General features: G+C 43.7%; 63 protein-coding genes and 2 pseudogenes. 38 read left to right on the forward strand and 27 right to left on the reverse strand.

Annotation, left to right across the window (positions count from 1 at the left end; all coding sequences use genetic code 11):
* On the forward strand, positions 1-441 hold a 441-nt coding region (locus tag L2755_RS09425; RefSeq protein WP_248980437.1), incomplete at its 5' end, for a hypothetical protein.
* Positions 442-507: 66 nt separating this feature from the next.
* On the opposite strand, the gene L2755_RS09430 is transcribed toward L2755_RS09425, so the two are convergent.
* From L2755_RS09430 to L2755_RS09460, 7 genes are all read right to left on the reverse strand, one after another.
* Positions 508-975: a hypothetical protein gene (locus L2755_RS09430; RefSeq protein WP_248980438.1), complete on the reverse strand. Its 468-nt coding sequence runs from the start codon at positions 973-975 to the stop codon at positions 508-510.
* A gap of 260 nt (positions 976-1,235) precedes the next feature.
* A complete protein-coding gene (locus L2755_RS09435; protein WP_248980439.1) occupies positions 1,236-2,438 on the reverse strand; it encodes a reverse transcriptase domain-containing protein in 1,203 nt (400 codons plus the stop codon).
* Positions 2,439-2,568: 130 nt separating this feature from the next.
* Positions 2,569-4,815: a retron Eco8 family effector endonuclease gene (locus tag L2755_RS09440; protein WP_248980440.1), complete on the reverse strand. Its 2,247-nt coding sequence runs from the start codon at positions 4,813-4,815 to the stop codon at positions 2,569-2,571.
* A 46-nt stretch (positions 4,816-4,861) separates the two neighbouring features.
* The gene (locus tag L2755_RS09445) at positions 4,862-5,443 is read right to left on the reverse strand and encodes a class I SAM-dependent methyltransferase (protein ID WP_248980441.1); all 582 of its coding nucleotides are present in this window, start codon (positions 5,441-5,443) and stop codon (positions 4,862-4,864) included.
* Positions 5,443-6,456, reverse strand: coding sequence for an HNH endonuclease family protein (locus tag L2755_RS09450; RefSeq protein WP_248980442.1), 1,014 nt, complete (start codon positions 6,454-6,456; stop codon positions 5,443-5,445). Before L2755_RS09450 ends, L2755_RS09445 begins: the two co-directional genes overlap by 1 nt.
* Before the next feature lie 2 nt (positions 6,457-6,458).
* The gene (locus L2755_RS09455) at positions 6,459-6,875 is read right to left on the reverse strand and encodes a hypothetical protein (RefSeq protein WP_248980443.1); all 417 of its coding nucleotides are present in this window, start codon (positions 6,873-6,875) and stop codon (positions 6,459-6,461) included.
* A gap of 44 nt (positions 6,876-6,919) precedes the next feature.
* Entirely contained in the window at positions 6,920-7,498 is a 579-nt protein-coding gene (locus L2755_RS09460; RefSeq protein ID WP_248980444.1) for a hypothetical protein, read from the reverse strand.
* 1,034 nt (positions 7,499-8,532) lie between these two features.
* Here L2755_RS09460 and L2755_RS09465 point away from each other — a divergent pair.
* On the forward strand, positions 8,533-8,781 hold the full coding sequence (locus tag L2755_RS09465) for a hypothetical protein (protein WP_248980445.1): 249 nt from the start codon (positions 8,533-8,535) through the stop codon (positions 8,779-8,781).
* 5 nt (positions 8,782-8,786) lie between these two features.
* Positions 8,787-9,191 (forward strand): PD-(D/E)XK nuclease superfamily protein, encoded by a 405-nt coding sequence (locus L2755_RS09470; protein WP_248980446.1) that lies wholly within the window; start codon positions 8,787-8,789, stop codon positions 9,189-9,191.
* A 490-nt stretch (positions 9,192-9,681) separates the two neighbouring features.
* Here L2755_RS09470 and L2755_RS09475 read toward each other — a convergent pair whose 3' ends face one another.
* A complete protein-coding gene (locus L2755_RS09475) occupies positions 9,682-11,319 on the reverse strand; it encodes a recombinase family protein (RefSeq protein ID WP_248980447.1) in 1,638 nt (545 codons plus the stop codon).
* Positions 11,320-11,356: 37 nt separating this feature from the next.
* Positions 11,357-11,488, reverse strand: a pseudogene (gene miaE / locus L2755_RS09480) (tRNA isopentenyl-2-thiomethyl-A-37 hydroxylase MiaE); the annotation flags it as partial.
* Positions 11,489-11,694: 206 nt separating this feature from the next.
* Here miaE and L2755_RS09485 point away from each other — a divergent pair.
* Positions 11,695-12,291, forward strand: coding sequence for a Yip1 family protein (locus L2755_RS09485; RefSeq protein ID WP_248980448.1), 597 nt, complete (start codon positions 11,695-11,697; stop codon positions 12,289-12,291).
* A 117-nt stretch (positions 12,292-12,408) separates the two neighbouring features.
* Here L2755_RS09485 and glnS read toward each other — a convergent pair whose 3' ends face one another.
* From glnS to L2755_RS09500, 3 genes are all read right to left on the reverse strand, one after another.
* Positions 12,409-14,079 carry a glutamine--tRNA ligase gene (gene glnS, locus L2755_RS09490; RefSeq protein WP_248980449.1) on the reverse strand — a complete coding sequence of 557 codons (1,671 nt, stop codon included), beginning with the start codon at positions 14,077-14,079 and terminating at the stop codon, positions 12,409-12,411.
* 181 nt (positions 14,080-14,260) lie between these two features.
* Complete coding sequence (gene feoB, locus L2755_RS09495; RefSeq protein WP_248980450.1) at positions 14,261-16,555, reverse strand: Fe(2+) transporter permease subunit FeoB; 2,295 nt, start codon at positions 16,553-16,555, stop codon at positions 14,261-14,263.
* Positions 16,548-16,787, reverse strand: a complete 240-nt coding sequence (locus L2755_RS09500) for a FeoA family protein (protein WP_202285423.1) — start codon at positions 16,785-16,787, stop codon at positions 16,548-16,550. Before L2755_RS09500 ends, feoB begins: the two co-directional genes overlap by 8 nt.
* Before the next feature lie 504 nt (positions 16,788-17,291).
* On the opposite strand from L2755_RS09500, the gene L2755_RS09505 reads away from it, so the two are divergent.
* The 11 genes from L2755_RS09505 to L2755_RS09555 all read left to right on the forward strand — a co-directional run bounded on the left by L2755_RS09505 (position 17,292) and on the right by L2755_RS09555 (position 37,189).
* Positions 17,292-18,194, forward strand: a complete 903-nt coding sequence (locus L2755_RS09505) for a DmsE family decaheme c-type cytochrome (protein ID WP_283102776.1) — start codon at positions 17,292-17,294, stop codon at positions 18,192-18,194.
* 15 nt (positions 18,195-18,209) lie between these two features.
* Positions 18,210-20,330, forward strand: a complete 2,121-nt coding sequence (locus L2755_RS09510) for an MtrB/PioB family decaheme-associated outer membrane protein (protein WP_248980451.1) — start codon at positions 18,210-18,212, stop codon at positions 20,328-20,330.
* A gap of 33 nt (positions 20,331-20,363) precedes the next feature.
* Positions 20,364-22,289, forward strand: a complete 1,926-nt coding sequence (locus L2755_RS09515; RefSeq protein ID WP_248980452.1) for an OmcA/MtrC family decaheme c-type cytochrome — start codon at positions 20,364-20,366, stop codon at positions 22,287-22,289.
* A 73-nt stretch (positions 22,290-22,362) separates the two neighbouring features.
* Entirely contained in the window at positions 22,363-24,519 is a 2,157-nt protein-coding gene (locus tag L2755_RS09520) for an OmcA/MtrC family decaheme c-type cytochrome (protein ID WP_248980453.1), read from the forward strand.
* A gap of 513 nt (positions 24,520-25,032) precedes the next feature.
* Positions 25,033-27,318, forward strand: a complete 2,286-nt coding sequence (locus L2755_RS09525) for a multiheme c-type cytochrome (protein ID WP_248980454.1) — start codon at positions 25,033-25,035, stop codon at positions 27,316-27,318.
* A 470-nt stretch (positions 27,319-27,788) separates the two neighbouring features.
* Positions 27,789-30,020: an OmcA/MtrC family decaheme c-type cytochrome gene (locus tag L2755_RS09530; protein ID WP_248980455.1), complete on the forward strand. Its 2,232-nt coding sequence runs from the start codon at positions 27,789-27,791 to the stop codon at positions 30,018-30,020.
* A 344-nt stretch (positions 30,021-30,364) separates the two neighbouring features.
* Positions 30,365-32,422 carry an OmcA/MtrC family decaheme c-type cytochrome gene (locus tag L2755_RS09535; protein ID WP_346348088.1) on the forward strand — a complete coding sequence of 686 codons (2,058 nt, stop codon included), beginning with the start codon at positions 30,365-30,367 and terminating at the stop codon, positions 32,420-32,422.
* A gap of 104 nt (positions 32,423-32,526) precedes the next feature.
* Positions 32,527-33,516, forward strand: coding sequence for a DmsE family decaheme c-type cytochrome (locus L2755_RS09540; protein WP_248980457.1), 990 nt, complete (start codon positions 32,527-32,529; stop codon positions 33,514-33,516).
* 13 nt (positions 33,517-33,529) lie between these two features.
* A complete protein-coding gene (locus L2755_RS09545) occupies positions 33,530-35,644 on the forward strand; it encodes an MtrB/PioB family decaheme-associated outer membrane protein (RefSeq protein ID WP_248980458.1) in 2,115 nt (704 codons plus the stop codon).
* Positions 35,645-35,966: 322 nt separating this feature from the next.
* Positions 35,967-36,551, forward strand: coding sequence for a hypothetical protein (locus L2755_RS09550; protein ID WP_248980459.1), 585 nt, complete (start codon positions 35,967-35,969; stop codon positions 36,549-36,551).
* 26 nt (positions 36,552-36,577) lie between these two features.
* Positions 36,578-37,189 (forward strand): uracil-DNA glycosylase family protein, encoded by a 612-nt coding sequence (locus L2755_RS09555; protein WP_248980460.1) that lies wholly within the window; start codon positions 36,578-36,580, stop codon positions 37,187-37,189.
* Between the two features lie 164 nt (positions 37,190-37,353).
* On the opposite strand, the gene L2755_RS09560 is transcribed toward L2755_RS09555, so the two are convergent.
* The 3 genes from L2755_RS09560 to L2755_RS09570 all read right to left on the reverse strand — a co-directional run bounded on the left by L2755_RS09560 (position 37,354) and on the right by L2755_RS09570 (position 45,578).
* Positions 37,354-40,191 (reverse strand): TonB-dependent receptor plug domain-containing protein, encoded by a 2,838-nt coding sequence (locus tag L2755_RS09560; RefSeq protein WP_248980461.1) that lies wholly within the window; start codon positions 40,189-40,191, stop codon positions 37,354-37,356.
* Positions 40,192-40,936: 745 nt separating this feature from the next.
* The gene (locus tag L2755_RS09565) at positions 40,937-42,916 is read right to left on the reverse strand and encodes a GEVED domain-containing protein (RefSeq protein WP_248980462.1); all 1,980 of its coding nucleotides are present in this window, start codon (positions 42,914-42,916) and stop codon (positions 40,937-40,939) included.
* Positions 42,917-43,415: 499 nt separating this feature from the next.
* Positions 43,416-45,578: a winged helix-turn-helix domain-containing protein gene (locus L2755_RS09570; RefSeq protein WP_248980463.1), complete on the reverse strand. Its 2,163-nt coding sequence runs from the start codon at positions 45,576-45,578 to the stop codon at positions 43,416-43,418.
* 334 nt (positions 45,579-45,912) lie between these two features.
* Here L2755_RS09570 and L2755_RS09575 point away from each other — a divergent pair, with 334 nt between their 5' ends.
* The 4 genes from L2755_RS09575 (at position 45,913) to panP (ending at position 52,015) form a co-directional block, all read left to right on the forward strand.
* Positions 45,913-47,064, forward strand: coding sequence for a sugar diacid recognition domain-containing protein (locus L2755_RS09575; protein ID WP_248980464.1), 1,152 nt, complete (start codon positions 45,913-45,915; stop codon positions 47,062-47,064).
* A 416-nt stretch (positions 47,065-47,480) separates the two neighbouring features.
* A complete protein-coding gene (locus L2755_RS09580) occupies positions 47,481-48,839 on the forward strand; it encodes a GntP family permease (protein WP_248980465.1) in 1,359 nt (452 codons plus the stop codon).
* Between the two features lie 167 nt (positions 48,840-49,006).
* Positions 49,007-50,164, forward strand: a complete 1,158-nt coding sequence (locus tag L2755_RS09585; protein WP_248980466.1) for a glycerate kinase — start codon at positions 49,007-49,009, stop codon at positions 50,162-50,164.
* 195 nt (positions 50,165-50,359) lie between these two features.
* The gene (gene panP / locus L2755_RS09590; RefSeq protein WP_248980467.1) at positions 50,360-52,015 is read left to right on the forward strand and encodes a pyridoxal-dependent aspartate 1-decarboxylase PanP; all 1,656 of its coding nucleotides are present in this window, start codon (positions 50,360-50,362) and stop codon (positions 52,013-52,015) included.
* 68 nt (positions 52,016-52,083) lie between these two features.
* On the opposite strand, the gene L2755_RS09595 is transcribed toward panP, so the two are convergent.
* The 3 genes and pseudogenes from L2755_RS09595 to L2755_RS22290 form a co-directional block, all read right to left on the reverse strand.
* Positions 52,084-52,719 carry a class I SAM-dependent methyltransferase gene (locus L2755_RS09595; protein WP_248980468.1) on the reverse strand — a complete coding sequence of 212 codons (636 nt, stop codon included), beginning with the start codon at positions 52,717-52,719 and terminating at the stop codon, positions 52,084-52,086.
* A 735-nt stretch (positions 52,720-53,454) separates the two neighbouring features.
* Positions 53,455-53,895: a hypothetical protein gene (locus L2755_RS09600; RefSeq protein ID WP_248980469.1), complete on the reverse strand. Its 441-nt coding sequence runs from the start codon at positions 53,893-53,895 to the stop codon at positions 53,455-53,457.
* Between the two features lie 1,153 nt (positions 53,896-55,048).
* Positions 55,049-55,274 (reverse strand): annotated as a pseudogene (locus L2755_RS22290) (phospho-sugar mutase); the annotation flags it as partial.
* A 304-nt stretch (positions 55,275-55,578) separates the two neighbouring features.
* Between L2755_RS22290 and L2755_RS09610 the strand changes: the two are divergent.
* From L2755_RS09610 to L2755_RS09645, 8 genes are all read left to right on the forward strand, one after another.
* Positions 55,579-56,229, forward strand: coding sequence for a c-type cytochrome (locus L2755_RS09610; RefSeq protein WP_248980470.1), 651 nt, complete (start codon positions 55,579-55,581; stop codon positions 56,227-56,229).
* A gap of 10 nt (positions 56,230-56,239) precedes the next feature.
* Entirely contained in the window at positions 56,240-58,957 is a 2,718-nt protein-coding gene (locus L2755_RS09615; protein WP_248980471.1) for a molybdopterin-dependent oxidoreductase, read from the forward strand.
* A 111-nt stretch (positions 58,958-59,068) separates the two neighbouring features.
* The gene (locus L2755_RS09620; RefSeq protein WP_248980472.1) at positions 59,069-59,674 is read left to right on the forward strand and encodes a 4Fe-4S dicluster domain-containing protein; all 606 of its coding nucleotides are present in this window, start codon (positions 59,069-59,071) and stop codon (positions 59,672-59,674) included.
* Positions 59,674-60,735 (forward strand): 4Fe-4S binding protein, encoded by a 1,062-nt coding sequence (locus L2755_RS09625; RefSeq protein ID WP_248980473.1) that lies wholly within the window; start codon positions 59,674-59,676, stop codon positions 60,733-60,735. Before L2755_RS09620 ends, L2755_RS09625 begins: the two co-directional genes overlap by 1 nt.
* A 58-nt stretch (positions 60,736-60,793) precedes the next feature.
* Complete coding sequence (locus tag L2755_RS09630; protein ID WP_248980474.1) at positions 60,794-61,411, forward strand: hypothetical protein; 618 nt, start codon at positions 60,794-60,796, stop codon at positions 61,409-61,411.
* Complete coding sequence (locus tag L2755_RS09635; RefSeq protein WP_248980475.1) at positions 61,408-62,949, forward strand: 4Fe-4S binding protein; 1,542 nt, start codon at positions 61,408-61,410, stop codon at positions 62,947-62,949. Before L2755_RS09630 ends, L2755_RS09635 begins: the two co-directional genes overlap by 4 nt.
* Positions 62,950-62,952: 3 nt before the next feature.
* Entirely contained in the window at positions 62,953-63,669 is a 717-nt protein-coding gene (locus tag L2755_RS09640) for a 4Fe-4S dicluster domain-containing protein (RefSeq protein WP_248980476.1), read from the forward strand.
* Positions 63,656-64,351, forward strand: a complete 696-nt coding sequence (locus tag L2755_RS09645; protein ID WP_248980477.1) for a NapC/NirT family cytochrome c — start codon at positions 63,656-63,658, stop codon at positions 64,349-64,351. The genes L2755_RS09640 and L2755_RS09645 overlap by 14 nt, the downstream gene beginning before the upstream one ends.
* Positions 64,352-65,515: 1,164 nt before the next feature.
* Here the strand turns inward: L2755_RS09645 and L2755_RS09650 are convergent.
* Positions 65,516-67,237, reverse strand: a complete 1,722-nt coding sequence (locus L2755_RS09650; protein ID WP_248980478.1) for a phospho-sugar mutase — start codon at positions 67,235-67,237, stop codon at positions 65,516-65,518.
* Between the two features lie 221 nt (positions 67,238-67,458).
* On the opposite strand from L2755_RS09650, the gene L2755_RS09655 reads away from it, so the two are divergent.
* Positions 67,459-68,295 carry an RluA family pseudouridine synthase gene (locus L2755_RS09655; protein WP_248980479.1) on the forward strand — a complete coding sequence of 279 codons (837 nt, stop codon included), beginning with the start codon at positions 67,459-67,461 and terminating at the stop codon, positions 68,293-68,295.
* Positions 68,296-68,412: 117 nt separating this feature from the next.
* On the opposite strand, the gene L2755_RS09660 is transcribed toward L2755_RS09655, so the two are convergent.
* Complete coding sequence (locus L2755_RS09660; protein WP_248980480.1) at positions 68,413-69,165, reverse strand: cytochrome b/b6 domain-containing protein; 753 nt, start codon at positions 69,163-69,165, stop codon at positions 68,413-68,415.
* Positions 69,166-69,687: 522 nt separating this feature from the next.
* Between L2755_RS09660 and L2755_RS09665 the strand changes: the two genes are divergently transcribed.
* A complete protein-coding gene (locus tag L2755_RS09665; RefSeq protein WP_248980481.1) occupies positions 69,688-71,760 on the forward strand; it encodes a TonB-dependent siderophore receptor in 2,073 nt (690 codons plus the stop codon).
* A 254-nt stretch (positions 71,761-72,014) separates the two neighbouring features.
* On the opposite strand, the gene L2755_RS09670 is transcribed toward L2755_RS09665, so the two are convergent.
* Both L2755_RS09670 and L2755_RS09675 read right to left on the reverse strand, forming a co-directional pair.
* Entirely contained in the window at positions 72,015-72,323 is a 309-nt protein-coding gene (locus L2755_RS09670; RefSeq protein WP_248980482.1) for a YciI family protein, read from the reverse strand.
* Positions 72,324-72,608: 285 nt separating this feature from the next.
* A complete protein-coding gene (locus tag L2755_RS09675) occupies positions 72,609-73,277 on the reverse strand; it encodes a glutathione S-transferase (RefSeq protein WP_248980483.1) in 669 nt (222 codons plus the stop codon).
* A 112-nt stretch (positions 73,278-73,389) separates the two neighbouring features.
* On the opposite strand from L2755_RS09675, the gene L2755_RS09680 reads away from it, so the two are divergent.
* The 3 genes from L2755_RS09680 (at position 73,390) to L2755_RS09690 (ending at position 77,056) form a co-directional block, all read left to right on the forward strand.
* Positions 73,390-75,681, forward strand: a complete 2,292-nt coding sequence (locus L2755_RS09680) for a peptidase U32 family protein (RefSeq protein ID WP_248980484.1) — start codon at positions 73,390-73,392, stop codon at positions 75,679-75,681.
* Positions 75,682-75,899: 218 nt separating this feature from the next.
* The gene (locus tag L2755_RS09685; protein WP_346348089.1) at positions 75,900-76,112 is read left to right on the forward strand and encodes a hypothetical protein; all 213 of its coding nucleotides are present in this window, start codon (positions 75,900-75,902) and stop codon (positions 76,110-76,112) included.
* 125 nt (positions 76,113-76,237) lie between these two features.
* Positions 76,238-77,056, forward strand: coding sequence for a DUF2797 domain-containing protein (locus L2755_RS09690; protein WP_248980485.1), 819 nt, complete (start codon positions 76,238-76,240; stop codon positions 77,054-77,056).
* 104 nt (positions 77,057-77,160) lie between these two features.
* Here L2755_RS09690 and L2755_RS09695 read toward each other — a convergent pair whose 3' ends face one another.
* Both L2755_RS09695 and L2755_RS09700 read right to left on the reverse strand, forming a co-directional pair.
* On the reverse strand, positions 77,161-80,028 hold the full coding sequence (locus L2755_RS09695) for a M9 family metallopeptidase (protein ID WP_248980486.1): 2,868 nt from the start codon (positions 80,026-80,028) through the stop codon (positions 77,161-77,163).
* Positions 80,029-80,633: 605 nt separating this feature from the next.
* The gene (locus L2755_RS09700; RefSeq protein ID WP_248980487.1) at positions 80,634-81,209 is read right to left on the reverse strand and encodes a DUF4136 domain-containing protein; all 576 of its coding nucleotides are present in this window, start codon (positions 81,207-81,209) and stop codon (positions 80,634-80,636) included.
* Between the two features lie 319 nt (positions 81,210-81,528).
* Here L2755_RS09700 and L2755_RS09705 point away from each other — a divergent pair, with 319 nt between their 5' ends.
* The 5 genes from L2755_RS09705 (at position 81,529) to L2755_RS09725 (ending at position 85,770) form a co-directional block, all read left to right on the forward strand.
* Positions 81,529-82,122, forward strand: a complete 594-nt coding sequence (locus tag L2755_RS09705) for a LysE family translocator (protein ID WP_248980488.1) — start codon at positions 81,529-81,531, stop codon at positions 82,120-82,122.
* Between the two features lie 20 nt (positions 82,123-82,142).
* Positions 82,143-82,706 (forward strand): DUF1415 domain-containing protein, encoded by a 564-nt coding sequence (locus tag L2755_RS09710; protein WP_248980489.1) that lies wholly within the window; start codon positions 82,143-82,145, stop codon positions 82,704-82,706.
* Between the two features lie 53 nt (positions 82,707-82,759).
* A complete protein-coding gene (locus L2755_RS09715) occupies positions 82,760-83,524 on the forward strand; it encodes a ribonuclease H family protein (protein WP_248980490.1) in 765 nt (254 codons plus the stop codon).
* A gap of 323 nt (positions 83,525-83,847) precedes the next feature.
* On the forward strand, positions 83,848-84,267 hold the full coding sequence (locus L2755_RS09720; RefSeq protein WP_248980491.1) for a hypothetical protein: 420 nt from the start codon (positions 83,848-83,850) through the stop codon (positions 84,265-84,267).
* A 141-nt stretch (positions 84,268-84,408) separates the two neighbouring features.
* Positions 84,409-85,770, forward strand: coding sequence for a leucyl aminopeptidase family protein (locus L2755_RS09725; RefSeq protein WP_248980492.1), 1,362 nt, complete (start codon positions 84,409-84,411; stop codon positions 85,768-85,770).
* 504 nt (positions 85,771-86,274) lie between these two features.
* Here the strand turns inward: L2755_RS09725 and L2755_RS09730 are convergent.
* Complete coding sequence (locus tag L2755_RS09730) at positions 86,275-86,472, reverse strand: hypothetical protein (RefSeq protein WP_248980493.1); 198 nt, start codon at positions 86,470-86,472, stop codon at positions 86,275-86,277.
* 42 nt (positions 86,473-86,514) lie between these two features.
* Positions 86,515-87,015, reverse strand: a complete 501-nt coding sequence (locus L2755_RS09735; protein WP_248980494.1) for a hypothetical protein — start codon at positions 87,013-87,015, stop codon at positions 86,515-86,517.
* A gap of 929 nt (positions 87,016-87,944) precedes the next feature.
* Here L2755_RS09735 and L2755_RS09740 point away from each other — a divergent pair.
* Positions 87,945-88,253 carry a transposase gene (locus L2755_RS09740; protein ID WP_248980495.1) on the forward strand — a complete coding sequence of 103 codons (309 nt, stop codon included), beginning with the start codon at positions 87,945-87,947 and terminating at the stop codon, positions 88,251-88,253.
* A gap of 246 nt (positions 88,254-88,499) precedes the next feature.
* Here the strand turns inward: L2755_RS09740 and L2755_RS09745 are convergent.
* Positions 88,500-88,923, reverse strand: a 424-nt coding sequence (locus L2755_RS09745) for a transposase (RefSeq protein ID WP_248980496.1), incomplete at its 5' end; no start/stop codon positions are given.

An 88,923-nucleotide genomic window follows, 5' to 3' on the forward strand; every position in this document is an offset into this window, starting at 1 on the left:
CCTCCTTTTACCCAAAAATGGAGAATTAACATGAACAACCTACAACAACTATTCAACACATGGCTCGAATCAATAAAAAACAATGAAGTAGCTTTCCTTAAATACTATTCAAAACTAGCGAAAAATCATAATGCTTTTGGTGTAAGTCAAGCTTTTGGGAAGTGGCTTAATCACAACGATATCACTGAGTATTTACTATTAGCTGAAAATAATAAAGTAGATTACTCTAATGCATCCCTATATAAAGAAATATCTCGATATCGAGCACATGAAGCCATTAAGTTAATGAAAAAAACCGCTATCGAGACAGAGTTAGATGAATTAGTTTTAACACTTTTCTCAGCCACCTCAGAAATCAACAACGAATGCTCATGCTTTTTGGAAGATATACTCGTTGATTTAAATGATAATTTTGCAAAGTGTGTAGAATACGCTAATTAAATTGCCTAAAAAAGTGCCTGCTAGTATAAGAACTCAAAAATCAGCTAGCAGGCAATTTCAATAGGTTCATTCCACTATATTATTAGCAGACTTACCCAACCGCTTCATCAGCACATCAAACATCAGCCCAGCAAAGCCTTTTGCTTCTGCTTCATTAGAAAGTAGCTTCATCGCCATATCGTTATGAACATCCGTACTTTCAATAACTGCATCGTTGATTGAAGTCGGGAACTTACCGAGCATTGCTTGTTCTTTGGTGTTGCTACGTAGCTGATCCATTACCGTTTCATTTTCAGAGATCTTTCCAGCAATTGTATTGGCATAATTGAGCATATCGTTTTCAGATAAACCATCTTCAATAAATAGGTCATTCATGTGATCAATAATTTCATTGAGCAATTCAGTCTTAGGGTCTTTCGGTGCAGAGCCAGAGCCTTCTTTACTTGGAACCAAGTAAGGCTTTGGTTCTTCACCCACTTTATTACCTAACTGTAAATCAGCTTCTCTTTTCTCGTGCAAACGATAGTGAGTCATTGCCACATCACTACGAACAATATAATCTTCAATAGCATCGAAGCGCAATAGAGGGTGTAAATGCTTGGCAAATACACTTAAAGGTCAGTAACGGCTCAGGCTTTTTAGTGGTTGGGTCTTTGAGTTGCCTGTCCTTCATATACTGATGAAACGATCAAATAGATAGAAATAAAGGGAGGTAATGATAAACATAGCCCTCCTATATTTGTATTTGTGATACCGATTAATTATAATTGTGTGGCTAGTGAGAGCAAAGTACTTTAATTATTTTGAAGTATTACATTATTTTGGATGCTTAAAACTAACCTCTCAATATCAGAAATCAATTTGTTATATTTATCTGTTGATTTTTTATCAATGCAATAATATTTCTCATCATATTTTAAGATTGAAATCAAATATGAGCGGTAGCCAACTAATTTATTTAAAATCTGATCTTTGCAATACCTTTCTACATGCTCTTTTTTTATTGGTTTATAATTAAAGTACTTGTCAGAGACTTTAAAATCAAACAGCTTTGTCATAATTACTTCTGCAGTTTTGTGCTGCTCTAATTCGTGAATCAATTTTCCAATTAGATATGTTTTTTTGTTTGAGATTCTAATACTACCTTGTCCATCTGAATAGTTCGTGCCTTCGATTGTGTAACCGTTTAGAGATAAAGTATTGGTTGCCTTCACGGTCTTTTTTTTGTTTAATTTAAACCCGATAACATTAACTATAAGTGATATTTCTTGGATAAATCTGTCTGTATGTAGAAAACTAAACTTTTTATTTTTGGATTTACCAAATAAAATAAAATCAAGCGATAAATCAATGCTTTCAGAATTAGACTTTGATGAAAACAACATGTCATCTGCATATCGAGTATAGATTATATCATTTTGAGAGCAGTAGTCTTCAATGATAATATCTATTTTCCTGAAAATGATATTAGAGATTACAGGTGATGTTTTAAATCCCATCGGAAGAATGCTCTTCCCTGAAAACACTTTATTTTTTGATTCTTTAGGAACTTGGTATGTCACAAGATTAACAAATCCATTTAAAACTCTCTGCTTCATTTTTTCATCTAAAAACTCATCAGAAAAATAACTTCCAAACGAATCTCTTATCAATTTCTTCGATATAGAATGGAAAAAATTTTTTAGATCAACTCTCATGAAGTAATAATTGTTTCTATGAGGCTCAAGAAAGTCTAAATAGGATTTATTTACAACATAAGCTTTAGCTGCGCCGTTGAGAGGTATATTAGATAAAAAGTTTGCAACTAGTCTCTCCTGCACTTTCAGAAGAACCTTTGTATCAGGATGATGATTATTTAACTTGTAAACAAACTTATTTCCTAATTTAAACTCTACAACCATTGCAGGGTCTATAACTGGTATGCCTGACTGGGGGCTGAACTTGCTATATCCAGAGATAACTCGTTCAGTAAAAAATTCTTTATCTACATTAATCATTGTTCTATCTCGATACATTGAACATCTTTTCACGTTCGTGCTTCAAAAGTGACCAGTGTGACCAAGTAATCACAACTAGTACTCAGCAGAGCTAGGAGCGTCAAGCGCTCACTTGAATAATCAAGTCCCTTTATTCTATCGATTTAGAAACGTGATCGATAATACCATTAATTTCAGGGAAATAGTATCTGAATTGGGAAATAAATTTATAGCTACTATCATTTTTTTCGCCTTTTTCCATATACTCTAAACTGAAATTGAGGAAACTAGTTACCCAACCTCCAGTCTTCGACAATTTACAAGGAAAGTTTTTCATATAAACATCTTTAAAAAGTTCAACATCACCTCTAAGTTCTTTTGATAATTTTGGGTAAGCTGAATTTGAGCAGCTAACTAAAGTGTCTGTTTTACCTTCAAATAAAAGCCTGAAAATAGTTATCAAGTATTCTATACTGTATTCTTTATCTCTTATTTCTTTAATAATTGTTCTTATATATTTTATTTTTATTTTTTTTGAAAATAGAGTTTGCGAGGCTGACAACGTTCCTTCGTATACAGGTTGCGCAAATATCCCTAAATAAGCTGTTTTAACATTGCCGCTCTTTTTGAAGGCTCTTGATAATCCGTCTAGCCTTTGAGCAGCATCACCTTTCCCTCCAACATAAGTATTATTCTTAAATTCAGAAATTATCCATAAAAAGAAAATACCGATACTTTTATCATTAATAAAGCTTCCTTCTATAGTTGTGCTGGTTATATATTTCTTTGATTTTGCGACAGTTACCTTATTAATTCTTTTGATGAAGTTATAGTATCTAAAGTGTTTAAATGATGCTTTACTTTCCACTAAATCCTTTTCTTTACCATCCTGCCCTAACATGCCAAGCAATGATCTTTTTAACTTGTAATCTTCAGTACCCCATATGGAAAATTTAAATTTATCTCTTTCTTCCAGTAAATTTACTTCTTTCGTTAAGAAAGTGATTGCGCCATTATTACTATTTATAGAGATCATTTTATCGGCATCGTATAAAATAAGGTATGGAATAGAAAGTTTAGAGTTAGTAGGATTTATTGCCTTAAGCATAACCTCATTTGTACGGTAGACGTCTATATTCCTTAGACATTTGAATTTATTATTAAGGGCTAGATTACCAAATATTTCAAGCTCAGTCTCTCCCTCTACAAATAGAATGTACTCACTAAAAAACAATCTTGCTTCGTTATCACTAAAAACATTTAAAAACCGCTTATCCCTGTAGTGAGAGCTGATTTCCTTAGCAACCGTTGAATGATTGTTTTTTACAAGTTGTATTATTTTATGTTCTCCACCACTACTAAATAGTTTAATTACCATTTTTACAATATTAGGAGAGTGAGTTGAGAATATTATTGTTGGATTTGGTGTCTTGTATTTACCAAGTTCTATATCATTAGTTCTGCTTTTATAACTATCGTAAGTATTAAATAAATGCTGAATTAACTCCTCGTTTCTTTTTGGATGCAACCCTATTTCTGGTTCATCTACGAAAATTGTAGGTTGTATATACTCTCGGCGAGTCAAGGCAATTAATAAGTCAAGAAACATTTCTAGATATTTATGCGAATTTGTACCATCGGACTGTGAATCTAATTTATTCCCATTTATATTAAATGTATGCCCATCTAACCCAACCTTAATATAGTTATGAATTAACTCTTGATATTCATAAGGAGTTGTTTTAGTTATCGAAGATATTTTTTGTACATAATCTTTATATGAATTACTTTTAGGAGATATTTTTGAGTCAATGTAGGATATATGTTCATCTTTATTAAGTTTATTAGCACTTAAAAACTTAAGTTCACTAACAATACCCCAGAGTTTACTCCAGTCATACAAATCTAATCGGCGTGTATCTACACTATAAAAAGGGAAGATCCGTTTTATAATTCCTCTAACTGCTGGATCTTTGTCAGACCAGTATACTGCTCCACTCTTATTAATAGTTAGAGTCAGTGAGTATGTATAAGTATTACGCCAAAAATTACTTTTTTTAACTATGTAGCCCAGTTGGTTAGCTTGCTCACTTTTAAAAAGTGATTTATATATATTTCTTTGGTAATCACTTTTGTCTTTTTTTGAACTTACAACATGCTTTATTTTAGTAGTGTCAAAGACTAATGTTATGCTACCAGTTGCTGAATAATTTGAAAGTAACTGTGGCGGAACATTCTGCTCATCATTTAGTTTCGAATAGAAGTAATCAATTATTTTTAGTAAGTTTGTTTTCCCTGAGTTATTCCTACCTACAATACAATTTATATCTTTGAAATCATCTATGGAAAAATCCTCAAAGGATAATAAATTTTTTATTCTTACTGATTTTATACCCACTTTCAACACACCTTTTTACTAATGAACTCTGACAAACTTCAATATATCAATGTGACTTTTTAATGATAATGTTCAACCAAATTTCATCCCTATCAGGTCGCTTATCTGTTGTTTTCCATAGACTCTTTAATTTCAAATCCACTAAGTTTTTAGTAAGATAATTAAAGCGACATTCATCCATGTCAGTAAACAGTCTTCCACCTTTTTCTCGCTGTTTGATTCCGTACTTAAAAGACGCATACCAAACACCATTAGGCTTAAGAGAGCGAGATAACACCTTTATAGTTTCAAGTAACTGACCTTCAGGAACATGAAGCAGTGAAGCACAGCTCCAAATGGCATCGTATCGCTCAACATCATCAACTTGGTCAAAACGTTTTAGCTGTACATCTAAACCCGTCACTATTCTTGCTCGTTTAACCATCTCGCTGGATGCGTCTATCGCATCCACTCGAAACCCCTTATCTAAGAATGCCTTACTGTCTCGTCCTGAACCACAACCTGCATCAAGAATTAATGCATTATTGGGTAACAAATCCACAAATGGAAGATATAGCTCTTCCATATCAACACCAATAGTGTTTTCAAAGAAGTCATCAGCGTTGTCTTGGTAATATTGAATACTCATTAGAAAGTAATTATTCCTTTAATTTCAGGATGCCATTCGTGAATAGCTGTTTGTTTAGCTTCAGCATACTGACTTTGTAAGAAGTTAGCTCTTTGCCTCTCATTTTTACCTGTTTGCTGAATTAAAGTTTCACGAAGAGGGAGGTGGCTGTTAATGAAATACTCATTTCGCTTGTGTAGCTTTCTTAGGAGAGCAATATTAGGTACCTTGGCAAACTTACCATTTTCTCCTCTATTACACATTTTACAAGCTAACACGAGGTTCCAAACACCATTCACGTTTTGAATAGTGTCTTTGAGCATCCAAGGGAAGAAGTGATCTACATCAGCAAGAGCTGGTGAGTCACTATCAATACTAATATGGTCATAGCAATAGAAGCAATGTCCCTTTTGATAGCCGTTTAAACTATCACGGCAACTGGTGATATCAACTCGCCTTTCTTTGTCACTGGTGAATAATGTTTTAAGCTCTTTATCGTACTCAACCGAAATTAGGCTTCGTGATACGCCCATCTTCCAACCTTGCTCAACTAATCTCCAACGGGCTTCGGTTTCATTCGAAAAACTCTCAAACTGCTGACTTTCCGATAAAGTGAAAAAGTTATCAGTCAGGCGAATGCCTTTATGGGATTTCCGTTCATCTAGAAAAAACCGTTGTGCTATTTCTGAATTATTAACATTGTGGAATGCGTCTATAACATTATTAAAACCGAGTTTTACTGTTGAGTTGATTAGAGCATCTTTACTTATGTGTCCGTCATTATAAGACACGCAACTATCAATAAACTTACTTGATTTGGATGTGATTTGCTTAGGGGTATGCTTGAGGTGTTCGCAAAGGTGATGACTAAACGGTTCAGCCAATTCCTCTAGCGTGACAAGGTCATTTGATGACCTGTTTAGCTCATACAATGATTTTGCCAAAGCAAACTTATATGCAGCCACATTGCGCCCAAATAAGATAATTGAACGCCAATAGTTTTCTAATGAGGGATCAACTTGATAAAACTCCATGACTATAAATTAGCCTTTATCGAATTATCACTTTTCCCCAGTCCCTTCATCAACACATCAAACATCAGTCCAGCAAAGCCTTTCGCTACTGCTTCATTAGAAAGTAGTTTCATCGCCATTTCGTTATGAACATCCATACTTTCGATAACGGCATCGTTGATTGATGTAGGGAACTCACCCAGCATTGCTTGTTCTTTGGTGTTGCTGCGTAACTGATCCATTACCGTTTCATTTTCAGAGATCTTCCCAGCAATCGTATTGCCATAATTGAGCATATCGTTTTCAGATAAACCATCTTCAATAAATAGGTCATTCATGCGATCGATAATTTCATTGATCAATTCAGTCTTAGGATCTTTCGGTGCAGCGCTAGAGCCTTCTTTACTTGGAGCCAGGTAAGGTTTTGGTTCTTCACCCACTATATTACCTCCTATATTCACAGCATGTCACGATACTTAAACCCTTATCGGTTAAGTATTACTTTTGGTTTGCATGCTGAAACGTCAGTAGAGTATGTATTGCTCTGTGTTCCAGCACGCCCATCTGACCATGTAACAGTGAACTTAAGGCGATTCATATCAGGAGTATATCTAACTGCTACAGCGGCTTCCTCACCTAAATTAGTTAACTTATGGTTGGGCAGATATTCTACTCCATTACGTATGATTTCTGCTGGATGGTCTATGAAGAAAAACCCCATATCCATAGCATCATGACTACCAGTGTTCTTCAATATGACTTGAAATTGAGTGTCTTCTGTAACACTAATATCAACCTCAAACTTAGCTTTGAGACTTTCCTCCTTCGCAAGCGTTTTTAAGCACCTTGTATCCTCAAGTTCAGCTTTCTTTTCTTTTAGGAGTAGGACATTCAACTTATTTTGGTTTTCGGCGTACTCTGCGTTTATTAAACCTTGCTTAGTATTGACACGCCTAGACCATACGAACATACAGATATTTGCACCGAAACCTACAAAGGCTAACGCAAATGCCCCCAAAGCTATAAGGTCGCTCTTACTCCATTCTTGTGCTGCCTCTACCATTCCTTTTAATCCTATTAAGCTACAACTTATAGTTCTAACGAAATTTACATGATTTAATTTTTAAACACAAAGAAAGCAAGGAAACCTCTAAGCGACCGTCAGGTGACCGTTTAAAAAAATTAGTATCAGAGGCTTGCATCGCAGTTTTTGTGAATGCTGAACTGGGGGAAGGATTGTGCATGCGCCCCTCACTGAAGTATCCGCACATGCTTCACTCAAAAGCAAACAAGTTCAGGAACTGATTCGTGTTAGCCTAGATAGCCCGTACCGACACGTAGATGGACAGAAGTGGGTTAGTGCAACCACTCTAGTTAGTCTGACATTGATTAGAAAAAGTATCTTAGTTTATTCAAAAGCCCCAATTCGCTACTACCCCTTTATCGCTAAGTTAAGGCTTCTTCATAAGTAGTATAGTAGTGTCTATTTATACAGTTGTGAATAACTCGCCTCAAAGCGTCAAAAATTGGACTTCAAATTCATGTAAGGCCTCATAACGAATTTTAATAACTAATTAGTGCAACCTACAGTAAAATAAAAAAACACCACAGAGAGCGTAAAAAATCACTTTGCACGACCTCAAAAAAAACAACCGCCGATTTAAACAGATAAAGCTAAGTTTCCGTATAAATATTCACCAACTTGCGATAGGTAGTAAAAGCCATTAAAAACAACAACTAAGAACCACACCTTATTCTCTTACCCCATTTTAAACCACTTACTCACAACTTATCCACAGACTAAGGGGTGTAGATCTATTTGCGGAATGATTTAGCTGTGATATATTGTGTTTGTGTTAAGAGAAAAGCACTATATGTTGTGTTTTTAAAATTATGGGAAATAGAGGTCAATTAAAGAAAAGAGAGTGGAACCCCCCAACTAAGACGTCAGGGGTGATAGACGTCAAACAGCGCTATTAACAAGGATTGTCGAGATCCTCATGGAAGCGTGAGCCTGTTAACACATTCAAAACAGAGCTTATACCTTCCAGAAGTTAATGGCAAGACTATTTTGCCTAGGTATAGGACAGTAATAACATGGCTATAAATCGTAAGTCTACATCTAAATCGTTAGCATCAAAAGCATCGAAGGTGCTTAACAATCCATCATCATCTAAAGCTGCCAAAACACTTGCTGCATCTGCCCTTGCGCAGAAATCTAACTCTAAACAAACCAGTGCAAAGGTTGAAACCTTAGCATCAACTGTGATGAGAAGTAACAAGTACAGCGGTAACACTAAGCAGCTTGCTGCTTCTGTTCTATCACAATCAAATAAAGCGAGGTAACTCAAATGTCTAGACAACAACTGTTAGATGATGTGGCATGTGTGATTGAAGGTAATGGCTTTGAAGAAAGCAGCGATGGATTGCCTTTTACATATCAACGGAATGTGAGATACCCAAGTATTATTGATGGTAAAAGGGATACTGCGCACTTCCTCCTCCATACTAGAGATGGGAGTATACAGTTAGTCGTTAAATACCAAGAGGTTAATGGTACTGCGATTGAGAAGTTGGGCTATACAGCGCTGGATGCAAACCGTACACCCCATCAACAATATCTTGTTGTTTGTGGTGGTGATAAGTTACTCAGTCAGGGAATCGATTTTCTAAATGATAGAAAAAGTATAGCCCCTAAGCTCCATGCGCTTGATGTGCATGAACTTGATGAATTAATACCAAACTTAGTTCATTAACAGCTATTGGCTGCACATATTGCTGCTGTGTGGCCTTTCTTTCGTATCTAAATTAATTGGGTCAGAGTAAAATTTAGCGGTGTCATTTTCGAAAACAGGAATAACACATGCTCCAACCTTTGGCTCAAGCCTGTCATCCATAATTTGATTTTTTGTACGCCAAAAGACTATGGTTCCAGAGTTGACGAAATCACGAGCCAACTCACTTTGGGGCATTTCCGAGTTAGATCTTTAAATCTAATTAGTGAGTTTCGGATTAAAATTTCTATGCTGAGTGAGTTCAACTACAAATGAGTGGTCAAATTCACCGTACCACTACAATTACTATGCAACTGCATAGCAAACTAATGCAGAGACGATATCGCATTTTGAATAATATTTTGTTTGACTTAGTCAGTTATTCTTAACAATCCTGATTATTAACAAAATAACCACAAATTTGAATGCCTAGCTTAGAGCAGGTATTTCCCCTATCAAGCTTGCTTTATGTTTAGTTAATCACCACTTGTTTAGGGTAAAGGTAAACAATAGCCTTTACTTTGGCATCCAATTGGGTAATTTCTCCTTTGTCCATAAATAGCTCATCTGCTTCTTGGTCATTCAAAAGTTTATCGCCTACATAAATCTGGACATTATCATTGTAGAGATCTCCCATATCTGCGAAATTTTTTTCAATAATATATGCTTCTTCTTTTCTAGAAAACCTAAGGTACTTTATTGATTTTCTAACATCCTCATGATCAACATAAACTTCATCTTCTTTTAGAACCATCTTGTAACCTAACTGCTGACACATAAGGTTAAATTTCTTAGCATCTTTGGTTATTTCTTCAATTTTCTGTAGATCAAATATATTTTTACCACTAACTAAGAGCAAAGCTTCATCACGCTCTTTTTTTAGTCCATCCAAGGTCTGACTTGCCTTACTGAGCATTTTAAAAATCGAGTCCATAAGGGAGTTTTCAGATTCGACCAATTTGCTTTGTAACAGATCTATCTTTTCATTCATTTTAGTTATTTCAAAATCAAGCATTGAAATTGTGCCTTTCGCCTCTTTACTTTGGGTATTCTGAAGAAGATGACCTAGATAGAAGTGCTCTAAATGTGAGCGAAAGAAGTAGTAAGGTATCAAATAAGGATATGTACCTTTTGACTGACATGCATCCCCTCCCATACGTTGTTTATGGCTACACCGTAACACTGGCCATGAATGCTTCGACTTTTGTATCGAACAGCCTTTTCCACAATGACCACACTGAACCAAGCCGCTGATGTGCCATTCACGTTTTGGGTTTACATTTTTGTGCAGTTTATTTTTATGGATAGATTGAACCTTATAAAACAACGCCTCATCAACAGCAGCATCGTAAACCTTGTACCTCTCTACTTTATTAATCCACCAATAACCCAACACTACATCAGAGGTTAACCACTTCATGACGGTCGCAGGGTTCATTTCCCGCACTCTTTTAATCTCTGGATACCTCTCTTTCAATATCCGCAATATGTTTCTTTGCCCATTGCCAGAAACATACAGTTCAAACATATCCTTAATTACTTGGGAGTTTGTGTTTAACTTACCATTTTTATTAAGCCAGAACGGCTTTCTAAGATTTGGGGTAACGCCTTTTCGAGCTTCATCTCTGCGCTTATTGTAACTACCCAGTACTCGTTCTGAACGGTTTTGAGATTCAGCAAAAGCACCATGAATCTCTACTAATAATTTAACTTGTATTCCTAGGTCATCTTCCCCTTTAGGGCCATATCGAGCATCATCTTTTGCGGTTACGATGGTAACACCTGCTTTCCAGATCCTCCGCAGTAACTCTTGAGTTTCGGATACTTTCATACGAGAGAGCCGTGAGAAGCGCTCGACAAGCACAATAGATCCACGCTCAACTAGACCTGTTTCAATGTCATCAACAAGAAGACCGAGCGATCCTTTTAAGTGCTCCCCTGTACGCCCAGACATAGCTTTATCTTCATAAAGTCCAGCCTCAACAGCCCAATCTTGATTTTTTAACAACCAACTTTTCTGGGCTTCACCCTGCCGATATAATGAACTCCCACCTTCCTGCCCCTTACTACTAAATCGCTGATATAAATATACTTTAGTTAAAATACTCATGAATACGCCTTCACTAAACCCTTTATCTGCACACATTAGCATAAAGCTCACAGTTACAATGATCAATGAGCAATCCTTTCAGTTGCTCTGGCTTTTTGGCCTCTTCAATCCAACTGTCTGGTGTTTCACACTTTAAAAATGAATAAATAGGGGCAAGTAACTGCTGCATGCTGGGGCTCTTTGCTCTGTTCATTAAGCTGACTATTTTATCAGTTATTCTCTGCACAATCCTAGCTTAACACCTATGCTTAAAATGATTGGCTTGACTCTTGGTTGGTTTTGTTCAATAAATAGCCTCAGAGCTGTAAAAAGTTCGTCTGCAGTTTGGCGAGCCAATTTAATCTAAAAGTTAAATGCTAAACAAGGATAACTATAATGATATTGAATCACTTAATGGGGCTTTACACTCATCCAAAAGAAGAGTGGCACACCATTGAAAAAAATCACGAAGCACTTCGAAGTAGCTTAAGTCACATATTAATCGTTGCACTCATTCCCGCTATTTGTACCTTTTTTGCAACCTCACAAATAGGCTGGGATCTTGGCGTCGGAGAGCGTCAGTTTTTAACAACTGATAGTGCACTCATCATGTCTACAGGTATGTACTTTGGCCTTATAGCTGGCGTATTCGCACTGGCATATCTTGCTTTTTGGATGGCGAAAACCTTTGATGCAGACCCTAGTTACTCCCAGGCATTAGAACTTGCTGCCTATACTGCCACCCCGCTATTTATGGTCGGTTTAGCCACTTTATATCCAACACTATGGTTCATTATGATTGTTGGCCTAGCAGGCTTAGCCTACTCGGTTTACCTGCTCTACACTGGCGTGCCCATCATTATGAATATTCCCGAAGAGAAAGGCTTTATCTATGCCAGCTCAGTCGTCACTGCTGGATTAGTACTTTTAGTTGGCTTGATGGGAACAAGCGTGATCTTATGGAGTGTCGGTTTCGGCCCCATGTATCAATAGTACTTACATTGCGTGTTAGCTATACCAGTTAGCCCCGCTCTTTGTAGAAGACACAAAAAAGCCGACGTGATGTCGGCTTTTTAGATCAATAAGCAAAATTGCTCAATATGGGTTAACTTAAGCGAAAGTCTCGCGTAGCGGAACGGTCAAGTTAAACACAAGGTTTTCTTTAGTAGAATCTTTACTATCCGCACAGAAATAGCCTTCACGCTCAAACTGGTAAGCTTTTTCAGCGGCGGCATCGACTAAACCAGCTTCAACGAAACCGTGCTTAACGGTTAATGACTGTGCATTGAGCACCTCATCAACAGATTCTGCTGCAGCAGGATTAGCGGCGCTAAATAAACGCTCATATAAGCGGAACTCGGCAGGCTTAGCAGTAGATCCCTCAACCCAATGTATAACACCTTTCACTTTACGACCGTCACTTGGATTTTTGCCCAATGTTTCATCGTCATAAGTACAGTAAATAGTGGTTACATTGCCGTCAACGTCTTTATCACAACGCTCAGCTTTAATGACATAAGCATTACGTAAACGCACTTCCTTACCTTGTACTAAGCGCTTGAACTTCTTGTTAGCTTCTTCACGGAAATCATCTGCGTCGATGTATAGCTCACGAGAAAATGACAGTGGGCGCTTACCCATCTCTTCATTGCTCGGGTGTATCGGCGCTTGAACAATCTCTACTTGATTCTCTGGGTAGTTTTCAATCACCAATTTAATCGGATTGATCACTGCCATTGCCCGTGGAGCATGCTCATTGAGCTCTTCACGAATACAAGCATCCAACATGGCAACTTCAATCATGTTTTCTTGCTTGGTCACACCGATGCGCTGACAAAACTCACGAATTGAAGCGGCGGTGTAGCCTCGGCGTCTAAAGCCTGCAATGGTCGGCATACGTGCATCGTCCCAACCAGAGACAAGATTACGCACCACAAGGTCATTTAGCTTACGCTTAGACATCAATGTGTATTCAAGGTTTAATCTTGAGAACTCATACTGACGTGTACGGTCAGGTGCTTGGAAATCATCGAGATGATCCAGTACCCAATCATACAATCGGCGATTGTCTTGGAACTCCAGCGTACAAAGCGAGTGAGTAATATTTTCAATCGCATCAGAGATACAATGGGTAAAGTCATACATAGGGTATATGCACCACTTGTCGCCAGTCTGGTGATGATGAGCAAAACGAATACGATAGATAATCGGATCGCGCATACACATAAACGGCGATGCCATATCGATCTTGGCTCTTAATGCACACTCACCCTCTTTGAACTCGCCGTTACGCATTTTCTCAAATAACGCGAGGTTCTCTGCAGGTGTTGTATCGCGGTATGGGCTATTTTTACCTGGCTCTTTCAATGTGCCACGGTATTCACGCGTCTGTTCTGCATTTAAAAAACAAACGTATGCCAAGCCTTTAGTGATCAACTCAACCGCGTATTGATGCAGCTGATCAAAGTAATTTGAAGAATAGCGAATGTCGCCGCTCCACTGGAACCCAAGCCACTGCACATCAGCCTGAATAGAGTGAACATAATCAATGTCCTCTTTTTCAGGGTTGGTATCGTCAAAACGTAAGTTACATTGACCTTTATAGTCTTGTGCAATACCAAAGTTTAGGCAGATAGACTTTGCGTGGCCGATATGAAGAAAACCATTAGGCTCTGGTGGAAAGCGAGTATGCACACTGCTGTGCTTACCGCTGGCAAGATCTTCATCTATGATATTACGTATGAAGTTACTAGGACGTACTTCAGTGTCCACATGACTCATGGAATTCCTCTTTGCGAACGATGATTAATGGCGAAAAAGCATAATCCTACAGATCCATAATTGGGTCAACGGTTCACGCTTAAAAACACGGGCGAATGGTTACAGCATAGCCATTTAAAGACTAAAAAGCAGCGATTCATCGCTGCTTTTGTTTATACACATTAAGTATACGCTAATCGCGCTATTCGGTAATCACTTTAATACCAGGAATAATCGTTTGTGTTTTTCTGCCTTTCTTCTTAAGCCACACATAAAACACGGCCAGTGCGCTAATGAAGAAACCAATCCACAGGCTCGATTGCATCGGATGCTCTGCAAACGTCGCCCCTTGATAAAACACAGTGGCGGTACCGTATGCCAAACCGAAGGTCCAAAGCCCAGCAAATGCAGCCCAGCGTCCGCCAAACTCGTGAACCAATGCGCCCATAGCGGCAACACAAGGTGTATACAGCAGAATAAATAGTAAGTAGGCAAACGCCGCGGTGACACCAGAAAAGCCAGCTTGTAGTGCACTAAAGGTAGAAGTATCAACTTCGAGCTCTGCAGATGCAGCTTCTATAGAAGATACATCACCCACTGATATAGACAGCGGATCTTCGAGTGCAATACCAAATAAGTTCTCTGGGATCGTCGCGAACGCTTCGCTGAATGTTTCAGATAAAGGCGCTAACTCTTCATCGCCCGTACTACCATCTGAATAGAGGCTGTTTAACGTACCGACAACGGCTTCCTTAGCAAAAATACCCGTGATAATACCCACAGTTGCCGGCCAGTTATTTTGCTCTACACCCATTGGGCCAAAGAACGGTGTCACCTTTTGGCTTGCCACACTCAGTATTGATTCAGAGCTATCTTCGTGGCCAAAGGTGCCATCTGTACCAATGGAATTGGCGAAGTTTAGCAAGGTTACCACGATGACAATCGTCTTACCTGCCCCCATGATAAAGCTCTTGGTACGCTTACCGGTTCGAGTCATTACCGTCTTAAACTTAGGTTTTTCATAACTCGGTAACTCCATCACTACCGCACTGCTGGTGCCTGGTAATAACGTCGATCGTAGCAGTAAACCTGTACCTATGGCCGCAAAAACACCAATCAGATAAAGCAAGAATACTAAGTTCTGCCCAGATTCCGGGAAGAAGGCTGCTGCAAACAATGCATATACAGGAAGACGTGCACCGCAAGACATAAACGGCGCCATCATGCCCGTTACGATACGCTCACGTTCGCTACCCAGTGTGCGCGTTGCCATAATGGCCGGTACTGAACAACCAAAGCCAACAATCATAGGTACGAAAGCACGGCCAGGTAGCCCAATACGACGCATTAAACCATCAACCACAAAGGCGGCGCGAGCCATATAGCCCGAGCCCTCTAACACTGAAAGCGCTAAGAAAAGAGCTGCGATAACCGGAATGAATGTCGCTACCGTTTGAATACCCGAGCCAACACCGCCAGCAACAATAGTCACCAGCCAAGTTGGTGAGCCCAAGCTGCTCATCAGTGCGCCGAAGTGGTCAACAAAAATGGCTCCTGCGGTAATATCGAAAAAGTCGATAAACGAGCTACCCACGTTGATACTAAACATAAACATTAAATACATCACAAACAGGAATACAGGGATCCCTGCGATTGGATGCAAGACAACTTTATCCAGCTTGTCGGTTAATGTTTCTGCGTTATCGCTTTTTACTGAACCACTAAAGACCTGTTCAACAAAATTAAAACGGGTTGTCGCCACCATTATCTCAATATCTTTACCTTGATTAGATAATGCTTGAGAGTATTGTTCTACTTCATTGCTCATCTGGCTATTTTTACACTTACCACAGCCTAAACCGTTGGCGAGCATCGCCAACGCGCGACCTCGACTCAACTGTTCATCTTGTGCAAGTAAATTAGTAACCCCAGATTCAATCTCTTTATCGTAATCTAGTATCAAAGGTGCTTCAGATACCTTGCCATCGAGCAAAGCAACAAACTGCTGCTTCACTTTATCAATATCTTGTTCATCACGAGAGCAAACAGCAACTACGGGACAGCCTAACTCTTTACTCATCTGTGCGACATCAATATGAATACCGCGACTCACGGCAGCATCGATTTTGTTTAACACTACAACTAAAGGGATGCCTAGTTCTCGCAATTGGACGGTAAGGTATAGATGACGTTCAATATTGGTCGCATCAACCAGGTTAATAATGCCGTCTATAGCTTGGTCTGCCAAATATTGCTGCGCAATTTGCTCATCCAGCGAACAGTCACAACTGTTGCCCGCGGGTAGCAGATCATAAATACCCGGGAGATCGGTTAGAAATACATCGGTACCTTGCAGTGCAAATTGACCTGTTTTCTTCTCAACCGTAACACCAGACCAATTACCAACTTGCTGGTTGGAGCCAGTAAGGGCATTAAAAAGTGTCGATTTACCCGCATTTGGGTTACCGACGGTGACGCAGTTAAATTGCTTATCCATTCGCTTTTTCGACCTCGATAATATCTGCTAAATCGCGACGCATGCATAATTTACTGCCTCGGATATCTAATTCTACGCCAGAGCCCATCGGCGCCCTGCGGATCAAAGAAAATCGAGTATTTGGAGTGATCCCCATCGAAAGGAGTTTACGTTTTACAACAGCGGGTAGATCAATTTGCCCTACCTGAGAAATTCTGGCGAAATCGCCCGGACTTAATTCACTTAACTTCATTGTGCATTCCACCTAATGACAGGTCTCGACTCTCTTTGAATTGTTATCGATTTTAAATGACCATGGGATTAAATAACTTTACCTAGATCAACATTTCAGACTGTAAACGATAATAATTTTCAATTGTGTTCTGTATTATGTGACAAAACTCTCAACTAATATACGACTCTCAAAAGATAAATCGTCTGCATCTAAGTCACACTGAATAATAATGGTTATTATTCACCCTTCTATCAAGTCATTAACCAGCAAACCTTAGCGTGATGCAGGTCACACTTTTGGTGTTAACCTTTAAATAGCAGCACTCCTAATACTAAATCGCCCTACATATGTTATGGGTTTGTCACGGTTTTGACCTATTATTTTAAATTAGTAATTTACACTTTTACTAATTTAACAATCCAAAAATAACGCATTAAAAGCGAATGGAATGGGAATGACATGATGAACAAGAACAGTGGATGGTTCTCAAGTAAGGTAGTGAACCTACTTTTGCTCACGGCAATGGCATTGAGTGTTAATGTCATCTCCGCCCCATGGGATGACCAACCGCCAGAAGAAGTAGAAGCGTTACTCGACAAAAAATTTGCCGAGGGGAAGTACTCATCTAAAGGTGCCGACACCTGCCTAATGTGCCATAGAAAAAGCCCAAAAGTGATGGCGCTATTCGATGGCGTTCACGGTAATGCCAATGTCAAAGGCTCCCCGATGGCCGATCTTCAATGCGAAGCTTGCCATGGCCCGTTAGGCAAACATAATCGCGGTGGCAAAGAACCAATGATCACCTTCGGTTCCAACTCTCCAGTCCCTGCCGAAAAACAGAACAGTGTTTGTATGAGCTGCCATAACGATGATGAGCGTATGGCATGGAGTGGTAACCACCACGACAATGCCGACGTCAGTTGTGCCAACTGCCATCAAGTTCATACCGGACACGACCCTATTGCAGATAGAGCTACCGAGGTTGCCGTTTGCACCAGTTGCCACACCCAACAGAAAGCCGATATGAACAAACGGTCTTCTCACCCGCTTAAATGGCAACAGATGGTCTGTAGCGATTGTCATAATCCACACGGCACACTCGCAGATGCCAGCCTCAAACAGATGAGCGTTAATGAGAACTGCTATTCGTGTCATGCCGAAAAACGCGGGCCGAAGTTATGGGAGCACGCCCCGGTCACTGATAATTGCGCCAGTTGTCATAATCCACATGGCAGTGTCAATGAAGCGATGCTTATCAGTAAGCCACCTATGTTATGCCAGCAATGCCACGCCTCTGTGGGTCATACTTCCAATGCAGTATTTGGTGGTAACCCCAATGCATTTAATGCTGGTCAAAGTTGTATGAACTGCCATTCACAAGTGCATGGTTCTAATCACCCATCTGGCAAGCTGCTGCAGCGCTAACAAGGAGTGGCAACCATGAAAAGTTTACAGTTCAAGATTAACAAGCCTTTGCAACTTTCTCTCATTGCATTAGCGATTGGCGTCTCTATCACTCCGGCGATGGCGGATGGGTACGGAGTACAAAGCGCAAATCGTGATAATGCAAAAACCGACAAGTGGCAATGCAAACGTTGCGTTACATCGTCAGGCTTTAGTGGCAGTGTTGGTGTCGGCGCAGCTTATAATGATGCAAGTGATATTCATTTTGGCAACACCTCGGGGACTGACACCGACGGTGCAGTCGGTCATGTTGAGGCTGATGTTAACTACCAATCAAAAACGGGTTATCAAACCCATATAGAAGCTGACAAATTGGGTTATGACACCGGTAGCGCAAAAATTGAAACCGGCCGCCCCGGACAGTACAACATTGCCCTTGGCTATCGGGGACTGGCGAATTACCAGACCAATGCAGCGTTAAGTCCCTATCGCAATAGTGGCGATCAACTCATTGTGCCCGATAGTTGGCAAGCTGGGGCTACCACGGGACAAATGCCGACGTTGAGTGATGATGTCACTAAAACCGAGCTCAAAACTCAGCGCGATAGGTTTCTATTAGAAGCCGACTATAAAGGTGGGTTTTATAAAGCCGATATCACTTATCAGCATGAAGAGCGTCAGGGTAAGCGTAGCTTTTCCGGCAATTTATTAACCAATAGTGCCATGTTGGCGCAGCCTATCGATGACACTACCGATGAGTTGGCAGCAAAAATCTACTTTAATGGCAAAGGCTGGCTTGTTGGCATTGATTCATCCTTTAGCCAATATACAAATGACCATCAAGCTGTTAGCTGGAACTCAGCATTCACCCCCACTTTTGGTGCTGCCTATGACGGACAAAGTGCAGCCTCTCCTGACAATAAGGCCTATCGGGTTGGCGCCAACGCACAGCTCAACGGTAATGGTCATCAAATATTAATGAACCTAAGCGTTGCCAGCTTTACTCAAGACCAAGCTTTTCTACCGGCGACGATTAATGGCCCTTCGCCTGCACTGCCCGCCAGTAATCTCGATGGACAAGTTGATACAACCGACATGAAGTTAAAGTACTCAGGGCGACTTGCACGTGGACTGAGTGTTCGCGCGCGTTACGACTATTCTGATAGAGACAATAAAACCGCGTTAAACCCTTACCCACAAGTGATCACCGATAGCTATTATGCTGGCACCGCAGTCAATGCTGAATACGACCGAACCAAACAATTAGCCGATATTGCTGCCAAATACCGATTTAGTCGTAGTGTCTATATTGACGGTGGATATCGCTACGATCATAACGACTACAGTGACTTAGATAGAGATTCATTGCAGCAAAATAGCCTCTATGCAAAACTCAATTATACTATTTCACCCGCGTGGTCAGCTTGGATAAAGGCGACAGCAAGTGATAGAACTGGCAGCGATTATAATGCCGTTACCACCACATCGAGCCCCAGTAATCCCTACTTAAGAAAGTCCTACCTTGCCGATAGAGAGCGCCAAGAATATAAGTTAAATGTGGCCTACAGCGGCTCAACGGCTTTTTCTGCCAGCGCTAATGTTCATGCCAGCTTCGATGACTACGATGATACCCAAATTGGCTTAACCAGTGTAGATATTCAAGGTTATGACATCTCCGCCAACTATATGTTCAATGAAAACCTCAATGTTAATGCCTACCTCAACCAAGACTGGCGTGACAGCGAGCAAGCCGGCAGTACTAACTTTGACCTACCCAATTGGTACGCAAACACCGATGAACAATCAACACTGGTTGGCGCAGGCTTAGACTATCAAAATCTATTCGATAGCAAACTCAACTTAGGTTTAGATTACGCCTACTCTGATGGCCAAAGTGATACCGACGTTATTCAAGGACTCACCTCGCCCTATGGCAATTACTTTGCCGAAAAACACAACGTCAATGCCTTTGCTAAGTATCAATTAGCAGAAAAAATGGCATTACGCTTCGATTGGATCTTTGAAAACTACAAAGATTCCGACTGGCTTAACCAAGGATTAGCCGTTGACTCCATTCCTAACGTGCTGACTTTTGGCGATCTAAGCCACGATTATAACGCTCACTATTTTGGCCTGACATTTAGCTATCAAATGTAGTTTTGTCATTAAAAAGATTTCAAGGAAAGAAAAATGAAACTGATCACCCAATCAAGACTTCATAAAAGTATTCCTCTAGGTCTCATGGCCATATTAGCGGGTTGCGGCGGCGATGATGGATCCCTTGGCAACCCCGGAGAACCCGGTGGGCCGCCAGCAACAGCAATAACTGAGCTGAACATTGCAGTCAACGAGGTTGCTTTTGACGCTGGAGTTGCGACGATTAATTATCGCATTACTAATGAGCAAGATGAGCCTGTTGTCGGCATTCCGTCAGCCACTTATATTGCCGCCCAGTTGTTACCTATGGGCTATACCAATGCGGGCAATGCTAGCCAATGGCAATATTTCACCTCAGAATCTTGCTCTGACGTATGTAAAGGTGAGCTTGTCGACCATAAGAATGGCCAATATAGCTACACCTTTAGCGGCGCTTTTGATGGCATGAATGATATTGGCTTTATGTCGGGTGCGACCCAACGTGTCGTCATCAAAGTGGGCGGCGATGCTTTACCTGATGGTACGGTGTTACCTATTACCAACCAGCATCATGACTGGCAAGATAAAGGTAGCGAGCCGGTTTATAGCCGTAATCTCATCAAAATGGACACCTGTAACAGCTGTCACAATGACTTGGCTTTTCATGGTCCTGCTGATCTCGAGCAGTACAATGAAATTGAAACCTGCGTAACTTGCCACAATACCGGTAAATTCAGTGACCCAGACATTTTTTTTGCGCCAATGGTGCACGGCAAGCATTTAACCGGTTTCCCGGGATCATTGGCAGACTGTCAAACGTGTCACGCTGCAGATGAAGCATTAACCGAGAACATGAACTGGGCTCGCGTCCCCACAATGGAGGCCTGTGGTAGTTGCCATACCAATATTGACTTCCCAGCGGGTCAAGGCCACCCAACTCAGCAAGACAATAGTAACTGTGTCGCCTGCCATAATTCAGATTGGACCTTGAGTGCCCATAGCCAAGGTGATACTGATACCATTCTTGGTCAGTTTAATGTAGAGATTGTCAGTGCTATGCTTAACGGCACTACGGTTGAATTGACGGTAAGACTTTCTAATCCTGCGACTAATGAGGTTTACAGCGAAAGTGCTGACGAACTTAACTTTGTTAATGACCTGCGTATATATGCCAATTGGGGAGTCAGTGTCGATTATACGACTCAAAGCGCCCGTTCAATCAAGCTACAAGACACAACGCCAATCTCTGGTAGTGACGGGCTATTTACTTACCAAATCAGCGGACTGACAGTCCCAAGTGAACTAGCCGCAGATAAAGGTACGCTAGCGATTCAAGGCAAGCTGTGCAGCAATGATGACATGCTGGCTGATTGTGCCGACACCGATAACACCACCAATCTTAAATCCAGCCATCAGTTCTTTAGTGCAACAGCGCTTAGTGATACTGGACGCCGAGTCGTGGTCACTAACGAAATCTGCGGCAGCTGCCACGGCGATCAACAGCTGAACTACCACGGTTCACGTAATGACCTTGAGGGACAGTGCCAAGTTTGTCACAACCGCAATATGCAAGCAGAGGCAAGTGCTGACAATCCAGCAGCATCAACGGCAGATTACAAGCACCTCGCCCATACGCTGCATGCGGGCTCACGTGAAAGCTACCCAGATATTAACTACCCAGGCAATATCGGCAACTGCGCGCAATGCCACACAGAAGATGCAGCAGGCGTGCTTACGGCCGCATTACCGCTCAACAGTGCAGTGCAGCCGTTAGCATTTGATGATGGAAGTTTTACCAGCCCAACATCAGCCATTTGTAGCGCTTGCCATACCAGTGACACGTCTAAAAGTCATATGACCCAACAAGGTGGCGTTTTCAATGGCACCGAAGCGGATGCAACATCAGGCACAGAAAGCTGCGCTACTTGCCATGGCCAAGGAGCCTCGGTCGATGTATTAGCGGTTCACCCAATAAAATAATAATCATAAGCCCTACGATAAAAGTCGTTGGGCTTAAATCCTTTAGTGATGAGAAATAATGGAACACAAAATTATGGATATCAAAACTAGAAGCTCAAGACTCAGTTTGATTGCTCTCGCAAGCGCCACCTTGTTGTTTGGCTGCAGTGACGGTAATGATGGTGAAGATGGAAAAGACGGTGAAGTTGGTTTTTCGATTGCTCAAGCCAATGATCTCAAAGCGTCCATCTCATCGGCCTCCGTGACAGAAGGTGTGGTTGCGGTAGAGTTCTCACTAGAAAATGCCAATGGCGTAGCAATAACTGATTTAGACACTTATCAAGCTGTAGACTGGATCGGTATGGGTGTGGCTAAATTATTACCAACCGAAGGTAAAGGTTATAAAACACCTCAATGGGTCAACTACATTAATAGTGCCGTTGACCCCGTTGCAGCCAACGTTCCACCTGGGTATGAGGACAAGGCAGGCACACAATTCCAACCAGGGCTTGAATCTAGCTGTGCACAGGCGTGTATAGAGAACCTGAGCAGCGGCATGTACCGCTACACCTTTGAGCTTAACTTAAGTGAAATACCTGAACTTGAAGGGCTCGATCTCACATTTGATGACAGCCTAACGCACCGCATCACCATGGAACTAAGAGCTGATGGCAGTGCAGATAAACTGGTTAATGCACATTTCGACTTTTTGCCCTCTTCAGGTGAAATGGTCGCGGCAGACGCGACTCGCACGGTAGAGTTCCTCGAGCAATCATGTTTGCGCTGTCATAGCGACGATTATAACCATCCTTGGGCGCCAAAACTGTTATTCCACGGTGGCAAACGTTTCGATATCGCCAATTGCCAAATGTGTCACACCAGCTATGCCGGCGATCCTGAAACAGGTTCGCCAATCGATATGGGCTATATGGTGCATAAGATCCATAAAAGCGAATACTTTATGGTGGGCTTTGGTGGCAGCATTCACGATTATTCTGAAGTGACCTTCCCAGCCGATATGTATGATTGTCGTGCTTGTCACCAAGAGGGCGAAACGAGCCCCGCCGACGCGTTTAACTTTAAACATCATCGTGCATTAGCTTGTGGTTCGTGTCACTCAGACTCAACCGATGCGGCGCAAATTAAAACAGATATGCACGACAAGTATATCGACACCACAGATTGCAGCACCTGTCACGCAGAAAAAGGCGAGCAAGGAGCGGCGCACCATATGACTGATGCTGTAGCGAAAGATAATGCTAAAGATAGCTACTCAGCGAGCCTAGTGCCCGGATCTGTTTCAATTGCGACAGACATGATTACTTTTGATGTGCAATTTACTGACACTTCATTAAGTACTCCTGTGATGAGTCCTGACGCAGATGAACGTATCTCATTAAGCGCTATCTATTTTGGCTTTGGTAATGATATTGATTTTGGCTCAGGAACACAAAAAGTGACTCTTACTGCACTAACACCAGCAGCGGTGAGTGACGGTATTTATCGATACACAAGCGCAACCACGATAATGGCCGATACAAGCCAAGCGGCGACTGGCGTCATTTCAACCAAAATGTGTGTCGACCGAGATAGCCTGATGGGAGTTGCTTGTGGTACCGGCAGCGATGAGTCTAACAATCCAGCGGTGATCACCGGTGAGCTTGTCCCATTCAACCTAAATGGCGATGACAGCGTAATGGCGAGAAGGCTTGTAGTGAGTAACGAAACCTGTGCCAATTGTCATGACGAAAAGTTCATCGGTAAATTTGGCATCGATTTCAAACACGGAGGCAGTTACAGTAATTTTGAAGGTGAATGTCAGATGTGTCACAACCCGACTCGTTCTGGGGCAGACTCTAAATCGATTCAAGACCATATTGACTTTAAAATTCGTATCCATGCGCATCATGCTAATAAGCGTTCAACTCAAGATCCAATCACCTTCCCAGAGCATTATGGTAACTGCGCTGTCTGCCATGATAAAGGCCAGCTAAAAATGGATGGACTCGGTGCCATGGTAGCAACACCATCTACGGATGCAGTATTAGGCATGGTTGAATTTTCTCCCATTGCGTCAACTTGCATAAGTTGTCATGGGGCGACTGACTCATTAGTCGCGCATATACGCGCCAATGGCGGTGCAGCAAACGATACTCGTGGCACTTATGTACCGGGAAGTGAATCTTGCGCAACCTGTCACGCAGAAGGTAAAACGAATGGAGTGGACTCAGTTCACCCCGTAGAGTGGTAAAAACTAAGAACTTCACTTAATAAAGCGGCGTACATACGCCGCTTTTTATCTCTTTGAAGTCAGTCAGAATAAAAATAAAATCAGCTCTATTTTGGGCTTGTCCTCACACCCTCCGCAATACGCAACCCATACGCAACACCTTGCGCACACAAAGATCACAAACCACCAAAAACTTGTTAGGTTATTGTATTGCTGTTTATCAACGCTGGCACAATAATTATGATCTAAATCAATTAAAATGATGATAATACCGCCAACTTTAAGCCTACTTTAAGAATAGACCCTCTTAACTTAATTCAATCTTAACCCCCAAATGTAAACCACATTAAATTACTGTTTTTTAAACGTTTTAACAACTAACGGGCTGCATAAGTCATTACGAAGACTCGCGTCACATTTGCCATATGTATTTTATTGCTAACTACCTCTTTTGGGTAAGATCCTGTTGAGGAAGCCCCTCACGCTTAAGAGGTAAAAAACCTCACAGCAGATAAAACCTATGCAGGGAATAAAATGATGATAAATCGATATAAATTAGCAACCGCTGTTAAATCAGCAATCGGCATTGGAGCACTATCTTTGGCGCTTGTTGGTTGTGGCAGCGACGGTAAAGATGGTGAAGATGGCAATAATGGCGAAATAGCAGTACACATTAACGATGTAACCGCAGTTAAAACCCAAGTAGAGCTCGCCAGCTATGATGAAACCAATGCGACCCTAACAATCGAATTCAATTTCACTAACTTGAACGGCGTTACCGTAACAGGGTTAGAAGATCTAACCGATCCACTGCGCGTTAGTTTTGGCCGTATGGGGACGCGAGCTGAAGCGTTTTTACCTTACGATGTTACCGATTCAGACGGTAATAGTGTCACTGTAGATTCTCGTGGCGATGGTGAGCGTGAAATTTGGTTGTCATACCGCAATAAATCAAAAGATGATTTAGTCACTGGCACCGACAACTGGCGCCCGAACCGTAATTGCCCAGACGAACAACAATGTCTTGAGTATCTTGGTGGTGGTAAGTACCGCATTACCGCCCCAGATATTGTTGATACTAAAAGCCTAGACTACGGTTATGACGCCACACAAGTCCAAGGCATTTACTTGATGACTTATGGCGCTGGCGCGAACAAAGTTAAAAATGTTGAAGCTTATTACTGGGAACCTGCTACTGAGCGCCCAGTCAGCTCTCCTAAATCAGTATTAGAGAGCCAAACATGTACCAGCTGTCATGTTGGTCAAGATCATATCCGTCATGGCAATTATGGCAACACCGCCGATGGTTGTCTTTTTTGCCACACTGACTACACCCAATATGCTGGGACTGGCAGTGATGAAGAGGGTAATGAAGTCAACTTTACCGTCGATGGTTCAATTAAAGGACTTGTTCACGCCATTCATACTGGCGCAACTGAAGCAGAGCGCCGCGATGTTGCTAAGTTTGAAACGGTCATTGGAAATTCAGCTAAAAACCCTGTTTTTGGCTATAAATATGACCGAGCAGCTCAAGTTGATGAGGAAGGTAATCCACTAAAACCTGTTAACTATCCAGCTGCTACTGCCAGTTGTGAAAGCTGTCACGTGCAATACACCGAAACTGAAGAGACATTGCCAGAAGGTGTGACAGTTCACGCGCTGGATTGGTTTAAAGATATGGACGCTGATAGTTGTCAATCTTGTCATGGTGACTACCACTATGGCGGCCGTACCACAACTGACGACACGGGTGTTTCATATGTAGGTTGTGTTGATTGTCATACATCAAACGATGGTAACACTCGCGGCGGTGCCTTCCGTCACTTTGCCGGCCACGACAAAGATAGCCGTGAATCTGCAATTGAAGCGGGTAAGCTCATTGAAACGAGTTACAGTAATATAGTGTGGAATTCTGATGCTGCAGAGTTGAGCTTCACTGTAAACTTGATAATGGGTGAACAAGAGGTCACAAGTGCCCATGTACCTAGAGTGTCTATTTATGCCAACGCAATCGATGCTTCAGCAGCAGATGCTTACCTTGCTTCACGTCCAAGTGTTGCTGTCACACCTAATGCTGATGGCAGCTTTAATGTTGTCGTTGATGCAACAGGAACAAGCTATACACTACCCGCCTTAGCAGATGCCATTGAGAACGGTGCAGATCTTGCCTTGTCAGCGAGTTTTAGCGCTTGTTTCAAGAACAAAGAGTCAACACTGGTTGAGCTTGATTCAGAAGGTAGCTGTTCTGGTATCTTAAGTGCAAATGCCGCTAAAACAGCGTTTTTGAAGCTTGATGGTTCTGCTGGCGCAGAGCGTGCTAGCGCGGTCAACTATGAAAATTGTGCCAGTTGCCACAACAATGACATGGTCGTTCGTAAAGGCGCTCCGCACTACCGTAATGCTGACCTGCATACCTGTGCACAGTGTCATGAAGCCGGTGATTACAACGCCATGATCGTCCGTGTTCATGGCACTTTTGGTAAAGCACATGGTCGTGAAGATGTGCAGTCTTTAGTTGATACTAAAACCTGTACAGCTTGTCATGATGATGGCAATTACAGCTTAGAAAATGCGCGCTCAACGCCAATGCGTTGGAACCGTAAAGACCAAACTTTCTCTAGCCCGCAAGCGGGTGTATGTGCTTCATGTCATGTGTCTAACAGCTACGATATCGGTGGCGGCAAAGATTCAGCTCAATCACATATCGAAAACATGGGTGGCGTCGTAGCAGATACATTTGAAAATGCTCAAATGGCCAACGAGACATGTCTTACTTGCCATAGCGCAGAAAAGATCGCAGAGAAGCACATGCCTAACTAAATCAAGCCAGCTAAAGCCGAGCAAAACGAACCAAAAGTGGTAGAAGGCAATGTAAATATAAAAGGATGAGGAACTCGCTTTCTCATCCTTTTATATTAAACAAGCCAATAATGAGGAAATACAGAAAACTAACTTAAGCCAATTCTAAATTACCTACTTTATGACAATGACTTAAGTCTGTTACGGCATACCGCAACAAGTCAACAATACATCAACATTTGAGCGTTTTTGGTCGGTTCATTCTTAATCGATAATTAAAATAGTCCTAAAAGCACCCTTTTCTCTATACCCCTAAAGAAATAGTCAGACCTTAATCACATAAAGCGGCTAAAACAACTGCTAAAAATCTCCCGCTTCGTTAGCCTTAGAGGTGGAAATAAAATTCCGCACACTAATTGTGGGTTAATGAGATTGCTTCTCAATTTACATCTCTTTTAGTGATGATTAAAAAACTATTGCAGGGACAAAAAATGATGAAATTTTTCAATTTAAGCGCGACTTCAAAAGCGCTACTAGCAGCAGGCGTGCTTTCACTAGCCGTTTCTGGTTGTGGTGGCGATGATGGTAAAAATGGCGAAGATGGTAAGCCTGGTGTTGTTGGTGTTAGCATCGACGCAGCAAAAAGTGTAAATGCTGTCTTCACTAATGCAACTGTAGAAGCTGGTGTCGTAACAGTAGACTTCAAACTTCAAAATGACAACGGTGTCGCTGTTCTTGACTTAACCAAAGACCACGACCTACGTTTTGGTATTGCTCAATTAGCTCAAGAAACTCGTATTTTTGGCGAAAGTGATGAAGCTGTTGAATTTGATCGTGGTTTTCAATGGCAAGCATATATAAATGCAGAAAAAACACCTAACCCGGATTGGGTTCCTGAAGGTGAGTCAGATATCACCCCTTCAAACCAATTCCAAGCAAACGTAGAAGCAGCATCTAGCTGTGAAACTTGCTTCGTTGATAATGGCGATGGCAGTTACACATATAGCTTCCAACAAAATATTGCTGATGTAACCACACCAATCGCTGTTGCTTACAATGCTGAAAACACGCAACGTGCAACGGTAGAATTAAAGCTATCAGGCTTTGCAGCCAATGCCCACTTCGACTGGCAGCCATCAACAGGCATGACTGATGGGATTCAAACTCGTAATGTTGTTTCAATTGAAACCTGTTACACCTGCCATCAGCCTGAAAGTTTAGAACTTCATGGCGGTCGTCGTATTGATTTAGAAAACTGTGCATCTTGCCATACAGCAACTTCAGGTGACCCTGAAAGCGGCAACAGTGTCGACTTTACTTATATGATCCATGCTATTCATAAAGGTAACGCACGTACAACTTATGCTCCTGACGCTCCAGAAGCCGATGATAATGGCAATATCCCTGCGCCATATAAAGTGATTGGTTACGGTGGTGGCGTTCACGATTATGGCAAAGTAATGTTCCCTCAGGGACCAGCTGCTGACTGTACTTCTTGTCATGTGACTGGCGACAATGCACCAGCTAATGCAGACTTGTTCCTGGCAAATCAAAGCAATACTGCTTGTATCGCTTGTCATACTACAATGCCAAAAGCGTATCACGACCCAAGTAATGAAAACTGTATGTCATGCCATATCGAAGAGGGCTATGCACGTAGTGCTAAAGAAGCTCATGGCGATATCATGAAAGCCTACAATGAAACCCAAGAGATGAGTGTAAAGTTCTCTGATATTGGTGTTGATACTGATGGTAAATTCACAACCACGGTTCAAGTATTAGGTACTGATGGTCAGGCATTATCCGCTGAATTTGTAGATACAGGTTCTCGCATTGTTATGGCGTGGGATAGTGATAAAGACTTCCCATCATATACTGATGCGTCATATAGCAAACGCCGTATGAAACTAAGTGAAGGCACTTATGATGCTGCAGCAAATACTTGGGTAATGACCTTTACAGGTTTCAATCTACCTAATGACGCTAACGGTAAAACTTTCGAACTTTGGTCTGCGCTTAAAATCTGTTACAACAACGGTGGCTATGGCCGTCCTGTTGTTGAGATGACAGATTGTACAACTGAAGGTGTTCGCAAGGTTGAAGTTAAAGATGCACCTTTCCATTTTGTTTGGAAAAACTCATCAGCAGATCTTGAAACAACAGTAGAAATGCGCCGTGATATTATCGATGCAACTAAGTGTCAGGGCTGTCACAACCAAGAGATCTACCATTATGACAATGGTGTTAATTGCCAAACTTGTCACACCTCTGATAAATCTGTTAAAGAGTCAGTAAGAAATTCTGGTGAATATGACAAACCTACCAGCTTTGCTTATAAAGCTCACCATGCAGATGGTCACTACCTTAAGTATGCAGGTCTTGGTTCTCAAACAGTTATGAAGACAGACTGCTTGACTTGCCACACTGCTGAAGACAGCAAAAATGATATTGAAAATGGTATCACGTTAGGTCGTTCTCCAGAGCGTGTATGGAACTACCCAAATCTGGATACTAAAGATAAAGCCGGTATTTGGGTTTCTTCAGATGCAGGGACGTGCTTAAGCTGTCACCAGAAGTATCTAAGTGAAGCTGGTAATTCTCATATCGAAACAAACGGTGGTATCTTGGATGGTACAGATTCCGCAGATGTTCTTAGTAGAGCAAAAGAAGCTTGTGCTACTTGCCACTCTCCAGAGCAAATTATGGAACTACACGGTCACTAATACAGTCATCATGTAACTAAAAAGGGAGGCTTAGCCTCCCTTTTTTAATGAGAGTTATTCTCAACTAATAAAGACTAACTTTGTTACATATTTCGTCTATTTAGGCCTCTTTTTTTGATCTGTATTCATGTTTATCAGCCCTCGCTAATACCTCTTTAGAAATAGAAAGATCCGCGTCACACATTAGCACCTGCTATGCTGATTTTCGCCCTGCATTACGTTAGCCTTTCGTTGGGGAATCTTATTTCCAGCATTGACTTAAGCGGCAATTAAAAAATTACAGTCGGTCTACTTAATCGGGCCACACGTTTAAGACAGTGCCAAACCTATGCAGGGAAAAAATGATGAACGTAAAAAAATCTAAAATTGCGCTGCTCTTGGCAGCAAGCGCCGTATCAATGGCCCTAACCGGCTGTGGTGGCGACGATGGTACTGACGGAAATCCTGGCAACCCAGGTGGACCGGCTGCAGATTACATCAACACGCTAAACCTAAAAGTAACAGATGTGACATATGACAACGGTCAACCAACCGTTAACGTATTCGCCACTAACGAAGAAGACCTACCTATCATTGGTCTACAAGATCTCACTCTAACTGCTGCCCAGTTAGCGCCTCAAGGTGCTACGGGTGCAGGTAACAGCGCACAGTGGACACGTACCGCAAGGCTCAAAGGCGCTGATAAATATACCGATAATAAAGATGGTTCATATACCTTCACTTTCGAATTAGATGAATACAACGCTGATATGACCCAGCGTTTTAATGTACACGCTGGCGGTGCTGATTCGACACTTGCCGATGGCACAACCTCAGTCCCTCGCCGTGAAATCGTTGCCGACTTTGATGGCCAAGGTTTTGAGGCTAAATACACCAAGAACATCGTGTCTCACGAAACCTGTACAAATTGTCATGCAGAAGGTGAGCCCCTCACTACGCGTCACAGTGATTATTACACTCTAGAGACTTGTGCCACTTGTCACACCTCTAAGTATGGTGAATCTCAGTGGAACCACCTCATCCACAATATTCATAACACTGCGAAGACATTCGAAGATAAGTACGATAAAGAATATACCGGCGAGGCTGCTGAGCACCTAATTCAAAATAACTGTAAGTCTTGCCACGTTGAGCCAGAAGCTGACAGCGGTGAGCTAACAGAGTGGGGCAACTGGTCACGTATTCCGACCATGGAAACCTGTACTAGTTGTCACGTAGACATCGATTTTGTCGCAGGTCAAGGTCACTCTCAACAGGCTGACAACTCAAACTGTGTTGCTTGTCATAATGCCAGCTGGACTGAAGAGCTACACACTGGCAGCTTCGGTGCCACCAAAGCATTGATTGACACTTACGGCATGAATACTACTTTAGCCGTTAATGCTGATCTGACTGCAACCGTCACGGTAGCAATCGTTGATGCAAATGGCGAAGCGGTTAATGCATCTACTTTAGTACCTCAAATCCAGCGCGTTGAAGCGACCACTACCGTTGGTCCAAACAATGTGCAAGGCGGTTATTACGGTCACGATAGCCTAAACCTAGTGTTAAACGGTGAGCTTAACGAAGCAGCGACAATTACCGAAGAAGGTAATATTAGCTACACAACTCAAGTACTAGCCTTCCCCGCTGATGTTGCTGCGGGTGCCGATGCTGATACAGCGTTCACCTTTACAGGTTTAGCACTTTGTTCTGAAAGTGGTGAGTTTGTTAACTGTGACACTGTTGCTGTAGATGAGAACTTCGAAAAAAATGACGACGGTGAAATTACTGGTCTAAAAGCTGATTTCTACACAGGTATGAAAGCAGACCTTGCTTTCGCGACATTGTCTGGTGAAGCCGCTAGCATGCGTCATGTTGACTCAGTTAACTTCAGCGCATGTACTACATGTCATAGCGCCGAGTTCCAAGTGCACAAAGGCACACATCACCCAGGTTTCGTTATGTCTGAGCAGCTATCCCATAGCACTGACGCTAACGACCAACCCATTGTTGGTGTAGATGCTTGTGTGGCTTGTCATACGCCAGACGGCACATATGCGGGTGGCACAAACAAAGGTGCACTAGAGATGAAACTCCACGTGGTTCATGGAGCACAACAAGTCATCAATGACTGTACTCAGTGCCACACTGGTCTTAATCTTGAAGCCTTTAAAGTGAAAAGTGCGTTTGCAACTAAAGTAGTGGACGCTTACACACCAAGTCAGAAGAGCTTATACACAACACCTATTGCAGCAACGTGTACGTCTTGTCACACCGCAGAAAGCACAATGACCCATGCAGCTGGTCAAGGTGCTCTCTTCAATGTTGATAAAGATGTTGCTAATGACGCCGCGCAACTAGAAACGTGTTTCTACTGCCACGCGCCAACACCTGCGGATCACACTGCGGTTAAGATGTAATTTGCGTAATTCTTTTCAATGACTTAAGTCATTAAGAGTGTTGAAAAAAGGGGGAGTCCTCTCCCCCGCTTTCACAAAATTTGTGCAAATTTAGGAAATCGATTATGAAGATCACCAACAAACTAAAAACCTTACTTCCAGCGCTATTAGCATCGGCAGTACTTTCACTTGGCTTTGCTAACACAGCAATCGCGTCAAAGTGGGATGCATCGATGAGCCCTGATGAAGTAGAAGCAACACTAGACAAGAAATTTGCCGAAGGTAAATACTCGCCTAAAGGCGCCGACTCTTGCCTTATGTGTCACAAGAAATCTGAAAAAGTAATGGCCATCTTTAACGGTGTTCATGGTTCTGTCGACTCAAGCAAGAGCCCAATGGCTGGCCTTCAATGCGAAGCCTGTCATGGCCCTATGGGTAAACATAACCGTGGCGGCAAAGAGCCGATGATCGCTTTTGGTCCAGACTCTACCTTAGTTGCTGAAAAGCAAAACAGTGTTTGTATGAGTTGTCACAAAGATGACAAGCGTATGGATTGGAATGGTGGACACCATGACAATGCAGATATTGCTTGTGCCTCTTGTCACTCAATTCATGCCGCCAAAGATCCAGTGTTATCAAAAAATACTGAGTTGGAAGTGTGTACTAGCTGTCATACCAAGCAAAAAGCTGACATGAACAAACGCTCAAGCCACCCAATGAAATGGGCACAAATGGTCTGTAGCGATTGCCATAACCCACACGGAACAATGAGCGATTCAGATCTTGTTAAGCCTAGCGTTAACGATACCTGTTACTCATGCCACGCAGAGAAACGTGGCCCAAAATTGTGGGAGCATGCACCCGTCACTGAGAATTGTGTTTCTTGTCACAACCCTCACGGCAGCGTAAATGAAAGCATGCTAAAAACTCGTGCTCCGCAACTATGTCAACAATGTCATGCAAGCGATGGCCATGCGAGCAATGCTTACATGGGCAATACCGGACAAGGTTCAAGTGTCGGCGACAATGCCTTTACCGGCGGTCGTAGCTGTCTAAACTGTCATAACCAGATCCATGGTTCAAACCATCCATCTGGCAAGCTGTTCCAGCGCTAACGGAGACGAGAAGATGAAATTCAAATTAAATTTGGTCACGCTCGCCCTGCTTGCAAGTGCCGGTGCCATTGCACCAGGCGCCGCGCTAGCTGACGGTTACGGCGTACAAAATGCGAATACCGACAAAGTTAAGTTCGAAAAATGGGCTTGTAAGCGCTGTACTGTAGAAACAGGTTACAGCGGCAGCATCGGCGTGGGTGTTGGTTACAACGACAGCGACGATATTCATTCAGCAAATGCGTTTGCCGCTGAAGATGAGTTTGCAGCTAAAATTGATGCCGACCTTAAATACTCAGGTAAAAGCGGTTATCAAGCCTCTATCGAAGCTGACAATTTAGGCATGGAAAATAGCCGAGCTGATATCAATGTCGGCAAAGCAGGTCAATACAATCTAAACCTAAATTATCGCCAAATTGCGACTTATAAAACTGATAGTGCCATGAGCCCTTACCAGGGAGTAGGCAGTGATAACCTGACTCTCGCTAGTGACTGGGTTCATGCTGGTAGCACGACAGACATGACCAACTTAAACTCAAGCCTTAATCCGCTTGAGCTATCGCTAAAGCGTAAAAGAGCTGGATTAGGTCTTGATTACTCGTTTAACAATCAGCAAGGTGAGTCTTTATGGAGCACCTACATCAATTACATGCGTGAAGATAAGACTGGTGTTAAGCAAGCCTCCGGCAGCTTCTCTAACCAGTCGATGATGATTGCTGAACCTGTTGATTACACAACCGATACCCTTGAAGCTGGTATTCGTATTGGCGGTGATAATTGGTTTACAGCGCTAAATTATAACGGCTCAATCTTTAAGAATGAGTACAGCGAACTGTCTTATGATAATGCCTTTAGCCCAACGTTTGGCGCACAAACAACGGGTTATATGTCGCTTGATCCAGATAACGAAGCACACACAGTGTCGTTAATGGGCCAATATGTGGCAGGTAAAACCATCATGAATGGCCGTGTTCATTATGGTCAAATGACACAAGACCAAGACTACAGCACCTCAGGCTATGGCTATCAAATGCCAGCTGAGTCGCTCGATGGCAAAGTTGAAACCACAGGCGTGACTCTTAAAGTTGTGTCACGTATTAATCGTCAGCTGCGTTTAAAAGCCAGCTACGATTATAACGACCGTGACAACAAAACCAACATTGAAGAGTGGACGCAGATCAGCATCGACTCAACAACAGGTCAAGCGGCTTACAACACGCCTTACGATATCACCACCAATAAAGCTAAGTTAGCTGCAGACTATCGTCTGGCACGTGGCCATAGACTTGAAGGTGGCTTTGATTACCGTAAAGACGAGCGTAGCTACCAAGACCGCGAAACCACCGAAGAAAGCACTGTATGGGCTAAGTACCGAGTCAGCGCATTTGATAAGTGGGATATGTGGGTTAAAGGGAGTTATGGCGACCGTGATGGTTCTGAGTATCAAGCATCAGAGTGGACTTCAAGTGAGTCAAACGACTTGCTACGTAAGTACAATCTAGCCGATAGAAAGCGTACTCAAGTTGAAGCCCGTGTTACACATAGCCCAACTGATGCGCTTACCATCGACTTTGGTGCGCGTTACGCACTTGACGATTACAGCGACACACAGATTGGTCTAACTGAATCGAAAGATTTAAGTTACGATGCAAGTGTCAGCTATTTACTGACTGAAGACATGACATTGACAGCGTTTTACAACCGTCAAAACATCGATTCAGATCAAGCGGGTAGCACCAACTTTTCAACGCCTAACTGGTTTGGCGTTGTTGAAGATCAAGTCGATGTGGTTGGCGCAGGTTATAGCTACAACAATCTAATGGAAAAGAAACTGCGTTTAGGTGTTGATTACACTTATTCAGATTCGAGTAGTACCACCCAAGTTACCCAAGGTGTCACGGGTGATTACGGCGATTACTATGCCAAAGTCCATAACGTTAATGTTTACGCTTTATACCGTGCAACAGACAAAATGGATGTCCGTATAGACTACAAGATGGAAAACTACAAAGATAACGACGCTGGCAATGATATTGCTCCAGACGGGATCTGGAACGTATTAAGTTTTGGCAGCAACAGCCACGACTATAATGCGCACCTCATCATGCTTAGCATGAGCTACCGTCTATAGTCATGGTTTGACTAGGTTATAGAATGGCTTAAGCAGGCAAATCTATAACCTACTCATGGTGGCTTTACATTGCAGAGAATGAGCTAAAAATTAGATAAAACAAGGCTTAGCGTCATTTAATACTAAAAACCCGCGACTGCGGGTTTTTTAATTTCAATAGCCAAACCCTCAGGTTTTCAGTCATTCTCGATAACGCGACACTTTATTTTTAAGACTCAGATCTAAATCCTACTATTTAGTCCGTTTTCATGTTGCAGTTAGGCTCACTTTAGGCGATTGTACCCTTATATTCTCAATGACTAATCCTGCCAATGGATCTTTAATGAATCGTACTCAAAATCGCTTCAAAGCAACGTTATGCCTGTTATTTTCCAGTGTTCTCGCGCCAATGCCTGCTTTCGCGTTTCAATCCGACACCACCAATATATTGATGCTGGCAATCTCCCTTGGCGGCTTCTGCTTTTTTAACCTGCTATTGACTGGCCTGTTCTATTTCACCGGTAAATACCAAAGCAAACGTTTTGCTAAAATACATACGCTGATATCCCTTATACCTGCGCTATTGACGTTTATAATGGCGATGATTTACATCGAAGGCGTCGGCGCTATTTCACTCAACATTGGCGTCATTATCGTCAGTATTGCATTGAGCTTGCTGCCAATACAGTTGAGCCATAGTGCTAAAGCTCCGACCGAGAATACGCCATTAATTCTCGCACAAGTCGCATTACTGTTTATGGTCGTTGGCTATTACACAGCACCACTGACAATATTTGCCATTGCCATCGCCCATGTGGCAGCCTCAGGTCGCAGCTCGCTTGGTGTCAAACTGCTTAGCTACGCTACACTCATCACAGGTTATAGCTACTTAGGATATTGGGCATATCAAATTACGCTACACAGTTAACTGAGCGTTATTGAGTTGCTCCTCTTATGCGAATAAACGCCAATCTTAACAATTTGCTTGGTCAAGTTAAGCAATGTCAGCTTTGTGCCAAGCATTTACCGTTTGCGCCAAAGCCCATTGTGCAACTGGCCAGTAATGCCAAAATTCTGATTGCAGGCCAAGCGCCTGGGCAAAAGACTCATCATCAAGGCCGTCCTTTCGATGATGCTAGCGGTCAAAGGTTGAGAGAGTGGCTAGGTGTGACTGATGATGAATTTTATGATCCAGAGTTGTTCGCGATTCTGCCGATGGGATTTTGCTTTCCAGGCAGTTACGCAGCAACTGATAAGAAAAGTGGCGACAAGCCGCCTCGCCCCGAGTGCGCGGCTAAATGGCGACAGGAGATTCTTAACCAATTAAACCAAGTAGAATTAACCTTACTCGTCGGTAAATACGCGATAGAGTGGCATTTACAGCAGAAATTGACCGTGACTCAGGCCATCGAAAATTGGCAAACATTGTGGCCACACACCTTAGTGATGCCTCACCCGAGCCCGAGAAATAATATTTGGCTTAAGCGCAACCCGCTATTTGAGCAGCAGATCATTCCCAAATTACAACAGCGCGTAACAGCGATAATCACTGCCGTGCAGCTCTAAGGAATTAACTTTGATTGCAACGTTGGTAGAAGCTCCCAGTATAAAAAAACCTCAAGCCGAGTATCAGCTTGAGGGGGTAAGGAAAAGAATGGCAAGGGAAATTAAACCAATCAGTCCATTAAAAAGAGTGACGAAAAACACGCCACTCTATTGTTTATAACGAGTTAAAACTGAATATTAATTCCTGCGTTATAACCGCGACCACGGATCGGGTAAGTCGTACTACCCGTACTGGCGCCTACAGTTCCTATCCAATCTTGATCAAACACGTTAGTGACCCCCACATAAGCCCGAACAGAGTCGGTGAAGTCGTATGCTAGGCGTGTGTTATGAAGGATTGAAGATGGCATAATAGGGTTATCATGAGTCTCCTGTGTTGCAGTACGGCTATACTTTGTACTTGAAACATAGTTGACTTGCCATGTCGCCTTAAAACCTTCATTTGCATAGCTGGTAATGAATGAGGATTTCCACTCAGGGACACCTCTCACACCGACATAATTATGGGCCTCTGAATCGTTAGCGTCCTTGAAGCTACTGTGGATAGCGTAAGTACCATATAGCGTTAAGTCGATATTGGCACCACCATCGAGATCCCAATCATAATTGACTTGAAAGTCGATACCTTTACGTTTCATGTTAGCGTTGTTTACATAAGTGTCGTTAACGTAGCTAATGTTACCATCGGCTTTGCGCGTCACTTGACTACAGAATGGATTATTGATCGTCGTTGAATCAACACAACGCTTTACCGTTGTACTGGCACCGACCCTAGTAATCACATCTTCAATTTCAATATCAAAGTAATCTAGCGACACGACTAAGTTATCAAGCATTGAAGAGGTGTAAACCACACCCGCTGTGAGTGTATGGGCAATTTCAGGGGTTAAGTCTTCGTTGCCTTTTGTAGAGCCAGCTACCTCTCCAGTGATCCGCATTTCAGATTCAAAGTCAGCAGGTACACCTAACGCTTGGCAGTTTGCAGCGCGAAGTGCTGGATCATCGCCATGCTGGATCTGATCCACATCACATGGGTCATCAAATTTGAACTTAACTTTCGACTCTGGAGCAAATAGCTCAGTCAATTGTGGAGCTCTAACCGCTTTGGCATAGACACTGCGTACACGAACTTCATCATTGATCGCCCAGTTCACGCCAAATTTCCAACTATCGTTAGTGCCTGAGTGCGAGTAATTGGCCATGCGAAGTGCCGCTTCAATGTCAACCGACTCGGCAAAGGCAACGTCAGCAATAACGGGGATGTTAACCTCAACATAACCTTCTATAATGTCACGGTCGACATCTTGCGGCGCGATGGTGTTGCCGCGATTTAGCCCTGATAGCTTTACATCTGAAGGTTCAACTTTAAAGCCCTCTTGCCTAAACTCTGCACCAAAGCCAACTTGTAGTGGTCCAGCGGGTAACTCAAATACCGTACCATTAACATTGGCTGAGGCTGTGTGCTGGAAACTGCTGGTAGTGTCGGTAAATGGGTCTAGACGCACGTAATCTTGCAGCTCGTCCGATAGCGGCATGAAAGGGTTAAACTCTGGGCAACTATTTGTCTCTTCACATACGCCTACGGTCTCGTATCTATAAAGACGTGTGGTATCAATGTTATTGAAAGAAGTTGAATCCTTATTCGTTGTCCCACTAGAGACGTATGCATCCCAATACCAGTCGTCAGAAATGTCACCTTCAAGGGTTAATGAGGCTGAAAGGTACTCACGCTCATTCTCTTTGATCCGGTCACCAATCTGTTGGAATGTGTATGGGACTTTAATCCAACTACTGCCATCATTATGCTCTGCGACCACATCCAATACTTCTTGAGGCACGGTGAAAGGTGCATTGGCTGTATCTACCCAAGTAGAATACATAAATTCTGGGTCAATGCGTTGTTTAGCCGTAACCTTGCTATATTGCACGTTACCAGAGAGGCGTAAGCTGTTGTCAAAGTCGTAGCTAGCGCTTACATAAGCGCTATATTTTTCATCAGGCACCACAAATTGTACCGGACCGACACTCGAGTACATGTAGGGGTTGGTCACTTTCGATTGTCGATAGTAGCCGTATAACTCTTCATCTGTTGCGGACAAGTAACCCGGTGCTAAGCTACCATCATCCTCTCGACCAAACTGATAGTAGCTATAGTCACTATCTGGTAACCAAATTGTCGGTCTGTCTACAGGAATGTTGTAATCGACCCAGCCGATGTTGTTCAGGGTGATGAGATTAGGGATGCCTTCCTTATTAGCTTTTGGATCGAGCTTATTGGTGTAATACCCCGTCTCAGAGCGTGAGCCTGGGCGATCTGAATAACGGATCTCACTCTCTTTTGAATAATCGAAACTGGCTACAACGTTGCCTTTACTATCATCAAAAGACAGGCCTGTAGTTAATGTTACACCGGTTTGTTCACCATCTCCCTGTTCGGTCGTTGAACCATAAACATTGAGCTCTACACCTTCATAATCCTTTTTAAGGATGATGTTCACTACCCCTGCGACCGCATCGGAGCCATAGACCGCGGATGCGCCACCGGTTAAGATCTCAACTCGGTCAACAAGCGTCGCCGGAATGTTGTTTAGATCAGTAACAAGTAAGTTACTAGAGTTCAGTGTTTGGGTTGGGCGGTGACCATCAAGCAATACCAGAGTACGAATCGCACCTAAGTCTCTTAACTCAACTGTACTTAAGCCTGCGTTCGCAGGATTATAGGCATTTGTAGATGCTTCAATCCCTTGAAATTGTGGCAAAGTGGCTAGCATTTCATTTAAGTTCATGCTGCCGGTAATGGCGAGTTCTTCAGCCGTAACCACAGTAACGGGTGCAGTCGTGTCAGCGCCAGCTCTTGCTAAACGTGAGCCGGTGACAACGATTCTTTCGTATTCCCCATCATTAGCGCCATCATCTACACGTATCTCTTCCGCAACCGCATTTTGCGCCAAAAAACCAGACATAATTGCCACAAATAATGGCTTTAACTTCACTGTTTTCATAATCTTTCCTTCAAGAATAAAATACTCTTTTCTTATTGTTAGAACCAAGTTACTGCAAGTACAGGCGGAGCAATCATTCAGTCTTATCACGCTGAGTCATGGCTCCCCTCACTTGGCAGACATCAATTTTATACATTATAAAAACCCCTTAGCAAATCGATAACAAATAGGTGACACTCGTGTGAAGCCACAAGAAAAAACCTGCCAAGATACTGTATACAAAAAGGAATTTGTTATTTACAAGCGATTGAATAAAGGTGGATATGATGAATGTTGAGTGAGATGATTGAGAGAAATGACAAATAAAGATTAAAGATTACTGCTGTCGTCTACATACCTGCTAGTTCGCTGGCCATCACTAGCCTCAACAGCGCATGACACAACAATGGAGCAGCTGCGGAGTAACATCAGTAGCAATGGCACTACGGGGTTACTATTGGGGAAATAGCTGTTTTACCGACGATGTTAACTCCCACTTAAAATGCCGAGGAAGGGACTCGGCAAGTGGTTATCTGCAAACCCGTAGTGAGTCCTATTGAACTGAAATTACTCATGGCCCTGAGTGGTGTTCGCCCATGGTGGCGATGAATTAGCAAAATGGGCTGTTCCCACAATTAGAAGTAACAAATTAGTTGCGCGGCAGATGTGATTGGCAAGCAAAAAGCCAGTAGCTAATCACTACTGGCTTTCTTGAAGTATCACCCTGCTATAAGGTGACAACTAGAACATATAGAATGGATAAGATTTAGTGCATTTCTACTTCGACTTCAATCCAAGCTCCTGCCGTACCTAAGGTGCCTCCAGTTGCTTTGGGTGTGATAGTAAAGGCGCCCCACTTATCAGTGTAGCTCTTACCTATAAGCAATGAACCGTCTAAAAAGTCTTCAAAATCATCAAACTCATCGTTTAGATCGTCAGGTTTGGTATTGGGTGTCATATCCAGTAAAAATGAAGTGCCATAGTAGTATGACCTTGCATCTTCATCTGGGAAGTACCCTTCAGTATTAATTAGTACCCCTTGAGTATTAGCATCATCCTTGGTCCGGTATTCGACCCAGTAGGTCACATCACTATTGCCAGCAGCCAGCCTGATCCCCAAGTCCCCTTTAACTGAGCCTTGATCGAATGCATAAATTCTATAGGTGCCGGAGTGTGAGATTAGAGGTACTTCGTCTTCTATTTTCCAACTTTGGAAGAAGTTTTTGTAGTACAGATTTAGCCCGCCAAAGTCCCAAGCATTATTGCCCATCAGACTAAAGGCATTGCCATAACCAATCATCTCCTTTTCATAGTCACCCACACCAAAGACAGTGTCTTGACCGTCTAGGCCTTGAGCATGATGCAGCCCCATGGCATGACCCATCTCATGGGCAATCCCGCCCGCTTGAGAGCGCTCATCGCCAGTATCATAAACGCGTATTGCGCCAGGGTTCACGCCAGCTTTGATCCCATATGGAACCCATTCTTCTCGCTCTTCATTCCAATCAGAAATTTCAGGTGCTAAAATGAGGTAGATGGTATTATCGTCAATTGTCCAATAATCGGCTTCACCTAACGAAATCAGCTTTTCGGCATAATAAGCCTTCCAGTCATTGGCACTTTTATTATCCCAAACAGACACTTTTTCGCCGACTTGAATAACGTCACTGTAGATCTGGTAATTAACGTCGAAACGTCCATAGGACTCTTTATCGAAGTAATCGACAATCTCTTCCATTTCTGATTCTAGGCGACTTACCGACCAAGTAAGATCAACATCGGTAAATTCAAATCTAAAGATTTTTACTGTAACCGAGTCATGCTCCCATTGAACATGAGAACCGTATAGCTTGTCATCATCTTCATCACGTTGAACATTGACACTGTAGTCTTCTATTTCACCAAATCTAAAACCATTTGCAGTGGCGGAGCCGCCACCACTCATCGCTATTCGCATCCGCTTTTTACCGGTTGCTATTTCACTAAGATCTAAAGTGCCGCTAACGATGGCATCGCGCTGACCTGAACCGGAGAAAACCTGTTCATCATTATCAAATGCACCATTACTGTCACCATCTATCCAGATAGCCCAGTCAGTATTCCAATTGGTCACTGGGGTTAACTGAACTGAGTCTCCATCAACAATATCGAACGTCTTAGTGCTGGAGTAATCTTCATAACCGCTGCCATCGCCTGAGGAAAAACTCACCCCTGCGAGTTCGATATTCGCTATATGTTCATTTGAGCCACCACCAGGCTGAGTGACCAATGCGTAATCATTATTGCCATTACCATCATCTTCGCCGCGATTGATACTGACACTATAATCGTTCACATCACCATAACCGTCGTAACCACATGAGTCATCAGTTGCAGGATCTGGATGAACCAACACACGCAGTTGCGTGTTTTCAATCGACACATCATCAGCAAAGATTATCGTGGCCAGCACAGCTTCTGTTGATTTACTAGTTGTTCGGATCAGCAACTCATTTGTATCATCGAAGTCACCGTCGGCATTTAAGTCGAGCCAAACACTCCAATATTCACCATAACGGTAGCTGGCATAACCAGGAGTTAACTGGACGACATCGCCGCTGTTGATCTCAGTACCATCGGTAACCTCAATGCCATCAATACTAATACTGTCGATATATTCGTAACGATTATCGGGTGAAATATCACAAGTAGCCAAGGCCAGATTACTGACTAACCCTGCCATTAATATGGTAGTGGACGAAGACATTTTGTACCTAAGCATCTTCTTGCGCCGTGCCGAGTTCTTAACTCTATTGTTTAGTAACATAACTTGATTTCCATGTTGAAAGATAAAATTGTCCATGAGCCCTATTGATTATTAGTGGGCTTGTTATTGTTGTAATGCCCATCAATGACACTTCACATACAGCAGCGGCATGATTGTGCGAATGATAAGCAGTCCAATTCTAGGCACGGTTGCATATCGGCAACAACAGAGAGAAAACGAGGGTTAAACATGAAAGGTTAAAAAAGGTAATACTTAACTACCGCATAAACAGGTGGTTACATAATTATTACAGGATTGTGACGAGTGGTGTGAAATTACAAATATTGATATAGATGATAAATGATTATCAATGCAGATGATTCAATAGCCCAAAAAAGCCGCTAAACTGACCAATAACATCAGTAAATAGCCCAAATTGTTTAAATCCTAGCTGACAACTCAAGCTAAAGTAACAAGCTACCAGTAGGCAGCAACACAATTATTCAACCAACAATAAGCCGGTTTCATTATGGGCTGATTGAATGAGGTAGATAAATTGATAATCGTCACTCAATACAATATTGGGGTACAAGTTAGGGGTATCAAATAAGTAACGCACAACATCAGTACTGAAATCGTAATAGTAGATAGCATTGCTCTGGCCTTTAGGTTTATCCATAAAATAAATTCCGTCGTCAACGACAACAAAATCGTTCGTTGTATAACCATTAGTAATATAAGTTCTGTTGATCAACTTTTTAGATGTTCCCGCACTATTATCAAACTGATAAATATCAGTATCAGGATGCACTCGATAATAAAGATATCCATCTCCTCCATCCTGAACCATATTGGCATTATCCAAAAGGGGAAGTGATTCAATAGGGTAGCCTGAGCTGCCCATTTTCATGGCTTTTGATTGCTTTTTGTCGAATGCTGCGAAGTATATCGCTTGACCGTCAGCAGAGTAGGTTCCAGCGTACAAAAACTCGCCCTTAGGGCACAGAGGAGTATCTTTACCTGAGTCAATATTGACACTGCGGCAACTACCCTCGACACTTAATAATGCTTGGTTAGAGCCCCGCTGCCAATTCAAACTCAATGGATAACGATAAGCATCTTTCTCTGCGAACTGGTCTAACTTATACGCCTTGTTATCTTTATATCGCCATAACTCAATTTGATGATTTGGTTTTACTGAAACAAAGATGAAGCCATTGTCATTCACGCCTTCAATTGCACGAATTGATAAACCGTTATTCACAACCAGATTTTTACTGCCATCACCACCCATTACAGGATTTTTAAAACTGACAATCTCAGTAGTAAGCGATGATAACCCCCAGTCTTGTTGCAATATAAACTGATTTTTTCCTGGTATTTTTAGCGGCCAATACCCGACAAATTGATCTTCAGAGATCCGCGTTGACTCATCATTTTCGATGTCAAACTGAGACAGGTACCCCATATCATCGACGAAATATACCGACTCGCTGTCGTCACTAAAGCTTACATTTAAGCGCTGGTTAGTTAACTGTACACTCGTGTTGATAAACTCCTTAGTCGCTATATGGTACAAAATAAGCTCAGAGCCACCGAGACTATTAGAACGTAATATTGCTAACCATTGCTTGTTCGGCGATACCATATTGGCAAAATCACCATTCGAACGTAATGCGGGAGAACTTATCTGTTCTTGATTACCTGTTACGGTATCAAACAAAAATATTTTTTCAGGGGCCCAAGAAGCTTCATTGATACTATAAAAAAACCGATTTTCATCTAACCAACTAATTGCAGGTGACAAGTTATGACTATTCAGAGGGATGACTCTTCGCTCTTGAGAAGCTTGTAAATTGAGGCTATCAAAAGCAGCGATATAGATCCCCTCTTCACCATATTTGAGTCGGTGAAAAGCGATTTTTTTACCGCTCGGAGAGATGCTAACAAAGCTATCGTAATTACCCTCGCTATCAAATACTTTCACGGTGTTAAGTGGTGATGCCAACTTTGCTGCAAACAGTTCCCATGATGTGTCTCCACTGCTCTTATTTGAAAAAGCGATAAATGAGCCGTCAGCGGCAACACTGGGAGCTTGCTCTCGACCCGCTAGCTCAGTCAACAAATGAACATCTTGATATAACACCGGTTTATAAAAGTGATATAACCCAATGATAGAGGCTAAAACAACACAGAGAAATGTACTCAATAATATGCGGCGAGCGGGTCGAGTTTGCTTTGGAATTACGACAATATTGTCATTAGAAAGCGTTTCTACTGCAGGGTTTGCCGCTGATTCCAGCGAGGTTGAAGCTGTGGTTTCAGCATCATAATAGGTGAGTGTCTCCGATAATCGGTAACCACTCAAGCCGCCACCCGTGACGGTATGAATGTATTTTACATCGGGATCCAGTTTGGCAATATTACGGCGCAAACTATAGATATGATTGTTAATCGTATGGTTTGACGTGGCAGTGTTTTTCCATACTTCATCTCTAAGATTATCCCGAGTAATTAACCGATCAAAGTGTTCGCAAAAGTAACAAAGTACTTTCATCGCCATCGATTGTATTTCGATCAGCTTATCACCACACTTTAGTTGATCAGTATTAGGATCAACCTCAATGTTACCAAGCTTAAATGCAGGAGAAAATTTGGCCATTAATACGTCATTTTTATTGTTTTGTATGCAGAACAGTACGTTATATGACTAGAGTATACATTACAAGTTGCCGATGCCAAAAGAGTTACCAGCAACTATGTCATTGGCTGAGTCACTCATTATACTTTTTTGCAAAAAGTCATTCCTAGACAGCATTCATCACCGACTGTTTCAGTTAAGTGCATACAGTTATGCGTCGCTTGATGTCTAAACGGGCGATTATCATAATGAGAAAAGAGGCTAATAAATTCTAAGTCATAAAAGGGAGCCATACTTCATAGTTAACCCAGCCAAAATATCTTAAGCTAGGGCAAACTCCTCAGAGACACTCAATGTGTACTTTTTAGATGGCTTACTGGCCAAACAAATAGTCAATCGCACCATGAAAATCATCGGTCATAATATTAACGTGATGAACAATCACGGCATTATATTGGGCTCGGGCGATCCCCATCGCATTGGCGAAATACATGAAGGCGCTTTGCTGGCAATAAGCCAACAAAGAACGGTTGAGATCAGCCGAGCCAGCGAAGACACTTTACAAGGGGTAAAGGCGGGAATTAATCTACCTTTACACTATAAAGGCGACATCATTGGCGTCATAGGTATCACTGGCGAACCTAAAGAGCTCGGTCATTACGGAGAGCTGCTAAAGATGACCGCTGAGATCATTGTTGAGCAAGCCAACTCCATCGAATTAGCACAATGGCAATATCGTCAAAAAGAGGAGCTGATAATAGAGATGATAAAATCAGACGGCCCTTTTACCTCACATCAACGCAACTGGGCTTCACAGCTCAACATCGACTTAGATACCCCCCGCGTAGCGGCTATTATTCAAGTGCAAGCTGACGATGAAGAAACCGCTGCCAACTCAATGCTGAAACAGATATTGCACTTACTGGAAACCCCTTCACGGGGTAACTTGGTCGCCATGACCTCAATGACGGAATTGGTGATCCTCAAACCTGCTTTTCTTGATGGCAAAGCTTGGGATGCCACACTTGAGAGTGAGCGTATTGATCAGCTTATCGCCCGTCTACCGATTGAAATGAGAAAACGATTAAAAATATCACTTGGGCATTTCTTTGCAAAACCGCAAGAGATTAACCGCTCATATCAAACGGCATTAGAGACACTCTCCATTGGCACTCAAATGCGCCCAGAACAAAGTAAATACCTTTATAAAGACTTCTCCCTGTTAGTGCTGTTATCGTCACTCAAAGGTAATTGGCGCGGGCAAGAGTTAGTAAGCCCATATCAAGCATTAATCAGTGCCGATAAGAATGGTCAGCTGGCAAAAACATTAACCTGTTACCTGCAACATTTTGGCGATCAACAGCAATGTGCCAATGCACTGTTTATTCACCGCAATACTTTGCGCTATCGACTCGAGAAGATTGAGAAAATTACCGGCAGTAATATGCAAAAATTGGACGGTTTATTACAGCTTTATCTAGGACAAGTGATGTTAACGGCACAATGATGCAGCGCCTTTTTTTATCGATAAGCCTACAGCCAACAATCAAATCTACATATTCTTTGCTGAAGACCGAGCCGATAAAAGCATGAATTTTAATTGTCATATCCTTTATCAAAAACCAGTAGGCACGGCTAACTATGAATATTTTTTAGAACCGATGAGTGCTAATTAATTCCCAGTGCCACAAAAGTGACCCTATAACAGTGAAACGCCACACAACACCAATATGTTCAAATGAACAAATAATGATTTAACTTTAACTCGTTATCTGTGCAACCAACCAAAGAAATCCACCTCTTCGAGCCGCATAATAGCTAAGCCTGAAATCCGTGGTCTCGCTCAATATGAGTGAACGCCATATTTGGCTTAAATAACAACAAACCTTACATAAATTAAAAATACCCCTACAGGGAAACGCTATGAGCCTCGTACTGATCTTACTGGCGGTGATTGTATTTATCGTCATCGCTACTGCAAAATTCAAGCTACATCCATTTTTAACGCTGATCTTAGCCTCTTTTATTGCCGCATTTGCCTATGGTCTTCCCAGTGCAGATATCGCCAAAACCATTACCTCTGGCTTTGGCGGCATATTGGGCTATATCGGTCTTGTTATTGTGCTCGGTACTATCATCGGCACCATACTTGAAAAAAGCGGCGCCGCCATCACCATGGCGGATGTGGTGATTAAATTGCTAGGTCAACGCTTTCCGACTTTGACCATGTCTATCATCGGTTACATCGTCTCTATTCCCGTGTTTTGTGACTCTGGTTTTGTGATCTTAAACTCACTTAAACAGTCAATGGCGAATCGCATGAAAGTATCAAGCGTGTCGATGAGCGTCGCACTGGCCACCGGTCTTTACGCAACCCATACCTTCGTACCGCCCACTCCTGGTCCAATCGCCGCTGCGGGTAACTTAGGCCTTGAATCAAATCTTGGTTTGGTCATTTTTGTCGGTGTGTTTGTGGCAGCTATCGCGGCTTTAGCCGGAACACTTTGGGCCAATCGTTTCGCCAATGTACAACCTGACGGCGAAGGCGCAGCAGAGTTACTTAATCAAACTGAAGATTACGAACAACTTAAAAACACCTATGGTCAGTTGCCTAGCCCAACTCGTGCTTTTGCACCGATTTTCGTGCCTATTTTGCTTATCTGTTTTGGCTCAATTGCCAACTTCCCATCGGCTCCGTTAGGTGATGGCGCGTTATTTGATGTGTTGGCGTTTTTGGGGCAACCTGTCAATGCGTTAATGATTGGTCTGTTCCTATCATTGTTACTGCTTAAAGGTAACAACAAAGTAAAAGAGTTCAGTGAGCGTATTAGCCAAGGTCTAGTGGTTGCAGCGCCAATTCTACTTATCACGGGTGCCGGCGGTGCATTTGGTGCGGTACTGAAAGCCACCGAGATTGGCGCTTTCTTAGGAAGTTCTCTTTCAGCCTTGGGCGTCGGCATCTTTATGCCATTTATTGTTGCTGCAGCATTAAAGTCTGCTCAAGGTTCATCTACTGTTGCACTGGTTGCCACTTCGGCGTTAGTCGCGCCTATGTTGGGCGATATTGGCCTTGCTAGCGACATGGGCAGGGTATTAACGGTAATGGCAATTGGTGCAGGTGCGATGACGGTATCTCATGCCAATGACAGCTTCTTCTGGGTGGTTACCCAATTTAGCCGCATGAGTGTTAAGCAAGCGTATAAAGCGCAGACAATGGCGACCTTGATTCAAGGACTCACGGCCATGACTGTAGTGTATATACTGAGCTTGTTCCTTATCTAGAGTCCATCTATAGATGTCAATTAAAAGGCGAGTATTCTCCCTCGCCTTTGCACTCATTCAAAAAGTCGTGTTACTACTAATACGGGACGAGTAAGACATTTACCTTTCAATAACGCTAACCGTTCGCTGAAACAGTTTCAGCCCTAGGCTGAAAATAGGAAAACTGCATGAAAATTGTGATAGCCCCCGATTCATTTAAAGAAAGCCTCACAGCAATGGAAGTGGCTAACGAAATTGAGCGAGGATTTCGCACGGTATTACCCCATGCTGAATATCTCAAAATACCCGTCGCCGATGGCGGTGAAGGTACAGTGCAGTCGATGGTTGATGCCACTAATGGCAGCCTAGTTTGGACACAGGTTTCCGGTCCGTTGGGCGACAAAGTTAATGCATTTTATGGCATCTTGGGCGATAGCTATCATGGCAATGAAAAAACAGCCGTTATCGAAATGGCTGCCGCATCGGGCCTACATTTAGTGGCAACAGAGCAGCGTAACCCCTTGTTCACCACCAGCTACGGTACCGGTGAACTGATTGTTGACGCGCTAAATAGAGGCATCAAACACATTATTATCGGCCTCGGCGGCAGTGCCACCAATGATGGTGGTGCCGGAATGGCGCAAGCCTTGGGTGTACAGTTTTTAGATGCGAGCTCTAATGCCCTTGCCCCAGGCGGCGCAGCCTTAAGCCAATTACAGCAAATTGATCTAACTGACCTACATCCACTGGTCTCACAATGCCGCTTTGAAGTCGCTTGCGATGTTAATAATCCACTTTGCGGTGGATATGGTGCCTCCGCAATATTTGGCCCTCAAAAAGGCGCAACGACAAAGATGGTGCAGCAACTCGACAGTGCGCTCAACCATTATGCCGATGTTATCGCGCAAACAGGTATTAAAGACAACCGTGACTTAGCGGGTGTTGGCGCTGCAGGTGGTATGGGGCTTGGCGTAATGGCATTTCTCAATGCTGAGCTAAAGCCAGGCATCGACATTGTAATGAACACTGTTGACCTTGCAAGCCATATAAAAGGAGCAAGCTTAGTGATCACCGGCGAAGGCAAGCTTGATAGTCAAACATTGCACGGCAAAACCCCAATGGGAGTTGCGGGTGTTGCTAATCAGTTCAATGTGCCTGTTATCGCAATTGCAGGGTGCGTCAGTGACGATGCCAACGTGTTATTAGATCATGGTTTTAAAGCACTATTTTCTATCACCCCCCGTGCATTGCCATTAGCCGATGTGTTAGCCAATGCCAAAACAAACCTTTACGCCACCAGCAAAAATGTAGCGGCGCTCTACTCCCTATCAATACCGACCAAGTAATTTCATTTCGAGTCTGGCTAAAGGCGCTGCAGCGCCTTTTTATAACCTCATGCGCAAAGCTGTTTGAACACCTGCCCTTAATGGCAATTTACTTTTCTACTTGATGCGCTATAAAGCTTAACGTAAAGTGAGCATCCCATTTTAAAGACTGATCCAGCACACATTAATGGTGTGTTGAGTAGAGATTGTTAGCCAATGACACCAAGACGAGCCACCGCTTCAGAAGAAGCACTACTGAGAATTTTTACAGTTCCAGAAGCCCCTGATTCAACCCTTAGTGTTATTGAACAAAATATCTCACAGAACTTAATGGGCTTTTTACAAGACAGCGTCGTGGCCGTTGAAAAGCCCTTAACTGAGATCGAGCTGGACTTTCAGCAACACCGAATTCCCGCTGCGCCGCAGTTTGTCTCAGATTATGCTGATGACATGATGAAAACCTTAGTGGCTCATTCAGTCCACACCTCAGCGCCGAGCTTCATCGGCCACATGACATCTGCACTACCCTACTTTGTGTTACCGCTGTCTAAAATGATGGTCGGCTTAAACCAAAACTTGGTCAAAATTGAAACATCAAAAGCGTTTACACCATTAGAGCGCCAAGTTCTGGGGATGATGCATCACCTTATTTATGCAGAGAATGATGATTTTTATCAGAGTTGGATGCACAGTGCTAACGTTTCATTAGGCGCATTCTGCTCCGGTGGCACCGTTGCCAATATCACCGCACTGTGGACCGCACGTAACCAATTACTTAAAGCAGATGGCGAATATCGCGGTGTTGCCGCTCAGGGCGTAATGAAAGGGCTACGTCATTATGGCTATGATGATTTAGCCATACTGGTGTCCGAGCGAGGTCATTATTCATTAGCAAAAACGGCTGACCTGCTTGGTATCGGCCGCGAAAATATTGTTCAAGTTCCGACCTCAAACGACAACAAGGTCGATGTGGTAAAGATGCGCCAAATCGCTGCAAAACTTGCTGCCGACAATATTAAAGTGATAGCGATTGTGGGGGTTGCTGGTACCACCGAGACAGGTAATGTCGACCCACTCGATGCGTTAGCAGATTTGGCTCAAGAGCTAAACTGTCACTTCCATGTTGACGCTGCGTGGGGCGGCGCCAGTCTGTTATCTAAAAAGTACCGTCATCTACTGGCTGGAATTGAACGCGCTGATTCAGTGACTATCGATGCTCATAAGCAGATGTACGTGCCTATGGGTGCGGGAATGGTTATTTTTAAAGATCCTACTTTTGCCAACGCGATTAAGCATCACGCTGAATACATTCTCAGAAAAGGCTCAAAGGATTTAGGCAGTCAAACGCTAGAGGGATCTCGCCCCGGTATGGCGATGTTAGTCCATGCTTGCCTGCAAGTGATTGGCCGTGATGGCTACGAAATACTGATCAACAATAGTCTGGATAAAGCCCATTACTTTGCTGAATTGATTGAAGAGCATAACGACTTTGAATTGGTGTCTAAGCCTGAGCTTTGCTTATTAACCTACCGTTATGTTCCGCAAATAGTGCAAACGGCAATGGCAACAGCGCGGGCTAACAACGATGTACAAAAACTCATTGAATTTAATGCCCTGCTCGATGGCCTCACTAAATTTGTGCAGAAACGTCAACGTGAACAAGGTACCTCATTTGTATCACGCACACGTATTAACCCAGAAAACCAACAATTGATGAAGATCAAAGCGGTTGTATTTCGAGTGGTGTTAGCCAATCCACTCACGACCCATGAGATTTTACAGCAGGTACTTGCCGAACAAACCGTTATCGCCACGCAAGAGCATCGGTTTTTACCGCAACTGCTGGCACTGGCTGAGCAATATATTGCATAACACTTATTCAGTGCTTGTTATTCAACAGCATTAAGCCGCTCTATTTAGAGTCTTTTATTGAGTCTCTTTTATTCAGAGTCTAGCCGAGCGGTAATAAACAAGTCTGTCACTTCACCCATAGGGCTGGCTTGTTGCTTGCGTTGTAACGCCAATAATTTAAAGCCTCGGCGACTCAATGCTGGCACCAACTGCTCCGCATGATGAAAATAGGTAAACATTTTGTCGCCGTCACTGGAGGTATCTTCGCGCACCTTAGGGCATTCCCCCTCCATGGTGCTCAAATACAAAATACCTCCCGTTTTAAGCCGCTGCGCCGCAGCATCAATCAGCGCTATTGCCTCTTGTCTATCGAGATAGGGTAGGCAGAAACCACACATAATGGCATCGAACTGCTCATCAACACGGTTTAAATGGCGGCTGTCGAGTTGCAGAACCTCTATTTTGGGATTATTTTTCTTCGCTAGCAGCAACATATTTGGCGCGAGATCCGTTGCTAATATCGACAAGTTGGGTTTTTCAGACAGTAACATTTTGGTGATATTGCCTGGCCCGCAAGCAAGCTCTAATACGCGTGCATCATCACGGGGGAGATGGTTAATAAATGAATCAAAGGTGTCTGAATACATAGTAAGATCCATGTACTTATCTTGATACCTTTGCGCCAGCTTATCAAAGGTATTTACCGATATTTGATTATTATCCATTAGCCCATCCCCTAGCACCCAGTGCTTGCTATTCATACCGCTGTAGATTAATTAATCAACTACACTATCGTGCAATTGGCTGTTTAACAACCGCTAATTTTATGTAGCCCAGCGTTAACGAGTAAGTTAGGTTCTGGCTCTGTGGTGGGAATCTAACTCTCTTTTGCCCAAAGCAATTTGCCCGCTCTAGCAGCTATTGTTTTTTTAAAATCAAAATCACAATCAACGTCGTGACGCTTCGCCCATTCTTGTAATCAAGAGTCGAGCCAAGGGGCAAAGCGCTTGCCCCTGCTCTTGATTTCATAAGAGTCAAACCCTCAGCGCCCCGGCGAAATTTAAACAGCGAAATTTCCAACGGGGGAGATTGCTGTCTGCAAATTTGGCTACTTAAATTTAAATTCTGATGCTCACTGATGTGGAGGTTTATCTAATTTAAAAGCTTTTATTGGTAACTCTAATGCTGAGAGATTGCGCTTTTCAAACCCAGTGTAGATGCGGCGGAGGCCTTCGGAAACAGGACGTTTTCGTTGAGCCCACAAGGACGTGCTCGCGGCGAGCCTCAGTTGCGTCTGCACATACGTCTGCCGCAGGCAATTGGAACCACTTCGGGTTGAAGCTAACTCACCTTTGCCCCAAAGTTAGTTACGATGTGCGTTAGACTGCATCGAATGATACTTTGTTGGCATGCATTATTAAGAGTAACTACATTCAACTTCTGCTGGTCGATTCAGTGATTCATAATTCTTTACAGCTGACACTGTCAACAATACTTAGAGTTTTCTTTAAAACTTCACCGTCGTAATCATTCGAAAGTAACGTGAACAAGACAACTTTATTTCCGAGAAGCTTCACGCCTTGGGTAAAGAACAAAAACTCTCCTTCCTTGGGAGATTTATCAGTTAGACGAGCATATACACCATCTAACTGAGTTCCAAATCGATTTGCTTTAACTACGCCTTCTGTTGATTGCGAGACTGAGCTTACCATGTTGCTCTCGATGTAAATTTCTAGATCCTTATCTACAAGAGCTTCCATATACATATGCTCAAGATCATTTACCAGAATCTCAAAATCAAACTTACCTTTATTAGGTGGCACTAAACGGTAAAACGTTGTACCGAATTGAATGTGGTGACGTTCTACGGCCTTCCAATCTTGAGGCACATACAATGTCACAGTACCAACGTTCTCATTATTGAAACTGCGAAGCTCAACGTTTCACCTGCATGCAATCGTGGTGCAAGCAAAAAAAACAGACAAAAGATCAAAACCCTATTCATGACAATCCTTGTTATCTAGCCGTTGCTTTTTAGACGCTACAGAAATGCAGCTTTGCTTTCAAAACATTAGGAGAGTATAGCAACGTTTTAAAGATGTTAGCTTACTGAAGGATTGGTTATATCTTCCTAACTACTTAACAGAGCTTAAATCCAAGCCAATCACAAAACTTGTCGATGGTTCAGGTGAGTTTGAGTTTTTCAATAACGGCGAAGATAGATACTGGCAGGTTGAACGACCAGTAATGAATTTACCTCCGGAGTTTGATTTCGGTGCAATAAATGGAGATGTTCATACTATTGATAGCAATGCTATGAAATGCTTTAAAGAAATAGCGCAGCAGCCTGATCAGCTATTCGCTTTGTTAACGGATCACTTATTTGCAAAGGCACAAGTACATTTTGATAAGTTATCCTTCGAAACCGTTCAAGATGAGTTTTACGTCAAATCACTCACTACAAGTAACGAATTCGAGTACGAGTTTGGGCTTCACTCAAGGTCTAAAGACATATGCATCGAGTTATTTGTCAGAGGTGGGAATGTAACAAGGTGATGTTGTTCGTTCCGGTGCTATATGGCTCGCGGCGCTCGCCGCAAATCACGTTGTAACCGCATATTTGATTGGCATACTTTCCCTAATCTAAATTGAATGTGGTGGAGCACTTACTCTAACAAACTTATGTCCAGAAATGAGCTAGACGCTACTCTGAACTCGCTGGCAGATCATCTGCTGTGGAACGTGCAAGCTTCTGAAAAAGGGATTTTTCAGCAGAGCCTACATGGAGGTATTCACGGCGGCTTGCAAAGGAACATAGTGGATGAGCTGCTTTCCATCATAAGTAGATGTTTTAGGTAATGGCACTAGATCCCGGCCCTGAAGCCTTGCCGAGATGACTCCCAATTATTCCCAAGTTGTTCTGCTAAGCTATCTCGTTTCTGTCCAAAAACGAGCTTAGCTCTGAAGTGGTCAACCATGCATATGCGCTTACTCACAGAGTTACTATTCCAATAAAAGGCCACCTTGGCGGTGGCTTCAAAACTCGTTGGTGACCTACTTTGGCAAATCTGCCTGATGCAGATTAATAAAGGCATCCATGTTGGCCTGCGCTCTAAAGTTGTGCGCTTGCCTGTGTGTCGTTTGCATTCATGGCTTCTACCACTTCGTAATAACACTTTATCTTTGGCTCAGTGCCCGATGGCCTAACAATCACGCGACTATTATTTTCGAGGCGATAGATGAGTACATCACAAGCTGGCAAACTAATATCTTCTAAGGTAATTGAGTTTTTCCTACTCCTATTTATATAGGCTTAACGTGACATACATCTCACTGCGCTACAGATTATTGATCTATGTCAACACAAGCTAAAGTTCCTCATCAACTGCTTTAAAATCGATAGACACACAAACAGTGCGTGTATAGCCTACAAATTCAGCAACAATTTACTAACAGTTAATTAACGAGTGCATCAAGCCGTTTTTTCCAGAAAAACTACTTAATCATTTTTGTGGACGCGATGTTGTTAATAACCAACAAAACCATAAAGTTAAAACACAAAGGAACTTTAAACGGAGTGTTTCATGACAAGAGTTAGAAAACTACCTTCTTTGTTTGTCACCATATTGTTCTATTTAGCATCTAGTACATATGCAAGTGCAGACGACAAAGCGCTCATCACTCAAGGTGAGATGCTCTACAACCAAAACTGTGTCTTTTGCCATCAAGCTGATGCCATAGGAAAAACAGGTTTTGCTCCCTCGCTCTCTAATCCTGAGTTGTTGGCAATTGCATCGGATAAATACTTGGCCTCCACCATCCGAGACGGCCGTATTGGTACCGCCATGGGTCCTTATGCTCACCTTGGAAAAGAGAAAATTGTCGCGATAGTGGCTTACCTCAGAAGCCATGAAACCCTGCCCCATCGCTCAGCCGAAGTCGATAAGCAGCGCGCAGCACAGGGCGATGCGCGTAAAGGGGAGCTTTGGTATCACGATATCTGCTCTACCTGTCACGGCCCTCAAGGGGACGGTTACTTAGCGGGATCATCGGGCACTGCCATCGGTAAGGTGGGCTTCCTTAACAAGGCGAGTGACGGTTTTATCCGTGAAACCATCAAGTATGGTCGTTCCAATACCCGCATGCTGCCCTTCTACGGCTCTGCTGGACTGGCCAACCTCGATGAGCAAGAGATTGAAGACATTATCACCTATCTGCGCACCCTAAATAAGTAAGGAATTTGAGATGAAACGAAGTAAGGAAAACAATGTATCACGCCGAAATTTCCTGAAGGGTAGTGGGTTTATTGCAACAACTGCAGCAGGCGGCGGATTATTTGTCGCCAGTAACCCAGAACTTGAAGCCGCACCAGCAACTGCAGCACCTAAGAAAAGAACCACAGCATTAGCCCAATGCCCCTACTGCGGAGTCGGTTGTGGCACCATTATTCAGGCTGAGGATGGCAAAATTGTCTCAATGCGTCCCGACAAAGATCACCCGACCAACTACGGACTGCAGTGTATCAAAGGCTTAACGGCTGCAGAGCCTATGTATGTTGACCGCATGGAGGGCGACCCCTATGTCCGTAAGGATGTCTGGGCAGAGTGGCAAAAACCGAACCACGGTAATATCGAATATATCAGTAGCACCAAAGGCTCATTCGACGAAGAGCACTTTGTCCGCGTGCCTTATCATGACGCTTCTGACATGGTGGCGCGTAAAGTCGTTCACTTCGCTAAGAAGTATACCGGTAACTCTATCTCTCTTTATGGTTCTGGCCAGCTCACCATGGAGGGCCAGTACCTAGAGAACCTGTTTATGAAGGGGGTTTTGGGCTCAAATACCATCGAAGCCAATGCACGTATGTGTATGACCTCGGCGGTAACGGGCTACTTTGCCACCTTAGGTTCTGATACACCGCCGCTGGCATATGATGATATCGAGATGTCCGATATGGTGATGCACTTTGGTCATAATGCCCGTGAGTCACACCCTATTATCTTCTGGCGTATCGCCGACTATAAGAAGAAAAATGATATCCCAACAGTCGTGGTCGACCCACGTGAAACGGGTACCAGCAAGGGCTATGAGGATATCAACAGCAAGAATCATGTTCATGTGCCCATTCTTAATGGTGATATCAGCTTCCTAAACTCGATTGCCCATGTACTGCTTAAAGAACATCAAGATGTCATCGATTGGGATTTTCTCAAGGCGCATGTGAGTGGCTGGGAGGAGTATGTCGAAGGGGTGCAGAATGACTACAGCCCAGAGCAAGTTCAAGACAGAATGGGCGGCGTTAATCACGATGTAAACCCAGAGAAGATCCGTCAAGTGGCGCAGATGTTTGCCGATGCAACCCGCAAACGTTTGGCCCGTGGTAAGGGTAAGCAAGATGGTAAAGGCACAGGTGGGGTTATCATCATGTGGGGCATTGGCTATAACCAACATATCCACGGTCAGCACAATGTTATCTCAATCATCAACCTACTCACTTTAACCGGCAACCTCGCTAAGCCCGGTTGTGGCCCATTCTCGATGACGGGTCAGCCCAATGCTATGGGTGAGCGCTTCACTGGTGGCCTAACGGGTCGTCTGCCATTTAATGAAGGGCTAAGCAATCTTAAGCACCGTAAACATATGGCCAAGATGTGGCGTATTCCAGAGAAGAATCTCGATACAGCCGCCAGCTCGCCTAATCCTGGTTTTGCGGTGGGTATGATGGAGCGCGCACTTAAGGATGACCTTAAGGCGATGTTCCTGGTCTATGCCACCCATATCGATCTCCCCGATCAATACAACTTGGTCCGTCCAGCACTGTTGAAAACTTTCAACGTGGTGCAGGAGATCTATCGCCATGCACCCAATAACCTCTACGCCGATGTGATATTCCCAGCCTGTACTTGGGGTGAAGTCAACGGGGTCTACATCAGTTCGGAGCGTCGCATCAATATCACCGAAAAGGCGGTGCAAGGCCCTAAGGGCTGTCGTCCAGATATGGATATGGTTATCGACAAGGGTAAGGAGATCGCCGATCTGCTGGGTATGGATGGCGACGCAATCTTTCCCTACAAGCGGGGTGAAGATGGTGAGTATGACGCCGAAGAGGTGTTTAGAGATGTCTGTCGTGCATCGGTAGGCACCGATGCCGATCTTACCGGGATCCTAGAGCGTGAAAAACTTGATGGTATCAGCCCCTACGAGCAACTGAAAACCCTGCGCGGTATTCAGTGGCCAGCGCCTAACTATGACTCAGCTAAAAGTGGCGGCACTAAGCGCCGCTATATGATGCAGGAGGGCCAGTGGGAGAATCGTCCATACGGCTACTTCCGTACCAAAGATGGCAAGGTCAACATGAAGCTGTGTAAGCAGGACTATAGTCAACGTAAAGAGATCACTAAGAAGTTGATGGAGTTCGGTGCTGTCGGAGGAAAGAAAGATCACTACACCATCGATAACCAAGACCTGATCATCAAGGCGCGCGATATGGGATTAACGCCCGATCTTCCCGATGAGGAGTTCAGAGGAATTCCTTGGAAGGAGGTTCCCAACGATAAATACCCCTACTGGATGGGTCTAGGTGTTGTTTATGAGCACTTCCATACCGCTAAATCTCATCGTAGCCCCACCACACGACGTCTAGTGCCTGAGATGTATGTGGAGATGCATAGCGAAGATGCCAAAGATCTCGGCATTAAAGATGGCGAGTGGGTGCGCGTCGTGACTAGACGTGGTTCACTCGAGGCGCGTGCTCAGGTTGGCGGCACCGACAGTATCGTCAAACCTGCTCGTAACAGTGTGCCAAGAGGCTATATGTTTGGCCCATGGAACCTCTCTGTTGCTGACAGCGCCGATCCAAAGAAGAACAAGTGGCTGGCCAACGGTATCTCAAACCGTTGTTGGGATCCGGTATCTGGGCAGGTCGACTTTAAGAAGTTGGCCGCAAGGATAGAGAAAATCTAACTACAACCACCATAAGCGTTAGCACTCATGACTAAAGCGAAAGTCGAGATTTTAGTTATTTATCGAGTGCTAACTCTCTCTTTTAATCTACATTGATAATCTGGTAGTAATTTGAATAGACGTCATTTTATTAAACAACTGAGTGTACTAGCAGCTGTTGGAGTCACACTTAAAGCCTCCTTGGCTAACGCAGCTTTCAAGGTTAAGCAGTTCACTCAAAGATACGTTCGCCCACCAGGGTCGCTGGCTGAAGATGACTTTATCAGTCAGTGTATACGCTGTAATCAGTGCGCCGAGATCTGCCCCAATAACTGCATCAAATTCTTCGGCAGTGAAAATGGCATTGCGTCCCATGGCACCCCCTATATCAGCCCAAGAGAGAAAGCCTGCATCTTGTGTATGAAGTGTGGTGATGTCTGCCCAAGCGGAGCAATCAAGCCGGTTAAACGCGAACTCACCCCAATAATCGAACAGGTCAACATGGGCATAGCCCGTGTCGATAAACAGCTATGCCTCTCTTGGCAGGGTAAATCTTGCGGCGTCTGTTACCGCGCCTGCCCTCTACAAGATAAGGCCATTATCGTGGGCTTTATGGAGCAGCCAGAGGTGCTCGATGCCTGCGTAGGCTGTGGACTCTGTGAGAGTAGCTGTATTCAGATCCCTCAAGCTATCAAGATCATCCCCAGCCACACCCTAGATCAACTTAGGAGCTCATGATGGATAAGGAGTTTACCCAAGCGGGTCTAAACAAAGATAAACCGATAACAGACAGCAAACCATTCGCACTGTGGAAGCACCTCAATAAATTGCGCTGGTTTTCACTCTCGGTGGTATTTTTAATGCTGATCTTGATCCCCCTGCTCAGCATCTACCAGCATTACGTCGCGGCGCAGGGATATAACCATCTGTCGTCATCGCAAACCTTGCTTTATGACACCATGGAATTTATCAGCGCCCCCTTTGTCGATGAGCCTGAACATGATCTCGATGCCATCAAAGGCACGACTTGGTCGGGGCAGCTATTTGGCGTCAAGCTCACCGATCCCTTAGCCGTGGTCGGGCAGATGGCTGCAAGCCTCAAGATCTATTGGCCCCTGTTACTCACGGCACTCATTCCCCTATTAGCCACCCTGCTGTTTGGACGCTTTTTCTGTGGCTGGATCTGTCCAGCGACCTTTATCTATGAGCTCAACTCCAACCTATCAATCTACCTCAGCCGTTTTGGTATCAATAACAATAGACGCTTTCACCAGAGCATAAAATACCTAGTACTGGCTCTGGGCATAGGGATCTCTGCATACACAGGCACGTTAGCGTTCGCCAGCATCTATCCACCAGCCGTACTGGGGCGGGAGCTATATTTCTCTATCGCATTATCAGGTTTCGGTGGTGGCACCCTGTTTTTCATCCTCACTCTGCTGTTTGACACCTTTGTCAGTCGCCGCGGGATCTGTCGTTACTTCTGTCCAGGTGGCGCGCTCTATTCACTACTTGGACGCTATCGAGTGGTCAGAGTGAAGCGCTTAGTCGAGCCCTGTAATGACTGTAATAAATGTAATGCGGTATGTGAGTTTGGCTTAGATCCAATGCGGGACAATTTTGGCGCCGAGTGCAATAACTGCACCGCCTGTATCTCAGTTTGCCCCAAGAGCGCGATGAGCCTGACCTTGTCAATGTCAGACACTCCCAACCAAGGTCCAGGTCATCAAAGCCGGCAGTATCGCCAGCAGAATATGGACAATAACCTAGCGATCCCAGTAAAAAATATCAACGAGTGAGGATCAACTTAGTGAAGGTCGCTCAAGCGAATGATTAAAATAAATGAGTAGTAAATAGATGATAAAAATAACAAGTAAAACAACAGCAATATTATCGGGATTGCTGCTGTGTGCTCTGACACTATTTAGCGCATTAACCCAGGCACACCATGTACTGGGTCGTCCCTCATATAGCCTTAATGAGGACTCTAACACGCCGCCCAGCATGGCGATTGAGACACAAATAGGCGAGTATTTTTTCACTTATATGGTGTTTCCCGCCTTTCCTAAACCCAACGAGCCAGGTCGAGTCAATATATACGCCACACGGATAGATAATGGTGAGATGCTCGACCAAGCTATCACCTTTACCGTCCGTGATGACACTTTTTGGGGTGAGAGCATAGGCATCGGCGACGGCGCAAAACCTGAAGTGATCGGTCAGCAGAATATTGATGATGGGGTATATCGCCAAGGGTTCCTGTTTAAGAGTCGCGGCAGTTACATCATTCGTGCTTACTTTGAAGATAATGGTGAGCCCTACGAAATAGATTTCCCCCTGCAAGTCGGGGCTGCAAGCCCTGTCGGCCCTATTGGTGCAACTGTAGGATTTATCTTCTTCCTGCTGCTGATGATCAATATTGTGCAACGTAAGCGAATCGCTCGCACCAAAATTCAACAGGGGAACACCGTATGATAATGACCCACCCAGGACTCCCGCTCTACTGGGCTTATGCTATCGGCATCATGATGCTGTTATTGGGTCTTTTGACCATGGCCGTCAAAGCACCGACAACGAGCGCTAGCCGCAGCATCTCCTTAGCTAAATTGCCGCTTATCGGTGGCTTGTTTCGCTTCCTTACTAAGTATACCTGGCCTCTTTTACTGTTAAAGATTGCCTTTGCTGCCCTGTTTATCACCGTCATCACCGCTGGTTTGTGGGGCACGCCGATTGTTGAACGCAATTTAGCCACCACACTGACCTGGAACCTTTGGTGGACGGGGATCATTATCGCTATCCTGTTTAGCGGCTCTGCTTGGTGTGCACTCTGTCCCTGGGACAATATCGCCAGCTGGCTAGTCAATCACAGCATCTGGCGCCACTCCAACTCACACAGTCGACTGCAGCTAAAAGTACCCAATATGTTACGCAGTGTCTGGCCTGCAAGCCTGTTATTTATCGGCTTTACCTGGTTAGAGCTTGGTGTTGGTATTGTTGCCAGCCCCTACGCCACCGCCATGCTGGCGCTGTTGATGCTTATCTTGGCCACCACCACGCTAGCACTGTTTGAGGGCAAAGCCTTCTGCCGTTACATGTGTCCGGTAGGAAGAACCGTTGGCGCATACTCGCAACTTGCCCCTATCGCCCTTAGGCCGATAGATAGTGAGATCTGCCGTAACTGTAAAACCTTGGAGTGTTTCCATGGCAGTGACAAAATAGCGCCCTGCCCGACTAAGCTAGTCATGGGGCGATTGCAGGAGAACACCTACTGCACCTCATGCGGTAACTGCACTCAAAGCTGCCCCTCAAGTAATGTCAGCTGGCAATTGAGGTCCCCAAGCAGTGAAGCGATAAAAGAGGCCAAACCTCACATGGATGAGGCCTTTTTCCTACTTATTTTACTCTCTCTCACTCTGTTTCATGGCCTAACCATGCTTGACTACTGGGAAGTGTACTTAAGCGAGATGGCGCAACTGATTAATGACAGTGGTCAGCTGATCATCAGCTTCTCTATCGGCTTAGCCGCCACCCTGATCTTACCTATTCTGATCTATTGCCTCTGCATAGGCCTGACCCAGAGAGTACTGAAAAATAGCCTTGATACTGTGGTGACTAAACTCAGCTTTAACAAGCTCTTTTCTGGCTTTGCCTTTGTCTCTCTTCCACTGGCATTTAGCTATCATATTGCCCATAACCTCACCCACTTTGTCCGTGAAAGCAGTGACTGGTTATCTCTAGTGGCAAACCCGTTAGGAATCGGGGCAGAGCCATTGAGCATGATGGATAAGCATATGCGTCATATGGAGATGATGGTCTCAGAAAATACCCTATTTATTATGCAGGGAGTCATTATAGCCATAGGTTTTGTTATCGCAGCTCAGGTGATCCGCCATCGTGGTCACCGCTTATTTGCAGCCCAAGGCATCACACTGCTGCCCATGATCCTATTTGCCGCACTCGTTACTGGATTTAACCTGTGGATGTTAGTGCAACCGATGACGATGAGAATGTAGCCGATGAGCGATCAGAGTAAGGCGCAGCTAATGGATCGCCGTAGCTTTTTCAAATCTAGCTTCAGTAAGCTTGCTGATATCGGCTCCGAGCATGCGCTGAAAAAAGTTGAGCACAATGCAAAAGGATGGATACGTCCACCTTTTGCCATCAATGAACTCGACTTTTTGCTCAACTGCAGTCGCTGTGGTGAATGCATTAAAGCTTGCCCACAGCAGGTGATCTTTGAGCTGCCACTTCATCGCGGCACTGTGACAGTATCGACCCCAGCGATGGATATCCCCAACAAAGCGTGCAAGCTCTGCAGTGATTGGCCCTGCGTTACCGCATGCAAAGACAAGGCGCTAGCTTTTCCTGCTACTCAACAGGAGCAGATAGAGGACAATATTTTATCTGTTGATGAGAATAACCTACCAAACGATCAAGCGGACTCAGTGAAGCATACAGTCCAACTCCCCGCAGCAAATCAATGCCCGCCGATGGCGTCGGCAAGAGTGAATACTGACCTCTGTATGCCCTACTCGGGCCCAGAATGTGGGGCATGCCGTGGTAGTTGCCCCATTGAAGACACCTTAACTTGGCACAGTGAGAAGCCCAGTATCAACCTAGCGACCTGTATCGGCTGTGGTCAATGTGTACAGGCCTGCATCACTGAGCCTAAAGCGATTGAGATCAGCCACCTATCTCCTATCGATGAGCAGACAAGTAATGATGATAGTTAACTCTCTACGTCAACTGCTTAAGCGTAAGGTCATCCTAGGCTGCACTCTAGGTGCCGCACTTACCTTTATGGCTATCGGTGTTATCTTCTGGGGGGGATTTAATACCGCCCTAGAGCAGAGCAACAGTATGAGTTTCTGCATCAGCTGCCATGAGATGGAAAGTACCGTCTACCCTGAGTATCGAAAAACGGTTCACTATCAAAATCGAACTGGGGTCAGAGCCACCTGCCCTGATTGCCATGTACCTAAAGAGTGGCAGCATATGATAGTCAGAAAGATTAAGGCCAGTAGGGAGCTATTTCACACACTCACTGGCTCCATTGATACTGCAGAGAAATTTGAACAGAAACGTAAACAGCTCGCCGAGCATGTCTGGCAAAGCATGCAGAAAACCGACTCAAGAGAGTGTAGAAACTGTCATAACTTTGAGGCGATGGTTATTACCGCACAGCAGAGTCGTAGCGGCTTGGTTCATCAATACGCACAGGGCCGAGACGGTGCTTTACAAGATAGAACCTGTATCGATTGCCACAAGGGTATAGCTCATCAACTACCTGAGGGGGTCACTCCCTACAAAGGCGGCAGCGATGAGGACCATAACTATTATGAATCCCAGCAGTTACAATGCTACCAATGCCATCAAGATATGCCGAAAATAGAGGAGGAAGACTGGGGGTTTTAAGTCATTTGTCCACCAAAGTTAGCTAGCCTTCGAATGAAGGCTTAATACATTTTCTGATTTAGCTTCTGGCTGAATTGATATTGGGGAGTGTGTTTGAAGGTTTAGTCTTCATTGGAATCTATCGCCTGTCCGGCGATGATTGTGCAGATGCTTCTGCGAACCGCCGCAAGCACTTCTGACCTCCAAGGACGGAGGAAATGCCAAATTCTGTATGGAACAGAATTGGCCTTGTGGGCTCTGCCAAATCAAACAACGTCCTTGTTTAACGGCCAGTTCGGCATCCCAGCCTCTCGTTCGGAGCGTATAACTTCGTGATACCTCACCCTGAAATCGAAGCTCGCCACCCGCATATCAGCCTCTACGATTTGAGCTTGTCTGTAACAAGGAAATGCCCCAAAGCGTGCTGGCTGCAATATCAGTTATTGCTTTGTCAAATCAGAATCAACGTCAACGTCGTGGTGCTTCGCCCACACCAGAGCCAAGGGGCAAAGCGCTTGCGCCCCTTGACAATCCCTCAGCGCCCCGGCGAAATTTAAAAAGCAAAATTTCCAACGGGGGAGATTGGCGTGTTCTGCTGGCTATGCAGGTTAGTGACTTTTATGGTTTTAAATTTAAAACCCAGATGCCGAGAGTTTGCGCTTTTCGAAACCAGTGTAGATGCGGCTGAGGCCTTCGGAAACAGGACGTTTTCGTTGAGCCCACAGGGATGTGTTCACGGCGAGCCTCAGTTGCGTCTGCACATACGCCTGCCGCAGGCAATTGGAACCACCTTTGCCTGAAGGTAACAAGCTTTTGTCCAGAAATGAGCTAGACGCTACTCTGAACTCGCTGGCAGATCATCTGCTGTGGAACGTGCAAGCTTCTGAAAAAGGGATTTTTCAGCAGAGCCTACATGGAGGTATTCACGGCGGCTTGCAAAGGAACATAGTGGATGAGCTGCTTTCCATCATAAGTAGATGTTTTAGGTAATGACACTAGATCCCGGCCCAGAAGCCTTGCCGAGATGACTCCCAATTATTCCCAAGTTGTTCTGCTAAGCTATCTCATTTCAGTCCAAAAACGAGCTTAGCTCTGAAGTGGTCAATCGTGCATATGCGCTTACTCACAGAGTTACCATTCCAATAAAAAGCCACCTTGACGGTGGCTTCAAAACTCGATGGTGACCTACTTTGGCAAATCTGCCTGATGCGCCTTAATAAAGGCATCCATGTTGGCCTGTGCTCTACGTTGTGCGCTTGCCAATGTGTCGTTTGCATTCATGGTTTCTACCACTTCGTAATAACACTTTATCTTTGGCTCAGTGCCTGATGGCCTAACAATCACGCGGGCTTCATTTTCGAGGCGATAGATGAGTACATCACTGGCTGGCAGACTAATATCTTCCTCGCCTCCATCTGCGAAGAAGCGTTTACCTAGGCTGATATCATCAGTTGATACTATCTTGTGCCCTGCAATTGATTGCGGTGGGTTATCACGCAAATAGGCACCAATATTGGGTGTAGTCGGTTTTAACGCGATACTCACTTGGCTATTGAGATGGAATCCATGCTGTCGATATATCGCCTCCAACCTATCCCATATGGTTTGCCCTTTACTGGCGAGCTCTGCGGTCAATTGTGCAAAGCCCACTAAGGCTGATAAGCCATCTTTGTCCCACACCATGGTGCCAAGTGTGTAACCGAGCGCTTCTTCATAGGCAAACAAAAATTGATTGTCATCTGTTTGCTCACTCATGCCGACATTAGTCAGCCACTTAAAGCCCGTTAACGTTGTGCGGCAAGTTGCCTCTAAACTGGCTGCCACTTTAGACAGAAGACTCGATGACACGATAGTGGTGCAGGTAAAGCGCTGATTATCGGGTGCATAGCTCAATAAGTAATGGCCAAATAATACCCCGACTTGATCGCCCGTCAGCATCTGGTAATCACCATCGGCTTTACGCACGGCAACGGCAAAGCGGTCGGCATCGGGATCGTTGGCGCAGGCGAGCATGGCGTTATGCTTTCTAGCCTCAGCAATCACCAAGTCCATCGCGCCCTTCTCTTCAGGGTTTGGAAAGTTCACCGTTGGAAAGTCACCATCGGGCTGCGCTTGAGCCGCAACCGAGTATACCTTGGTAAAACCTGCATCTTGCAACACATCAAGTGCCATTTCATTACCGACGCCATGCATAGCGGTATAAGCGAGGCTGACCTGTTCTGGCTGAGTATGATTCTGTAATACCGGTGATTGGTGCACGCCATCGCGGTAAGCCTGATAAAAGTCATCGGACAACACCTGTAACTTCCCCGCGATTAAAGCATCATCAACTGAGGTTAACGTTATCTGCTCATTGGCGGCCTTTTCGATGCACGCGGCAATACCACTGTCGTGAGGTGGAATGATTTGCGCGCCATTACCCCAATACACTTTATAACCATTATATTGCGGTGGATTATGGCTAGCGGTAACCACGATACCTGCAGCCGCGCCAAGGTGTAGCACACCAAAGGCCACTAACGGCGTCGCGGCTATTCTTTTGGTAAGGTAAACCTTAATTCCAAGTCCGCACAATACACTGGCTGCATCTTCGGCAAATTGTTGTGAGTCATGACGGCCGTCATAACCAATCACCACACCACGGCTGGCAATGTCGCTGACTTGTGCTAGTAAATATGCACCTAGCCCGGCAGATGTTTGCTGCACAACTAAGCGGTTCATTCGAGTCGGTCCCGCGCCAACCACGCCTCTAAGCCCTGCTGTTCCAAAGGCTAAACGTCCAGCGAAGCGTGAAGTCAAAGCTTGCTCGTCACCTGCGTCAACCAACGCTTGTAGCTCTGCACGCATTAGTGGGTCGGGATCATTCTTGAGCCAGTGCTGTACTCTAAATTTTAACTGCGTATCCATGATGTACTCCAGTTGCTGCCAGCAAAATAACCGTGATAAGTTCATACTCGATAAACACCAACGGCTACTGTATTTGAAAACGATTACTATCAACATTAAGCCTAGCCCAAACAGAGAACAAGATAATTTGCATTAAAGTTTTTACATCGACTAATACTCGCAGCAACCGTCACCGATAGTGTAAAATGCCAAGCCAAACATTGATGACAGCGTAATAAGAGATGAGCCTGCTAAAAACTGAATGCCATATCAAGATCACAGATCCCGAAACTGATGCGGCGAGCTTGCTGTCAGAGCAGACAGGACTGAGTAAACAAGCCATAAAGCAGGCGATGCAAAAAGGCGCTGTTTGGTTGACTCATGGCACACAAACCAACCGCTTAAGGCGGGCTAAAAAAGCCCTTAATCAAGGCGATGAGCTACACCTTTACTACAATCAAGCTGTGTTAGATGAACAAGTCGAAGACGCACTATTGCTGTTTGACGAGGGTCAGTACAGTGTCTGGTATAAACCTTTTGGCATGCGTTGCCAAGGTTCTAAATGGAGCGACCACACCACGATTAACCGCTTTGCTGAGACTCATTTAGAACCTGCTCGTAGCGCTTATATCATCCATAGACTCGATCTGGCAGCGACTGGGCTTATCGTACTGGGCCACAGCAAAAAGGTTACCGCCGCCATCGCGAAGTTATTTGAAACTCGCGCGTTAGATAAGCATTACCAAGTGATTGTAGAGGGTGAGTTTTCTCAGTCAAAGCTGACCATCGACAGCGATGTCGATGGCAAAGCGGCGCTATCCCACGCCCATCGATTGCAATACAACGCTGAGCTTAATCAATCGAAAGTACAGGTGAAGATAGAGTCCGGTCGCAAACACCAAATACGGGTGCACATGGCGAGTTTAGGTCATCCTGTTGTCGGTGATAGATTGCACGGCAATGGCAGTGAAGCGACGCCCAACCTGCAGCTGACCTCATGCTATTTAAACTTTATCTGCCCAGTGACTCAAGAAGATAAAGTCTTTGAGTTACCACTGGCTTATCGACCGCACTTTTAGGTTGACCATAGAAGCAAAAAAGCCACTTCCGATTTTAGAAAGTGGCTTTGATAGTTAAAACTGAAGTCGTTCTAAGTCGGTACCATTTTAATAACTACCGTCTCAATGATTATGGTTTTAATCAAAACTGTCTTCGCACTGACCCGAGATGCTTTTCTTGCCAGAAAACATCGCCGAAATAATACCCGGCTGATGCCGTAATTCAGCGATTATCACACCGATAATATGCAGCAAGATAAGCAGCAATAATAGATAAACACTGTACGTGTGAATGTCGCCAGCAAGACTCTTATAAGGCTTCATACTGGCTTTTTTATCGAGGTTGACACCGGTATCGTCATAGGCTTTTATCAAAGCAGGATCGGTATTATCTGCAGCGAGATAGTGGCTAATTGCGCCACCAAAAGGCGGATAATAGATGTCAGTTCCCGCACGTATTAGTCCTGTGACCATGATAACAATTGAAAGCGCCATTATTGCTACAACAGCAAACTTTCCGATGGGATTATGGCCAAGGTACTGTGGATTCTCGCCTTTTTTTAAACGATTTTTATACGCTGTAACCTCAGCGGTTTTTGGACGCATCTTAGAAAATTTAGCAAAATGGCTACCGACAACGCCCCAAACTAATCTAATAATTAAGTTAATGGCAAACATATAGCCGATAACCGTGTGTAACTCTTTAAGTTTGATCTTTGCCGGCAAACCACTGATCCCAAGTTCAGACTTAAACATCATAATAAAACCAATAAACATCAACGCGGTGATCAGCACAACATTAACCCAATGGAAGATCCGCACGGTTTTATCCCATACCTGATACTCTACCAAGCCATTTTCTTCTATTTTATTATTATTTTTAGTACTCATACCACATTCCCATTGTCCTAATTCAGCTTATTTTTACTGCCGGCAAATCAATTACCAGAGTACAAACGCCAGTGAAAGTCACCGTCTCAGTTACGTTATTGATAACAATTTGACACTAGATTGCTAGCAAACTGCTGTCATAAAAAAATCAGTATAAACTGACCGGCTTAAGTTTCAGTTAATATTCATTAATATTCAACCGCCGCACCATGGGGACTAAAAAACAACCGAACACGCCTACACCCCTTACCAGTACAAGCCTGCAGCCTTTTCGGGGTATGAATATTAGTAAACACTGCAAGTGACTAAGTTCACAATAATTATCATTCATAGATTCGATCGCTTACTTATTGACCAGATACGTTTGATATTGAGAGTTATTCTTATTAGCATCCTTAACGAATTTAAGAGCTTGCATAACATAACTAAATTAACTCTAGCCTGCGTTTAACATTTGATACGGAATATCGGGATTGGCTTACGTAAGAGCTGTCATCGCATAGAGCTATAAAGGCTGACTATATGAACACCAAAGTAAAGCTAATTACCGCCCTCATCGCAGGCATTTTGCACTCAGGCGCTGCTATCGCAACCACCGTTGACGATGCCAATATCGAAGTCATCACCGTTATGGGTCACCAACTGCATTACAAAACGGATCAGGCTCATGGGGCCATGCGCTCAGATGTGTCATTACTCGATACGCCACAATCAGTTGTTGTCATTCCTAAAGAGATAATGGATGACCAGTTAGTTCGCACGCTAGGGGATGCTCTTAAAAATGATGCCAGCATTTCTATTGGCCGCGTAACGACAGACAGAGAACGTTTTAGCTTACGTGGCTTTAGTTTGGATGAAAGTACTAACCTGCTAAAAGATGGCCACCAGCATTTTTCTAAGTACAGATTACCAATGGCCTTGGTTGAAAATGTCGAAGTGTTAAAGGGCCCATCAAGCTTACTTTATGGTCAGTCAACGCCTGGTGGTCTGGTGAATTTGGTCACCAAAAAACCAACTTATGACTCATTTCTAACCCTCGGCGTCAAAGGTGATGAAAACGGTTCGATTCGAGGATCTCTCGATGCCGGTGGCAGCTTAAATGAAGCCCAAACCATTCGTTATCGCGCCGTGCTTGAGAAAGAACAAAACAAAAACTGGCGTGAATACCAAGACGGTAGCGCACAGGAGAGTGACTTTCTTGTGGGAAGCTTGATGACTGATTTTGATCTCAGTGATGACCTCACGCTCTCTTTACACTATGACAAATCAGATGAACTTGCAGGCCAAGACAGCGGTGCCTTAGTTGATGATAACGGCGATATTGTTGGTGGTAACGAGATGATTTGGGATATGCCTTGGACCAAAATTGATGCCCAAAGTGAAAACTATGGCGCCGATCTGATCTACCACCTGTCTGACGATTGGGAATTAGCCGCAGGTTATAACAAACAACATAACGAACGTGAGCGCTGGGAAAGTAAACCACAGACTGGCAGTTATGATCCCGATACTGGCAACTATGAAAATAAGCCCTATAACAAGTTAGAAGATTGGCAGCAACAGGCCTTTTACTTTGATTTTGTCGGCTCTATTGAGCTAGCAGGGATGCAGCACGACATACTTGTCGGCGGTAACTATGTCGACCACCAATACACGTCGCTAAAAGTTAAAGGCGATAAGTTTGATGCTAATATCAATACTGGGATCACGGTTCCTCAACCTGATCTAGATTATGCCGATGGCAAAGCGTCTAGCGAAGATTATCAATACTATGGTGTGTTTGCTCAAGATCTAATTTCACTTAACGATGAATGGCAAGTGCTGTTAGGTGTGCGCTACGATCAACAAGATAAGGACGACGCCGACAGCAATTCAGTATTACCAAAATTCGGCGTGATTTATCACCCGGTCGATAATGCCTCTATTTACGCAAACTACAGTGAGAGTTTCGAGCCCCAAGGCAGCGTACTTGACGATGAAGATGGCAACTATGGCCTAGAGCTCGATCCGATTAAAGGCAAAATGCTAGAACTGGGAACTAAATGGGAACTGCTTTCAGGCAAAATCCGATTAAATGCTGCAGTGTTCAATATTGAGCGTGAAAACATTTTGGTCAACACGGGCACTTCTGATAACCCTATCACCACTCAAGGTGGTGTTCAGCGTCACACCGGTTTTGAGTTTGGTGGCATGGGACAGATCAATGATGACCTTTCTTTGATTACTTCGTTTATGTATCTCGATGCAGAATATACTTCACACGATGAGTATCAGGGCAATCGTCCTGAAGATGTACCTGAGTGGACAGCCTCTATCTGGGCCAAATATTCACTAACAGACAGAATGGCAGTTAACTTAGGCGCATTCTACGAAGGCGAACGTTTTGGCGATGCCGCTAACACCTTCGAGAAAGAGGCTTATACCCGCATTGATACCGGCATTAGCTACGCTATTCCAGTAGCAGGACAAGATCTACAACTTAGAGTCAATATCGAAAACCTATTCGATACCGACTACCTAGGCGGCGGTGAAAACGGTGAAGTGAATGTGGGTAAGCCAAGAACAGTAAAGTTTGGCGTAAGCTACACTTTCTAAGCTTCACTCCATTTGTTTAGACATCAACAAGCCCAGACGAATCTCTGGGCTTTTTATTAGCGGTTTTACTGTAAGTTACGCTATTCCCCGCCCGCAAGATCAATAAATGATCCCAATCGTCTTGCTGCGCTAACCTAATATCCAACGGTTTTACTCCCTGTTTATCCATACCGTATATTTAAACCGCTAATTTAAAGCGTTTATGTAAACCTTCATTTATCTAGTTCATTCATCTACTGACTTAAAATTCGAGACTAGATTACAACCATTTCAGCAATATTGAGCCTGCCATTGATTGCTAGAAATGGGCAGGACTTTGCCATCTCGATAGCCTGCTCGATACTCTCAGCCTGCACAATAGTATGTCCTGTCATATCCACTTGGCTGCCTGCAGATACACCATCACTACTTACGCTGTGGCTATTTTTATAGGGCACCATAGCCGTGATTACAGCACCACCAAGGGAGGCTAACCACTGCTGATATTGAGCAAAATGGCGCTTGCCCTCCTCTGCTGACGCTGGCTTGTCGCCACCTAAATAACTAATGATAAATTGTGTCATAGGTAATTCCTTTTTTTGGGCTTACATGAATCTTGCTTAACTCGGTTTTTTTGAGATATAAGCTTTACAGCCGAATATAGTGTTGCGGCGATAAACACCACCACGATTGAATAGATAAGTGTGGGCACAAACCAGCTTATCGCAGTTTCATAAACAAACTGCCACTGGGTACCGCCTGCACCTCGAAAGATACCGCCGGGGTTTTCCAGCCACTCCTTTTTATTGACTAACAATAGTCAATATCAGCGAACGTTTAACTCACTTACGCTCTACTTACACCGACTTCTATAGGCCGCTTCCAAAGACGACATCTTCCTTTGTGTCGAGCCACATTGGGTATTGGGTCATTACCTTACTGAACATTCGACTCTGTAAATACTGATTAAGCCATTGCCTCAATTTTGGGTAGGGTGATTGTAAATACCATTGTCGCTCCACCCGCGCAAACTGACGAATAAAGGGCATTAGCGCCAGATCAGTCAAACTGGGGTTATCGGACATCAAGTATTGATGCTGGTTTAGCCGTAGCTCCAAATCAGCAAGATAACGCTCACATTGTTGTCTATTTTCGATGAGTGACGGCTCATGATAACGTTTAGCGCAGCGGTACTGCTCTAAATGCCCCTTAAACTCGTTATCAAATAAGCTTATCAACTCAAGCATCTCTGCTAGTGCGTTTGGCTGTGAAGCGTCGAGGTAATGTTGAGGATCGGACTGAGTAAATGCCCACAGCATGACCGCTAAACTTTCATCAATGACCAAGTCATCAGTGGTAACTAAAACTGGCACGGTTCCTTTGGCCGAGGCTGTTAGCATCTCAGCGGGTTTGTTGCTTAACACCAAGTCGCGCAGGTGTACTTGCTGGCCTGATGCATAAATAGCCAATCTAGCCCGCATCGCATAGGGGCAATTTCTCAAAGAATAGAGTACAGGTAATACCATGATTTCGTTCATTGTTGCTCAGTAAGCTCAATTAGCAAATGCGAATAATTTACTTTAACGATATTCATTCACAAAATATACGGGTAACATCCCCCCATTAAATTTCTAACAACAAGTGGTACCCATGGATCCAAAGATAGAATTATTAGCACCAGGCGGAGATATTGATGCGATTAAAGCGGCAATAATTGCCGGAGCCGATGCTGTTTATTGTGGCTTAGATACCTTTAATGCTCGTAACCGTGCCGCTAATATTTCCTTTGAGGAACTGGTTGGGATCATACGTTTAGCACACCAATATCAGTGTGAGATTTTCCTAACTCTCAATATTGTGATCTTAGAAAATGAATTTAAAACCCTAGCAAAGCTACTGAGCAAGTTGGTCAACACCACTTTAGACGGTGTGATAGTGCAAGATATTGGCATGTTCCATTTGATCAAAAAGCACTTCCCAACATTGGATATCCACGCATCAACCCAGCTAACCACTCATAATGTGGGCCAAATTCCTTTTTTAAAGAAGTTAGGCGCCTCACGGGTGAATTTGTCGAGAGAGCTAAATTTACGTGAGATCACCGCATTAACGGCTACCGGTCGCGACAACGGTATCACCACTGAAGTGTTTGTCCATGGCTCGCTTTGTATTGCGTTCTCAGGGCTTTGTTATTCTACCTCCGCCAGTGTCGGTAACTCAGGTAACCGTGGTCGTTGCAGCCAGGCTTGCCGTGAAGAGTATGAAACCACCGAGTCGGGGCATAACTTCCCGCTCAATATCAAAGACAACTCGGCATTTTTCGACCTACCGGCATTAATCGAAGCCGGTGTTCACTCGTTTAAAGTGGAAGGTCGTATTAAGGGCGCAAGCTACGTCCATACCGTGATAGACAGTTTCCGTAAACAGATAGATGGTTTCCTTGCGACCGGAGAGTTACTTGAAGATGGTGAGCGCCTCTATAAAGTATTCAACCGCGACTTAACCAACGCCTTTTTAAAGGGCGACCTGAACCAATCGATGTTTATCGACAATCCTCGTGATAACTCGAAAAACCATCTTAAAGATAAGCTGACTCAAAACGGTACTCAGTCTATTTCGGTAGTGCAGATCCATGATGCTGAGCAAGAGTTACAGCAGGAAAAAAGCCAAATTCAAGCAAGCGTTGATGACAAGATAAAGCATTTAAGCATTGAGAAACTGCCACTCACCTTAGCTTTCTCGGGCCAATTAGATGAGCCGCTATCGATCACGGTTAGCACCCAAGATTTTGTTGTCGGGCAAACCCAATTGGTCGATAAAGTCTTTACTGTACAATCTCGTAGTCTGCTCACCAGCAGTGACGATGCCAGCATTGATGACAGCGCAATTGAGAAACGCTTTAAGAGTTTACATAATGCAGAGTTCGACCTTAAGCCACTGGTAACCGACGATTTAGCCGCCGACCTTAGCATCCCCTTTAAAGAGCTCACCACCTTAAAGAAACAGGTATTATTGCAGCTTAACCATGGCACCGCCGTGTTAGCCGCGGTTGAACTGCCTAAGCTGGTTAAATATCCAAAACCACAAGATGAGACACCTAAGCTGTCTATTTTGATCTGTGATGAGGCCGATATTGCTCTTGCCGATAACACCGATGCTGACGTTTACTTTAAGTTACCCGATGCCTATAAGCGCGGCTGTACCCAATATGTCGATTTCTTCAAACAAAACCCACGACTCATCCCTTGGTTTCCGTCAGTCCTTATCGGTAAAGATTATGATGCGGCGCTGAATATTTTGGAAAAAGTGCAACCGCCACTGATTGTCACCAATAATACTGGTATTGCTAATCGCGCCTTTGAGCTTGGGATTAAATGGATTGCTGGACCGTTTTTAAACACCACCAACTCCTATGCACTGCTAGCAATGCAAGAGCAGTTTGATTGTCATGGCGCCTTTATTTCTAACGAAATAAACCAACAGCAAATTAAACATATTGCCCGCCCTGCTAACTTTAAAATGATGTACAGCATCTATCACCCCATTTTATTGATGGCGAGCAGACAGTGCTTCTTCCAGCAAAGTGTCGGCTGTGAAAAGCCCCGTATCGACAATGGCTGTATGCTCTCTTGTGATAAGTCGACCAGCATTACCAACCTTAAAGGGGATGAGTTTGCGATTGATAAACAAAAAGCAGGTTACCCGAGTATTTATAATCAAGATCAATTCTTAAATACTGAGATCATTGACGATCTCGCTCACCTCTTTGATGGCTTTATGATTGATTTAACCAATATTGGCGCCGGCGATAAGCCATCACCTGACAAGGGGCAGTTAATCAAACAGTTCGAGCTGCTTATCAACGGTCAGTCCAATGCCGCGAATAAGCTCGACAGCATGGTGGCGCAATCAACGGTACTGCAATACCACAACGGCCTTTAGGTATTAGTCACTACGCCACATAGTTTTACTGATGTTAAGCCAGAGCAGCCCTCCCCGCTCTGGCTTTCTCATTTTATCCTTTAAACCCTCGCTAATTAAGTCAGTATCATTCTCTATTATTGATTGTCTCTAATCATCTTGTTTTGTGGTGAAGTGATTGAGCACAACCTTATGGCTACCGAGATCCAAGAGATCATTTTGCATCATGGTCAATACCATTGATCCAGCAAAACTGCGACGCTGCCCTCACTCAACAGATAGAACAACATATTCATGTCAATAGCAGACTCACTGGTGAGCAAAATGTGCATATCATGATTTGTCGCCCCACAGAGCGCGCTATGCACTTAGAGCAGCAGATAAGAGAATATTTTATGGTTGTTTATCAGCAATACTTTAGCCCGAAGCGTCAGCTAAATGCTGAAAGTTAATCACTTAGCAGCGGTTGGCTATCGATTTACTGTGTTTTATCCCCCATAGCAATCGATAAAACCATTCCAAGTAGGATGAAACAATCTGTTAGACTGTTCAAAAGCCTAATAAGAAATAGACTGTCATGCTTGGAACACTCAGAAAAATGCGCAGCCACCTCGATGAGAATCAACAGGTGCAATATCAATTACCCGTCGGCGATGAGCTACTCGATTTAAACCCTCTTATCGGCTCAAAATTGACCCTGACTCATACCGGCAAGATCCTCTGCTGTAACTGCGGTAAGAAAACCAAAAAGAGCTACTCTCAAGGCCATTGTTATGTGTGTATGCAAAAACTTGCAAGTTGTGATTTGTGTATCATGAAGCCTGAAACCTGCCATTATGCTGCAGGCACCTGTCGTGAGCCGTCTTGGGGCGAAGCTAACTGCTTTGTACCCCATTACGTGTACTTGTCTAACACCTCAGGTATAAAAGTCGGTATTACCCGTCATACCCAATTACCAACACGCTGGATAGACCAAGGGGCTACTCAAGGTTTGCCGATTTTTAAAGTTGAGACCCGTTTCATCTCAGGTTTAGTCGAAACAGCGTTAGCGGAAATGATTGCCGATAAAACCAACTGGCGCACCATGTTGAAGGGCAATGCTGATGACTTAGATCTCAAGCAGCAAGCTGCAGCCTTGATCCCACAAATAACTGAACGTTTGGCTGAAATTACCGCTGAACATGGTGAATTCGCCATATCAAAACTTGATGAGCCAATTCAACAGATCAACTTCCCGGTGAGCGAGTTTCCAACCAAAATTGCCTCACATAACTTTGATAAAAACCCAGAAGTCTCAGGTGTTCTAAAAGGCATTAAAGGTCAATATCTGATCTTCGATACTGGCGTGATCAATATTCGCAAATTTGGCTCATATGAAGTCAGCGTGGCTTACTAAGCAATAAGCTGGGACTAATCGCCAGTAGAATCGATTGTTTTACGCTATAAGTAAAAAAGCCGACTCCTAATGAGTCGGCTTAAAATCAAATAGGGTTTAAATTGCTATTTGATTTTAACAACTAAGCTTGCGCCATTGCTTGATGGTGCGCCCTCTGCTGTGACGTAGTACCAACCTTCAGCGGGGGAAGAGATCGTTAGACTCTCCACATTACCTTGGTTTTCAGACTTTACCTCATAGGTGTTGGAGTTCGCCCATGTTTGGCTACTGCCATATAAGTTAACATCTCCGCTACCGTGGCCGCTGGCGACACTAATTTCATCTGTACCTGCTGGCACATAGAAGTAGTAGTTTGCACGACCATCTTGAATACAAACAGCCTCCCCAAATTCAACGCCACCATAACCCAAAGGTGATTGAGTCGCACAACTGTCAGCGACTGTCACTGGTACTGGCGGAGTAGTGTCACCGCCAGTCAGGCTAACATTTAGACTCACACCTTCAAACTCTACTGTAGAGATTAAGCTAATATATACCCAACCTCTATTAGCCGTAACATTGAGTTGCTCGCCATTACCCGCGGTAGCTGATTTAGCCTCATAAGCACTCGCCGTCGCCCAACCATTTTGGCTGAAATATACATCTACATCACCTTCGCCACCCGCTGTTGAAATATAAAGTGCAGTGCTGTCATCTTCGACATAGGTATAGAAGTAACGAATATTTTGCCCAGCAACGCATTCAGTTTGATCTATAGTCAACTGCCCGCCAGTAACCGTCTCGACCCCACAATGTTCAACAGGATCAATTGGATCGACCGTATCGGCGTTATCGCCCACTCCATCACCGTCTGAATCGGCCCACTCTGTAGGATCGGTTGGGAATACATCGGCGTTATCGCCCACTCCATCACCGTCGGTATCTTTAGTCTCGTTAGGATCATTAGGGAAATCATCATCGCTATCAATCACGCCATCGCCATCCGTATCAACGGCCGGTGGAGGAGTGATATTGCTAAGCGATTCATCATTACTGGTCACAGAGGCTAACCATGTGTTCCACTCATTGTTATAGTTTTGCGCTATATTGCTATCGATATACGCTAACCAACCACTGGCATCACCACCTCTGGCCAAAACAAGCAGTGCATCAACATCACTTCTGTGGTTTTCAAATAGGAAACGTACCGCTAAATAACCCCACTTATACACTCGGTCAGAGCCGCTATCGTAAGTGTTAGATAGAATTTCACTCAAGCTGAAGGTCTGTGCGCGGCCAAGATTGACTGCATCATCGTAACGGTTCTGGTGAGAAATATACTCAGCTAAACCTTCAGACCACCACACTGACTTGCCCGTATCGATATCGAAGTAATTAAATGCACCATATTGATTGAATCGACCATCTAAGTAATGCACATATTCATGGCGTAGATTCCAAACCAGAATATCTTCTGTCCAGGTTGCTTCATGAGCAATAAACCTAGCCTGATTACCCTCTTGAGAAGGGGTACCTTCTAAATACATACCCCCATTATCAGTGCTGATCCCAAATATGATGCCGGCATACTGATCATAATCATCGTAACTATCGAAGATGTTAACTTCTAAATTAGTGTTGAGATCATCAGCCACAGGCTGACTTCCTGTGGTTAAAATATCATGAAATAGGATCTCCTCTGCGCCCATCAGGTCGCAAGAAGCTTGCAGTTCATCCGTCGAGAGCTGCTGAGCACGAATGTTAATCGTGTCACTACAACTATAATGAATAGATAGAATATTCAACTCAAGCTCGGCTTCCCAACCACAGATACCGAACTGCTCACATTCGCCGGGGTTGTAGTAGTCCAAATAGCCAGCGGCATCGGCCCATTGAGCAGACATGCGCTCAAAGCTATTCATATACTGAACCGTTCCATCGTTTAGTGTTGTTTTAAGGCTTGCGGGTAAATTCCAGTATTCTTGGTATTCGTAGAAACGACCAAATTCATGGAAGGCATCTGTCGACTCAAAGGCGTAGGCCGAATTATAGATATATTCAGAAGTAGCAACATTTAGAAGCGCAGCAATCAAGTCACCGTGATCCCTACTTGCTTTAGTGTAATCTGCGTCCCAGCTGCCATAGTAAAGTGTTGTAAGCGCCTTGGTTAATGCATAACGATGTTTGTTGCTAGCTAGGTGCTCTGGGCTGAAAGCATTTAAGTAGTTAGTTATTGCAGGAACACTTTCCAAATGGCTACTAGCACTATCCCAGGCAATAAAAAATTCGGCCAGAGTATCACCTTGCATATCACTGGTATCATTGATATACGGGTTATTTGAATACTCGACAAGTAGATCACGCAGAGCATTAGCCGCTTTATTATTGGCATAGTTCAAATCGTCATTGTAATACTCAATGTAAAATGCACCACGTAAGAAGTAGATCAGATTGAGCATTTCACCGCCATTGCGGCTATCATACGTCGCCGCCATCGCCTTGGCATTATTAGCGACAGAGATGACATTTCCGCTCTGGTATACCGCTACAGATGTAGCATCACTTTTCGAGTAAAGTTCTGAAATGCAAGCGAAATCTGCTTGCCTAACAAAATCATATAGATCTTGACCCGTTAAATTTTCAAACTGGCTATAACCGTTACAGGGATCAGCTTCAGCCTCTGCCGCTGGCCCAACTGTCCCCATTGGTCCATCAATTTTCTTTTCACTTTTAACTTTAGAAAGGTGCGCCTTTTGTTTGCCATCATCTTTGAGCTGCTTACCAGGAACATTTGCTCCTTTGTCGAATCGACTTTTTGATTCTTGGATGTGTGCAGGATTAGCGGGCACTTTTTCGGTGGCAGCGACCTCCTCTTTAGCAAAAGACGCTCCCGAATAGAGGACGACTGAACATGCAAGTGCTAAAGCATGAACTTTAAACTTGCCTGTTTTTGATGAAAATTCAGATGATAGTTTAGATGACTCGATTAACATATTTGACTCCAATTGTTCGCGATCCAATCCTTAGAGCACCAATCTCAGGGAGATGGTCTAGGGACTACATGTGGAAATGCAATCGCTACTTGTTATTTTTCTGTTACTTCCGTGTTAACTACAAGTTAAGTAGTGCGTAGTTTATAATTTATGCAATATTCATAATCAAGTATAAAAATTAACCAGCCGTCGTTTGTGGGAGAATCGTAAAGTGAATATATGAATGAACATTCAAGAGTCAAAGAAATGACAGCAGAGCCCATCTCCGTAAAAATCAGAGGGAATTACTATTTTTTGTCAGCTGGAAACTATCTACTTTTTGACTAACTATGCAGTAAAAGTAGACTCGCGCTCTTATCTATAATAAAAAGTTCTTAATTAGAACTTTCTGTATTACCAAGCAATAAGATGAACATTCAGCTTGCGGGTTAGTGCTTAACTTCATCGCACAAAAAACGCCCGGCAAATGCAGGGCGTTTTTTATTGGAGTGATTATCGATTATGAATACTGGCAGCTCTGAAACATGCACTTTGAAGTGGTTTGGATATATATATAATACATTACCCCATATACCCATCTTACCTGAAGATGGGTATATAGCTGCTCACGATAGAGGCTTAACTATGGGTAGCGGTTTTAGCATCGTCGATAGTAACTGCTCAAAGCGCTGTTCTCTTTCTGCTGGATTTTTATTAAGTTCGGTAAATCCTTGCGCTAATACTCGCCAAATTGGCATTGGATGGTGTGGCGAAAAAATAGCAACAAGCACCGAGCCTTTCTCATATTTGTCATCAACGCCTTGAGTTGATAGGCCTGCGACTAAACCTGCTCTTTTTAAGATCTCTTTATCACTCATCTCTGATTCAAGCGCTAAACCAAAGCCAATTAAAATACTGGGTACTTCGTTTGTCGTGGCAAGACGGTATCCCTTAGCTTGCATCACCTGTGTAATGGCATGTTGCATATGCGCAATAACGACTTGCTCATCGACTTTATCACTTGCATGAACAGCAAACATCGTCGGATGCCAACCAAATACCTTTGCAGAACGATTAAGCTGAGACAGATCGCCAGTGGATACCATCGTGGTGCTAATGGGGTGATCCGCGACTGCAGAGCTACTGCACCCCGTGAGCACCATGAGACCAATAAATATTACTGCTACATAATTTTTTATCATTGCGTTTTAAAATCCATCTCTAAGATTACGTCACAGGTTAACATCTTAAACATTAACCTAACCTGACCTAATAACAATTGCACCCATTATCGGTATAAACAGTATCAATCACCATGCCTATACGTTCGATTGCGACGCTTACTGAATCGACTCTTTTTCAATAACAAAAAAGCAGGTTAAGGTGAACTTACGATCACCGAGGTGAAGCTACTGATACTCAAATAGGGTGCGCATAATAAGATTTTTCAGTATTGGCTTTGCTAAGCACGATGACCGAGATAAAATAGAGACCGATATACTCTTTACGGCTTTTAGTTCAATGGAACTTATTTTTGCAATCGCATTATTTGCTTTTTCTTCAGGGATAACCCCCGGACCCAATAACATTATGTTGATGTCATCAGGAGTTAACTTTGGTATCAAGCACAGTCTGCCGCATCTGTTCGGCATTTGCTTTGGCTTTCCTGCCATGGTGCTCGCGGTAGGACTAGGCTTAACTACCCTATTCCAACTGTATCCAGTACTGCATATCATCATTAAGTATGTCGGTATCACTTACCTACTCTATCTTGCTTGGTTAATCGCCAACAGCAGTAATAAGTTAAAGGGAAAAGCCACAGCATCACCGCTTACATTTATCCAGGCGGCTGCATTTCAATGGGTCAACCCTAAGGCATGGATAATGGGTATTGGCGCAATTGCCACCTTTACCACAATGGAGCAAGCACTTGCGCCACAGATCATCACTATCGTCAGTGTCTTATTCTGTGTGGCCTTGCCCAGTGCATTTGTCTGGTTAGGGTTTGGCGTGGCATTAAAACGCATACTAAAGAATCAAAAACAGCAAAAAATATTTAACGTCAGCATGGCACTCTTGCTTGTGCTTTCAATCATCCCTATGATCGCGCCATAACCGGCTATAGGCAGTATGTAATGAGCAATAATATCAGTCCCGAACTGCAACAAGTCGCTACGCAAACCGAAAATTGGGTTAAGCAAGTGATTATGAAGTTCAACATTTGCCCCTTTGCTCGACGTGAAGTTGAACGCGCCAGCATTCGCTATGCGGTTATCGATGAGTCAAAGCTGCAGCTAGTGCTACAGGCATTAATCGAGGAGTGTGTTTATCTTGATGAGCACACAGAGGTAGAAACCACTCTATTTATCTTACCCCGCGGGTTTGAGGGCTTCTACCCCTATTTAGATCTTGTTGATATCGCCACAGAGCTATTATTTGAACAGGGCTATGAAGGGCAATACCAATTAGCGAGTTTTCACCCTGATTACTGTTTTGAGGGTGAACCACAAGATAGTGCAGCAAACTATACTAACCGCTCACCCTATCCGACACTGCACATCATTCGCGAAGTCAGCATGGAGTTAGCATTAGCTAACTACGATGACCCAGAAACGATACCTGAGCGGAATATTGCCTTCGCCGAGCGCAAGGGCAGCGAGTTTTTTATGCAGTTGCTAGCACACTGCAAAAAGAGTTAACACCAATCAGTATAAGAACAGCCCTTACAAGGGTGGTTAAGGATTAAAATTAGATGGCAACAAAGTACTATGTAGTGTGGGCAGGACGCGAAACCGGCATTTTCACTAGCTGGGATCACACCAAAAAACAGGTTGATAAATTCCCGCAAGCAAAATATAAGTCGTTTAAGACCAAAGCTGAAGCCGAAGCCGCATTTAAGCGCGTGCCGAGTTATGGCGGCGCAGCACAGAAGAAAACCACCACCAATAGCGCCAGCCCTAAAGCCGAAAAAGCCAGCAAAACAATCGATTTGAGCCAATATGATGTGTCTATTTTTACTGATGGAGGCTGCGAGCCAAACCCGGGGAAAGCGGGTTCCGGCGTCGCTATCTATCAAAGTGGTGAGCTAACAGAACTCTGGTATGGCTTGTACAACGCCAATGGTACCAACAACTCAGCCGAGCTTAATGCCTTGCATCAAGCACTGCTTTTAGCGGATAAAGCGATTAAACAGAGCCAATCGGTGCAGATCTTAAGTGACTCCCAATATTCAATTAATTGCATTACTAACTGGGCATATGGTTGGAAAACCAAGGGCTGGAAACGCCAAAAGGCGGGAGATATCAAAAACCTCGATATTATTCAGCAATCGCACGAACTGTATGACAGCATCAAAGAACAGCTTTCAATTCAGCATGTATCAGCCCATGTCGGCATTGAAGGTAATGAATTAGCTGACCGTATGTCTATCTACGCGATTGATAAAAAAGACAGCCAATTTTGCCGTTATCAAGAGCCTATCGTGTTATCAAGCATCCTCAGTCTGCGCACTGGTTAGTGCAACAACGAAGTGCGCTTACACAACGCCTTCTGCGATGGGTATTCTTTTTATATTAAGAATGGGCTTTACTCTGTGTTGTTGATTTGTTCAGGGGAGCGACCATTCGTGGCAATCAATGCCTCGCCGACATGGATGTAGGTGCTTAGGTTCAGTCTGGAGCAATGAACCTGTGATTTAAGCCCATTAAACTCCCACTGAAACGAGCTTCTTCAAGTAGGATGGGGATATATAGTTCACGGTCAGTTTAAATCCAACTAAACTGACTGTTATTTACCTTTCTTTAATAGGTTTAATACGGCTGCTATGCGACAATCCCGCCCATGAATATCTACCTGGTTTTACACAAGGCCCCTATTCGCGTTTTCCGTATCGGAAGGCGTCGTTTTTGGCTGCGTTTAAAACTGGATATGCTAGTTGTTAAAGAAGCCTTGTCTCAAGAAAAACAAGAGACCAAAGAGATGCTGGTGACTTACAAACGCTATACCCGCAAACAAGCAAGCAAAGAGGAGTTAGTCGAAGCCAATAAGCAATTTGCCGACTTACTAAAAGGTTTAGGCCTAGGGGTGTTCGCCGTTTTACCTTTTGCTCCGCTCACTATTCCACTGGTATTAAAGCTGGGGAAAATGGTTGGCGTCGATGTATTGCCAAGCTCATTTAATAACATGTCTGAGCGCAAAGCCAATGCCCGCAGAACCTCAACTAAAAACCGAGTGAAAGCCCACAATAGCCCTGCAAAATAGCCTCAAATCAGCTTATCTTCTTTGCCGTAAACCCTCTTACTTAATCATTGTTAAATCATCTCTTTTCTTTCTAGAAAGTGACTAGCCTGATACTCTTAGGGCTATCTTTTAAACTCGTCGCTAATTATAAAGAGTCCCTACATGAGTAATATCATCGTTTCAGGTGTTTCAGGCATTCCCCTTTCCATTTTCAACAGCGAAACATTTTCACAGTGGCGCGAACAGCAAGCTAAAAGCGTTATTAACTGGTTAACCACAACGCAGTTTTCAGGTAGTGGCGTATGCTTGATCCCAAACACTGAAGGTGAACTGTCTGAGGTCATTTTTGTCAGCAACAATGACGACTCTTACTGGCTCTGCGGTGATTTAGTCAATCAACTACCCGCCGGGAATTACCAATTAAACGCTGATAAAAAGCAAGTTAAAACCGCCGCTTTTAGTTGGGGCTTAGGCGCTTACCAGTTCGATCGTTATAAAAAGAGCGATAAGCAATTCCCACAGCTTGTGGTACCAACGCAAGCTCAAGCCGATGAGGCCAACAAATTCATCCGCTCAGTTTCATTAGTGCGCGACTTGGTCAACACCCCAGCCGCCGATATGATGCCGCAAGATTTAGCAGATACCATGTCAGCAATGGCGACAGAATTTGGCGGAACACTGAGCCAAATAGTCGGTGATGAACTGCTTGAACAGAACTACCCAACCATTCACATGGTCGGCCGTGCCAGCGAGAACGCACCGCGTTTAATTGATCTAACTTGGGGTGATGAATCCGCACCTAAAGTGACACTGGTCGGTAAAGGCGTGTGTTTTGATTCAGGCGGACTCGATTTAAAACCTGGCGCAGGCATGCGTTTAATGAAGAAAGACATGGGCGGCGCCGCGCATGTGATTGGTCTAGCGCAGTTGATTATGGCTAACAAGCTACCTATTCGTCTGCGTGTACTCGTCCCCGCTGTTGAAAACGCTGTGTCAGCGAATGCCTTTAGACCCGGTGATGTTATTACCACCCGCAAAGGCATTACAGTTGAAATTGATAACACCGATGCTGAAGGTCGCTTAGTCTTATGTGACGCACTTGCAGAAGCCAACAACGACAAGCCAGAGCTAATGATCGACTTTGCCACCTTAACCGGCGCTATGCGTGTCGCATTAGGTACTGAGTTACCTGGCTTCTTTAGTAATGATGACCAAGTAGCCGCCGACATTACCGCATCCGGTTTAAGTGTTAATGATCCTGTTTGGCGCATGCCGCTGCATAAGCCATATATTGAGCTTACAGGCAGTGATATTGCCGATTTAGCTAACTGCGGCAAAACTCCGTTCGGCGGCGCAATCACCGCTGCACTTTATCTAGAAGCCTTTGTCGATAAAGATATTAGCTGGAGCCATTTTGATGTGATGGCATGGAACAACCGCAAGCTACCAGGTCGTCCAATCGGCGGTGAAGCCTTTGGTATTCGCGCAGTATTTGATTACCTGCAAAATCGTTTTGATAAGTAAGCCTACTTTTTAATTAAGTAAAATCTGCTAAAAAAGGTCTGTTAATACAGGCCTTTTCCTATTGGAATTAGTCAAACAAAGTCCCTTGGTGTTCACAAGGTTAACGGTTGCTCTTCTAACGCACTTCTGGACAGAAACGTTTTAGAGTTTAAACTCTGAAAATGACTATTGGCATTAGGGAAAGTAGGGTAATCAAATATGCGGTAACGACGTGATTTGCGGCGAGCGCAGCGAGCCATATAGCACCGGAACGAACAACATCACTTTGTTACACAACACCCTTCATCAAGATACACTTCTGTTACATTCCCACCTCTGACAAATAACTCGATGAATATGTCTTTAGACCTTGAGTGAAGCCCAAACTCGTACTCTAATTCGTTACTTGTAGTGAGTGATTTGACGTAAAACTCATCTTGAACGGTTTCGAAGGATAACTTATCAAAATGTGCTTGTGCTTGTGCCTTTGCAAAAAAGTCATCCGTTAACAAAGCGAATAGCTGATCAGGCTGCTGCGCTATCAATAGTATGAACATCTCCATTTATTGCACCGAAATCAAACTCCGGAGGTAAATTCATTACTGATCGTTCAACCTGCCAGTATCTATCTTTGCCGTTATTGAAAAACTCAAACTCACCTAAACCATCGACAGATTTTGTGATTGGCTTTGGCTTAGAAAACAACTTTGAGAATATTCCCATAACTCATGTGTCCCGAATTGTGTAACGCCGCCAGCTGGCTTGTTAGGAACCGACTGCAAATACACTATAGTCATAAGTAATCGGCTCATTATTTTTACCCCACTCTTCGACTAAAAATGAATCATCTAAGTATATTGGTAATTCATGAACAGTCTTAAGATTGCGAGGGTTTACTCTAAATTTTATTCTAGGTTTAAAATCCAAATAACAATTTTTACACTTTTCTACAGCGACTATTTCAAGCCGTAGCCCAGCCGGAATAGTTGTTCGCGACTTTACAAACCTATTATCGGTTCCGGGTGGTAGTGAAAATGAGTAAAAAACAGGTTTTTCCACTGTATGATCCGCTTCCGTCCATCCATGGAGGATAACTTTCTCTTTAGAGGTGACAATTAAACCCACAACTTCAGAATATGGTGTGACGGTACTTACATCATCAAAATCTACGGTCCCATAACCTGAGACCGTAATAGCCGCAATTATTATGATCCCTGAAATCATAGCTACAAGTGCTATCACTATGATTCGAACCAAAATTGTCATTTAGGCTCCTAACCTTTGTATAGTGTGCATTCGGGTATATTTGGCAAAACGCGTATGCACATTTAATTAACCTATTAACTAAGCCCAATTTTCGCAAAACCATTGATTTATAAATAATCTATCAGAGTGGAGCTGAAAAAACGAGCACATGTGTTCGAAAGGTGCGATTGATAGAAAGGCGTTGCCCAGTGCGATCAGCTAGTGCCATTAATGGATTAGTAAAGGTAAGCCAACTGGCTAGTTACTTATCTGTATCACTTACCGCCTGTTACTCACTATGGTCGGATAAGCGACACCTGTTGCCAGGTGCCGCTCTCCTAAGAACCGTACGTGCAACTTTCACTGCATACGGCTCAAGCCTCCACTAAGGCGTACTACGTTACCCGGTAACCACTGGGGTTACCTTTACAATACTAACTTGAAGCTTTGATACTTTCTGCTCTATGACTTTCCAATCGATGGATTGTCATTGAGGAAAGCAAGGAGAGGCACTAACTTCAGTTGAAGTCATCATTTGCGTTTCTCCATTAACAAAGTTCTTCTAATTTTCTTGCAACGGGAGACCAGCTGGAAGTGGGCTCACTTTCGTGACAGACACAAGGTCTGTATCTGCATCATTACAATGCAGCTTTGGCTTTCTCCAGCCTCCTTTACCTGCACCACTATCGGCTATCTTCACAGATAACTTTCCCAACGGGAGCGATTCAGGCTTACCGTGTTCCGTATGAAGCGTAATGTCAGTTTAGATGCCCACTCTAGTGCGGAGAGCTTTATGACCACGAAAGAGCATTGCCCAATCTCTTTCCAGCTCTCGTTGCCTTTTTTGGCCACAGCGTATAAACCACTTCCGCTGCTTTGAAGTGGCATAGTTAATTTGGCCACCTAGTTAGAGGTTGATATTATAGCCTCATTATTATTTAGGTGATCGTATGACTAAACGTATAAAACGTAATTTTACTCCCGAATTTAGATTGGAAGCAGCATTACTCGTTGTAGAGCAAAACTACTCTGTTACAGAAGCCGCTAATGCCATGGAAGTCGGTAAATCGACAATGGACAAGTGGGTTCGTCAACTCAGAGATGAGCGCAATGGCGAAAGCCCTAAAGCAACCCCGATAACGCCTGAACTATTGAAGATAAAAGAGCTTGAACGAAAAATCAAACGGATGGAAAGGGAGAATGACATCCTAAAAAAGGCTACAGCTCTCTTGGTATCGGACTCACTCAACAATTTGTAATTGTTGATGATATAAAGCAGAGCTACCCTGTTACTTAGATTTGTGATGCGCTTGAAATTCATCGAAGTAGTTACCGTTATTGGCGCTCGAAATCTAATGTCATAAGCTTGAGTGATATTCAACTTCAAAGTGAAGTGAAAATAGCACATAAGGAAAGTGGCGGCTCTGCTGGAGCTAGAACTATTTCGGGCATACTTGCTCAACGAGGGAACTATTGGGGTCAGAGTCTGAGGGATCCCCACGAATTTAATAGGATGCTTGTGGCTCCCTAACTAAATCCTGCAGCGTCTTAATCCCTACTCGCCAATGAGACTTCAGCAGCTTCAAATTCCTGTCCTTGTAGGCTCTTAACCCTATAAACTGGTTTGATAAAACATTCCGGTGTTTGATTGAGTTTGCTTGGTATTGTCGATGCTTATCTGCAGCTTTGACGGCCAAACCAAGAAGGTAAAGCATGAATTGAGATAGACAGGCTATGAGTAGTAGAACGCTTAGTTTATGCAGGAGCCTTGAGCCACTATCATTCATTTTTAAGCCTGTTTTCACGTCTCTAAAGCTTTCCTCTATCTGCATTCTTGTTGCATAAATCTTAACAATGCTTTTAGCGTTATCGCTCTTGCTACACAGTGAGGTTGCCAGCAACCAAGGTTCTTTTTCTCGTTCCGCACTT

Source organism: Shewanella abyssi (assembly GCF_023284025.1).
Taxonomy (GTDB): domain Bacteria; phylum Pseudomonadota; class Gammaproteobacteria; order Enterobacterales; family Shewanellaceae; genus Shewanella; species Shewanella abyssi.

Excerpts from the sequence above, each read along its gene's own strand:
- L2755_RS09650 (WP_248980478.1), bottom strand. The coding sequence starts at position 67,237 with ATGGATACGCAGTTAAAATTTAGAGTACAGCACTGGCTCAAGAATGAT.
- L2755_RS09710 (WP_248980489.1), top strand. The coding sequence starts at position 82,143 with ATGAGCAATAATATCAGTCCCGAACTGCAACAAGTCGCTACGCAAACC.
- L2755_RS09695 (WP_248980486.1), bottom strand. The coding sequence starts at position 80,028 with ATGTTAATCGAGTCATCTAAACTATCATCTGAATTTTCATCAAAAACA.
- L2755_RS09700 (WP_248980487.1), bottom strand. The coding sequence starts at position 81,209 with ATGATAAAAAATTATGTAGCAGTAATATTTATTGGTCTCATGGTGCTC.
- L2755_RS09510 (WP_248980451.1), top strand. The coding sequence starts at position 18,210 with ATGAAAAGTTTACAGTTCAAGATTAACAAGCCTTTGCAACTTTCTCTC.
- L2755_RS09435 (WP_248980439.1), bottom strand. The coding sequence starts at position 2,438 with ATGATTAATGTAGATAAAGAATTTTTTACTGAACGAGTTATCTCTGGA.
- L2755_RS09580 (WP_248980465.1), top strand. The coding sequence starts at position 47,481 with ATGAGCCTCGTACTGATCTTACTGGCGGTGATTGTATTTATCGTCATC.
- L2755_RS09610 (WP_248980470.1), top strand. The coding sequence starts at position 55,579 with ATGACAAGAGTTAGAAAACTACCTTCTTTGTTTGTCACCATATTGTTC.
- L2755_RS09660 (WP_248980480.1), bottom strand. The coding sequence starts at position 69,165 with ATGAGTACTAAAAATAATAATAAAATAGAAGAAAATGGCTTGGTAGAG.
- L2755_RS09730 (WP_248980493.1), bottom strand. The coding sequence starts at position 86,472 with ATGGGAATATTCTCAAAGTTGTTTTCTAAGCCAAAGCCAATCACAAAA.
- L2755_RS09500 (WP_202285423.1), bottom strand. The coding sequence starts at position 16,787 with ATGAAGTTAAGTGAATTAAGTCCGGGCGATTTCGCCAGAATTTCTCAG.
- L2755_RS09715 (WP_248980490.1), top strand. The coding sequence starts at position 82,760 with ATGGCAACAAAGTACTATGTAGTGTGGGCAGGACGCGAAACCGGCATT.
- L2755_RS09560 (WP_248980461.1), bottom strand. The coding sequence starts at position 40,191 with ATGAAAACAGTGAAGTTAAAGCCATTATTTGTGGCAATTATGTCTGGT.
- L2755_RS09665 (WP_248980481.1), top strand. The coding sequence starts at position 69,688 with ATGAACACCAAAGTAAAGCTAATTACCGCCCTCATCGCAGGCATTTTG.
- L2755_RS09625 (WP_248980473.1), top strand. The coding sequence starts at position 59,674 with ATGGATAAGGAGTTTACCCAAGCGGGTCTAAACAAAGATAAACCGATA.
- panP (WP_248980467.1), top strand. The coding sequence starts at position 50,360 with ATGACACCAAGACGAGCCACCGCTTCAGAAGAAGCACTACTGAGAATT.
- L2755_RS09520 (WP_248980453.1), top strand. The coding sequence starts at position 22,363 with ATGGATATCAAAACTAGAAGCTCAAGACTCAGTTTGATTGCTCTCGCA.
- L2755_RS09550 (WP_248980459.1), top strand. The coding sequence starts at position 35,967 with ATGAATCGTACTCAAAATCGCTTCAAAGCAACGTTATGCCTGTTATTT.
- L2755_RS09705 (WP_248980488.1), top strand. The coding sequence starts at position 81,529 with ATGGAACTTATTTTTGCAATCGCATTATTTGCTTTTTCTTCAGGGATA.
- L2755_RS09535 (WP_346348088.1), top strand. The coding sequence starts at position 30,365 with ATGAACGTAAAAAAATCTAAAATTGCGCTGCTCTTGGCAGCAAGCGCC.
- L2755_RS09530 (WP_248980455.1), top strand. The coding sequence starts at position 27,789 with ATGATGAAATTTTTCAATTTAAGCGCGACTTCAAAAGCGCTACTAGCA.
- L2755_RS09585 (WP_248980466.1), top strand. The coding sequence starts at position 49,007 with ATGAAAATTGTGATAGCCCCCGATTCATTTAAAGAAAGCCTCACAGCA.
- L2755_RS09735 (WP_248980494.1), bottom strand. The coding sequence starts at position 87,015 with ATGACAATTTTGGTTCGAATCATAGTGATAGCACTTGTAGCTATGATT.
- L2755_RS09445 (WP_248980441.1), bottom strand. The coding sequence starts at position 5,443 with ATGAGTATTCAATATTACCAAGACAACGCTGATGACTTCTTTGAAAAC.
- L2755_RS09465 (WP_248980445.1), top strand. The coding sequence starts at position 8,533 with ATGGCTATAAATCGTAAGTCTACATCTAAATCGTTAGCATCAAAAGCA.
- L2755_RS09565 (WP_248980462.1), bottom strand. The coding sequence starts at position 42,916 with ATGTCTTCGTCCACTACCATATTAATGGCAGGGTTAGTCAGTAATCTG.
- L2755_RS09690 (WP_248980485.1), top strand. The coding sequence starts at position 76,238 with ATGCTTGGAACACTCAGAAAAATGCGCAGCCACCTCGATGAGAATCAA.
- L2755_RS09525 (WP_248980454.1), top strand. The coding sequence starts at position 25,033 with ATGATGATAAATCGATATAAATTAGCAACCGCTGTTAAATCAGCAATC.
- L2755_RS09470 (WP_248980446.1), top strand. The coding sequence starts at position 8,787 with ATGTCTAGACAACAACTGTTAGATGATGTGGCATGTGTGATTGAAGGT.
- L2755_RS09430 (WP_248980438.1), bottom strand. The coding sequence starts at position 975 with ATGACTCACTATCGTTTGCACGAGAAAAGAGAAGCTGATTTACAGTTA.
- L2755_RS09680 (WP_248980484.1), top strand. The coding sequence starts at position 73,390 with ATGGATCCAAAGATAGAATTATTAGCACCAGGCGGAGATATTGATGCG.
- L2755_RS09725 (WP_248980492.1), top strand. The coding sequence starts at position 84,409 with ATGAGTAATATCATCGTTTCAGGTGTTTCAGGCATTCCCCTTTCCATT.
- L2755_RS09635 (WP_248980475.1), top strand. The coding sequence starts at position 61,408 with ATGATAATGACCCACCCAGGACTCCCGCTCTACTGGGCTTATGCTATC.
- L2755_RS09515 (WP_248980452.1), top strand. The coding sequence starts at position 20,364 with ATGAAACTGATCACCCAATCAAGACTTCATAAAAGTATTCCTCTAGGT.
- L2755_RS09740 (WP_248980495.1), top strand. The coding sequence starts at position 87,945 with ATGACTAAACGTATAAAACGTAATTTTACTCCCGAATTTAGATTGGAA.
- L2755_RS09570 (WP_248980463.1), bottom strand. The coding sequence starts at position 45,578 with ATGGCCAAATTTTCTCCTGCATTTAAGCTTGGTAACATTGAGGTTGAT.
- L2755_RS09655 (WP_248980479.1), top strand. The coding sequence starts at position 67,459 with ATGAGCCTGCTAAAAACTGAATGCCATATCAAGATCACAGATCCCGAA.
- L2755_RS09505 (WP_283102776.1), top strand. The coding sequence starts at position 17,292 with ATGGCATTGAGTGTTAATGTCATCTCCGCCCCATGGGATGACCAACCG.
- L2755_RS09485 (WP_248980448.1), top strand. The coding sequence starts at position 11,695 with ATGATATTGAATCACTTAATGGGGCTTTACACTCATCCAAAAGAAGAG.
- L2755_RS09475 (WP_248980447.1), bottom strand. The coding sequence starts at position 11,319 with ATGAGTATTTTAACTAAAGTATATTTATATCAGCGATTTAGTAGTAAG.
- L2755_RS09545 (WP_248980458.1), top strand. The coding sequence starts at position 33,530 with ATGAAATTCAAATTAAATTTGGTCACGCTCGCCCTGCTTGCAAGTGCC.
- L2755_RS09595 (WP_248980468.1), bottom strand. The coding sequence starts at position 52,719 with ATGGATAATAATCAAATATCGGTAAATACCTTTGATAAGCTGGCGCAA.
- L2755_RS09555 (WP_248980460.1), top strand. The coding sequence starts at position 36,578 with ATGCGAATAAACGCCAATCTTAACAATTTGCTTGGTCAAGTTAAGCAA.
- L2755_RS09640 (WP_248980476.1), top strand. The coding sequence starts at position 62,953 with ATGAGCGATCAGAGTAAGGCGCAGCTAATGGATCGCCGTAGCTTTTTC.
- L2755_RS09675 (WP_248980483.1), bottom strand. The coding sequence starts at position 73,277 with ATGAACGAAATCATGGTATTACCTGTACTCTATTCTTTGAGAAATTGC.
- L2755_RS09460 (WP_248980444.1), bottom strand. The coding sequence starts at position 7,498 with ATGGTAGAGGCAGCACAAGAATGGAGTAAGAGCGACCTTATAGCTTTG.
- L2755_RS09450 (WP_248980442.1), bottom strand. The coding sequence starts at position 6,456 with ATGGAGTTTTATCAAGTTGATCCCTCATTAGAAAACTATTGGCGTTCA.
- L2755_RS09670 (WP_248980482.1), bottom strand. The coding sequence starts at position 72,323 with ATGACACAATTTATCATTAGTTATTTAGGTGGCGACAAGCCAGCGTCA.
- glnS (WP_248980449.1), bottom strand. The coding sequence starts at position 14,079 with ATGAGTCATGTGGACACTGAAGTACGTCCTAGTAACTTCATACGTAAT.
- L2755_RS09645 (WP_248980477.1), top strand. The coding sequence starts at position 63,656 with ATGATGATAGTTAACTCTCTACGTCAACTGCTTAAGCGTAAGGTCATC.
- L2755_RS09720 (WP_248980491.1), top strand. The coding sequence starts at position 83,848 with ATGAATATCTACCTGGTTTTACACAAGGCCCCTATTCGCGTTTTCCGT.
- L2755_RS09615 (WP_248980471.1), top strand. The coding sequence starts at position 56,240 with ATGAAACGAAGTAAGGAAAACAATGTATCACGCCGAAATTTCCTGAAG.
- feoB (WP_248980450.1), bottom strand. The coding sequence starts at position 16,555 with ATGGATAAGCAATTTAACTGCGTCACCGTCGGTAACCCAAATGCGGGT.
- L2755_RS09540 (WP_248980457.1), top strand. The coding sequence starts at position 32,527 with ATGAAGATCACCAACAAACTAAAAACCTTACTTCCAGCGCTATTAGCA.
- L2755_RS09630 (WP_248980474.1), top strand. The coding sequence starts at position 60,794 with ATGATAAAAATAACAAGTAAAACAACAGCAATATTATCGGGATTGCTG.